Origin of the sequence: Bradyrhizobium cosmicum, from assembly GCF_032290525.1 — a bacterium.
Taxonomy (GTDB): domain Bacteria; phylum Pseudomonadota; class Alphaproteobacteria; order Rhizobiales; family Xanthobacteraceae; genus Bradyrhizobium; species Bradyrhizobium cosmicum_A.
Genome location: NZ_JASXTA010000005.1, coordinates 276,783 through 389,421 on the forward strand (window position 1 = coordinate 276,783; position 112,639 = coordinate 389,421).

Genomic DNA, 112,639 nt, shown 5'->3' on the forward strand with positions numbered 1-112,639 from the left:
TCGTCAGGCAACACCATCCGCGAAACTGCGCAATCCCTGGGACTCTCTCCCAACACCATCAAGACGCATCTGCGCCACGTCTTCGCGAAAACTGCGACCTCTCGCCAGTCCGAACTCGCCGGCCTGATCGCAGCGATCGGCAGCGTGCGGATCGCGGACACGGATTCGGGACATTGATGCGTCACCCGGCCGGATGATGACGGTTGCGGCGCCGTTCGCGTAGTTTCGGCCGACGCCGGAGGAGCCTTGCGGAGTTCGAGCGGCTCGACGCCATGGCTCCGCTCGACGAGGAGGGACTGCCGGCGTGGTCGTTCGCAGGCGAGCCACTGACGGCGCGCGAGCGACGCTGGCTGGAGCTCTATCGCAAGCTGGAGATCGGCAAACCGCCGGCCCAAACGCATGGACGGCGCCGATAAAATCGGCGCCGTACGTGTTGATTGCGTCAAGCCGTGTTACGGGCAGGGATGACGCAGGCCGTCATACCCCAGATAGGTGCCCGAAGCCGGGTCGTAAGACCTGTAGCGCTGGGCGCAGTAGGCCGCGGAATCGCCGCCGGTATCGGGCACGACCGCCACTGTGGGCTCGTCATAATAGCTGTCACCATAGTAGTAGGGATCATCGTAATAGCCGCCGCCGTAATAGGCGTACGAGCCGAGGCCGCCGATCGCTGCGCCCGCCGCGAAGCCGGGCCAGAAGCCGCCGCCGCGACGATGATGCCAGTGACGACCGCTCCAAGTGCCGCTACCGCCCTGCCAGTTGCCCGCGGTCGCGACGCTGCGCGTACCGCTGAAGGAGGGCGAGAACGCCGGTCGGCTCGCCGCGCCGGCTACGAAACTGCCACCGCTCGGACGCACCGCTGCGAAATTGCCGCCGCCCGGACGCACAGCCGCACCAGCTGCGAAATTGCCGCCGCCACCGTGGAAAGCGGCGCCGCCGCCGCCGATCCGTGCTCCGCCAGCGAAGCCGCCGCCGCCCATGCGCGCGCCGCCCCCGCCGAAATGGGCGCCGCCACCACCACCACCACCAATGTGGGCGCCGCCACCGCCGCCGAAGTGGCCACCGCCGCCGCCATGGCCACCACGGCCCTGGGCGAAGCTGGGTGTCGCCAACGGAAGAACCAGCGCCACGGCTGCCGCCGCACCTAAAACTCTCAGACTGTTCATGATTAAACTCCTTTTCCCGGAAGAAAACCTCTTGAAAGGCCTGCGGTTCCTGGGGTCACGCGGCTGTGCGCGTTAGGCGAGGAGATTTTCATGCGGCCAATGTACCCGGCATAAACGGATCGCGCCCAATTTGCGGCGGTGTTCGTGCCGGTGCCCGGGCACTTACGCGGGAGGCGACCGCACCCACCGAACTGGACATTTCGCCGCCCGGATGGCATCAGGACCTCACGAAGCAGGGCCCTTGCCGCATGAAACAATTCTTCCTCAAGTTCTTCACCTGGTGGAACGGCCAGACGTTTGGCACCCAGCTCTGGACCAAGCGGTACGGTGAGCTGGTCGGCCAGGACGAGCAGGGCAACCTCTATTATCGCACCCGCGGCGGGGCGATCGATCCGACGCTCGGCTTCGAGCGGCGCTGGGTGATCTATAACGGCTATGCCGAAGCGAGCCGCATTCCGCCGTCCTGGCACGGCTGGATCCATCATACCGTCGACACCCCGCCGACCGAGGACAACTACCAGCCGCGCGAGTGGGAAAAGCCGCACCAGCCGAACCTCACCGGCACGGCGAACGCCTACCGTCCCTCGGGCTCGACCCTCGCCAGCGGCAAGCGTCCGAAGGCGACCGGCGATTACCAGCCCTGGACGCCCGGCTAGTCGCCCGCACTTCTTCCTCGTTCGATTGGATGCAGTCGCATCCGCCTCACGCGCTGTGGACAACGGGAAGAGCGGGGATTCGGGCTGCGCGCCTGTTGCCGCGAGGCGAGCGATGCGGCTCAATGGTCCCATCTTACGGAGATGGGAGACCATCGCGTTCGGTTCGGGCAACAGTTCGCGACTGTCCCGAGATGCAGCGGCCGCCGACCAGGACTCGATCGGGAGATAGGCCCCCGGTCTGGAAGCTCCGAAATCGCCCGATGAAATGTGCAGCCGCCGTGAGACAGGAAAGGCCGTCCGGGAAACCGGGCGGCCTTTTTCTTTCGTGCGCCTGCACGAATGCTTTGTGCCCCGGACGCTGCGCAGCACGAAGTGGTGCGCTGCAGAGCCGGGGTCCAGGGCGGCAAGCTGGGTCCCGGCTCTGCGGAGCGTCACTGCGTGCCGCACCGCGTCCGGGACACGGCTACATCACGCGTTCGGCCGCGCGCTTGACCGCCTCCAGGCGGCGCGCCTGGTTTTGCGCGCCGCGCTCTCTGAGCAAGGCGAGCACTTCGGCCGGTGCGGTGTCCGGCGAGCCCGAATTGAACGGCGGGGCGGGATTGTATTCGATCCCGAGCTGGATCGCTTCCGCCGTTGTGCGGTCGACCAGGATCGACACCAGCGTCAGCGCGAAATCGATCCCTGCGGTGACGCCGCCGCCGGTGATGCGGTTGCGGTCGACGCAGACGCGCGTCCTGGTCGGCGTCGCGCCGAACTGGCTTAGCATCTCCATCGCGCTCCAATGGGTGGCGGCACGGTAGCCCTTCAGCAGGCCCGCAGCGCCGAGCGCCAGCGCTCCCGTGCAGACCGAGGTGACATATCTGGCGCCTTCGGCCTGCCGGCGCAGGAAATCCAGCACTTCCTCATCATTGAGCAGATCGTTGGTGCCGCTGCCGCCGGGTACGCAGATCACGTCGAGCTGCGGGCAGTCGGCAAATGTCGTGGTCGGCGTCAGCGTCAGCACGGAATCGCTCGGCACCGGCTCGATCCGTTTCCAGATCAGGTGCAGTTTTGCACCGGGAACGGACGAGAACACCTGCAAGGGGCCGGTGAAGTCGAGCTGGGTGACGCGCGGGAACACCAGTAGTCCGATCTGGAGCGGTGTCGACATGAGAGCCTCCAACTATGAGCTTGACGGGAGCAGCCTCTCATGATGCCCTTCTGTCTGAAATGGCGTAATTCCCTCGCTTTCGGACATGACCATGATCGGCATCCTGATCTTTCCGGATTTCCAGTTGCTCGATGCAGCCGGCCCGATCTCGGTGTTCGAGATCGCGGCACGCTGCACGGGCAAGACGACGACCGGGATCCGCGTGCTGGCGGTGAACGCGGGACCGGTGCGCAGCTCGTCCGGCGTGGAGATGATGGCGCGCGACTTCAGATCGGCCAATGCGATCACGACGCTGGTGATCGCGGGTGGCGCCGGCGTGACGGACGCAGCGCGCTGCGAGGTCACCCGCGCCTTCGTGCAGCGGCTGGCGAAGCGCGGCGTGCGCGTCGCCAGCGTCTGCTCGGGCGCCTATGTGCTCGCCGAAGCGGGCCTGCTCGACGGCCGCCGCGCCACCACCCATTGGGGCCGCACGCGGGATTTCGTCGCGCGCTATCCGAAGGTGAAGTTCGAGCCGGACCAGATCTTCACGCGCGACGGCAATGTGTGGACCTCGGCCGGCATCTCCGCGGGCATTGATCTTGCGCTCGCGATGGTCACGGAGGACCATGGCGAGGAGATCGCGCAGCAGGTCGCGCGGCAGCTCGTGCTGTATCATCGCCGCAGCGGCGGCCAGTCGCAATTCTCCTCGCTGCTGGAGTTGAAGACGCCGAACGGCCGCTTCGGCGCGCTGCTGTCCTGGGCCCGCGAGAACCTCGAGGCACGGTTGACGGTCGAAGATCTCGCCGATCGCGCCGGCATGAGCGCCCGGCATTTTGCCCGCGCCTTCGCCGCCGAGACCGGCACAACGCCGTCCAAGGCGATCGAGCGCTTGCGGATCGAGGTCGCGCGCGAGCGCGTGCAGTCCTCGCGCGAGGCGATCGAGCTCGTCGCAGAGGCGACCGGCTTTGGCGATCCCGAGCGCATGCGCCGCGCCTTCATCCGCGCCTTCGGCCAGCCGCCGCAGGCGCTACGCCGCGCGGCGCGGGCGGGTTAGGGCGTACTCGTGAAGTGAGAACGTCCGCTTTAGTGGGTCCGGCAGAGGTGTGACTGGAAGTCCGATAATTCGGGGTTTGACCCACAGCCGACGTGACCGCCAGCCCGCTATTGCGAGAGGCGATCTACAAGGCTTTGGCAATGGGGTTCACCAAATTCCCGCGCCCAAATCTCCTTCTCGTTGACTATAGCGCTTCCAGCGCACCCGGCTGCAGCAGGCCTGCCCTTGGAGTGCGCCTTGGGCAGAGGTTGACCCAGGCCCACCCAGGCGGCTGAATCTCTTATTGACGCAATCGAGCCCCCGGCGTTGAATGCTCTTCTGGAATGAGGCCGGAGAAGTTGCAGTGTCCGTCGCCTCGCGAGCGTTAGGGCGCCGCCTCCGATCTTCGCCTTCGCAAGAACATTGCCTTCGCAGAAAAATTTGGCTTCGCCGACGCACGGAGGTCGAGGGCGATGAGAGTTTGCAGCGCGCCTTTGACGCTTTCGTTCGTATTGCTTGCCGCTGCGGCGTCGTCCGCTCACAGCGAAGACCACCCGCCGGCATGGGCCTATCCTGTAAACCCGCCGAATTTTCAACGAGCACCCGATGACGGCACGATCAGGCAAGTCCCGGACAGCACCATCGGCTTTACGCTCACGCAACTGCGCGATCTGTTCGCCGCGCCAGACTGGCATCCCGAGGATCATCCACCAATGCCGGCGATCGTGGCAACGGGGAGAAAGCCTGACGTGTTCGCCTGCGGCGTCTGTCACCGGGTGGACGGACCGGGCGGCCCTGAGAATGCCAGCCTGTTTGGTCTTTCCGCAGAATACATCATCCAGCAAACCGTGGAGTTCAAGACGGGCCTGCGCACGAACTCGGTGCCGCGCGTCGCCACCGACCTGATGATCAAGGCGTCGAAAGCGGTAACCGATCAGGAACTCAGGGAGGCCGCGGACTATTTTGCGTCAATCAAACCAAGATCGAATATTGCGGTCACAGAAACCGATACCGTCCCGAAGACACATGTCAGGGACTTGTTTCTGGCTCGGATCGATGACGGCGAGAAGGAGCCAATCGGCCAGCGCATCATCGAGATTCCGGAGAACGTCGAATATTTTGCCAGTCGGGACTCGCGCGCTCGCTTCATAGCCTATGTCCCTCTAGGCAGCATTGCGAAGGGGCGGACGTTGTCGGCGAGCAACGATCTGCGCGTCCAGTGCGCCGCTTGTCACGGTGCCGACCTCAAGGGGACGGCCGTGGCGCCCAGGATCGCGGCCCGTTCGCCGACGTATGCGTTCCGACAGCTTTTCGACTTCAAGACCGGCGCGCGCAAGGGCGCGAACAGTGAACTCATGAAACCGGTTGTTGAAAATCTCAGCATCGAGGACATGATCGCACTGGCCGCTTATACGGCGTCGCTCATGCCCTAGCATAACTTGGGTCCTGTCAGCACAGGGGACATCCAGCCCCTTATCCCGCGGGGTGATCTTATTGGCATGTCGACTTCTGGGCCCTTAGCCGATCGTCAAAAGCGAGTGCAAATTGTCGGCTCCCGAAGGCAAACCAACCAAGCCATATCTTGTGTGCCGATCAGCCTGGCCTGGCGGTGGTGCCCGTTGCCGCACCGCCGGAAGTTTGCGACCGTGCCGTCAGCCTCCGAGCGATCGGCATCAGCATGTAAGGCGCGAGGTGAATCGGAAACTGCGTCATCGCGAAATAGAGCCAGGTGGTCGGCGGCAGCGCGCCGGCGGTCGCGGCCAGCATCAGGCCGAGATTGCGCTGTGACACCATCAGTCCGAGCGCCAGCGCGCGCTCATAGCCGATGCGGCGGAACAGCAGCGTGGTGACGGCGAGCAGCGTGAAATAGATCGCGAAGGCGAGAGCTGCGAAGCCGATCGTGAAGATCGGCCGGGCGACGAGATCGCTGGCGACATCGCCCATGATCGCAGCCGCGAAGATCAGCAGGATGACGATGTTGAAGCCGTCGATCGGCTGCTTGTGGCGTTGGATCGCGGCCGCGCCGAACACCCATCGGATCACGGTCGCGGTCAGCAGCGATGCTGTGAGAATGCCGAGCAGCTTCAGGCCGAGCGTGAGCGGCGAGATGCTGAGCATGCCGCCGAGGAAGAGGCTCGCGAACAGCGAGGCGGTGAAGGGGACGAGTGCGGTCGAGCTCACGAGCGTCACCAGCACCAGCGTGGCATCGAGGCCCATCAAGGCGGCCAGCGCCGGCGCGGCCATCATCGGCGAGGCCATGCCCTGGAGCATCAGCGCGAGCGCGAGGCCGGGCGAGCGATCGATGAGGCCGGTCGCGTAGGCGGTCAGGCCCACGATCACGGGCACGCCGATCGTGGTCCAGGCGGTGGCCGTCGCGACCAGCGCAGGCCGGCGCAGATGGCCGGCGAGCGCGGCCAGATCGACCCGCATGAAGGAGATGCAGAGCAGGACGAAGATCGCCTCGGTGACGTAGGGGCGCAGCAGCGCGCCGAGCGGCGGCACCGCGACCGCGATGAACACGACGGCCGCCACCGCGCGGGTGCCCTGGCCGCCGAGCCATGTCAGTGCGCGCAGCGGCAGGGCGAAGATGTTCTGAAGGGCGAGGGGCATGAGGGACAGTGCGTCAGCCCAAGCACTTGAGCCACGCACCGATCTCGTTCACCGCAACGTTGGCCTGCGGCAGCAATTTTCCCATCGTGAGGAAGCCGTGGAATTGGCCGGGATAGTGCCTGGTGGCCACGGGCACGCCGGCCTGCGTCAGACGCGCGGCATATTCATCGCCTTCGTCGCGCAGGGGATCGGCGCCGGCCGTGAGCACATAGGCCGGCGGGAGGCCGGCCAGGCTTTGCGCACGCGCCGGCGAGGCGCGCCAGTCGTGAATGTCGGCGGCGCCGTTCAGATAGTGGTCGCGGAACCAGCGGATCACCGAATGCGTGAGCAGCACGCTGGTCTCGGGCTCGCTGTGCGAGCCGTGCGTCATGGCGAAATCGGTCGCCAGGTAGATCAGCACCTGGCCCGCGATCGCCGGGCCATTTTCGTCGCGCGCAGCAAGTGCGACGACGGCAGCGAGATTGCCGCCGGCACTGTCGCCGCCGATCGACAGGCGCGAGGCATCGATGCCGAGCTCGCGCGCGTTCGCGGCAATCCATCTCGTGGCGGCGATCGCATCATCGGCGGCGGCGGGAAATTTGTGCTCGGGCGCGAGGCGGTAGTCGACCGAGATCACGATCAGCGCGCCTGCGACGGCGAGTTGGCGGCAGACGACGTCGTGGGACTCCAGATCGCCGATCACCCAGCCGCCGCCATGGAAGAACACCAGCGCCGGTGACAAGCCGTCGTGCCGGCGCGGCGCCTTCGGCTCGTAGATGCGGGCCGGGATCGCGCCATGGGACGCCGGGATCGACAGTGGCGCAACGCGTGCCAGTTCCGGCGGCTCCGGATTGGTCGCAAAGCGCGCCTCGGCGTAATAAGCGCGCGCCTCGCCCGCGGTCAGCGTCTCGTAGGCGGGGCGGCCGGCCTCCTGGAAGGCCTTGTAGACGGCGGCGGCGTCGGGATCGAGCACAACGGGCATGGGAGGCGACCTCTGCGGTTTCTGGTGATGGTCGGACGTCGGCACTCGGGGAGGTGCCCGCTTCGGCCTCTGGGAGGAGCCTTCCGACTATCCCACCCGGGGGCCGATCTGGCCAGACCGGGCCGGGAAGGGCGGGGATGCCGCCCTTCCCCCGCCGTATTCGCCGTGTTAACCGGATGGCCTGCGAGCGGCGGTATCCCCTGTAGAATGTGCAACAAGCCCGATTCGCTGTTGAAGCCGCGCGAGATGTTTCGAACCTTTACCCTGACAGGTCTTGCGGCGCTTTTGGCCGCCACCGCGCTGACGGCTGCGACGCCGGCTCAGGCGCAAATCGGCACGATCTTCTCCGATCCCCCGCCGCTGCGGCCGCCGGGGAACATTCCGCGCGGGCAGCCCCTGCCGCAGCAAATCCCCGATGACGACGAAGAGGTGCCGGAGCTGCCGCCGCAGGGCCGCGTGCTGCCGTCGCGCCCGATGCCGCCGCCGCCGGGCCGGCAAGGCAACGTGATGCCGGGGCCGGTCGAGAGCCAGCCTCTGGCGCCACCGCCGGGCTCCACCGCCGCGCCGCAGAACCAGCCGCCCTCGGTGGCGCCGGGAGCCCCGCAGCCGGGCGCGCCCGGTCAACGCCAGCCCCTGCAGAAGGGTGGGCCAGTGCCGCAGACGCCGGCAAGCCTGCAGCCGGGCGACGAGGTCGTGACCGAGCCGCCGGCCCAGAAGATCGTGAACAAGAAGGCGACCTTCTCGGGCCTCGACAAGATCACCGGGCGCATCATCAATTTCGACGAGGAGATCGGCGAGACCGTCCAGTTCGGCGCGCTGCGGGTCAAGACCGATGCCTGCTACACACGGCCGGCGACGGAGGCCACCAACACCGATGCCTTCGTCGAGGTCGACGAGATCACCTTGCAGGGTGAGGTCAAGCGCATCTTCTCGGGCTGGATGTACGCGGCAAGCCCCGGCCTGCACGGCGTCGAGCATCCGATCTACGACATCTGGCTCACCGACTGCAAAGAGCCGCAGCAGACCATCGCGACCGCCGCGCCCGATCCCGGGAGCAAGCCGTCGGCCCCGCCGCCCGCGCAGAAGAAGGCCGCGCCACCCAAGCAGGTGCAGCAGCGTCCGCCGCAGCCCTTGCCGCCGATCCAGCAGCAGCAACCGGCACCGCCGCCGCCCCCGCCGCCCGAGCAGCGGCCGGGTCTGTTCGGTATTCCCGGCTTTGGCCGGTAATGTCCTGGCTATGACTTTGCGGCGATGATCTCGAGCGCGCGCGCGCCCGGGATTGCTTCGCCGGCAGAGAGCCTCAGGAAATCGCCGGGATCGCCGGCGAGCGCCTTGTCGAGCAGCGCGGTGTAGCGCCGCCGCGAAATCTCGACCGCGCCGAAGCTCTTCAGATGCTCGGTGACATATTGCGTGTCGAGCAGCTCGAAGCCGCCATGGATCAGCCGCGCGACCAGATGCACCAGCGCGACCTTGGAGGCATCGCGCGCGGTGTGGAACATGCTCTCGCCGAAGAAGGCGCGTCCCAGGCTCACGCCGTAAAGCCCCCCGACGAGGTCGTCGCCCTGCCAGGCCTCGACGCTGTGGCAATGGCCGAGCTCGTAGAGGCCGCCATAGAGGTCGCGGATGCGTCTGTTGATCCAGGTGTCCTCGCGTCCGGCCTGCGGCGCGGCGCAGCCGGCGATGGTCGCCTTGAACGCGGTATTGACGGTGACGCGAAATAAATCCGAACGCACGGTACGCGCGAGCCGCGAGGAGACGCGAAATCCCTCGAGCGGAATGACGCCGCGCAGTTCAGGCTCGACCCAGAACAGGGTCGGATCCTCGGCGCTCTCGGCCATCGGAAAGATGCCGCAGGCATAGGCGCGCAGCAGCACGGCCGGGGTGATTTCAGACGAGGCGGAGTCGCGCGAATTCATGGTGCGACAATAACAGGATCACGGCGCGGTTGCGATGGGGACGGGGCGTCAGCTCGCGGCGACGCTGCTGGTCTTGCCGGGGGCTTCCGGGACGCGGCGGAACTTGAGCATGACGCGCGTTCCGGAATGGGCGGGGTCGCGCTCGACGGTGGCATCGAGCTTGGTCGCCATCGCCGCGACGATGCGCTGGCCCATGCCGGTGGAGCGCGGATCGGCCTTGACCTTGTCGCCGACGCCGTCGTCGCTGATCGACAGCAGCAGATCCTCGCCTTGCGAACTCAGATCGACATGGATGGGGCCGGCGCCGTCCGGATAGGCGTACTTCACGGCGTTCATCACCAGCTCGTTGACGATGATGCCGACGGCGACGGCGCGGTCCGGATCGATCTCGATGGCTTCCGCCTTCACTGTCAGGCGCGACATCCGGTTGCCTTCGGCCGAGCGGCGGAGATCCTCGAGCAGCGAGTCCAGATACTGGTTCAGCACGACGCTCTTCAGGTCTTGCGAGGTGTAGAGGCGGCGGTGCACTTGCGCGACCGCGGCGACGCGGCCCATCGCATTGGTCAGGGCCGCTTTGACCTCTTCCTGCCCCGCGGAGCTGGCCTGAAGGTGCAGCAGCGAGGCAATGATCTGGAGCGAGTTGCCGACACGATGGTTGACCTCGCGCAGCAGCACCTCACGCTCGGCGGCGAGGGCCGCGTAGCGGTCGCGCGAGGCGTGGATCTCGGCCTCGGCTTCCTCGCGCGCCTTCTGCATTTCGGCCTGGCGCAGCGCGCCGTCGGCGGCGACGTGAAGCAGGGGGATGAAGTCGCCCCTGACGTCCTTGACGAGATAGTCGGCCGCACCGGCCTTGAGAGCCGTCACCGCGATGCTGGAATCCTGCGAGGCCGTGACGAAAACCACCGGCGGCGCGCCTGGTATCGCCATGATCAGCTCGAGCGTCTCCAGTCCGTCGAGGCCGGGCATGTACTGATCGAGCGCTACGACGTCGATGCCGCCGCTCGTCCCCGCACCGCGGATGAAATCGAGGCCTTCCTCGCCGCTTGCGGCATGAATGACCTTGTAGCCGCGCCGCGTCAGGCCGCGATCGACCAGGCGCGCGAGCGCCGCGTCGTCATCGATGTAGAGCAGTGTTGGCGTGCGCTGGCTCATGAGGTGGCGGGTGGGACCTGGATGACCGAGAAGAACAGGCCGAGCTGCCGGATGGCGTTGGCGAAATTCTCGTAGTTGACGGGCTTGGTGATGTAGACGTTGCAGCCGAGCTCGTAGCAGCGCTTGATTTCGTGGGAATCGTCGGTGGTGGTCAGAACCACCACGGGCGAGGCCTTCAGATATTTGTTTTCCTTGATCTGCTTCAGGATGTCGATCCCGGTCATGTCGGGAAGGTTGAGGTCGAGCAAGATCAGGAGGGCGTTGCCTTTCTGCACGAGGCCGGAGCCGTCGGCGCCGAACAGATGCTTCATCGCGTCCGTGCCGTTGGCAAAGGCGACGATCTCGTTGTTGACGCCGGAGCGACGGATGTTGCGCTCGATCAGCCGGGCGTGTCCCTCGTCGTCCTCGATCATGATGATGGTGACTGGCAAAGTCATTTGTCGGCGTTCCGGTTGCTGGCGTTCCAATTGATCGGCAGCGTGATGGTGAAGGTGCTGCCCGCATTCAGTTCCGATGATACGGACATCGTGCCTCCGAGGCGGCGCACAAGTGCCCGCACATGCGCAAGACCGATGCCCTGACCTTGCTTGTCCTGGGTTCCCGCCCGGCGGAACAGGTCGAAAATCCGCTGATGGTCCTTCGGATCGATGCCCCGGCCGTTATCGTTGACCTCGAAGATAGCGTAGCCGAGCTTGGTCCGCCCGCGGATTCTGATCTCGCCGGGAACACCGTTCTTGAGATACTTGATGCCATTATCGATCAGATTGGAGAAAATCTGCTCGAGCGCAAGGCGGTCGCTGACGAGATTTGGCAGCGGTTCGACGCGGATCTCCGCCTGCGCCTCGGACGCCTGATGGGCCAGCGTCGACACGATGGCCTCGATCAGCTCGCGCGTGTCGATCTTCTCCGGCTGGAACTCACGCCGGCCCTCGCGGGTGAGGTTGAGGATGGCCGAGATCAGGCGATCCATCTTGGCAATCGAGGATTTGATAAAGCCGAGCGCTTCGGAAAAATCCGCCGACAATTGCTGGTCAGGCCCTTCGAGCGCGATTTCGCCGGCCGCCGGCGGCGGCGCGTCGCTCGCCGCCTGGGTGAGGCTCCCGATGCGGCGAAAAATGTCACCGCCGAGCTCCTCGAGCTCGCTGGTAAAGCCCATGATGTTGACGAGAGGCGAACGCAGATCGTGGCTGACGATATAGGCAAAGCGCTGGATCTCGTCGTTGGCTTCGCGCAGGTCCGCCGTGCGCTCGTCGACGACGGCCTCCAGATTGACGTTGGTATCGCGCAGGCGCGCTTCGGCCTCGTTACGGGCGCCGGCCGAGCGCCGCACCAGCCAGATCGAGATCAGGGCCAGCAGCACGACGAGGCCGGAGCCGATGCCGGTCATCGAGGCCGCCAGCGTCTGGCTGCGGTCGGAATTGGCGGTGCGAAGCCGGAACAGCCGTTCCTCTTCCTGGATCATCTCCGTCGCGACTTTGCCGATCGCGGCTGTGGTGTCCGTCGAGGCAATCTCGCGGACCAAAGCTGCGGCCTTGTCCGGCTGGCCCTGGCGGATGAAATCCATCTCCTGCGCGAACTGGCCGAGCCGGGTCTCGATCGCCGCGCTCAGCTTCTCGATGCTCTCACGTTGCGCCGGATTATCGCCGGTCAGGCGGGTGAGCTTGTCGAGTATGGGGATGATCGCCGCGACGGCCTTCTCATGGTCGGCCTTGAAATCCGCCCCTTGAGTCAGGAGGTAACCGCGGGCGGCGCTCTCCGCACGCCGGATTTCCAGCAGCAGGGTGTTGATCTGGTTTTCGGCCTCGATGGTGTGAATCACCCATTTGCTGTCGTCTCTCGCCTTGTTGACGAGGTAGACAGAGCCGGCGCTAATCACGGTCAGCACCAGAAGGCCCGCCGAGAACAGCAGGATCTGCCAGAATGCGCGCCGTCGCTGCGCCCCGGCCGTCACGACTGTCTCGCTCGGTTACTTGCAGCGGAAGTCAAATCGCCCCCTTGGAACTGTCCCCGCGTCAGAACGCGATCGAGGCCAAGGGGTTCCAAGGCAAAGAGGATTATCTCGGGGCAGGTTCCGCCTTGCCGGCGAGGTACTGTTCCAGCCAGTGAATGTGGTAGTCGCCGTTGATGATGTCGTCCTGGCGCACCAGATCGCGGAACAGCGGCAGCGTCGTCTCGATGCCTTCGACCACCATCTCGTCGAGCGCCCGGCGCAACCGCATCAGGCATTCGGCGCGGGTCTTGCCGTGCACGATCAGCTTGCCGACCAGGGAGTCGTAATAGGGCGGGATCGTGTAGCCCTGATAGACTGCGGAATCGATGCGCACGCCGAGCCCGCCCGGCGGGTGATATTGCGTGATGCGGCCCGGCGAGGGCCGGAAGGTCTGCGGGTTCTCGGCGTTGATGCGGCACTCGATCGCGTGGCCGATGATCTGAATCTCGCTTTGCTTAGCCGGCAGGTCGCCGCCGGCGGCGATGCGGATTTGCTCCAGCACGAGGTCGATGTCGGTGATGCTCTCGGTGACGGGATGCTCCACCTGGATGCGGGTGTTCATCTCGATGAAGTAGAACTCGCCGTCCTCGAACAGGAATTCGATGGTGCCGACGCCGAGATATTTCATCTCGCGCATCGCTTTGGCGCAGGTCTCGCCGATCCTGGCGCGGGCCGCGGCGGCCAGCACGGGCGAGGGGCCTTCTTCCCAGACCTTCTGGTGGCGGCGTTGCAGCGAGCAGTCGCGCTCGCCGAGATGGATCGCTCCGCCACGGCCGTCGCCGAGGATCTGGATCTCGATGTGGCGCGGCTTCTGAAGGTATTTTTCGAGGTAGACGGACGCGTCACCAAAGGCGGATTTGGCCTCGTTGGCCGCGGTCGACAGCGCCACCTGGAGGTCGGCCTCGCTGTGCGCGACCTTCATGCCGCGGCCGCCGCCGCCGGCCGCCGCCTTCACCAGCACGGGAAAGCCGATCGTCCTGGCGATCGCCAGCGCGTCGTCGTCGGGACCGACCGCGCCGTCGGAGCCGGGCACCACGGGAATGCCGAGCTTCCTGGCGGTCTTCTTGGCCTCGATCTTGTCGCCCATCAGGCGGATGTGCTCGGCCTTGGGGCCGATGAACTGGAGATTGTGCTCGGAAAGGATTTCGGCGAAGCGCGCGTTCTCGGAGAGAAAACCGTAGCCGGGATGCACGGCATCCGCCCCGGTGATCTCGCATGCCGCGAGCAGCGCGGGCACGTTGAGATAGCTGTCCTTTGACGGCGGTGGCCCGATGCAGACGCTCTCGTCCGACAGGCGCACATGCATGGCATCGGCGTCAGCGGTGGAATGCACGGCGACGGTCGCGATGCCGAGCTCCTTGCAGGCGCGCAGGATGCGAAGGGCGATCTCGCCGCGATTGGCTATGAGGATCTTGTCGAACATTGTGTCCTGTCGCGAATGGCGAGTGGCGAGTGGCGAACAGTGAACGGCGATGCCATTTGCTATTCGCTACTCCCCATTCGCGTCACTCAATAATCACCAGCGGTTCGCCGTACTCGACCGGCTGGCCGTCCTCGACCAGGATCTGCGTCACCGTGCCGGCGCGCGGCGAAGGGATCTGGTTCATGGTCTTCATGGCCTCGATGATCAGCAGCGTCTGGCCGACCGAGACCTTGCTGCCGACCTCGATGAACGGCTTGGCGCCGGGCTCCGGCGCCCAATAGGCGGTGCCGACCATCGGCGACGTCACGGCGCCCGGATGCTTCGACAGGTCCGCAGCCGCAGCCACGGGTGCGGCAGCAACGGCGACCGGCGCGTGGGCCGCATGCCCCACGGGGGCGGGCATGGTCGCGGCGACGCTGATATTGCGGGCGACGCGCAGGCGCAGGCCCGCACGTTCGATTTCGATCTCGGTGAGGCTGGTCTCGTCGAGCAGCAAAGCGAGCTCGCGGACGAGCGCGGAATCCTCGCTGGAAAACTTTGCGGCTGCTTTGTCGTCTGGCTGGCGCGCCATGTTGCTTGATCCGAATGTTCTGTGTGAGGAGGGAGCGTCAGGCTTTGGGCTTGATGCCGAGCTTGGCGGCAAGGCCCTGGATGGCGAGGCGGTAACCCTCGATACCGAAACCGCAGAGCGAGGCGAAGGCCGCGCGTGCGGTGTAGGAGTGGTGACGGAAACTCTCGCGGGCGTGGATGTTGGTCACGTGGACCTCGACCGTCGGGATCTGCACCGCGAGCAGGGCGTCGTGCAGCGCGATCGAGGTGTGCGAATAGCCGCCGGCATTGATGATGATGCCTCTCATCTTGCGGGCGTGCGCCTCGTGGATGAAGTCGATCAGTTCGCCTTCGCGGTTGGATTGCCGGCAGTCGGCCTTGAGGCCGAAGCCCGTCGCCGTCTCGCGGCACAGCGCCTCGACGTGGGCCAGCGTCGCATGGCCGTACTTCTCGGGCTCGCGTGTCCCCAACATGTTGAGGTTCGGCCCGTTGAGAACGAGGATCGTGTCGGTTGCTGGTTCGGCCATTCCAATCCCGCAAGAGGTGCTTCGGCGTGGCGGGGGTTATAGGTAACAAAGCGCGTGAGGGGAAGCCTTGAAGGACCTCCCAGGGGGCTTCAGGCACCTCATCCGGGGTGCAAAAACCTGTGCGGAAGCTACGGAAATTGCTTGTTAACCAGTCCGAAGCATGGCTGTCGGCCGGACGGCGAAGGGGCGGGCATTGCTGCCCGCCCCTGAGAGGTTAATGGCCCGAAGCCTTACACGTCGAGAACGGCAACGATCTCGTAGGTGTTCGGGTCGACGATCACGATCTGCTCGCGGACCAGGACGTAGCGATAGCTGCGCCATTCCGGATAGATCGTGGCGACGCGGGGCGGCAGGGTGTGCAACTCGATGCCCTCGCGCGGAATGCGGGTGCCGACGGAAATCGAGAAGTTCACGTTGCTGACCGGGGCGACGCGCTGCTCACGGATCACCGACGTGATCTGAGTCCGCTGCTCGGTCGAGAGCTTGGCGCCGGCGCCAGCCTGGCCGACCGTCGTCGAGGTCGAGCTCTGGCCCTGCGCGTTCTGGGTCGTGCTGGTGCCAGTCTGACCCTGAGCGTTCTGGTTGGTGCTCGTGCCGGTACCCTGGCGGCTGTCGGCATTGTTGGTCGAGGTGCCGCTCTTGCTGCCCTCAGCCTTCTGGTCCTTGGTGCCGGACTTCGTCGCGTCCTTGCTGGTGTCCTGGCTCATGCTCTTGGACTTGTCCTGCTGGGACTTGTCCATCTGGCCCTGCGCGCGTTCGTCGGTGCGCTGGCCCTTGGTGGCGCCGGCCTTGTCCTCGGCCGCGTTCTTGTGCATCGCACCGCCCGAGTGTTCATCCTTCATCGCGCCGGACGATTTCTCGTCGCCGGACTTCATCGTACTGGAGCCACCGGCCTGACCCACGGTGCCCTTCTCGTGGCCCGCGGAGTCCTTGCCCGTTGCGCCGCCGCGTTCAGCGGCACCGCCGGAAGGCTGTGAATGCTGCATCTGCGCGCCGCCGGCGCTGCCGCCGCTGTCGCGGCCCATGTTGCCCTGCGCGTTCGCCAGACCGGTGCCTGCGACGAGTGCTACAGCGGCAACCGAGATCATAAAGCGGTTCAACATCGAAATTCTCCTCACGTGTCATTTGCGTCATTGCCCGCGCCGACAACGAAAGGCGATTTGAGTTGTTCCGGAACTTCGGCAGTTCCGCGGCTTTAGTTTCCTAAACGCCAGATGAATGACTTCGCAGGATTGCGCCAATTTTCTTTCCGCAAGAATTTGCCGCAAGAAAAAAGGCCGGCATTTCAGCCGGCCTTGTTGCATGAGTGAGTTGTGAAGCGCGTGGTCAGCAGGTTGCCTTGCCGCAGCGGGCAATGCCGATCTTTTCCTTCAGGCCCTCGACGCCGACGGCGCCGATCACGATCTGCTTGCCGATCACGTAGCTCGGCGTGCCGTTCATGCCCATCGCCTCCGCAAGCTTGAAGTTCTCCTCGATGGTGGCGCGCACCTCCGCGCTGGCGATGTCCTTCTCGATTCGAGCGGTGTCGAGGCCAGCTTCCTTGGCCGCCTGAAGCGCGCGCGCCTTGTCGGCGGCGCCGCGACCGCCGAGCAGCTTCTGGTGGAAGTCGAGGTATTTCTTGCCGGTGGGATCCTGCATGCGTACAGCGACCGCGACCTGGGCGGCTTCAACCGAGCCCTGGCTCAGCACCGGAAACTCCTTCAGCACCACCTTCAGCTTCGGATCGGCCTTCATGATGGTGAGCATGTCGTCCATCGCGCGCTTGCAGTAGCCGCAATTGTAGTCGAAGAACTCGACGAAGGTGACGTCGCCGTCCTTGTTGCCGAGCACGACCTGGCGCGGCGAGTTGAAGATCGCCTCCGAGTTCTGCGCGATGCTGGCCTCGTGCTTCTGCGTTTCGGCCGCGGCCTGGCGCTTGGTGAGCTCGGTCATCGCTTCCTCGAGCACCTCGGGATGGGTGACGAGATAGTTCTTGATGATCGCCTCGATGTCGGTGCGCTGGGTGTTGGAGAAGCTGTCGGCCGACGCGGGCGCGACTGCGCCGAACATCGCGAGCGCAAACAGCGCGGGAGCAAGCAGGCGCAGCGAAGGCATAGGCAAATCCTCTGATCCAAAGCAGGTTTCGGAAAACGTCCCGGCGGACTCAAAGCTCGGTGTCGTGACGTCGTAGTGCCGGGCGTCGTGGTGTCAGGCGTCGTTGTCGTCGATCTAGTTACGCGGCGGCTTGGCCGCCACGATGTCGTCGGCCTTGACCCATCCGGGCGTGCCGACGGCGAAACGGGTTTTCGCGCGCGTGGCGAGCTCGCGGGCGGTCTTGTTGTCGCCGCGCAGATAAGCGGCCTGCGCCGACGCCAGATCGGCCTCGGCATAGTCGCCCTTCCGGCCATAGGCCATCGCGAGCTGCATGTAGCCAAGAGCGGCCTCCGGTTCCCGCGCCACCGCGGCCCGGAGAATCCGAACGGCATCGTCCGTGTAGGCCTTATTATCGGATCCAACCAGTGCCTGCCCAAGTAACATCTCGATGAGGGGCGCGTTGTTGGAGAGCTGCGCCGCCTTGCGGAGGGCAGGGATCGCCTCGGCCGGCCTGCCGCCCTCCAGCAGGGCCTGGCCGCGCACCTCGTAAAAATACGCATTGTTCGGCTGGATCTGGATCAGCGCATCGATCTGGGCGAGCGCGCTGCGCAGATCGCCGTGCAGATAGGTGCTGATGGCGCGGGCATAGCGCGCCGGCATGCTGTCATTGGTCTGGGGATAGCGGCGGTACACCGTTTCCGGCCGCTCCATGAACGCGGAGATCTTGGCGCGCACCATGTCGTGGCGGAGCTGGAGCGCGGGATCGTCCTTCTTGTCCCAATAGGGGCTGGAGCTGGCGAACTCCTGTAGCGAGGCAACGCGCTCGGCGGGCATCGGGTGCGACTGCAGATACGGGTCGGCGCCGCGCGCGGCGAACAGGCTCTCGCTGGTGAAGCGCTTGAAGGTCTCGTACATGCCCTTCGGCGACTGCTGGGTCGCAGTCAGGAATTTCACGCCGGCACGGTCGGCATTCTCTTCCTGCTGGCGCTGATAGGACAGGAGCGTACGGCGGATCATCTCCTGCGGCCCCGCGATCGCGGCGGCGCCGGCATTTGCGAGCCCGTTGTTGCCTGCGCTGCTGCTGCCGCGCGTGGTGCCCGCGACCATCGCGCCGGCGCCGAGCAGCATCGCGATGATCATCTGGGTCTGGGCGTTGGCAAGCTGCTCGCGCAGCTTGGACAGATGACCGCCGGCCAGATGTCCGGTCTCGTGCGCGAGCACGCCAATAATCTGGTTCGGCGTCTCCGACTGGAGGATCGCGCCGTAATTGACGAAGATGCGGCGGCCGTCCGCGACGAAGGCGTTGAACGAGCCCTCGTTGACGATCACCATCTGGATGTTCTGCTTTTCCAGACCGGCGGCGCGCAGGATCGGGCGGGTATATTCGCGCAGCAACTGCTCGGTCTCGGTGTCGCGCAGGATCGGCGGCCCCTTGGCCTGGGCATGCGCGGCCGAAAACGGCGTCAGCGCGATCGCCGCAGCCGTGACGAGGGCGGCGAGGGCGGAGGCCTTCTTGCGCAATGCGATCTGGAGCAACATCAGGCGGTCTGGGTCAAACGGTCTTGGTCAAGCAGTTTCGTGATTGGTTTTGGCGATTGGCGGCGGACCGGATACGCGATATGCCCTTCTCAGCCGTACCCTTATGAGCCCTACAATGCGGCCAGTCTGGGGCGCAAGAGCCCCGTATCCCGGATCGGACCGACCGGTTCGCCAGCGAAATAGCAGAAATCGATGCACGATGCGACATTGAGGAACCGGTTGGGGCAGTGGCTCGAGCCCTCCCGCCGTAGCGATGTTCCCGCGTTCATGGTGATGGACGTGATGGACGCAGCGGCCCGAATCGAGGCGGCCGGCGGCCATGTCATCCACATGGAGGTCGGCCAGCCCGCAACCGGCGCCCCCAAGACCGCGATTGCGGCCGCCCATGCGGCGCTTGAGGCGGGGCGGATCGATTATACGTCCGCACTGGGCACTCCCGGCCTGCGCGCGTGTATCGCGCGGCATTATCGCGATGCCTATGGTTGCGACGTCAGTCCTGACAGGATCGTGGTGACGACCGGCTCCTCCGGCGGATTCATCCTGGCCTTCCTGTCGATGTTCGAACCCGGCGACCGCGTCGCCGTGACGGTGCCGGGCTATCCGCCCTACCGTCACATCCTCACCGCGCTCGGTTGCGAGCCGGTGCTGATCGAGACCACCAATGACACGCGCCATGCGCTGACCGGCGAGGCACTGCTGGCCGCCCATCGCAAGGCGCCGCTGAAGGGCGTGCTGGTCGGCAGCCCCGCCAATCCGACGGGGACGATGATGTCCCGCGAGGCGCTGTCGGGCCTGATCGCGGCGGCGGAAGACGCCGGCATTCGCTTCATCTCGGACGAGATCTATCACGGGCTCGACTACGCGTTTCCCGCGGTGACGGCAGCGTCGCTCTCAGGGCACGCGGTGGTGATCAACTCGTTCTCGAAGTATTTTTGCATGACGGGCTGGCGCGTCGGCTGGATGGTCGTGCCTGACATCCTGGTGCGGCCGATCGAGCGGCTCCAGCAGAACCTGTCGATCTCGGTGCCGTCGCTGTCGCAAATCGCAGCCGAGGCCGCCTTCGACGGTGCGGCCGAGATGGAGGAGATCAAGCACGGCTATCAGGAAAACCGCCGCATCCTGATCGAGGGATTGCCCAAGGCAGGCCTCAGCAAGTTCCTGCCGGCCGACGGCGCATTCTATCTTTATGCGGATGTCTCGGACTTCACTCCTGACAGTTTCGAGTTCGCCAAGCAGATGCTGGAGCAGGCGCATGTCGCGGCCACGCCCGGGCTCGATTTCGATCCTATCCATGGCCGTTCATTCATCCGGCTTTCCTATGCGCGTTCGCCCGAAGAGATGCGGGAGGCAGTTGACCGGATCGCTCACTGGCTTAAATAGCCGCCAGTTTTCGCCAGCCGTTTCGACCCCAGCCTTGCGGAGTGCATCTTGTCTGACCGTTCCCTCCCGTCCGCCGCCACGCCGCATTCTCCTCTCGCCGCTTTGATGTGGCCGGCCCGTCCCGGTGAAACCGTCGGCGCACTGCGCGCCTTCGTGCTGATCGCGCTCGGCACCGCCTTGATGGCGCTGTCAGCCAAGGTAAACCTGCCGCTGCCTTACGTGCCGATGACGTTGCAGACGCTGGTCGTGCTGATGATCGGTGCCGCCTATGGCTGGCGCCTTGGCAGCGCAACCATGATCGCCTACCTCGCCGAGGGTGCGATGGGGCTGCCGGTGTTCGCCGGTCCCGTCGGTGGAATTGCACCGCTGGTTGGCCCAACCGCCGGCTATCTGTTCGGCTTCGTCGGCGCCGCCTTCGTCACCGGCTGGCTCGCCGAGCGCGGCTGGGATCGCAGCGTGGCGCTACTGTTTGCGGCGATGGCCGCCGGCCACATTCTCATCCTCGCCGCGGGATTCGGCTGGCTGGCGTTTGGCCTTGGTCTGGGCGTCGCGAAGGCCTGGCAGGTCGGTCTGATGCCGTTCATCGCGGCCTCGCTGGTCAAGAACGCGCTGGGGGCGACGCTGATGCCGGCGGCGCGCCGCATCGTCGATGGCCGGTAAAGCGCGCAATACCGAGCAGTTCCAATTGACAGGGCCGGCCAAGTTGATCTTGGCTGGCTCTAAGTTTGAGGGGGAGTGAAACGATGACGACGACAACGATGGCGGAGGCGCCGGTCGCGCCGCCCGCAGCAAAGCCGTGGTACAAGGTTCTCTACGTCCAGGTGCTGATCGCCATCGTGCTCGGCGCCATCGTCGGCTGGCTGTGGCCGACGGTCGCCACCAACGAATGGATCAAGGCGCTCGGCGACGGCTTCATCAAGCTGATCAAGATGGTGATCGCGCCGATCATCTTCTGCACCGTGGTCTCGGGCATCGCCCATATCCAGGACGCCAAGAAAGTCGGCCGCATCGGCGTCAAGGCGCTGGTCTATTTCGAGATCGTCTCGACTTTCGCGCTGGTGATCGGACTCATCGTCGGTAATTTGGCGAAGCCGGGCGCGGGCTTCGGCAATGCGGCGGCGAACGAGGCGGCTGTCGCAAACTACGCCAAGCAGGCCGCCGGCCAGAAGTCGGTCGATTTCGTGCTGCACATCATTCCGGACACCGTCGTCGGCGCCTTCGCGCAAGGCGAGATCCTCCAGGTGCTGCTGTTCTCGGTGCTGTTCGGCTTTGCGGTCATGAGTCTCGGCGAACGCGGCTACACGATCCGCAGCTTCATCGACGACGCCGCGCATGCGGTGTTCGGCGTCATCTCCATCGTCATGCGCGCGGCGCCGATCGGTGCGTTCGGCGCGATGGCCTACACGATCGGCAAGTTCGGCACCGGCGCGATCCTCAATCTGATCGGGCTGATCGCCACGTTCTACCTCACCGCGGCGCTGTTCGTTTTCGTCGTGCTCGGCATCATCGCGCGCATGGCGGGGTTCTCGATCTTCAAGTTCCTGGCCTACATCAAGGACGAACTCCTGATCGTGCTCGGCACCTCGTCCTCGGAAAGCGCGCTGCCGTCCCTGATGGAAAAGCTCGAACGTCTCGGCTGCTCCAAATCCGTGGTCGGCCTCGTGGTGCCCACGGGTTACTCGTTCAACCTCGACGGCACCAACATCTACATGACGCTGGCGACGTTGTTCATAGCGCAGGCACTCGGCTACGATCTCTCCTTCAGCCAGCAGGCCACGATCCTGGTGGTGGCGATGCTGACTTCGAAGGGCGCCTCCGGCATCACGGGGGCGGGGTTCATCACGCTGGCCGCGACGCTCGCCGTGGTCGACCCTCGGCTCGTGCCGGGCATGGCGATCGTGCTCGGCATCGACAAGTTCATGAGCGAGTGCCGGGCGCTGACCAATCTCTGCGGCAACGGCGTGGCCTGCGTGATCGTCGCCTGGTGGGAGGGCGAGCTCGATCGCGACAAGCTCAACGCCAACCTCGCCAAGCAGATCGACCCGACCGACATGGAAACCGCTGTCACGACGGATTGATCTGCCGGGCCCGTAACGGTGCGATGCGCCGTCAGGTCCTAAAGTAACAGGGCTGGTCGAGATCCTCGATCAGCCCTTTCTTTTCGGCGCACGCGCGGTGCTCGCCGCAAGCGCCGAGAGCTAGAACCGCTCCGGCCGATATGGCGCGGGATCGATCGACGGCGTTTCGCCGCTCATCATCTCCGCGAGCAGGCGTCCCGTCGCGGGTCCCAGCGTAAAGCCCTGGTGACCGTGGCCGAAGTTCATCCAGAGACCGGGATGGCGCGGAGCGTGCCCCAGCACCGGCAGCATGTCGGGCGTGCAGGGGCGGGTGCCGAACCACGGGTCGGGCTCGGCGCGCTTGCCGAGGTCGATCAGCTCGCGTGCGGCGGCTTCGGCGCTGGCGAGCTGCACCGGCGTTGCGAGCGCATCCGGACCCGTCAGCTCCGCACCAGTGGTGATGCGAATGCCCTTGGCCATCGGACCCATGGCGTAACCGTTGCCCTTGTCGACCAGCGGCAGGTCGAGCGACGCGCCGCCGCTGTAATGCATGTGGTAGCCGCGCTTGCGCACCAGCGGGATGCGATAGCCGAATTTGGTGAGGAGATCGGGCGACCATGGCCCGAGTGTCACGACGGCGTTGGCGGCGTCGATGCGTCCGTTGTCCGTATCGACCGACCAGCCGGTCGCGGTCTGCTGCACCGTCTGGGCATCGCCAAGTACGATTGCGCCGCCGAGGCGCTCGAACAGTTCGGCATAGGCCGTGACCAGCGCACCGGGATCGGACACGGTCCAGGTGTCGAGCCAGTGGATCGCGCCGGGGAGATCGTCGCGCAGGATCGGCTCGGCCTTGGCAAGCTCGCTGCCGGAGAGCACGCGGAAATTCACGCCGAATTCGCGCTGGTCTTCCTCCGCCGCCTTGACCGAGAGATCCATCGACGCGGCGTCGCGAAACAGCGCCCGATAGCCGGCGCGGCGGATCAGATTGTCGGCATGGGCTTCGCGGATGAGGATGTCGTGCTCGCTTGTTGCGTAAGCGATCAGGCGCGCCCAGCCTGCGATCGCTTCGCGATGCCGCTTCGGTGCCGAATGCCACCAGTAGCGCAGCAGGGGCTCGATGTGGCGATGAAGCGAGGACAGGCTGTAGCGCACGTCGTTGGTGCGGCCGGTCGCGATCTTGAGCAGCGTGGCGAGGTCGCGGGGCATCGGATAGGGGCGGACCGCTTCCGCCTGGATCATCCCGGCGTTGCCGTAGCTGGTCTCGCGGCCCGGCTCCCTGCGGTCGACGAGGGTGACGGACCAGCCGCGCCGCTGCAGATGCAGCGCAGCGCCGACGCCCACCATGCCGCCGCCGAGAACGATTGCGCTTTGCATCGAAAAATTTCTCCTGTCAGGCCGTCTGGCGAGCCGAGGTCGGTCATTCCCAGGCGAGGAAGCCCGGCGTGGCCGATAACGGCGGCGCCGCGGCGAGCCGCGCGAGGTCAGGCACCGGCCGGCACAATTGTGCATCATGCGCGAACGCCGCTTCGAGGCTCGCGGCCACCGACAGCACGGCGGCGTCGCCCCCGCGCGGACCGACGATCTGGAGGCCGAACGGCAGGCCGGCTTCATCGAAGCCGAGCGGAATACTGATCGCGGGATGGCCGGGAAGCGTCACGGCATAGGCGAGCGCGAGCCAGTGGAAATAGGATTTGGTCGGCACGCCGTCGATCTCGGCGGGATAGGGCTCCGACCACGGCCGCGGACTGAGCGTGATCGTCGGGCTGATCAGCACGTCCTGCTTTTCGAAGAAGCTCTGCCAAGCGCGGTAGATCCGCGTCTGGGTCGTGGTGGCGCGAGCGTGGTCCTCGAGCGAATAGCCGAGACCTTCCTCGACATTGGCGCGAACGTTGGGACCGAGCATCTCGGGACGCTCTTTGTAGTTCTTGCCATGGGTCGCCAGGAACATGCCTGCGCGCAGCACGGCGAAGGCATCGTCCGCGCCGGAACAGTCGGGCGTCGCCTCGCGGGAGTCCGCGAACAGCGGCGCGAGCTTGTTCACGCGCGCGCGGAATACGCGGCGGATCGCCTGCTCGGTCGGCGCGAAGCCGAAATCTTCCGTAAAGGCGAGACGCAGCTTGCCGAGTTCTGCGGGACGCGGTGCGGCCCAGCGTTCGGCGCGACCGCGCACGGGCTCGCCGGGCAGCGTATAGGCCAGGGGATCGCGGACATCATCGCTCGCCATCACCGACAGCATCAGGGCGGTGTCGGCGACATTGCGCGCCATCGGCCCGTCGGTCGAAAGGTTCGACCAGCCGAAGGCGCGCTTCTCGCTCGGAACGAGGCCGTAGGACGGGCGCATGCCGACGATGCCGGAGAAGCCGGCCGGATTGCGCAAGGAGCCGCCGGTGTCCGAGCCCGAGGCGAGCGGAGCCATGCCGCAGGCGAGCGCAACCGCCGAGCCGCCGGAGGAGCCGGCCGCCGAGCGCGAGGGATCGAAGGGATTGCCGGTCGCGCCGAACACGGGATTGCGGGTGTTGGCGCCCGCCGCCCATTCCGGCGTGTTGGTCTTGCCGAAGATGATGGCGCCGGCCGCGCGCAATCGTGCGACGGAGCCCTGGTCGGCGGCCGGCACGTTGTCGCGCAGCAGCGGACTGCCATAGGTCGAGCGCATCCCGGCGGTGTCCTGGGTATCCTTGATCAGGACCGGGAGCCCGTGCAACGCGCCGCGATCCTCGCCGCGCAGGATGGCGGCTTCCGTCGCCTTCGCCGCGGCGCGCGCGCCTGATACATCCAACGTCACGACGGCGTTGATGGCGGGATTGATGGTCGCGATCCGCGACAGGCAGGACTCCAGCAGCTCGACGGGCGAGATGGTCCGGGCGGTCAGCAGACGGCGCAGCTCAACCGCGCTGGAGTCGCAAAGCTCTGCCAAATGCCGATCCCTTCCAAACCGAGAAAACGATTTAGCATATATCAATGCACCGAGCTGATCGGCAAACGCATGAGTGGAGAGAGCGTCGAAACAAAAACGCCCGGCTGTGCCGGGCGTTTTGCATGAGGGCGTTCGCTGCTACTCGCCGCCGCCGAAGCGGCGCGACCACCAGCCGGCGCGACGCGGCGCGGCCGGAGTTTCGCTTGCTGATTCCGGCGTCGGCTCAGGTGCCGGGGGCGGGGCCACCGGTTCGGCTGCCTGCGCAGCCGGCTCGCTTGGGCTGCTCGACAGGAAGCTCACCTTTTCCCGGACCGTGGAGCGGCGTCGCGCGGCCTTGTCGTCGGCGGGCTCTTCCTCTGCGACGGCCGGAGCCGGCGCGGGCTGGGCCGGTGCCGCCTGCACCTCGGCGGCGCGAGGCTCAGGCTGAGCGACCTGCGGCTCGACAGCGTTGATCGCTTCGGAATGCGCAATCGAGGGCGCAGCCTCGCCGCCCGATTCGTCGAAATCGGCGACCGCGTCGGTTGCTTCCGATGGCGCATTGGCGGCGAGCTCGTCGCTGATGGAGCCGGCGAGACCGTCCTCGCCGTTACCACGCCGACGGCGTCCGCCACGGCGACCACGCCGGCGGCGGCGGTCGGCGCTGCCCTGCTGCTCGCCACGAGCCGCCTGCTCCTCGCCTTCCTCGCCGTCCTGTTCGGCTTCGGCATCCTCTTCGGCTTCGCCGGCCGCCATGGCCGCCTCGGGAAGAGCGGAAGCGCCATCCTCACGCGCCTCGGCGTCGCGCTGGCCACTGCGGCCGCGCCGACGACGGCGGCGTTTGCGGCCGCGCTGGCCGTCCTGCTCGGAGGCGGCGTCGCCTGCGGTCTGCTCCTCGGCGAGACCTTCGGTCTCCTCGGTCTCGACCTCGGATTCGGTCTCCGGATCGAACTCCTCGTCGTCGTAGGCTTCTTCGACCAAGGGCGGCGGGCTCGCAGCCGCCTGCGCCGCGAGCAGCGCCTTGGCGGCTTCCAGCGTATGCACCTGCTCGCCGCGGTCGATCAGATAGGCCTGCGGTCCGCTGACGCTGGGGTCGGCGATGACCGACAGCGTGACCTTGAAGCCGTTCTCGAGATCGCGCAGATGGCCGCGCTTGTGGTTCAGCACATAGAGCGCGACATCGGTGCGGGTGCGGACCACGAGATTGTGGGTCGCGCCCTTCATCAGGATCTCTTCGAGGCCGCGCAGCAGCTGGAGCGCAACCGAGGAGACCGAGCGGACATGGCCGGTGCCGCCGCAATGCGGGCAGGGATCGGTCGAGGATTCCAGCACGCTGGCGCGGATGCGCTGGCGCGACATTTCGAGCAGGCCGAAATGCGAGATGCGGCCGACCTGGATCCGCGCGCGGTCCTGCCGCAGGCAATCGGACAGCTTGCGCTCGACCGCGCGGTTGTTGCGCTTCTCGTCCATGTCGATGAAGTCGATGACGATCAGGCCGGCGAGGTCGCGCAGGCGAAGCTGGCGGGCGACCTCTTCGGACGCCTCCAGATTGGTCTTGAGCGCGGTGTCCTCGATATGGTGCTCGCGGGTCGATCGTCCCGAGTTGACGTCGATCGAGACCAGCGCCTCGGTCTGGTTGATCACGATGTAGCCGCCGGACCGCAATTGCACGGTCGGCGAGAACATCGCATCCAGCTGGCTCTCGACGCCCATGCGTGAGAACAGCGGCTGGCCGTCGCGATATTGCTTCACCGCGCCGACATTGGCGGGCATCAGCATCTTCATGAAATCGCGCGCTTCGCGGTAGCCGGATTCACCGGCAACCGAGATCTCGTCGATCTCCTTGTTGTAGAGGTCGCGCAGCGAGCGCTTGATTAGAGAGCCTTCCTCATAGACGAGGGTCGGGGCCTGCGACTTCAGCGTCAGGTCGCGCACGGTCTCCCACATCCGGATCAGATATTCGAAGTCGCGCTTGATCTCGGGCTTGGTGCGGGCGGCGCCGGCGGTGCGCAGGATGATGCCCATGCCCTCGGGCACGTCGAGATCCTGCACCACTTCCTTGAGACGGGAGCGGTCCTGGGCGCTGGTGATCTTGCGGCTGATGCCGCCGCCGCGCGCGGTGTTCGGCATCAACACGGCATAGCGGCCGGCGAGCGAGAGATAGGTCGTCAGCGCCGCGCCCTTGTTGCCGCGCTCTTCCTTGACGACCTGGACCAGCATCACCTGGCGGCGCTTGATGACTTCCTGGATCTTGTACTGGCGGCGCGGGCGGAAGGTGCGCTCCGGCACTTCCTCCAGCACGTCGTCGCCGCCGACGGATTCGACGACTTCCTCTTCGGCGTCCTCCTCGTCCTCGTCCTCGTCGTCCTCTTCCTCGGCCGTGAGGCCGGCGGACTCGGCATGCAAGGACTCACCATGGGAGAACTCGGCATGGGAGGACTCGGCACTCTCCCCGGCGGAGTACACGGCATCGGCCGGTTCGGCGGCTGATGTCAGGGCCTCGGCCAGAGCCTCGGCATGCGCTTCGGAGGCGGCAGCCTCCGGCGGCTCGGCAGCAACCACGGGCTCGGCGCCGACGGCTGCGACAGGCGCGGGCGTCTCGTCGGCATGACCGTGATGATCGCGCTCGCCCTCATGACCATGGTCGTCATGGTCATGGATATGATGATGCTCGCCGTGATCGTGGTCGTGATGATCGTGGTCGTGACCCTCGTGCTCGCCGTGATGCCCGGCATCGGCGTGCAGATGCTCGCCGTCGTGCGAAGCGCCCTCGGCATGTGCCGGCAGGGCCTCGCCCTCGATCGGCTGAGCGGCGGGATCGGAGCCGGCGCCCTCGACGATGTCGCTGCGGACGCGCTCGCCATGACCGCGGCGGCGGGAGCTGCGGTGGCGCGAGCGGCGGCGGCCCTGCGAGCGGTTCTCGGTCTCTTCCTCCGCCTCGCGGTGGGCCTGTTCCTCGGCCTCGATCAGTGCCTGCCGGTCGGCGACCGGGATCTGGTAATAGTCGGGATGAATTTCGCTGAAGGCGAGAAAGCCGTGGCGGTTGCCGCCATATTCGACGAAGGCCGCCTGGAGCGAGGGTTCGACCCGCGTGACCTTGGCAAGGTAGATATTTCCGCGCAGTTGCTTGCGTTGCGCGGTCTCGAAATCAAACTCTTCGACGCGATTGCCGCGGACCACGACAACCCGGGTCTCTTCCGGGTGGGTGGCATCGATCAACATCTTGTTGGGCATGTCTTAACTCTTGGCGGCGGCGGGCGCGGTTCACCGTGGGCGCGATCTGCGCTGCCGGGTGACGCGACGGTCCACCTGATTCGGGGGTGAGGGGAAGGCCGAAACGCCGTCTCTCGCGCCTCGCCGAATCGGAAGCTTTAGGACCGAAGCGGCGCGCGGGATTGTCACTCCGCAGCGTCGCGAACGGTCCTTCAGAATTCGTCGGCACAGTCTGGCGCATCAAGCGTCGGCCCGTATGAAACAGTGGGCGGCGGGGCCGCCCCTCAATCAGTTGCTGCTGGCCAGGCATGGCGCGAGCGCGCTCGCCTTGGGATTACGAACCGTTCCCTTGGGATTAAGGGACCGGGTAACGGGTTACGCCGCTGTCAGAACCGTCCCGGAAACACAGCGGTAACCGGGGACCGTCCGCCGCCGGAGCTTGACCCGCTCCACCTCGCTGCCGCGCACCGCGCTGGTCTTAGAGGCGAACGGAAAAACGCTGGAATTCCCAAACCTTGAGAGTTCCGGCGCTGCACCGGGAGGCTGAATGCGACACAACCGGAAATATCGGCCGTCAGCACTCCGTACATACGTGGAATGGGCCAACCGTGCAAGGGAGCGTCGCACGGCGGTCACAGTGAGCGAGTTTCGCGCGGTCGTGATTAAGGATCGTTTAACCCTGTGGTTCTATTGCGTTAAAAGAGCTGCTCGGAGGCACGGAATCGGTGGCGAGCCGCACCAATCAAAGGGTTTTGCTGGGATGCGCGCTGTTGTGCGCTGCAGTATTGCCATGTGCCGATTCTTCGCGCCTGAGCGCGGCGGAAAGACAATCGCAACCCTCTGTTGCGGCAGCCAATTTTCCAGTTGCCTCGGCCGCCCGACTGGCCGGCGACGGCAAGCAGACCCGCTTCATTCTCGACATTGATCAGACCGTTACCTTCCGTGCAGGCACGCTCGCCGACCCCTATCGGGTGGTGGTCGACGTGCCCCAGCTGAATTTTCAGCTACCCGCGGGCACCGGGACCGGGCGCGGACTGGTCAAGGCCTTTCGCTACGGGCTGGTCATGCCAGGCGGCTCGCGAATCGTGTTCGACCTGTCCGGGCCGGCCAAGATCGCCAAATCCTACGTGCTGGAGGCCGCCAACGGCCAGCCGGCCCGGCTGGTGATCGAGCTGGAGGAGGTCGACCGCACCGCCTTCGTTCCGACGCTCGCTCCGGAAAATCGCCCTGAGCTGCGGCCCGCGATCGCCGATGCGCCGCCCGCAACGGCTGCTGCCACCGCAACTCCGGAAGCCGCGCAGCAGAAGGCCGATGGCCGCCCGATCGTCGTGATCGATCCTGGCCATGGTGGTATCGACAATGGCACCCAGTCGAGCGGCGAGAGCGAGAAGAATTTGGTGCTGGCGTTCGGCTTGGCGCTGCGCGACCGGCTGGAGAAAGCCGGCAAGTACCGCGTGGTGATGACGCGGGACGACGACACCTTCATCGCGCTCAACGACCGGGTCAAAGTGGCCCGCGGGCTCAAGGCGGCGCTGTTCGTCTCGATCCATGCCGACGCGCTGCCGCGTGCCGAGGGCGATGCTCAGGGCGCAACCATCTACACGCTGTCCGACAAGGCCTCGGACGCGGAGGCCCAGCGACTGGCGGATGCGGAAAACCGGGCGGACGCGATCGCCGGCTTCAATCTCACGGAGGAGCCGACCGATGTCGCCGACATCCTGATCGACCTCACCCAGCGGGAAACTCGCACTTTTTCAAGCCGTTTTGCCCGCCTCTTGATGGGTGAAATGAAGTCGACCGTGCGGATGCACAAGCATCCGCTGAAGTCGGCCGGCTTCCGGGTGCTGAAGGCGCCTGACGTGCCCTCGGTGCTGGTCGAGATCGGCTATGTCTCCAACAAGGGAGATCTCGAGCATCTGGTGTCCGAGGGCTGGCGGTCCCGTGCCGTAGGCTCGATGGCGCAGGCGATCGACGGGTTCCTGACCAAGCGGATGGCGACCGCCGGGCCGTCGAATTGAGAGGGGATTTTTCGTGCCGCCGCAAAAGCCCTAGTTTGGCCACAGCGGGCGCTTTATAAAAACGCCGCAGGGGGTTCCGGAATCGAGGAGAATCCCGTTCGGCAGGCGTCTTGGGTCCGGCACTGATGGTATTGAGTAGGCCGGTGAATTCGCGACGTGAGGTTGGCGCCTGTTTGGGGTGCTGATACTGAGCTGATCCAGAGTTTGAACGGATAAACACATAATGCGCTTGCTGGTGCGGTTCATGGGCTTCCTGTTCGCCGCGGGAACAGTGCTGTTCCTTGTCGGTGTCGGGGCCGTGGCAGGCCTGATATGGCATTTCTCCAAGGATTTGCCGGATTACTCTCAGCTTCAGGATTACGAGCCGCCGGTGATGACCCGCGTGCACGCGGTCGACGGCTCGCTGCTCGGCGAATACGCCAAGGAACGGCGATTGTATCTGCCGATCCAGGCGGTACCGAAGCTCGTGATCAACGCCTTCCTCGCGGCCGAGGACAAGAACTTCTACGAGCATGGCGGCATCGACTACACCGGTATGGCGCGCGCCGGCGTGGTCTACATCCAGAACTACGGCTCCAACCGCCGTCCGCAGGGCGCCTCGACGATCACCCAGCAGGTCGCCAAGAACTTCCTTCTGACCAACGAGGTCTCCTTCGCCCGCAAGATCAAGGAAGCGCTGCTGGCGATGCGGATCGAGAAGACCTACTCGAAGGACAAGATCCTCGAGCTGTATCTGAACGAAATCTATCTCGGCCTCGGTGCCTACGGCATCGCGGCCGCCTCGCTGGTCTATTTCGACAAGTCGGTGAACGAGCTGACCGTGGCGGAAGCGTCCTATCTGGCCGCGCTGCCGAAGATGCCCGCGACGCTGCATCCGGTCCGCAACCGCGACCGCGCCATCGAGCGCCGCAATTACGTCATCGACCGTCTGGTGGAGAACGGCTGGGTCAAGCAGGCCGACGCCGACAAGGCCCGCAAGGAGCCGCTGGCCGTCACCAGCCGCTCCAACGGCGCCCACACCTTCGCCGGCGAATATTTCGCCGAGGAAGTCCGCCGCGACATCTTCGAGCGCTACGGCGAGAAGAAACTCTACGAAGGCGGTCTGTCCGTCCGCACCACGCTCGATCCGAAGATCCAGGTCATGGCGCGCAAGGCCATGGTCGCCGGCCTCGTGAACTATGACGAGCAGCAGGGCTATCGCGGCGCCATGAGCAAGCTCGATATTTCGGGCGACTGGGGCGTGAAGCTCGCCGAGATCAAGTCGCTCTCCGACATCTCGCCATGGCGGATGGCGGTGGTGCTGGAGACCAGCGACCAGTCCGCACGCATCGGCTTCCAGCCGAGCCGCGAGCTCGGCGGCGCCATCAGCAAGCAGCGTGAGACCGGCATCGTCACCGTCGACGGGGTGCGCTGGGCGCGCGCCGCGCAAGGCGCCACGAAGGGCCGGGCGCCGGCGGCGGTTTCGCAGGTGCTCCAGCCCGGCGACGTCATTTATGCCGATCCGCTCTACAAGGACGGTCAGCCTGTCGACGGTCAGTACCGGCTGCGCCAGATCCCCGAAGTGTCCGGCGCGATGGTGGCGATGGATCCCTGGACCGGCCGCGTGCTCGCGATGGTCGGCGGCTTCTCGTTCGACCAGAGCCAGTTCAACCGTGCCACGCAGGCCTACCGGCAACCAGGCTCGTCGTTCAAGCCGATCGTCTATTCGGCCGCGCTCGACAACGGCTATACGCCGTCGACCGTGGTGCTCGACGCGCCCATCGAAATCGACCAGGGCCAGGGCGCCGGCGTGTGGCGGCCGGAAAACTTCTCGTCCGGCAAATTCCAGGGACCGGTGACGTTGCGCAATGCGCTGCGGCAGTCGCTCAACACCGTGACGGTGCGTCTCGCGCAAGACATCGGCATGCCCCTGATCGGCGAATATGCCCGCCGCTTCGGCGTCTATGACGAGCTGCCGAACTATCTCTCCTACGCGCTCGGTGCCGGCGAGACCACGGCGATGCGCATGGTCACGGCCTATTCGATGCTCGCCAATGGCGGCCGCCGGGTGAAGCCGACCTTGATCGATCGTATCCAGGACCGCTACGGCCGCACCATCTTCAAGCACGACCAGCGCGAATGCCGCGGTTGCGACGCGCCGGGTGGCTGGAAGAATCAGACCGAGCCGCAGCTGATCGATCGCCGCGAGCAGGTGCTGGACTCCATGACCGCCTACCAGATCACCGAGCTGATGGAAGGCGTGGTCCAGGCCGGTACCGCGACCGTGGTCAAGGAGGTCGGCAAGCCGATCGCCGGCAAGACCGGCACCACCAACGAGGCCAAGGACGCCTGGTTCGTCGGCTTCTCGCCCGACGTCGCCGTCGCCATCTATATGGGCTACGACAAGCCGCGCGCGCTCGGTAAGGGTAACGCCGCGACCGGCGGCCATCTGGCTGCTCCGATCGCGCGCGATTTCCTCAAGCTCGCGCTCGCCGACAAGCCCGCGGTTCCGTTCAAGGTGCCGGCCGGCATCAAGCTCGTGCGCGTCGCCTCCAAGACCGGCATGCGCGCCGGTCCCGGCGAGACCGGCGGAACCATTTTGGAGGCCTTCAAGCCGGGCACGGCGCCGCCGGATAACTACTCCGTCATCGGCGTTGCCGATGCCGACGGCCGCATGCCGGCGTCGCAGCAGCAGCAGCCGGATTCCGGCTTCTTCATGCGGCCGGGCACCGGCGGGCTGTACTAGGGCCTAGGACAACAGGGACGTTCTTCGCGGCGGCGGTTGCGCTTTGCAGCCACCGCCGCTACATCCCAGCTCCAATGCACGCGGGACTCCGCGAGACCAGAGAGCAACATGCGCGCCGAAATCGAACGGTTGGTAGAAGAGATCAAGCAGTCTGTCGGGCTGCTGAGGAGGCATCTTTGACGTCGAGAAATCGACGGCGCGCCTCGCTGAGCTGAACAAGCTCGCAGAAGATCCCAATCTCTGGAACGATCCCCAGAAAGCCCAGAAGCTGATGCAGGAGCGCACCTCGCTGGAGGATTCGCTCTCGGGCATCGGCAAGGTCGAGCAGGAGCTCGAAGACGACATCGGCATGATCGAGCTCGGCGAGGCCGAGGGCGATGCGGGGGTCGTGGCTGAAGCCGAAGCCGCGCTGAAGAACCTCAAGAAGGAAGTGGCGCGGCGCGAGCTCGAGGCGCTGCTGTCGGGCGAGGCCGATCGTTTCGATTCCTATCTCGAAGTCCATGCCGGTGCCGGCGGCACCGAGAGCCAGGACTGGGCGCAGATGCTGCTCCGCATGTACACGCGCTGGGCCGAGACCCACGGCTTCAAGGTCGAATACCTCGAAGAATCCGAGGGCGAAGAGGCCGGCATCAAGTCCGCGACGATCCAGGTCTCCGGCCACAACGCCTATGGCTGGCTGAAGACCGAGGCCGGCGTGCACCGGCTGGTGCGCATCTCGCCGTTCGATTCCAACGCGCGGCGGCACACCTCGTTTTCGAGCGTGCAGGTATTCCCGGTCATCGACGACAGCATCAAGATCGACATCAAGGAATCCGACGTCCGCGTCGACACGATGCGTTCGGGCGGCGCCGGCGGCCAGCACGTCAACAAGACCGAATCCGCGGTGCGCCTGACGCACATCCCGACCGGCGTTGCCGTGGTCTGTCAGGCCGGCCGGTCCCAGCACAAGAACAAGGCGCAGGCCTGGGACATGCTGCGTGCGCGTCTTTATGAAATCGAGCTGAAGAAGCGCGAGGAGAAGGCCGCCGCCGACCAGGCCGCCAAGACCGATATCGGCTGGGGCCACCAGATCCGCTCCTACGTGCTGCAGCCCTACCAGATGGTGAAGGATCTGCGCACGGGCGTGCAGACTTCGGACACCTCCGGTGTGCTCGGCGGCGATCTCGACGACTTCATGGCCGCGACATTGGCGCAGCGCGCCTTCGGCACCCCCGGCGCCGACATCGAGGACGTCGACTAGCAAAGACCTGAACAGTGCCGGAACGGCGTGGCTCGGCTGACCAACCTCGGAGAGAACCATGACGAGGGAAGAGACGCTGGCAGAGCTTGCGCGACAGGCTGACGAGCAGGCCGCGGCGCGCGAGCGCGAGCGCAGATTTCACGAGCAGCGGGATAGCCGTCGTCTCAACTACGACATCGGCGATGCCGCGTTGACGATACGATTTGCCACCTTCAAATTGATGACTATTCCATATGCGGAGATCATCGAGGTGGAACTCGGATCGCTCTTCACCAGGCGACTCTCGCAAATTGACCTGTCCAATGGTTTTCGAAAGGGGTGCCGGATCAGCAAATCGCGCGGCTGGTTTCGGTACGTTCTGATCACGCCGCGAGAGCCGAAGGACCTCTTGAACACTCAGTAGGTTTCGTTTGCTCGCGAATCCAATCACTGAATTCGGCGAGACCAATGCTCCAGTGCCGCCATTCCTTCGACCGAACGATCGGCGTATCGGCTCTCAAGAGACAGAGAATTAGATGACCAGGGTTGCGTTCATAGGTCTCGGGCGAATGGGTCACGGCATGGCCGGCCGTTATCTCGATGCCGGCTTCACGGTGACGCTGTGGAATCGCAGCAAGGCCAAGGCCGAAGACCTGATTGCGCGCGGGGCGCATTGGGCGACCTCGCCGGAGGATGCTGCGATCGATGCCGACGCCATCGTGACCATGGTCGCCGACGACGAGGCCTCGCGAGCGGTCTGGCTCGGGCCTCAGGGCGCAGCCAAGACGGCGAAAGCCGGCACCATCGCGATCGAATGCTCCACCGTCTCCTATGACCACGCCCGCGAGATGGGCCGCGAGTTCAATGCGCGCGGGCTGATCTACATCGATTGTCCCGTGACCGGGTTGCCGGATGCGGCCGCGAGCGGAAAGCTGACGCTGCTCGTTGGCGCCGATGCGGCTGATCTCGAGCGCGCGCGGCCTTATCTGACGCCGATCGGCTCGACCATCCGCCATTTCGGTGCGGTGGGCTCCGGCACCGTCTACAAGCTGATCAACAATCTGATGGGGGCGATCCAGATCGCCGGCCTTGCCGAAGGCCTCGCCATCGCCGAGCAGGCCGGGCTCGACATGAACCTGGTGCTGGAGTCGATCCAGGCGGGCGTCGCCGCGAGCCCGCAAGTGCAGCGCCACTCCAGGCGCATGGTCGCCCGCGATTTTTCCGGCGCGACGTTCACGGCGGCGCTGCGGCACAAGGATGCCGCCTACGCGGTCAAGCTCGCGGAGAGCCTGCTGGCCGACAAGCCGCTGGTCTCGCGCGCCGTGGTCGAATCCTATGCGCAAGCGAAGGCCGCGATGCCTGACGACGATGAAGGCAAGATGATCGAGCTGGTGTCGCGGCCGAAGAAGTCTTCCTAGCCGGAGCTGCGACATCGGGCGGCGCCGGTCGCCCGATTGCAAGACCTCAAAAGACTCATCGGAAATCGGGTGGCGTCTCCTGCCGAACTTACCTAGGCGGTAGGTCTGACCGGACTTTGGACGCCATGCCGTACAACGACAACCGGATCGACGCGCGCGACTGGTCGCTGCTCGCGGTGCTCTCGATCCTGTGGGGCGGCTCGTTCTTCTTCAATGGCGCGGCGCTGCGGGAATTGCCGCCGCTGACGCTGGTGTTCCTGCGCGTTGCGCTTGGTGCAGCCATTCTCCTGCCGCTGCTCCGCATCCAGGGCATCGGTTTTCCCAACGGCCTGACCGGCTGGAAGCCATTCTTCGCGATTGGATTGCTCAACAACGTCATTCCGTTCTCGCTGATCGTGATCGGCCAGACTTTCATCCCGAGCGGATTGGCGTCGATCCTGAATGCGACCACGCCGCTGTTCGCCGTGATGGTGATGGCAGTGGCGGGCGAAGAGGCCTTGCAGATGCGGCGGGTGGCCGGCCTGGCATTGGGCCTCGCCGGGGTGGTCATCCTGCGCGGATGGGGGATCGAGACGAGGGCCGGGCAGGGGATCGGCATCCTGCTCTGCCTTGGCGGCGCCCTCAGCTATGGCTTTGCGGCGCTGGCGGCGCGACGACTGTTGAAGGATTCAGCTCCGCTTGGCACGGCGACGTTTCAACTGATGGCCTCGACAGTGATGATGGCGGTTGTCGCCGGCGCAGTGGAGCAGCCGTGGCACCTTCCGATGCCGGGCCTCACAACCTGGCTCGCCGTGCTCGGCCTTGCCGCCCTGTCGACGGCGCTCGCCTACATCGTCTTCTTTCAGGTTTTGCTGCGCTCGGGTGCGACCAATGTGATGCTGGTGACGCTGCTCATTCCCGTCACGGCCATTCTTCTTGGATGGCTGGTGCTGGGTGAGCCGATCTCGATGCGCGAGATCGCGGGCGCCATCGTCATCGGCAGCGCGCTGCTCGTGATCGACGGGCGCATTCTGAATCTGTTGCGGCGCGCCGTGTGAGTTCCGCATCCGCCGTTTCACTTTGCGGAAAATCGCGACGCTTGCCAGCGGCACGCCGCCTTGCGACACTCCCGGCAAAACAAGACTACAAAACACAGGGGAGAGAACGATGCCGGGTCGTCGCCAAAACCTTGCTGCCCTCGCCATGCTCGCTGCCGGCGTGCTCGTCGCGGCACCGGCCCTGGCGCAGAAGAGATACGATCCCGGCGCCTCCGACACCGACATCAAGATCGGCAACATCATGCCCTATAGCGGGCCGGCGTCGTCCTATGGCGTGATTGGCAAGACCGAGGCCGCTTATTTCAAGATGATCAATGACCAGGGCGGCATCAACGGCCGCAAGATCAACTTCATCAGCTATGACGATGCCTATTCGCCGCCGAAGGCGATCGAGCAGGCACGCAAGCTGGTGGAGAGTGACGAGGTGCTGCTGATCTTCCAGCCGCTCGGAACGCCCTCCAATTCCGCGATCATGAAATACATGAACGCCAAGAAGATGCCGCAGCTCTTCGTGGCCTCCGGAGGGACTAAGTTCGGCGACCCGAAGAATTTCCCGTGGACCATGGGCTTCCAGCCGAACTACCAGAGCGAGGGCCGGATCTACGCAAAATACATCCGCGACAACTTCCCGAACGGCAAGATTGCGGTGCTGTGGCAGAACGACGACGCCGGCAAGGACCAGTTCAAGGGGCTGAAGGACGGGCTCGGCGACAGGGCGAGCATGATCATCGCCGACAAATCCTACGAGGTGAGTGACCCCTCGATTGATTCGCAGATCGTCGCGCTACACGATTCCGGCGCCGACATCTTCTTCTCCTGGGCCGCGCCGAAGGGATCGGCGCAGGCGATCCGGAAGGTCGGCGAGCTCGGCTGGAAACCGAAATTCTTCCTGGCGAACACCGCCACCTCGGTCGCCTCGGTGCTCAAGCCCGCAGGGCTCGACTATTCCAAGGATATCATCTCGACCGTCTATCTGAAGGACCCGACCGACCCGACCTGGGACAAGGATCCCGCAGTCGTCAAATGGCGCGCGTTCATGGACAAATATTATCCCGACGGCGACAAGACCAACGCCAACAACATCTACGGCTATGTCCAGGCCGAAGCGATGGCGCAGGTGCTGAAGCAGTGCGGCGACAATCTCACCCGTGAGAACGTCATGAAGCAGGCCACCAGCCTGAAGGATTTCCACACCGACCTGATGCTGCCCGGCATCATGGTCAACACCTCACCCGACGATTATTTCCCCATCGAGCAGATGCAATTGATGCGTTTCAACGGGCAGGCCTGGGAGCTGTTCGGCGACGTCATCACCGGCGAGGTCGGCCACGAGCGCGGCCAATAGTCAAGGCGGCTGCGCGCTGCGCTGAAAGTGAATGGCGCGGACTTAGCCTGCGCTCAGGCGTACGCCGGCGCGCAAAAATTTCTGCGGGTCGACCGCCTCGCCGTCGATGCGGGTCTCGTAGTGCAGATGCGGACCGGTCGAGCGTCCCGTCGAACCGACCAGACCGACCACTTGCCCGATCTTCACGATCTCGCCAACCTTGACGTTGATCTCGGAGAGATGGCCGTAGCGGGTCGCAAGCCCGTTGCCGTGGTCGACCTCGATCATGCGGCCGTAGCCGCCGGACCAGCCGGCCGAGACCACCTTGCCGTTGGCGGTGACGCGAACGGGATCGCCGGTGGCGGCGCGGAAGTCGAGCCCGGTATGCATCGCGGGCCGGCCGAGGAAGGGATCGCTGCGCACACCGAAACCGGAGGTGAACTCGACCTCGCCGATGACGGGCTTGCGATAGGGCACGAGCGCCAGCGTGCGGTTGAGACGATCCATCTCGGCACGTGTGACATTGATGCGATTGAGCTGCTTCTCGAACGGCCCGGCATTGGCGATGAGCTTGACCGGCACAAACGGTCCGCCCATCGCGCTACGCGGCACGGCGGCTTCGAGGCTGGCGAGATTGAGACCGAGATCGCTGACGACGCCGCGCATCCGGCGCATCCGTGAATCCATGCCTTCCTCGACGGCGCTGAGCGCCGCCATCTGGCGACGCTCGACCTGGTCAAGCGAGGCCGTGAGCCGGACCAGGACGTTGTCGAACCCCTGGTTCCTGGCGAATTGGCTGGTCAGCGGTGCCGCAACGGTCGGGGCGCGCGATTCGAGCCGCGCTTCGCGATCGGGCGGCGCCACGAAGGTCACGGTGTCGCTGATCGGTGACGGCTTTGGCGTGCCCTGCGTGGTCGTCTGGCCCGAATCGCCGCGCTGCGGGGCCGAGCGGGAGATCGATCCGGTCACGTCGGGCATGGCGCCCAGCGCCGTGGCCCGGGACTCCAGCGCCGTCTGGCGCTTCATGATCTGGTCGAGCTTCTGGTCGAACTGTTCCTGGTCAAGCAATTGCCGGCTGGTGGTGCGGTCGACCTTGGCGCGGAGCTCGGCGATGCGGTCTTCATAGGCGTATTGCATCTCGGCCTGGCGCGCGATCAGCCGGGTCAAGACGTCGTCGCGGAAGGCGAAATAGGTGGCGGTCGCAGCCGACCACAGCCCAAGCAGCACCACCGTGCCGACCACGATCCAGAACACCACGGGCCCGAGGCGGACCTGCTTGCCGTGATGCGCGATGGTGTAGGCATCATCGGCGTCGGCCAGGGGCATGGCGACCACCGCCGCGGCGGCAGGACGGCGATGGAAGGTGCGTCCGTGGTCGTGCGGGTGATGTTGGGTGTACTGCGAATATTGGGCAGAACTTTTCGACATCGGCACTCCCGCGCCGGTCGGATGAGTCCGGACGGCCTAATTGCCGCAGCAATCTGGGCCGCTCATGGTTAATTTTCCGGAAACGGAACCGCTCGAATTTAAAGGATTGGTTAAAGGCTTCTTGCCGCTTCCAGCACCTGATCGGCATGCCCGTCGACCCGGACATTGCGCCAGATCTTGGCCACCTTGCCATCGGCGCCTACCAGTACCGTGGTGCGAAGAATCCCGAGGAAGCTCTTGCCATACATGGATTTTTCGCCCCAGGCGCCGTACGCTTCCAGCATCTCGTGCGTCTCATCCGACATGAGAGGCATAGCGAGCTTGTGCTTGTCGCGGAACTTCTCCTGCGCCTTTAACGGATCGGCCGAGATACCGAGCACCGCCGTGCCGGCAGAGGTGAAGGCGTCGGCCAGCCGGGTGAAGTCGATCGCCTCCCTTGTGCAGCCGGGCGTGTCGGCACGGGGGTAGAAGAACAGGACGAGCTTCCGGCCGGCGTAGTCCGCCAGTGAGACCACATCGCCGCCGTCGCGGGGCAGGCGGAAGGCCGGCGCCTTCTGGCCCTCGGTCAGGGCGGGTTTCGCCGCTGCGGGCGCGGAGGCCGGTCTGGAGGAATTTAACTGTTTCGATGCGGCCTTATGTGATCCTGCTTTTGCTATGGTCCCGGTTGATTTGCTCGCCGGTGTCCGCTGTGCTTTCGCGGACTTTGCTTGAGTCGTTGCCCGCTTGGCCGGGGCCTTCTTTTCAGCCGTTGCAATGCCGGAGGGCGTTTTGGACGATTTCTTTCGGGATTTCTTGGACATACGCCTTCCTTTCGACGCTTTCGGCGGGTCAACCAAAGCGGTATTGCAGCTCTCCTCCGGTATGCCGGAATCGCGCCCTCGGCTGGGCAAGTCTGACGACGCCGGAGTATGGTTACAAGAAATTCCACGCACCACCCCACTGCTCGTTGAACGCGCTCCCGGGGCGAAATGACGAACAGCAGGAATACTCGAGGCAATATTCGAGGCATGGCGGCAGTGCCGGCGCAGGGAGCTTCGCTTCCCGTGGACGGCTGCGGTCCCGGCGGCGCTCAATCCTACGATGGGCGCCCGTATCGAGAGGCAATGGCAAGGAATACGTCGCCCCAGGATTACAATCGGGATTTTGATCGGCGCGGCGGTCAGCAACAGCCGCAGGAATGGGACGACGCCGACTGGGATCCGGATCAGGAAGCGGCGGCGGGCCATCGGGCGCGCCGATTGTTGTCGCGTTCCAATTCGGGGCTCCATCGCTTCGGTGACGGGTTTGGGGTGTTGCGCCGCTGGCGGGGTGACGGTCGCTGGTTGAAGCGGCTGGCCATCGTGGTCGGGGCGCTCATCGTCATTTTCGTCGGCTGTTTCGGCGCGCTGTGGTGGCGGCTCGGCGCGGGGCCCATCAATCTCGACATTGCGACGCCGTGGCTCGCGGCGGCGATCGAGGACAATATCGGCCACGGCAACACGGTCGAGGTCGGCGGCACCCAGATCGAGCGGGCCGGTCGGGTCCGTATCGCCGTGCGCATCCGCGACATCGTCGTGCGCGACCAGGATCACGTCATCGTCGCCACCGCGCCGAAGGCCGAGGTCAAGCTGTCGGGTGCAGGCCTGCTGATGGGGCATCTGCGCGCGGAAAGCCTCAACCTCGTCGATGCCGAGCTCGCGATCCGGATCGCGCCTGACGGCACCGTCACGGTGTCGGCCGGTGACACCGCAAAGCCGCTCGCAACCGGCGTTGCCTCCAAGAAGGACGCGGGCCTGCCGCCGACATTCCCGCGCAATGGCGTCCCGCCGCCGCCATTCGCCGCGGCGCCTGGGAGCCAAGACCCATCCCAAGCCGCGCCGCAGGCTGCTGCGCAGAGCGGCATTCTTCAGGGCCTGGACTGGCTTGATAGCCTGAGCATGACCGGCCTCGACGGCCAGAACCTCAACGAGATCGGCCTGAAGAACGGCAATCTGATCGTCGATGATCAGCAGCGCGGCAGCAAATGGACGTTTGACAACATCAGCCTCAGCCTGCGCCGGCCGAGCCGTGGCGGCGTCACGCTCAGCGTCGGCGAAGAGGGCGCCCGTCCGTGGTCGCTGCGCGCCACGATCGGGCCGGCCGAGAACGGCGTGCGCTCGGTCGACATCCGTGCCGACAAGGTCTCGACCTCCAACATCCTCCTGGCGCTGCGGGTGAAGGATCTCACCTATACCGCCGATCTGCCGCTGACCGGCGAGCTCAAGGGCGAGCTCGGCCGCGATGGGGTGCCGACCTTCTTCCGCGGCAAGATCGTGGTCGGTGCCGGCAACATCATCGACACCGACACGCCAGATTATCCGATGGCGATCGACTCCGCCGAGGTCAACGTCGAGTGGGACGCCAACCGGCGGGTGCTGGTCGCGCCGTTCAAGATCCTCTCCGGCGCGAACCGTCTGACGCTTCTGGCCCATCTCGAGCCGCCCAACGGCAACATCAACGACTGGCAGCTCGGTTTCAGCGGCGGCTCGATCCTGCTCGGCGGCATCGACAATGAGCCGCCGCTCGTCTTCAACCGCATCGCGATCGGCTTCCGCTTCGACACCGACCACAAGCGCCTGTTGTTGACGCAGGCCGATATCAGCAATGGCGAGATCGGCGTCGCCGGCACCGGCGCCATCGATTATTCCGGCGAGCCGCGGCTGACGCTGGGCTTTGCGGGAACGCCGATGTCGGCCTCCGCGCTGAAGCGGATGTGGCCGACGCTCGTGGTTCCCGAGTTGCGCGAATGGGTGATCGAGCGGATCGAGCGCGGCACGCTCCAGCGCATCGAGATCGGCGTCAATTCGCCGACGAAGAACCTGCCGCGCAAGGGGCCGCCCATTCCCGACGACGGCCTCTCGGTCAACATCGTGGCGAGCGGTGTCGCGGTCCGTCCCGTGGACGGCATGCCGGTGGTGCACGACGCCGATTTGAAGGCGCGCGTGACCGGACGCACCGCGACGGTGAATATCGGGCAGGGCATCGCCGACACGCCGGCAGGCCGCAAGGTCACGATCTCCGATTTCGTCTTCGAGGTCCCTGACATGGCGCCGAAACCGTCGCCGTCGCGGACCAGGTTCCGCGTCGAGGGTCCGGTGCCCGCGGCCGCCGAAATGCTCTCCAATGACCGCCTGAGCGATCTGTCGTCGACCGTCATCGATCCCAACACCAGCAAGGGCACGTTCACGGCGAGCATCCAGCTCGGCTTGCCGGTGAAGGGCGAGCTGACCAAGGCCGACACCGTCTACACGGTCAACGCCGACCTCAACGGATTTGCCGCCGACAAGTTGGTGATGAACCAGAAGCTGGAGGCCACCAACCTCAAGATCGCCGCGAACAACCAGGGCTATCAGGTCAAGGGCGACGTCAAGATCAACGGGCAGGCCGCTTCGCTCGACTATCGCAAGCCGGCCGAGGGCGATGCGGACGTCAGATTGCAGGCGACGCTGGACGATGCGAGCCGAGCGCGGCTCGGCTTCGATCTGGGCCCCGCTGTGAGCGGATCGCTGCCGATCAAGCTATCCGGCAAGATCGCCGGCGGTCCAGACGCGACGACCAAGCTCGGCGTCGAGGCCGACCTGACCTCGGTCAGGCTCGACAACATCCTGCCCGGATGGGTCAAGCTGCCGGGCAGGCCGGGCAAGGCCAGCTTCAAGGCGGTGCCGACCGCGCAATCGACGCGTCTGGAGGACATCGTCATCGAAGGCGGCGGTGCCTCGATCAAGGGCTCGCTCGAGGTCGATCCGAACGGCGACCTCATGAACGCGAACTTCCCGACCTATTCGCCGTCCGACGGGGACAAGGCTTCGCTGAAGGTCGAGCGCGGCCAGGACGGCGTGATCAAGGGCACGATGCGCGGCGACGTCTTTGACGGCCGCGGCTTCCTGAAGTCGGCGATCTCGGGCAATTCCAAGGACGACGCCAAGAACAAGATGAAGAACGTCGATTTCGACATCGACGTGAAGCTCGGTGCGGTCGCCGGCTTCAACGGCGAAGCGATGCGCAGCGTCGACGCCAAGATGTCGAAGCGCAATGGCGCCATCAAGGCCTTCACGCTGAACGGCAAGATCGGCAAGGACACGCCGATCGCCGCCGATTTGCGCGGCGGCCGCGCCCAGGGCAACCGCGAGGTGATCTATCTCCAGACCAACGATGCCGGTGCGCTGCTGCGCTTCACCGACACCTACACCAAGGCGGTCGGTGGCCAGATGGTGGTGGCGATGGAGCCGCCGTCATCCGAGCCGAACGCGACGCGCGAGGGCCTCATCAACGTGCGCGACTTCACGGTGAAGGGCGAGGCGCAGCTCGAGCGCGTCGCGGCAGGCGCGCCCAACGGCACCGGGAACGGGGTTTCGTTCAGCGCCTTGCGTGCGGAGTTTACCCGTCAGAACGGTGCGCTCACCGTTCGCGACGGCGTGGTCAAGGGGCCGATGATCGGCGCCACCATCGAGGGCTCGATCGACTATCCCGGCAACCAGGTGTGCATGAGCGGCACCTTCGTGCCGATGTACGGGTTGAACAACATGTTCGGACAGATTCCGGTCCTTGGGTTGTTCCTTGGTGGTGGCGATAAAGAAGGACTGATCGGCGTGACCTATGAGGTCGTCGGCACGCCGGCCGCGCCCGTGATGCGCGTCAATCCGGTCTCGGCCATGGTGCCGGGTGTGTTCCGCAAGATCTTCGAGTTCAACACCGGCAAGCAGAACTCGCCGTTCGAAGAATTCCCCTCGCAGTCGAACGACGGCTCGACCGGATCGACGCGTCAACTCTCGAGCGGTTGCAGCCTCGCGCGGCGATAGGGCGGGGCGGCTGTCTCCGGCGTCATGGCCGGGCATAGCCGTCCGAAGGACGGCGTCGCTTCCGCTCGCCTATGTCCCGGCCATCCACGCCTCACGACACAGCGCCAAGAACGTGGATGCCCGGGCCTTCGCCTCGCCGAAGCGGCTTCGGCCGCGCAGGCGGGACAAGCCCGGGCACGATGACCTCTTCAGATGATCTGGTGCAGCCTTACGCTGCGCGCACGCCGGCCAGGAACGTCCCGACTTCGCCGGAGAGCTGCTCGGCCTGCTTGGAGAGGTTCGAGGCGGCCGCGAGCACCATGCCGGCGGCGTTGCCGGTCTCGTTCGCCGCCGTGCTGACGCCGCCGATATTGGTGGTGACTTCCCTGGTCGCCTCCGCGGTCTGCGACACGCTGCGGGCGATCTCGGCGGTGGCGGCGCCTTGCTCCTCGATGGCAGCTCCAATCGAGGTGGCGATCCGGCTGACCTCTTCGATGGTGGCGGTGATGCCGCCGATTGCGTCCACGGCTTCCTTGGTCGCGCCCTGGATCTGGGCGATCTTGTCGCCGATCTCGCGGGTGGCTTCCGCGGTCTGGCTCGCGAGCGACTTCACCTCGGAGGCGACGACGGCGAAGCCGCGGCCGGCTTCGCCGGCGCGGGCGGCCTCGATGGTGGCGTTGAGGGCGAGCAGATTGGTCTGCGCTGCGATGCTGGAGATCAGCTCGGCGACGTGCTCGATCTGCTGGGCGCCGTCGGAGAGCGCGCGGACGATGGTGTCGGTGCGGCGGGCACTGTCGACCGCGCGGCCGGTGACCTCAGCCGATTGTGCGACCTGACGGCTGATCTCGGTGATCGAGGAGGACAGTTCTTCCGCAGCGGCCGCGACCGTCTGAACGCGCTGGCTGGCCTCGGTGGCGGCCGAGCCGACCACGGCGGCGCGGCGATTGGTGCCCTCGGCGGTGGACGACATCGACTTGGCGGTGGTCTCGAGTTCGCCTGAGCTGGAAGCCATCAGGCCGACGAGCTGTCCGACGGACGCATCGAAGCGATCGGCGAGCGAGATCAGGGCGTCGCGCTTCTCCTGCTCGTTGCGGGTCTTGGCGGCAACCTGTTCGGCCTCGAGCGTACGCGCCGTCAAGGCGGTCTGCCGGAGGACTTCGAGGGTCTCGGCCATGCGGCCGATCTCGTCGCCGCGGTCGGTCTCCTCGACCGCTCCGTCGATGGCGCCTTCGGAAATCTGCTGCATGCGGGTCTTCTGCCGGTCGAGCGCGCCGAGGACGTCGCGGGCGATCAGCCAGGACAGCGTTGCCATCAGCAGCATCAGGCCGAGGCCGACCGCGGCGAGCTCGAGCGTCAGCGAGCGCACGTCGGCATCGATGTCGTCGACATAGAGGCCGTAGCTGATGGTTGCGTCCCAAGGCGCGAAATTGCGCGCGAACACGGTCTTGCGTACGGGTTCGGTCTGACCGGGGCGGGGATAGAGGTAGGAGGTCACGCCACCGCCATTCTGTTCCCCGGCCTTGATGATCGCGTCGGCGATGAGAATGCCGTTGGAGTCTTTCGCGCCGGTGATCTTGCCTTCCAGTTGCTGATTGGCGCCGTTCACGAGCAGCGAGGCGTCGCGATTGTAGACGACGGGATAGCCTTGGCCCCCGTTGAAGCTCATGCGCCGCCCGCGCATGTGGAACTGGGCCTTGGCTTCGGCTTGCGTCAGCTTGCCGGCGGCGACGTCGTCCTGGACCGATTGGGCGAGGCTGTAGAGCATGTCGACCGCGGTCTTCATCTGCTGGACCCGGTCTTCCATCATCCGGTTCTTGCTGAGGACGGCCGATACCGCGATGATGGCCGTAATCGTAAGTGCCGCGAGACAGACCATGCTGGCGAGCTTGGTACGGATCTTCAGATGACTCAGCAGCTGCATCATGGCCTCGACGGAATGGTTGTTATTCCCGCGTCGGTAGCATGAAGTTCTTACCAATCATGAATGGACGCATGCGGCGTGCTGCCGCGCGCGCACCATGCGCAGCCGCGTGCGCAAGCATGCAGGCCGAAACGCCGTGTGCCGGCCTGCGCCCGCTCGCGCAGCGGAGAAGAATGATCTTGGATCTTTGTGGCTATCCAGCCTGGACGGAGCGGCAATGAACCGATTCGTTCATCGCATCATCATGTCCGTGTTGCTCGTGGCAGTGCTGGCCATCATCTGGAATGTGCTGGGGCCCCACTAAGAAGGCACCGGCAGACTTGCCGGTGCCTTCTCATGAGTTGCGGGCAATTGCCGGCGTGTCAGCGCCGTGCGTAGGCGTCGCCCGGCACATCGCTGTCCTTGCCCATCAGCGCATCGACGCTGACCGAGCCTCCGCCAGCCGCCGAGAGATAGAGGCAGGCGAAGCAGAACACAATCGCCGCGGTGCCGCCATTGAGCAGCGGCAGGAACACCGGCGAGCCGCTCTTGAACATGTGGCCCATGAAATAGGCGAAGGCCATTTCGCCTGACAGGATGAAGGCTGAGAGCCGGGTGAAGAGGCCAAGCATCAGGGTCGCGCCCAGCACCAGCTCAAGCGTACCGGCTGCATAGATCAGCGGAGGGATTTCGGCGAAGTAGGGAACCGCCGGAAACTTGAACAGCTTGGCGACGCCGTACTGGAACAGCAGCAGGCCGGTGACGAAACGGAACAGGCTCAAGAGAACCGGTTGAAAGCGAGCGAGATAGGGAAAGTTCATTGGTTTATGCCCTCCATCCAATGCTGCGACTTGGACCGCATTCGGTTCGTCCCCGCAAGCCGCCCAAGCTGAATTTGAGCTGACATTTTCGTCATGTCAGACAAAACACCGCAGGCAGGGATTTGCGCCCCGCGGACTCGCAATTTTTGCGTGAGTTCCGCATTGCCTCGGTCAGTAATTTTCCGGTAACGCGAATGCTCGCAGGTTACCTCTGCGATACCTACCGCCGCAATGCAGGCACGACCAGGAATGGAATCATGCCGAGGACAACGTTCGCAAGCGCGAACATGAGCAGCGCGTTGTAGCCATGCGTCGCGTCGTGGATCAGGCCACCGCTCCAGGAGCCGAACGCCGAGCCGAGGCCACTGCCGATCGAGATGGTGCCGTAGATGGTGCCGACCCGCTTGCCCTGGAAAATCCTCATCGCGGTGGCGCTGATCAGCGGGCCACGCGAGCCCATCATGCTGCCGAAGCAGACGACGAAGCCGGTGAGCAACAGGATGCTCGGTGAGTACTGCAACAACCACAGCAGGACGATGCCGAGGATCGAAATCGCGTAGCTCAGGAGCACCGACGGACGGCGCCCGATCAGGCCGTCGAGTGCGGACACCCCCAGCATGCCGAACACCAGCACTACGCCCGAAAAACCCCAGGCGGTGGCGGCCTGGAGCGGCGGGAAGCCGGCGTCGATCAGGTAAGCTACGATCTGGGCTGCGATCGCATACATGCCGACGGCGGTGAAGAAGAAGGTCGAGAACAGCGCCCAGAAAGCATGGTGGCGCATCGCGCTCACCAGCGTCCAGCCGTTGTCGACGAAATCCGGATCGGTCTTCTTGGTCACATGCGGCGAGCCTGAGGCGAACAACCGCCACGGCAGCAGCAGCAGCGGCACCAGCAGTCCCAAGGTGCCGAAGCCGAACAGCTGGTAGGTGTCGCGCCAGCCAAGATGATCGATCAGGAGCTGGGAGGCCGGCAGCAGGGCGAGCACGCCGCCGCCCATCGCCGAGTACACCACCGCCATCGCGGTCGGCAGGCGTCGCCCAAACCAGCGGCCGAGCAGGATCGAGTTCGGCACGTTGCCGATGAAGGCGACGCCGATGCCGACGCAGAGACCGATCGAGAGCTGGAGCTGCCAGAGATGCTGCGCGTGGGCCGCGATCAGGAAGGCCGAGCCAACCAGGAACAGTCCGAGCGCGTAGACGATGCGCGGTCCGGAATGGTCGAACAGGCGTCCGACGAAGGGCGCGGTGAGGCCGCTCATGAGCCAGGTCAGTGAATAGATCGAGACGATTTGCGCGCGATCCCAGCCAAAATTTTCGGAGATGGGCTTGAGGAAGACCGTGAAGCTCTCGCTCAGGCCCCGCCCGAGAACCGCGAGTGTGAAGCACAACCCGAGCACCACGAGCGCGGTTCGCACGGCGCCTTGCTGCGCCGCAGCTGTATTTTTTCTGCTCGTTTCCTTGGTCGTTTCCGTTGGCGTGTTCTGGTCCATTGCCGGTCAGGGAGCGCGTTTCGGCGCGCCCTGACAAGCAGCGAAAAGCTCATACGCCTATGCAGGCCTGATGAGGACGTGCTTCTTCTTGCCGAACGACAGCTTGATCACCCCCTCCGGCGTCAGACTGGCCGGCGACAGTGCCATCTTCTCGTCCGTGACGGGCTCGTTGTTGACACGCAGGCCGCCACCCTTGATCTGGCGCCGGGCTTCGCCGTTGGATGCGACGAGGCCGGCCTTGACGAAGGCGTTGAGCACGCCGAGGCCGGCGTCCAGCTCGCCGCGCGGAATTTCCACCGTCGGCAAGCTCTCCGCCAGCGCGCCTTCCTCGAAGGTGCGACGCGCGGTCTCCGCCGCCTCGGTCGCGGCATCGCGGCCGTGCAGCAGCGCGGTCGCCTCGGTGGCGAGCACTTTCTTGGCCTCGTTAATCTCGGAGCCGCCGAGCGCCTCGAGCTTCCTGATCTCGCTCATCGGCAGCGTCGTGAACAGCTTCAGAAACTTGCCGACGTCGGCGTCCTCGGTGTTGCGCCAGTACTGCCAGAAATCATAGGGCGAGAACTGGTCGGCGTTGAGCCAGACCGCGCCCTGCGCCGTCTTGCCCATCTTGGCGCCCGACGCCGTGGTCAGCAGCGGCGTCGTCAGCGCGAATAGCTGGTGCGTGCCCATGCGGCGTCCGAGGTCGACGCCCATGATGATGTTGCCCCACTGGTCCGAGCCGCCCATCTGCAATTTGCAGCCGGTGCGCTTGGCGAGCTCGACGAAGTCGTAGGCCTGGCAGACCATGTAATTGAATTCGATGAAGCTCATCTCCTGCTCGCGCTCGAGGCGCAGCCGCACGGAGTCCATGGTCAACATGCGGTTGACCGAGAAATGCCGGCCGACGTCACGCAGCATCTCGATATAGTTGAGCCTGGTCAGCCAGTCGGCATTGTCGAGCATGATGGCGTCGCTCTTGCCCTCGCCGTAGCGCAGCACCTTTGCGAACACACCGCGGATCGATTCCTTGTTGGCCTCGATCTCGGCGACGGTGCGCATCGCGCGCGTCTCGTCCTTGCCGGAGGGATCGCCGACCATGGTGGTGCCGCCGCCCATCAGCGTGATCGGCTTGTTGCCGGACTGCTGGAGCCAGTGCAGCATCATCATGGTCAGGTAGTTGCCGATATGCAGCGAGCGGGCGGTGCAATCGTAGCCGACATAGGCGGTCGCCTCACCCTTGGCGGCAAGCGCGTCCAGCCCCTCGAGATCGGAGCACTGGTGGATGAATCCACGCTCCTTCAGGATATTGAGAAAATCCGATTTGAATGCGGTCATTTGTCGGCCGGCCTGACAAGTCTTGGTTTACTGTTTTGGGGGCAATTTAGGGGTCTTACATGGGAACCTGATTGCAGCCCGCCACTTGGCGCTGTGGCATTATAAGATGTGCCCCTCTGGCACAAGATCGGCATGTCGGAGCGGGTCTATCGAGGACGCTGACCCAAGATGATGTTGACGGCACTCGGTTTGATGAGCGGCACCTCGCTGGACGGGGTGGACGTCGCGCTGATCGAAACCGACGGAAAGCACGTGAAGGCGTTCGGACCGTCCGGCTATCGGCCCTACAGCCCGGCCGAGCGCAACCTGCTGCGTCAGGCGCTGAGCGAGGCCGTGCACCTGCCGCAGCGCAATGCCCGGCCGGGCATCCTGGCCGAGGCCGAACGGGCGGTGACGCTCGCCCATGCCGAGGCGGTCGCCGCCTTCATCGCCCAGAACCGGATGAAGCCTGAGGACATCGACATCGTCGGCTTCCACGGCCAGACCGTGCTGCACCGTCCCGAGCGGCGGCTGACGGTGCAGATCGGCGACGCATCGGCGCTGGCCAGGGCGATCCATATCCCCGTGATGTATGATTTCCGCGCCGCCGACGTCGAGGCCGGCGGGCAGGGGGCGCCGTTCGTGCCGGTCTACCACCGGGCGCTCGCTAACGCGCTGGAGCGTGAGGGGCCGATCGTCGTGGTCAATATCGGCGGTGTCTCCAACATCACCTATATCGACGGCAACGACACGTTGATCGCCTGCGACACCGGGCCCGGCAACGCGCTGCTCGACGATTTCATGTACCGCACCATGAACCAGGCGTTCGATGCGGAAGGAAAGTTTGCAGCGCTGGGCAAGGCCGACGAAGCCTGGATCGCACGGGCGCTGGAACTGCCGTTCTTCGCAAGCCCGCCGCCGAAATCGCTCGACCGCAACGATTTTGCCGCCTTGAGGCTCGGTGAGGTCGCGCCGGCCGACGGCGCCTCGACGCTGACAGCCTTCACCGCGGCCGCGATCGCCCGCATCATTCCCCTGTTGCCGCGGCGGCCGCGCAGCTGGATCGTTTGCGGCGGCGGCGCCCGCAACCTCACCATGCTGCGGATGCTGCGGGAGCGGGTGGGATCGGCCACCGTCGAGGCCGCCGAGGCGCTCGGCTGGGCCTCCGACGCGATCGAGGCGCAGGCCTTCGGCTTCCTCGCCGCCCGCGGCCTGAAGGGCCTGCCGCTGTCCTATCCGGCGACCACGGGGGTGCCGATGCCGATGACGGGCGGGGTCATGGCGCGGCCCTGACGTCCAGGCCGATGATCAAGGTCGGTTGATGCAGATGCATGGATCTTGACGAGTGAATGCAATTGCATCTATATTTGATGCAGTTGCATCAACCGCCGGGATCGTTGCCATGACTACCCCCCTCAAACTGATCAGCCATAAGCTTTGTCCCTATGTGCAGCGCGCCGTGATCGCGCTGAAGGAAAAGGGCGTCCCGTTCGAGCGGATCGATATCGATCTCGCCAACAAGCCCGACTGGTTTCTCAAGCTGTCGCCGCTCGGCAAGCTGCCGGTATTGGTGGTGACGACCGCCAAGGGCGAGGTCGCGCTGTTCGAGAGCAACGTGATCTGCGAATACATCGAGGAGACGCAAGCAGGCCTCAAGCTGCATCCGGCGGATGCGCTGAAGCGTGCCGAGCATCGCGCCTGGATGGAGTTCGGCTCGGCGATCCTCGGGGATCTCTGGGGGCTGGAGACCACGACTGATCCTGCGACGTTCGAAAGCAAGCGGCAGGCGCTGGCGGCCAAATTCACGCGCGTGGAAGCCGCGCTCGGGGCAGGGCCTTATTTCGCGGGGGAGGCGTTCAGCCTGGTCGATGCGGTGTTCGCGCCGATCTTCCGCTATTTCGATTTGTTCGACGAACTGACCGAGCACGGCATCTTCACGGATGTGCCGAAGGTGCGGGCATGGCGCGCCGAGCTGGCGAAGCGTCCGAGCGTGCGCACCGCGGTCGGCGCGGACTATCCGCAATTGCTGCGCGCCTTTCTCGTTCGCCATGACGCGCATCTGCTCAAACTCGCGGCCTGAGCGCAGGCCGATGTCGCAAACCATGGCATGGCTGATGCTGGTGGTCGCTGGCGCGCTCGATGTCGGCTGGGCGATCTCGATGAAATATGCGGAAGGATATACCCGCGCGGGATGGAGCATCGTCTCGCTGATGCTGCTCGCCGCCTTCGTCTTTCTACTCGGGCGCGCGTTGAAGGTACTTGAGGTCGGTGTCGCCTATTCGGTGTGGACCGGTATTGGCGCAGCCGGCACCTTCGTCATGGGTGTCGTGCTGTTCGGCGAGACCTTGAGCGCGATGAAGCTTGTGGGCATCGCGCTCGTCTTGATGGGGATCGTCGCGCTGAAGCTCGCTTAGCGCACGTTGGCGAGGCGCATGTCGAGATAGGCGGTGATGGTTTCCATCAGCGGCTCGAGCTTGGCGTCGAAGAAGTGGTTGGCGCCGGGGATGACCTGCTGGTCGATCACGATGCCCTTCTGCGTCTTCAGCTTCTCGACCAGCGTGTTGACGTCCTTGGGTGGCACCACCGCGTCCTTCTCGCCGTGCACGATCAGGCCGGAGGACGGGCAGGGCGCAAGGAACGAGAAGTCGTAGAGATTGGCCGGCGGCGCGATCGAAATGAAACCCTCGACCTCGGGGCGGCGCATCAGGAGCTGCATGCCGATCCAGGCGCCGAAGGAGAAGCCGGCGACCCAGCAGGCGCGTGCTTCGGGATTGATCGTCTGCGCCCAGTCGAGGGCTGCGGCCGCATCCGACAATTCGCCGGTGCCGTGGTCGAACGAACCCTGGCTGCGGCCGACGCCGCGGAAATTGAAGCGCAGCACCGAGAAGCCCCGATGCGCGAAGGCGTAGTAGCACTGGTAGATGATCTGATGATTCATCGTGCCGTGGAACTGCGGATGCGGATGCAGGACCATCGCGATTGGCGCGTTCTTCTGCTTGGCCGGGTGATAGCGGCCTTCGAGACGGCCGGCGGGGCCGGTGAAAATGACTTCAGGCATGATGATCTCTTGATTGATCTCTTGAAGACGGTCTTCAGCAATCAACCGATTGTGCGGACTTCATCGGCAGCTAGGCCGATCAAGCCGCGAATGGAAGGGTGGAGCGGCGCCCTCGGATGATGCGCGAGCGGCGCGCGGTGAACTGACGCGCGCGTTCTAACATGAGGCTAGGGTCAAAAAGCAAGCATCTTGAACATCCCGCAATCGGCTCAAGGTGTTAGCGTGTCATGGCGGCGTCATTGCGCTATCGGCACTCGGAAGCGTGGTTGCCAAGCGCGCCACAGGCGCCCATGTCCGGTATCGGCGCGCCTTCACCGTCCCGTCTCGTAAGGTAATATATTACGTTCATGCCGAGCCGCGTTTATCTCGACTGGAATGCGACCACGCCGCTCCGCGCCGAGCCGCGAACCGCGATGCTGGCCGCCTGGGAGCTGGTCGGCAATCCGTCCTCGGTCCATGCCGAGGGGCGCGAGGCGCGACGGCTGGTCGAGGACGCCCGTGCCGCGCTTGCCGCAGCCGTCGGCGCGCTGCCGCGGAACGTCGTCTTCACGTCGGCTGGAACCGAGGCCAATGCGCTGGCGCTGTCGCCCGGTCTGCGGGGGCCACCCGGCGGCCCCGTCGAGCGGCTGCTGGTCTCGGCCGTCGAACACGCCTCGGTGCTGGCAGGCGGCCGGTTCCCGGCCGACAGGGTCGGTCTGATCCCGGTCACGCGCTCCGGCGTGGTTGACCTCGATCGTCTGGAGGCGCTGCTCGGCAATGGTCCGCCGGCGCTGGTCTCCATCATGGCCGCCAACAACGAAACGGGCGCGCTCCAGCCGGTCGCGGAGGCGGCGCGGATCGTCCACGAGGCTGGTGGCCTCCTGCATGTCGACGCGATCCAGGCGCTGGGCAAAATTGCGTTCAATATTAACGCGGTAGGCGCGGACCTTGCGACCTTTTCTGCGCACAAGATCGGCGGCCCTAAAGGCGTCGGCGCGCTGGTCGTGGCCGAGGGGATCGCCGGGCTGGAGCCGGTGCTGCGGGGTGGCGGGCAGGAGCTGAACCGGCGCGCGGGAACCGAGAATGTCACCGGCATCGCCGGCTTCGGCGCAGCCGTCAAAGCCGCGCTTGCGGCTCTGCCGGAAGATGCGGAGCGGATGACAACCCTCAGGGATCGTTTGGAAAACGGCATTCGCGCCATTGCCGGTGCGACCGTCTTCGCGGACGACGTGAAGCGATTGCCAAATACCGTTCTTTTCACCGCGCCGGGCCTGAAGGCCGAGACCGCCGTGATCGGCTTCGACCTCGAAGGCGTCGCCGTGTCCTCCGGCTCGGCCTGCTCCTCGGGCAAGGTGCAGCCTTCCCACGTGCTGGCGGCGATGGGGTACGATGCCACCGTAGCCCAGGGAGCGGTGCGTCTCAGTCTGGGCTGGTCCACGGAACTTGATGACATCAATCGGGTGTTAGAGGCTTGGCGAAAGCTCGGTAATACCCTACTTAAGGGCTAAGCGACGAAACACGGCTTGAACGGTTCTAAGCCCGTGCTTTCGGCCAAAAAACATCGTAATACTCGTCCGACTTTGATCCACCGCGGTCCTTGAAACCGCGAGCGGAGGATAGAATGCCAGCCGTGCAAGAGACGGTCGAGCGCGTGAAGCGCATCGACGTCGACCAGTATCGTTATGGGTTTGAGACCCTGATCGAGTCCGACAAGGCTCCCAAGGGGCTGTCGGAAGAGACCGTCAAGTTCATCTCCGAGAAGAAGAACGAGCCCGCCTGGATGCTCCAGTGGCGGCTCGAAGCCTATCGGCGCTGGCTGACCATGACCGAGCCGACTTGGGCCCGCGTCGACTATCCCAAGATCGACTTCCAGGACCTCTATTACTATTCGGCGCCGAAGCCGAAGAAGACGATCACCTCGCTCGACGAGATCGATCCGGAGATCCTCAAGACCTACGAGAAGCTCGGCATTCCCTTGCGGGAAGTCGCCATGCTCGAAGGCGTCGAGCCGAAGCCCGGCGAGGAAGACCCGGCACGCCGCAAGATCGCGGTCGACGCGGTGTTCGATTCGGTCTCGGTTGCGACCACCTTCAAGGCGGAGCTGAAGAAGGCCGGCGTGATCTTCATGCCGATCTCGGAGGCGATCCGCGAGCATCCCGAGCTGGTGCAGAAATATCTCGGTTCCGTGGTCCCGACCTCGGACAATTTCTACGCGACGCTGAACTCGGCGGTGTTCTCCGACGGCTCGTTCGTCTACGTGCCGCCGGGCGTGCGCTGTCCGATGGAGCTGTCGACCTATTTCCGCATCAACGAGCGCAACACCGGCCAGTTCGAGCGCACGCTGATCATCGCCGACAAGGGCTCCTACGTCTCCTATCTCGAAGGCTGCACCGCGCCGCAGCGTGACGAGAACCAGTTGCACGCCGCCGTGGTCGAGCTCGTCGCGCATGACGACGCCGAGATCAAATATTCGACGGTGCAGAACTGGTATCCCGGCAATTCGGAGGGCAAGGGCGGCATCTACAATTTCGTCACCAAGCGTGGCGATTGCCGCGGCGACCGCTCCAAGATTTCCTGGACCCAGGTTGAGACCGGCTCCGCCATCACCTGGAAATACCCGAGCTGCATTCTGCGCGGCGACAATTCCAGCGGCGAGTTCTACTCGATCGCGATCTCGAACGGCTATCAGCAGGTCGACTCGGGCACCAAGATGATTCACCTCGGCAAGAACACGTCGAGCCGGATCATCTCGAAGGGCATCGCCGCCGGCAAGTCGCAGAACACCTATCGCGGCCTCGTGACGGCGCACCGGAAAGCAACCGGCGCGCGTAACTTCACGGCGTGCGATTCCCTGCTGATCGGCGATAAATGCGGCGCGCACACCGTGCCGTATATCGAAGCCAAGAACTCGTCGGCGACGTTCGAGCACGAAGCGACGACCTCGAAGATCTCCGAGGACGTGCTGTTCTACTGCATCCAGCGCGGGCTCAGCCAGGAAGAAGCCGTCGGCCTCGTCGTCAACGGTTTCGTCAAGGACGTGCTGCAGCAGCTGCCGATGGAGTTCGCGGTGGAAGCGCAGAAGCTGATCTCGATCTCGCTTGAAGGGTCGGTCGGCTAACGCCGACCTCATCCTGAGGAGGCCGCAAAGCGGCCGTCTCGAAGGATGGATATCGGAAAGATTGTTGGCCTCAATCCTTCGAGACGCGCCTGCGGCGCTCCTCAGGATGAGGAGATAGATGGAAACAAGACAATGGCTTTGCTTAAAGTGAAAGACCTGAAGGTTCGTGTCGAGGAACGTGAGATCCTCCACGGGCTGACGCTGACCGTGAACGAGGGCGAGATCCACGCGATCATGGGGCCGAACGGCTCCGGCAAGTCGACGCTCTCTCATGTCATCGCCGGCAAGCCCGGTTATGAGGTGACCGACGGCCAGATCCTGTTCAAGGGCGAAGACCTCCTCGAGATGGCTCCCGAGGAGCGCGCTGCCAAGGGTGTGTTTCTGGCATTCCAGTATCCGGTCGAAATTCCCGGTGTCACCACCATGAATTTCCTCCGGACCGCGCTGAACGCGCAGCGCAAGGCGCGCGGTGAGGCCGAGCTGATGGTGCCGGACTTCCTGAAGAAGGTCCGCGAGGTCTCGAAGTCGCTGAACATTCCGCAGGACATGCTCAAGCGCGGCGTCAATGTCGGCTTCTCCGGCGGCGAGAAGAAGCGCAACGAAGTGCTGCAGATGGCGCTGTTCGAGCCAAGCCTGTGCATCCTCGACGAGATGGATTCCGGCCTCGACATCGATGCGCTGCGCATCGCGGCCGACGGCGTCAACGCGCTGCATTCGCCCAAGCGCGCCATTGTCGTCATCACCCACTATCAGCGGCTGCTCAACTACATCGTGCCCGATTTCGTGCACGTCATGTCGCGCGGTCGGGTCGTGAAGAGCGGTGCCAAGGACCTGGCGCTGGAGCTGGAATCGTCCGGCTACGCCCAGTACGAGGACGCGTAAGGAATTTTGCAATGAACGTTGCTGTGGCAAAGACCGGAAAGGGCCGCGCGGTGAGCGATCTCTTCACCAGCGCCGAAGGCCGCCTGCCGGGTTCGCCCTCTGTGATCGCGGCGCGCCGTGAGGCGTTCGAGACCTATGAGCGTCTCGGCCTGCCGCACCGCCGGATCGAGGAATGGAAATACACCGATCTGCGCGCGCTGGTCGGCGAGGTGCTGCCGCTCGCAGCCGCGCCCGATGCGGCTGCGCTGAAACTTGCCGCGGACGCCGTGAAGGCGCATGCGATCGAGGGCGCCCGCAAGCTGGTGCTGGTCGACGGCGTGTTCGCAGCCGATCTGTCCGACGTGAAAGCGCTCGCCTCCGAGGCCGCCTTCAAGACGTTGCGGGACACGCTGGAGAAGGACGCCGGGCTTCTGAACGCCGCCTCGACCGATGCGGTGATCTCGTTGAACGCGGCAATGGCAACCGATGGCGTCGTGCTGTCGATCGCCGACGGCGCGCAGCTGTCCGCGCCAATCCAGATCCTCCACGTCGCGACCGCTGCCTCCGCTTCGGCCTTTACCCGTTCGCAGGTCGCGATCGGGAACGGCGTTCGCGCCACCATCATCGAGAGCTTCGTCGCGGCCGGTGCCAAAGCCTACCAGGTCAACGACGCCGTCATCGTCTCGGTCGGTGACAACGCCGACGTCGCTCATATCCGCCTGATGGATGACGCGCCGGATGCTGTGAACATCACCTCGCAGTTCGTCACCGTCGGTGCGAACACGAAACTGAACATCTTCAACATGACCACCGGCGGCGCCGTCAGCCGCTTGCAAGGCTTCATCACGCTGGCGGGCGAGGGCAGCGAACTCTCGGTCAACGGCGTGAACCTGTTGCAGAAGACCGAGCATGGCGACACCACGCTGGTGGTCGATCATGCCGTGCCGAACTGCGTCAGCCGCGAAGTCTTCCGCGCGGTGATCGACGATCGCGCCCATTCGGTGTTCCAGGGCCGTATCATCGTTCGTCCCGACGCGCAGAAGACCGACGGCAAGATGATGATCCGGGCGCTGCTGCTCTCGGATGAAGCCGAGGCCGACAACAAGCCCGAGCTCGAGATTTTCGCCGACGACGTCTCCTGCGGCCACGGCGCCACTGCCGGCGCGCTGGACGACAGCCTGTTGTTCTATCTGAAGGCGCGGGGCCTGCCGGAGAAGCAGGCCCAGGCGCTGCTGATCCAGGCCTTCGTCGGCGAAGCGATCGAGCAGATCGCCGATGACGGCCTGCGCGAGTACGTGATCGGCATTGCCGAGCGCTGGCTGGAGCGGCGGTCATGAGCACGCATCCGGCGGTCAAGAACGGCGCCTATGACGTTGCGCGCGTGCGCCAGGACTTTCCGGCGCTCGCCATGCAGATCTACGGCAAGCCGCTGGTCTATCTCGACAACGCGGCCTCCGCGCAGAAGCCGCAGTCCGTGCTCGACCGCATGACGCAGGCCTATACGTCCGAGTACGCCAATGTGCATCGCGGCCTGCATTATCTCGCCAACGCCGCGACCGAGGCCTATGAGGGCGGTCGCACCAAGGTGGCGCAGTTCATCAACGCGCCCCGCACCGAAGAAGTGATCTTCACCCGCAACGCGACGGAGGCCATCAACCTGGTCGCTTCGTCCTGGGGACAGCCGAATATCGGGGAAGGCGACGAGATCGTCATCTCGATCATGGAGCACCACTCCAACATCGTGCCCTGGCATTTCCTCAGGGAACGTCAGGGTGCCGTGATCAAATGGGCGCCGGTCGACGACGAGGGCAATTTCCTCATCGACGAGTTCGAGAAGCTGCTGACGGCCAAGACCAAGCTGGTCGCGATTACGCAGATGTCGAACGCGCTCGGCACCATCGTGCCGATCAAGGACGTCGTGAAGATCGCCCATGCGCGCGGCATTCCCGTCCTGGTCGATGGCAGCCAGGGTGCGGTGCATCTGCCGGTCGACGTCCAGGATCTCGGCTGCGACTTCTATGTCTTCACCGGCCACAAGGTCTACGGGCCGACCGGCATCGGCATTCTCTGGGCCAAGTACGACCACCTCGTTGCGATGCGCCCCTACAATGGCGGCGGCGAGATGATCCGCGAGGTCTCGCGCGACATCGTCACCTATGGCGATCCTCCGCACAAATTCGAGGCCGGCACGCCCGCCATCGTTGAGGCCGTCGGCCTTGGCGCCGCCATCGACTACGTCAATTCGATCGGCAAAGAACGCATCGCCGCGCACGAGGCCGACCTCGTTACCTACGCCCAGGAGAAGCTGCGCGAGATCAACTCGCTGCGGCTGATCGGCACGGCGCGGGGCAAGGGCCCGGTGATCTCGTTCGAGCTCAGGGGCGCACACGCCCATGACGTCGCCACCGTGATCGACCGCCAGGGCATCGCGGTGCGCGCCGGTACCCATTGCGTGATGCCGCTTTTAGAGCGGTTCAACGTCACGGCCACATGCCGGGCCTCGTTCGGCATGTATAATACGCGGGAAGAAGTCGATCATCTGGCACAGGCGCTGTTGAAGGCGCGGGATTTGTTCGCATGAGTGACACGGCCGAAATCAAAGCCAATCCGATGGAGACCCAGTCGGCGCTGCCGCCTGAGGAGACCGAGCGTCTCACCACCGAGATCATCGCGGGCCTCAAGACCGTGTTCGACCCGGAAATTCCGGCCGACATCTACGAGCTCGGCCTGATCTACAAGGTCGAGATCAAGGACGACCGTTCCGTCGACGTCCAGATGACGCTGACGACGCCGAACTGCCCGGCCGCCGGCGAGCTGCCGACCATGGTCGAGAACGCGGTCGCCAGTGTTCCCGGCGTCGGCGTGGTCGACGTCAAGGTCGTCTGGGAGCCGCCGTGGTCGCCCGAGCGCATGAGCGACGAGGCCCGCCTCGTCCTCAACATGTGGTGACGGTCTCAGCTCGCATTGAATTCGCTCCGCAACGGACCACATAAATAACATGACCCAGATATCGTCAGGCTCGACACCAGCATCCACCCCGAAGCCGCGGCGGCCGCGCCCGCAGGTGATGCGGCTGACGGATGCCGCCGCCCAGCGCATCAGCGAGCTGACCCAGCGCGCCGACTCCGAGATCGTGGGGCTGCGCGTCGGCGTGAAGAACGGCGGCTGCGCCGGCCAGTCCTATACGGTCGAATACGCCCACGATATCCGCCCGACCGACGAGGTCGTCGAGGACAAGGGCGTCAAGATCCTGGTCGATCCCAAGGCCGTGCTGTTCCTGCTCGGCACCGAGATGGACTACAGGGCGGACAAGATGCAGGCCCAGTTCGTCTTCAACAACCCCAACCAAGTCTCCGCCTGCGGCTGCGGCGAGTCGGTCGAGCTGCGCCCGGCCAAGATCGACGGGTAGCGCCTTCCCACTATTCCTGTGTCCCGGACGCGCTGCAGTGCCCTTGCGCTGCTGCGCAGAGCCGGGACCCACGCTATAGTCACCGGTAAAGACGACTGGGCCCCGGCTCAGCAGCGCACCGTTACACGCTGCGCTGCTTCCGGGGCACGAGAGACGGTGCCTATGGACCGCGAATTTCTGATCGACCTGTTCGCCGATTTCGGCCCCGTCACCATTCGCAAGATGTTTTCCGGCTACGGCATCTCCGCCGACGGCATCAACTTCGCGCTGTCTCTGCGCGCCGGCCTGTTCTTCCGCGCCGACGAGGTGACCATCCCGGACTTCGAAGCCGAAGGCTCAAAGCCGTTCCAGTATTCGACCCGCGCCAAGACCGTGGTGGTGAACTCCTACTGGGAGCTGCCGGCGCGCCTGTTCGACGATTCCGAGGATTTCGTACGATGGGCGAGGGCAGCACTCGCCGCCGCCCAGCGTGCCAAGGTGAAGAAGCGGCCGAAGGGGAAAAAGGCGGCGGTGAAGAAACCTGTTGCCAAGAAGCGGCCGGCGAAGAGCCCCTCCAAGAAAGCGGTTCGTAGGGTGGGCAAAGCGAAGCGCGCCCACCATTCAGGACGGTGATGTCGGTGAGATGGTGGGCACGGCGCGATGCGCCTTTGCCCACCCTACGAGACTGCGGCACTTCACTCCGCGGCTTTGGTCAAACCAACCCGCATATCCTTCGCTACACAGACGCAGGTGCCGTCCGCAAGCACCCGGCCATCGGCAATTCCGAGCACCAGCTTGCCGCGCCTGATCTCGGTGATGCGGTCCATCATCAGCATCGGCGGTGCCGGCAATTGCGCGTTGCCCGGACCGAAATAGCCGCCGTCGCTCGATCTCAGCAACTCGTCTCTGGTGTAGGACGGCTGTGGCACGTGAAAATCGTGCGGATCGGGCAAGACGACAGGTCCTCGCGGTCAGGTGCCGCAAGGCGGCAAGGAAGATGTCGTTCGCCACAAGAGAATGTCAAGCGCGCGCAGTTCGGAGCGCGGCTTCCGTGTCACGCCACCCGGCTGTGCGATTCGATCGCAAATTCCGGATCGGCTTCGCAGATCACGCGATTGCGGCCGTTGCGCTTGGCGGCGTAGAGGCAGGCATCCGCACGCTCGATCAGCGCGTCGGTGTCGTCGCCCTGCTTCAGCATGGAGACGCCGACGGAAATGGTGACGCGGCCGAGGATCTCGCCGGTGGACTTCTTCTTCAATTCCTTTGCCATCACTGCGCGGCGGATGTGATCGGCCACCGTGAGGGCCTGTCGCAGCGCGGTGTTGGGCAGCAGGACGGCGAACTCCTCGCCGCCATAGCGCGCGGTGATGTCCTGGCCCTTGATGGTCTGCTTCATGGACAGGCCGACCAGGCGCAGCACCTGGTCGCCGGTGAGATGGCCGTAGGAATCGTTGAAGGACTTGAAGTGGTCGATGTCGAATAGCAACAGCGACAGCGGCTCACCTGAGGCGAGCGCGCTCTGCACGGCCATGCCGATCATGCGGTCGAAATATTTGCGGTTGCCGAGGCCCGTGAGCGGATCGGTCAGGCTCTCGGCACGGATCGCCTCCAGGCTCTCCTGGAGATTGCTGATCTCGTTCTTGGACAGCGTCAGGCGATCTTCCAGCGCCTTGTTGGTCTCGCGCATCTCGCCGGTCGAACGCAGCAGCGTCTCGACAATCGACTTGATCTGGTCGCGGCTCTCGGCTGACGACAGTTTCGCGGTCGCGCCCGACAGGCTGGCGTCGTAGGAGCCGGTCATCCCGAGCGCTTCGCTCAAGACCTTCATCACGTCATCGATCTCGCCGATGACGCGTGCGCCGACCTTGTCGATGCGGTCGGTGGTCTTGATGTGGGAGAGGTAGGTCTCGTAGATCTGTTCGAGATCGCCTTCGGTCAGCTTGCCGTGGCGCGCCAGCGTCTCGTTGATGATCTTGTTGAGGGGTGCGTTGTAGCCGGTGGCATAGACGTACCAGATCTCGTAATTGCGGGGAATTGCGGTCTGTCGAAGCGACCGGATCTGACCGAGCGCCACTTCGGCGAACGCCATCGTGCGTTCGTGTTCGTCGAGCACCTTGACCACGGAACATACCCCACAGCGGTCGATGCGCCGGCGACCGCAGCAATGCTTAAATTATGTTCGTAGGCTAACGGGCGATCGTGAACGCCCCGTAAATTTACGTTCACGACGCATCCAAAAAATTGCACTCCAGATCTATTTCAACCGAAATCTGGAGCGCCTCGCGCTTCAGGCGCCGGCGGGAGAGCGAACCGGCCGCAGCAGGAATGCCGGCAGATGCGAGTGATCGCCCGGCTCGCTGTCGGCCTCGCGTTGGCGGCGTGGCTCGGGACGGCCGATCGACGGCACATGCGAGGCATTGGCTTGCGGACGCGCGCCGTGACGCGGCTCGGATGCTGGCCTGGCTTCGCGCGGAGGCCTTGCCTCGCGTGCAGGCCGTGCTTCGCGTTCCGGTCTTGCCTCAGGGCCGGGCCGTGCTTCCGCTGAAGGCCTTGTTTCAGAAGCGTGTCTTGCCTCGCCACGCGCTTCGCGCGGTTCATGGCTACGGTCGCGGCCGCGCTGCGGCTTGCCGCGTCCGCCGCGGGAGCGTTCGCGATCCCGTCCACGCGGCGCGCGCGAACGCTCGGATGCATCGCCGGCCTCGGCATTCACCGAATAGTCGCCCTCGGCGCGCGGAATGCTCTGGCCGATCAGCTTCTCGATGGCCACTATCGACTTCTGGTCGAGCGGTGTCACGAGCGAGATCGCGGTGCCGGTGCGGCCGGCGCGGCCGGTACGTCCGACGCGATGGACGTAATCGTCGGGATGGTGCGGGACGTCGAAATTGAAGACGTGGCTGACCTCGGGAATGTCGAGGCCGCGGGCCGCGACGTCGGAGGCGACGAGGAGCGGCAATTCGCCCTTGCGGAACTGTTCGAGCGCCGCCGTACGGGCCGACTGGTCCATGTCGCCGTGCAGGGCGCCGACGCTGAAGCCGTGCTTCTGCAGCGATTTGTGAACGATCGCGACCTCGCGCTTGCGATTGCAGAAGATGATCGCGTTCTGGAGATCCTTGGCCTCGCGCAGCAGGCGTCGCAGCAATTCGCGCTTCTCATGCGCCTCGCGCCCGGCCGGGACCTGACATTGCGTCACGGTGACGGCAGTGGTGGCGGGCTTGGACACCTCGATCTTCTGCGGATTGTGCAGGAAGGTCTCGGTGATGCGCCGGATTTCCGGCGGCATGGTCGCGGTGAAGAACAGGGTCTGCCGGGTGAACGGGACGAGCTTGCAGACGCGCTCGATGTCGGGAATGAAGCCCATGTCCAGCATGCGGTCGGCTTCGTCGATGACGAGCAGCTCGACGCCGGTGAGCAGCAGGCCGCCGCGCTCGGTGTGGTCGAGCAGGCGGCCGGGCGTGGCGATCAGCACGTCGACGCCGCGGGTCAGCTTGGCATCCTGATCGCCGAACGAGACGCCGCCGATCAGGAGGGCGACGTTGAGCTTCTGGCCGGCGCCGTAGCGGTCGAAGTTCTCCTTCACCTGCGCCGCGAGCTCGCGGGTCGGCTCCAGGATCAGCGTGCGCGGCATGCGCGCCCGGGCTCTGCCCTTTTCGAGAATGGTGAGCATCGGCAGCACGAAGGCCGCGGTCTTGCCGGTGCCGGTCTGGGCGATGCCGAGCACGTCCTTGCGTGCGAGGACGTGGGGGATCGCCTGTTCCTGAATGGGGGTGGGGGTGGTGTAACCGGTGGCCGCGACTGCGGCGAGGACTTTTTCGGATAGTCCGAGATCTGAAAAGGACATTGAGCCTCTGGTCGAAACCGCCGTTCGGAATCGAGAGTGATTAAGGCTGTCGCGTTCCACCCCGAAACGGCGCGCTCTCAAACAAGCTGGGGGTGCTGACTCACGCGAACAAAGCGCAAGGCTCAGGAATCGCTCTTCGATCTGAGCCGCGTCGCCCCGGAACATAGGGCGGAATCGGCCAAAGTCAATGGAGCGGGCGCGGGAAGAGCCTAAAAACTCTAGGTTTTTACCCAAATTACGGCGTCGGCTCAGGTTTTCCGGCTCCGCATTGGCTGCGCGGCGGCGCCAGGGAAGTTGCAATGGCAGCGGCTAGTGTGTCCCTCCGCCCCCTGGGCCCGAAAGTCTCCGGGGGCCATGCCGTAGGCGGCGTTGAAGACCCGGTAATACGTCGCCAGGCTCTCGAAGCCGCAGGACGTCGCGATGTCGGCGATCAGCCGGTCCGGCGCCTCGCGCATCAGGCGGCGGCTCTGTTTCAGGCGTTCGTCCGTCACGGTCTGCGAGAAGCTCTTTGCAGCAGTCTCGAACAGCATGTGCAGGTGACGCACGGACACACCGAGCTGGCCAGCCACCATCGCCGGCGCCAGATTGGGGTCTGGCAGATGGCGCGCGATCAGGCGCCGCGCTTGAGAGAGGCGGGCGGTGCGCAGCGCAGCCTGTCCGAGCCGGCTGCCGGGGCGCACGATGCCACGTTCGATCAGCGCCAACTGCGCCAGAGCCTGGACAAGGGAGGTCGTGTCAGCGGCCGCGTCGTCGCCCGCGGCAGCCTCCCCGAGATCGGCAAAGCAGGCGCCTAATAGAGGCGCCAGGGTGGGATCGTCGAAGGTCCGCGGCGTCAGCTCACGTACCCGCTCGTCCCGCGTGGGCAGGGCGCTGACGGGGATCTTCAGAATCCGCAGGTGGAAGCCGCCTGCGCCGAGCGGCGCAGTACGATAGGGCAGGTCGGTATGGCTGGTGGCGAAGCTGCCATTGGGAATCGCGAAGTCGCTTCCGCGCATGCCGCCGAACCAGCCGCCGCTGCCGAGCTGCTGGTAGACGCAGATGGCGTCGCCGGGCGTGTGGGCGATGTCGGAGTTGCTGCGCTCGACCGTGTAATGCGAGGCCTTCAGCTCGACGAGGCCGCCGCCACCGAGCTGGCGCAACGAGAATTCGCCGCAGAAGTCCCCGCGTCGTTCGCGCTCGAGTTCGACGGTGACGCCGAACAAGCCCTTGGCGCGCACCTCGCGCCAATAGTCGAAGCGGTCGTGCGGCTCGACTTCGTCGGTACACCAGCGATACACGGCAGCCCCCGCTTGCAGCGCAATTGCCCAGGAAATCGTCTAAGAAAAAAGCAGATTCCGGCAGAATCTGCCATAGGCCAGGTGATGGAGCCGACCGCTCAAGCCTGTTCTAGGCCTTGAACCGTCGCTATGGCTGGGCCGACTATCACATCAAAGGCGGGGGTGCCACGAACCGCCATTCGAGAGAACTGGCGCAGGGCCGTTCTGCAACGGGAATTTTTCGATGATGCGTCGGCTTTTCAGAATTCTGGCGGCCCTCGGCCTCGCGGCGGGCCTGAGCGGCTTTGCGCTTCCCGCCTATGCCGAAAAGCGCGTCGCGCTCGTCGTCGGCAACAACGACTACAGGAACGTCCCGAAGCTGCTCAAGGCGGTCAACGACGCCCGCACCATGGGCGATACGCTCAAGCAGCTCGGCTTCTCGGTGATGGTTGCCGAGAACCAGAGCCGGCAGCAATTCTCCGAGACGCTGCTCGCCTTCGACCGGACGATTGAGCCCGGCGACACCGCGTTCTTCTTCTACGCCGGCCACGGTTTCGAGATCGCTGGCCAGAACTATCTGCTGCCGACCGACGTGCCGGCGGCGACGGAAGGACAGGAAGAGCTGGTGCGCGACGCCTCCATTCTGGCCGACCGCATCGTCGAACGCCTCCAGAACAAGAAGGCGCGGACCTCGATCCTGGTGTTCGATGCCTGCCGCAACAACCCGTTCGAGCGCAGGGGGACCCGCGCGGTCGCCGGCGGCGGCGGGCTTGCGCCGATGGTGCAACTGCCCGAAGGCGTGTTCTCGGTGTTCTCCGCGGGGCCGCGCCAGACCGCGCTCGATCGTCTCTCCAACGACGATGCCAATCCCAATTCGGTGTTCACGCGCACCTTCGCCAGGGAGCTGCTCCAGCCCGGCGAGAACCTCGTCCAGGTGGCGCAGCGCACCCGCCGGGCGGTCAGCGAGATGGCCGACACGGTCAAGCACAGGCAGGTGCCGGTCTATTTCGACCAGATGGTCGACGACGTCTTCCTCAGCGGCACCGCAAAGGATGCGGCCGCGCGCCCGGCTGATCCGGCGCCGCAGAAGCTCGCGGCGCTGCCGCCGGTGTCGGTGCCGCGCCTGCCGAAGGAGGAGACCACCAACGCGCCGATCGCCAGCTTCTCCCGGCACAATGGCGGCTGGAGCGTGGTGTTCTCCTTCGCCGATCCGACGCTCGGGATTTCCTGGCGCATGGCGGGCAATGGCGATTTCCGCGAGACCGGTTTCATCGACACGCTCGACCCGCGCACGCGCAAGCGGATGCCGAACCCCTCGATCGAATTGCCCACGGATGCGCAGGCCGGGACCATCGAGGTGCGCTATGTCGATCAGTCCGGCGACATGCAGGGGCCGTTCCCGATCAGGTTCGACCCCGAGGCCGCGCTGGTCCGCGACCAGCGCAAGATCCTCGACATGACCGCGACGAGCTGGCTGTCATTCCGCGAATTCAACGGGCTGCTGGTCTACTACACGCACCTCGTGTCCTACCGTTGCGCCATCCGCGAGGTGCGCATCGGCATCGACACCGCCGTCCCGAACCAGGTGCTGAAGATGCCGGGCTGCGACATGCGCGATCCCAGCGCGATCTCTGCCGGCATGCCGCTCTACATGAAGCTCGCCCCGGCCACGCAGTTCGTCTCGGTGGAGCTGACCTATCGCGACGGCAGCGTGTCGGAGATCAAGAGTTTTCGCAGCGCGAACCGCAGCAACAATTGAGGTATCGAGCAGCGACGTCCGGCTAATCGCGGCGCTTCCTGATCAGGCGCTTGATGGAGTCCATGGCCTCGATCAAGGGCGGAGTCAGCGAGAAGAACGCGCCCATCGCGATCGCGATGATAACGTGGCGGAGCAGGAGCTTCTCCTGCTGCTCGTAAGGATAGCCGTTCTGCTTGATGCGCACCGCCGCAAGCGTGCCGGTCCGTCGCGGATCCGATTTCCGCGGCCTGCGCGGCGGGAACATGATCACGACGAAAAGCACGTTGATGAGGATCCAGATGCCGACCAGTATGAGGATCGTCCGCACTGCAATGTCCTGAAATCAATCGTAGTGTTCTGCGACGCTAACGACCATTCGCAACTGCGGCAAATGAATCTTGCTTGCTGCACTGCACAGAAAACTTAAGTCGTAAATGAGGATCCGGTCGTGAAACCCGATACGTCGCAGTCAGCACAAGGTTCCTCCGTGAAGGTCCGGTGTTGCATCGTGGGCGGCGGACCTGCCGGCATGATGCTCGGCTATCTCCTCGGGCGCGCCGGGATTGGCGTCGTGGTGCTGGAGAAGCATGCGGATTTCTTCCGCGACTTTCGCGGTGACACCGTGCATCCCTCGACACTCCAGGTGATGGACGAACTCGGCCTGATCGACGACTTCCTGAAGCTGCCGCATCAGCGCTTGCAGACGATGGACGGCCTGTTCGGTGGCACGCATATGCGCATCGCCGATCTCCGCCGGCTTCATACCAAATACCCGTTCATCGCCTTCATGCCGCAATGGGACTTTCTGAATTTCCTGCGCGAGGCCGGCAAGCGCTTTGCGTCGCTGCAGGTGATGATGAACACCGAAGCCGTCGACCTGATCCGCCGCGGCGAGACCATCGCCGGTGTTCGCGCAAGGACGCCGGACGGTGCCATCGACATCGAAGCCGACCTCACCATCGCCTGCGACGGCCGGCACTCGATCGTGCGCGAGCGTGCGGGGCTTGCCGTCGAGGAGATCGGCGCGCCGATGGACGTGCTCTGGTTCCGCGTCGGCCGGAGGGCGGACGAAACAGAGAACCTGTTCGCGCGCGTCGAACCCGGCAGGATGATGGTCACCTTCGATCGCGGCGACTACTGGCAATGCGCCTATGTCATCGGCAAGGGACAACATGATGCGGTGAAGGCGAGGGGATTGCAGGCGCTGCTCGACGAGGTCGTGCGGATGGCGCCGATCCTGAAGATCGGCGTCGCCGACGTGAAGAGCTTTGACGACATCAAGCTGCTCACCGTCGCGATCAACCGTCTGTCTCGCTGGACGCGTCCGGGCCTGCTTCTCATTGGCGACGCCGCGCATGCGATGTCGCCGATTGGCGGCGTCGGCGTCAATCTCGCGGTGCAGGATGCGGTCGCGACCGCCAATCTGCTCGCGGACAAGCTTGCGCACGGCTGCCCCTCCGAGGACGAGCTCGACGCCGTGCGCCGCCGGCGCGAATTCCCGGTGAAGATGACGCAAGCCATGCAGGTGGTCGTGCAGAACCACATCATCAGCGCCGCCCTGCAGGGCGGCGATCGGCCGCTGAAGGTGCCGCTGGTCGTGCGCCTCGTCACCGCGCTGCCGTGGCTCCAGGGCATTCCGGCGCGCCTGCTTGCGCTGGGCGTGCGGCCCGAGCACGTGCGGTCGAATCCGCGCGAGCATCGTAGCGCAACGAGTTGATAGGGATAATACCGCGTTAAATGGCGCGCAGTGCGTTGCGTGCGCGCAACAGCGCCAACGCATTCAAGGCGACGAATCCGCCAATCCGGCGTCTTAACTTTGTTGATTCAAATTTGAGTAAGACCTGCGTGTGAGCGTGCACCCATCAAAGGACACGGGGTGTACCATGCGTAACAAATTCATTGCCGCCTTCGCCTGCACGACCGCTCTGGTTGCGACCGGCGCTGCGTCCGCCGCCGATCTCGGTGGGCGCTACACGAAGGCGCCGGCCTATGCCGAGCCGCTGTTCAACTGGACCGGCTTCTATGTCGGCGGCCACATCGGTGGCGCCTGGACCAACGAGCAGTTCATCAACAACGGCGTCGGCGCCCCCTTCGCCGATCTCGCCCCGGGTGAGGGCTATCGCCAACGCAAGTCGGGCATCATGGGCGGCGCCCAGATCGGCTACAACTGGCAAGCCAACAATTACGTGTTCGGCATGGAAGGCACGATCTCCGGCCTCGACAACAAGGGGACCGTCGTGAACACGGTCTTCGGTGCCGCTGACGATATCTTCACCTGGCGCGCCAACGTGCTCGCGACCGTCGTCGGCCGCGCCGGCTTCGCCGTGCAGAACAATTTGTTCTACATCAAGGGCGGCTATGCCGGCGTGAACAACCGTCTGTCGGTCACCGACACGGTCGGAGTGGCGACGGGCTCGGGCGGTCAGACCCACTGGGCCAACGGCTGGACCGTCGGCGCCGGCTGGGAATATGGCATCACCCGCAACTGGATCGTCGGCCTCGAGTACAACTACGCGGCCTTCGGCAGCCAGACCTATCAGCTCGGCGGCACGTCGGGGAACTACACCTTCGACGCCAAGCCGCGCGACATCCAGTGGGCCGTCGTGCGCGCGAGCTACAAGTTCGACGCGCCGGTCATCGCCCGTTACTGAGCACGTCAACGAACGACCAAGTAGCTACAAGAGACGAGACTACCAAACCTGAAAGCCCCGGCACTGTCCGGGGCTTCTTTTTTGCGTGTTGGTTTGCCGGGTGCGAGTCAGCCTCAGGCCATCACCGAGAATCCGCCATCGACGGGGATCGCGGTGCCCGTGACGAAGTTCGAGGCGGGCGAGGCGAGGAACACCGCGATGCCGGCGAAGTCGTCGATGTCGCCCCAGCGCCCCGCAGGCGTGCGCGCCAGCACGCGCTCGTGCAAGCCAGACACCTGCTGCCGCGCGCCGCGGGTGAGGTCGGTATCGATCCAGCCCGGCAAGATGGCGTTGACCTGGATGTTGTCGGGCGCCCAGGCATTGGCGCAGGCGCGCGTGTACTGCACGATGCCGCCCTTGCTTGCCGCATAGGCGGTGGCGAAGCTCGCGCCGAAGATCGACATCATCGAGCCGATGTTGATCACCTTGCCGTTGCCGGATGCCTTCAGCGCCGGATGGGCCAGCTTCGAGCATAGGAAGGCGCTGGTGAGGTTGGTATTGATCACCGTATTCCACTCGTCGAGCTCGAGCTCGTGCGGCGGCTTGCGGATGCTCATCCCGGCGTTGTTGATGAGGATGTCGATGCGGCCGAGATCCCTGACGACGCGGTCGATCATCGCGGCGATGGCGGCCTTGTCGGTGACGTCGGTGGTGACGGCGATCGCCTTCACGCCGCGCGCCTTGAGGTCGACCACGGCGGCAGCCGACTTGGCTTCGTTGCGTCCGACCACCGCGATGTCGGCGCCGGCATCGGCGAGGCCGTGGGCGAGGCCAAGCCCAATGCCGCCGTTGCCGCCTGTGACGATCGCGACCTTGCCGCGGAGATCGAACCGGTTGGATGTCATGCTTTCACGTCCTGGTTTCTTCTATTGGTTGCTCTGCCAGATCAGCACCAGCCCGAAGCCTGCCATGGCTGCGCCATAGCCCGCCCATTGCAGCTGGTTGACCATGAAGCTCGATCGCGGCCAGGGAACCGTGCCCGTGCCCTGTCCGATCCAGAGCAGCCCGACGGTGAGGGCAAACAGGCCTGCTACAAGCAGAAATCTGCGCATGCATTCCTCCCCATCGGTTTGCTTCTGTCGTGGCTCGCGGCATGAACCGCCGCAGTCACGAAAACTTGGAGCCAGACTAGCCGCAGCTTCGGTTCGGATACAATGGCTGGGGATGCAGAGCCCGAGGAGAACGCATGTCCGGGCGCAGGGCGAAGCCCAAAACGAAAAAGCCCCGGCACTGCCGGGGCTTTGACGTCTGAAGTTGAATTCAGATCAGATCAGTACTTCGCGACGACCGGACCGGTCCAGTTGAAGCGGTAGACCAGCGAGGTCGAGATCGTCTGGTTCCAGCTATTGGCGCGGACGCTGTTGATGAGCGGCGTGTTGGTGCCATCCAAGAGTTCGGTTTGGGTCTTGGCGTTGTAGAAGGCCGAGCGGTACTCGGTCTTCATGAACCAGCCGGGCGAAGTGATGCCGAAGATGTTCAGGCTGTTCTCGACGCCGCCGCCGATGAACCAGCCGTGACGGTCGTAGCTGGAGAGATGGATGCCGGACGGATTGCCCGCGAGGTCCGTGAAGTTGGTCTGGCCGAAGTGGGCGCCGGAGTAACCGCCGTTGACGTAGGAGAGAACGTTCGGAGCGACCAGCCAGCCGAGGCGCACGCCCGCGGCCCAAGAGGTTTCCAGCTTCTGGTTGCCGGTGAGGCCGAAGATCGGATCCTGGATGGTGGAGCGGATGCTGCCGAACTGGGCGTCGCCGAACACACCGGCTACCCAGGTGCCGCTGAACTGCCAGTCGTAACCGGCGCCGACGGTGCCGAACCAGCCGGAGCCACCCTGGCGCTGCGTGATCGTCAACGGCGTGCCGGTGACCGTATCCACGATGCTCTGGTCAGCATTGGAGAGGCCGCCGCCGCCGCCGCCGAAGATGTAGAAGCCGGTCCAGTTGGCGACAGGTGCCGCCATCGGGGCCTTCACATAGGGGCGGGCGCCGAGGTCGGCCGCCGAGGCCGAGCCGGTCATCGCGGCAACCGCGGTCAGTGCGAGCAAAGTCTTTTTCATCTTAAAATCCCCAAGCTTTGGTCTGTCTGGCAGGCGCGAGCGCACTGAAGTCCGATTGATCTGATGCCCGGACTATAGACGTTTCCCTCCGAAATGCTGTTGCCGGGCGGGCACAGTCGCCGGAAAACGCGGCTCGGGAAGTGATTTTGGCGAAGATCGCCGAAGTCATAAGTAGTCGAGACATTTCAAATACTTGAGTTGATTTTGGAAGATTCAATTCAGGTAACTTCTCCTTAGTGAATTCGGCGTTGTTCGAAATGGAGGCAATCCTGCCTCGCCGGTGGGACCGGTGAGTCGTTGGCCGAGTCGCCGGGCTTGTGAATGCCACCACCAAACACAAAGGCCCCGACCTGAAGCCAGGGCCTTTGACGGGCGCCTTTCAGCCGCGCGATGGAACGCGGCTTCAGACGTCCAGCAGATCCTCATTGGCAAACTCGGCCTTGTCCGAGATGAAGGCGAAGCGCGCCTCGGCCTTGGTGCCCATCAGCCGCTCGACCGAATCCGCCGTGGTGTCGCGGTCGTCGGCGAGCAGGACCACCTTCAGCATGGTCCGCTTGGCCGGATCCATGGTGGTCTCCTTGAGCTGCGCCGGCATCATCTCGCCGAGGCCTTTGAAGCGGTTCACCTCGACCTTGGCGTTGGCATTGAACACGCTCTTGATCAGCGCCTCCTTGTGCGCGTCGTCACGCGCGTAGACCGATTTCGTGCCGACTGTCAGCTTGTAGAGCGGTGGCACCGCCAGGAAGAGGTGGCCCTCGTCGATCAGCCGCGGCATCTGCCGGTAGAAGAAGGTGATGAGGAGCGAAGCGATGTGGGCGCCGTCGACGTCGGCGTCGGTCATGATGATGATGCGCTGATAGCGCAGATCCTCTTCGCGATAATGCGCGAGTGTGCCGCAGCCGATCGCCTGCACGAGGTCGGAGAGCTGGGCGTTTGCCGTCAGCTTGTCCTTGCCGGCGGAGGCGACGTTGAGGATCTTGCCGCGCAGCGGCAGCACCGCTTGCGTCTTGCGGTCGCGTGCCTGCTTGGCGCTGCCGCCGGCCGAGTCACCCTCGACGATGAAGAGCTCGGAACCGTCGGTGCCGGCGTCGGTGCAGTCGGCGAGCTTGCCGGGCAGGCGCAGCTTCTTGCCTGCGGTTTTCCGCGCGGTCTCTTTCTCTTGTCGCCGGCGCAGCCGCTCCTCGGCGCGGTCGATCACGAAGTCGAGCAGCCTGTTGGCCATGTTCGGATTGCCCGAGAGCCAATGGTCGAACGGGTCCTTCATCGCCTGCTCGACGATGCGCTGCGCTTCGGCGGTCGCCAGGCGATCCTTGGTCTGGCCCTGGAATTCGGGCTCGCGCACGAACACCGAGAGCATCACGGCCGCACCCACCATCACGTCTTCCGACGTAATGGATGACGCGCGCTTGCCCTGGCCGACGCGCTCGGCGTGATCCTTCAGGCCGCGCAGCAGCGCGCTGCGCAGGCCGGACTCATGCGTGCCGCCGTCGGGCGTCGGCACGGTGTTGGTGTAGGAGGACAGGAAGCCGTCGGCATCCGCGGTCCAGGCGACGGCCCATTCGCAGGCGCCGTGCGCGCCGTTGCGGCCCGACTTGCCCGAGAAGATATCCGGATGCACCAGCGTGTCGGCGTGGATCGCCGCCGCCAGATAATCCTTGAGACCGCCCGGGAAGTGGAACGTCGCCTCCGCCGGCACGTCCTCGACGCCCTTGAGCAATTCGGGTGCGCAGTTCCAGCGGATCTCGACGCCGCCGAACAGATAGGCCTTCGAGCGCGTCATCTTGAACAGGCGCTGCGGCTTGAACGCCGCCTTGGCGCCGAAGATCTCGGTGTCTGGCTTGAAGCGCACGCGGGTGCCGCGGCGGTTGTTGATCTTGCCGAGATCTTCAAGCTTACCCTTGGGGTGCCCGCGCTCGAACGTCATGCGATACAGCTTCTGGCTGCGCGCGACCTCGACCTCGAGCAGCGAGGAGAGGGCGTTCACCACGGAGATGCCGACGCCGTGCAAGCCGCCTGAGGTCTCGTAGACCTTGGAGTCGAACTTGCCGCCCGAATGCAGCGTGCACATGATGACTTCGAGCGCCGACTTCTTCGGGAATTTTGGATGCGGATCGATCGGGATGCCCCGGCCGTTGTCGGTGACGGTCAGGAACCCGTCGGCGCTGAGCTCGACCCCGATGAAGGTCGCGTGCCCTGCCAGCGCCTCGTCCATCGAGTTGTCGATGACTTCGGCGAACAGGTGATGCAGCGCCTTTTCGTCGGTGCCGCCGATATACATGCCAGGCCGGCGCCGTACCGGTTCGAGGCCTTCGAGCACCTCGATGTCGGCCGCGGTATAGTCGGCTTCCGCGCCGCCTGCGCGCGGCGCCGTCTTGGCGGCCGCGCGGGGCTTCGGCTCATCGGCGCCGAAAAAGTCGTCTTTTGCTTTTGGCTTCAACTGCTTGGACATATATCTTGATGTGTTTTGAGGGCCACGGAAGCGGCGAATCGGTTAGGCTGACTATGCCACGGCTGGCCCGCAAAGGTCACCGCGTGCCGGCCAGACGGGTGTGGGGTGGGAGCCAATCCCGGCGATTTTACGCCGCAGACCCATCAGTTCCCGGCAATGTGACGCCTGAGCCCGGTTCGGACCGGGCTTTGTGACTTGATGTCACACAAGTCCTTGGCTTACCAGTTCTTTTTATCTGACAGGACCGTGACGGGGCGGGAAGGCGATCTGGAATGGAGCAGTACGCGCACGCGCTGGCCGACTTCGTGCGCGCTCACCAGGCTTGGGCGGGCCCGATCGTATTCCTGCTGGCCTTCGGGGAATCGCTCGCCTTTATCTCGCTCCTGATCCCGGCCTGGGGTGCGCTGATCGCGATCGGCGCGTTGATCGGAGCGAGCGGCATCAGCTTCTACCCGGTTTGGATCGCCGGTGGCATCGGTGCCGCGCTCGGCGACTGGGTCTCCTACTGGTTCGGCTATCGCTACAAGGAGCAGGTCGCCCAGATGTGGCCGCTGTCGCGCTATCCGGAACTGTTGCCCAGGGGAGAGGCCTTCGTGCGGAGCTGGGGCGTGCCCAGCATCTTCATCGGCCGCTTCTTCGGCCCCTTGCGCGCCTCGGTACCGCTCGCGGCCGGCATCTTCGAGATGCCCTATTGGAGCTTTCAGGCCGCCAATTTCGTTTCGGCTCTGGTCTGGTCGGCGGCGCTGCTGCTGTTCGGCGATGTGATCGCCAAGATCATGGAATGGCTCTGGCGCGTCGTCTGACCGGGCAGCAAAGCCACCCGGTCAGCCGCTTCGCTAACCTCAGAGCGAGGCGTTCCAGATCGACGGGATCCAGCGATAGCCCGAGCCGTCCTTCTCGACGCGGACGAGACCGGGGAAGGCGGCGTGGAAGGCCTGGATCGGCATCTTCTCGGCGATCGCCATGTCGTAGAGCTTGCGCCGCGTCTCCTGCGCCAACGGCTTGTCGACGTCGGTGGCGATGTTCCACTCGGGATGCTTCACGAACAGGAACGCCGCGCCCGCCGTGATGTCGACCTGCACCAGCACCTTCTCGGAGCCCGAAGCGACGATGAAGGAGTTGTGACCCGGCGTATGACCGGGGCTCGCCACCGAGGTGATACCGGGCGCGACCTCCTTGCCGGACTCGTATTGCGTGACCTCGCGGCCGAGCGCGCCGAACACCCGGCGGATGTTCTTGAAATTGCTCTCGAGGATGGGATTGCCCATTCCCTTCCTCATCTCGCCGTCGTCCATCCAGAATTTCCACTCCACCGCCGGCACCATGATCTCGGCGTTGGGGAAGGCAGGCTTGTTCTCGGCCGCGAGCAGGCCATTGATGTGGTCGCCGTGGAAGTGCGAGATGATGACGGTGTCCACCGCCGCACGGTCGATGCTGGCGGCCGCCAGGTTGTTGTGGAACTGGCCGACCTTGCCCTTGCTCTGCGTGAACTGGTCGGGCCCGAGACCGGTGTCGATGACGACGAGCTTCGGCCCGGTGTTGACGACCACGGGGTTGAACGTGTGGGTGACTTTGTCAGTCGGCAGATGGTTCTCGGCGAAGATCTTGTTGATGTCGTCCTTGCTGGCGCCTGCCGCGTAATTGTCCGTCAGGTTGACGGTCGCGACGCCGTCGCAGACCACTGTGACCTGGTGGGTGCCGACATTGTAGCGGTAGAAGCTCGCATTCTGTGTTGTGGCCGGAGGCGCTGCGGCGCTCGCGGGGGACGTCTTCATAAAGGGCAGCAGCGTCGAGGCGGCGGCGCCGGCCAGTGTGGCGCGACGAGTGATCTCGGTCATGGCGATGTCCTGGGCTGGGTTGCGAGAGGCACGGACCGGCGGGGTCGTGGCGCGTCGGTCTTTCTCGGAAACCCCTATGCTAAACGGAAATTCCACGGCGCCGATGACATCAGCGCGGTATCCTGCGGTCACCAGCTGCGGCATCCTGCCGTCATGCCGGATCGATTCGGACTTGACCCTGGAACCCGCTGGCCTTATAGCCGCGCGCCATGATCAACGCTGCGACCATCCTGTTCGCCCGTCGCCGCCGCCGCGCTTTAGCGGTTTGGGCGGTCGATCGCGTTTGAGATCATCGTCTTTGCCGCTGGATCCGATCCGCGGCATTCTTCTCTCCTGTCAGCGCGATCTGATCCGGCGGCCCCAAAGAGGCCCAGCAGGAGACCACGATGTACACGCCACCCTTTTTCAAGCAGGACCGCGCCGCGAGCCTGAAATTCGCCGAGGAGCGCGGCTTCGGCATCATGTGTGCCTTTGATGGCAAGAGGCCGGTCGCTTCGCCGCTGCCGTTCTACCTGACCTATGCTGATGACGGCACGCCGCAGGCCGCCTTTCATGTCGCCCGTCACAATCCGCTGCTAAAGCTTGCGGGCGGCGCGACCTCCTGGCTGCTCGCGGTCAGCGGTCCCGATGCCTATGTATCGCCCGACTGGTACGTCTCGCCGGATCAGGTGCCGACCTGGCTCTATCAGTCGGTGCATCTGAGCGGGCCGGTGCGGCTGTTGTCGGACGACGAGCTGTCGGTGCAGATCGACACGCTCAGCGACAAGTTCGAGAACTGGCTGTTGCCGAAGAAGCCGTGGACGTCGGGCAAGATGACGGCGGGCCGGCTCGAGGCAATGAAGAAAGGGATCGTGGGTCTGGTCATGAGCGTTGAGGAGGTCGAAGGCAGCTTCAAGCTCAACCAGCACAAGTCGGACGCCGACTATACGGCGATCGCCAATGCGCTCGGCGCGCAGCCCGCTGCCGACGCCAGAGAGATAGCGCAACTGATGCAGGACGTCAGGCCCGAAGCCTTTGCGGCCGAAACCAACAAGCTCGAAAGGAGCGTACCATGAGCCTCACGGAAACCACCAAAGCCCCGGCCGCCGGCGCGGCGAAGAAGCCCGCAACCGTTTTCGTCGACGGCGCCTCCGGCACCACCGGGCTCGGCATCAACGAGCGGCTGAAGCTCCAGAACGACGTTGTCGTCAAGACCATCGCCGACGACAAGCGCAAGGATCCCGCGGCGAAGAAAGCGCTGATGGAGGAAGTGGATCTCGTGATCCTCTGCCTGCCCGACGATGCAGCGAAGGAAACCGTTGCGCTGGTCGACAGCATGGGCGCGTCGGGACCGAAGGTGCTGGATGCCTCGACCGCATACCGGGTTGCGCCCGACTGGGCCTATGGCTTTGCGGAGATGACGCCGGACCAGGCCGGCAAGATCAAGGCTGCCAGAAGGGTGTCCAATCCCGGCTGCTATCCGACCGGCGGCATCGCTCTGCTGCGGCCGATCGTGGACGCCGGCCTGTTGCCGCCTGACTATCCCGTCACCGTCAATGCGGTGAGCGGCTATTCCGGCGGCGGCAAGTCGATGATCGCGAGCTTCGAAGATGGCAGCGCTCCGTCGTTCGAGCTCTACGGCCTCGGCTTCGAGCACAAGCATCTGCCGGAGCTGCAGCTCTATTCGAACCTGACGCGGCGGCCGATCTTCATCCCGTCGGTCGGAAACTACCGGCAGGGCATGCTGGTCTCGGTCCCGCTCCAGCTCGACACGCTGCCGGGCAAGCCTGGCGGCGCAGATCTGCAGGCCGCGCTGGCCAAGCATTACGCCGGCTCGAAATACGTCTCGGTGATGCCGCTCCAGAACGAGACGACCAAGGGCGGCAAGCTCGAGCCCGAGGCGCTCAACGAGACCAACATGCTGGAGCTCTACGTCTTCGCCAGCGACAAATATCACCAGGCGGTGCTGGTTGCCCGGCTCGACAATCTCGGCAAGGGCGCCTCGGGCGCAGCCGTGCAGAACATGCGGCTGATGCTGGGCTTGCCGGAGGAGTAGGGCACGTTCGTGCCCCGGACGCAGCGCAGCACTTCTTGGCGGTGCGCTGCGGAGCCGGGACCCACGCTTCGATGTTCCCATGCGTGCGGCCTTCTGGGTCCCGCTCTGCGGCGCATTACTGTCGTGCTGCGCCTTGTCCGGGACACGAGACTGCCTCCCGGAGTAGAAGACAGATGGATGAGCCTACGCTCGAGTTCTATCGGAGCAACGCCCAGTCCTATGCCGACTGGGCCAAGGCGCCCTCGACGCGGCTGCGAGGTTTTCTCGCCTTGCTGCCGCAAGGCGGTTCGATCCTCGAACTCGGCTGCGGTGCCGGCAATCATTCGGCGGTGATGCTGGCCGAAGGTTTTTCGGTGCGGGCAACCGACGGCTCGCCTGAAATGGCGGAGATCGCCTCGCAGCGGCTCGGTCATCTCGTCGAGGCGATGCGGTTCGACGAGCTTGATGCGCACGAGGCCTATGACGCCGTCTGGGCAAGCGCCTGCCTGCTGCACGTGCCGCGCGACGAACTCGCCGGCATCCTCATGCGGATTCGTCGCGCGCTCCGGCCGTCAGGTTTGTTCTACGCCAGCTACAAGATGGGCGAGGGCGACGGACGAGACAGCCTCGGGCGCTACTACAATTATGCGTCGCCCGAGTGGCTTGAAGCGACCTACGCCAGCGCGGGTCCATGGATCACGCTGTCGTCGGAGACCTCCGTGATCCAGAGTTTTGACGAGACGCCCGCCAACATGCTGAATCTCGTCGTTCGCAAGGCTGCGGTCTGACGTTTGAAGCGCGTGGTGACCGCCAGCGCCGGCTATGTGACGAGCCATTCCAGCAGCGCGTTTTACGCATGGAGCAGGTAAGCCTTCGCCGCGGTGCTCTGACTTGCGGAGTGTCCCATCGCATCGGCGCTGACTTCCTTGCCTCTGCTCACGGGCGGACAGGGCAGGAAAATGACGTCGGGACGGCATCTGTCGAGGAGGGATGCCGAGATCTGGTATTCAATGAGTTGATCCGCACGTGCGCCGTCAGGCCAGCAATCCGTGATGATCACGTCCACGTCGAACAGGGCGTCCAGACTGGTGCCCGCGCTGAAGTTCGGGCTTGCGATGTCCTTGATCTGCCAGTCTTCCGGATAGAGCTGGGCCACCTGGATCGGGAGCGAAAGCGAAGCTTCGACCCATGACCGCAAGATGTTGGCATCGGGAGCAACACCGACAACCTTCAGGCCGTCGAGCGTTCCTCGCCGGCCACTGACATAGGCGAGATCGCCGAGCGTTTCGCAGGGATGATTTGACCGAGTTCTGGCATTGACGACGGGAGCTCTGGCGATCGATGCGAGTTCGCGCAGGGTCGACAATTCCCGGGTGCGCACGATGAGAATGTCGAACCAGTTGTCGAGATATTCTGCAAGATCGGCCGTCGTTTCGTGAACATTGAACCGGATCGGAGACTGTACGCAGAGGCCCCCCATCGCCCTGACGCCGAGATCGAAGGCCGTCGTATTGCGCCAGCCACCGTCATCAGCAATGAGAGCGAGGCGCTTGCCGGCGAGGCTCTGCGGCATGGCGCGGTCCTCCCACGCCGCCGCGAGCGCGTGCGCGCGGCCGACGATCGAGAGGATCGTGTCGGCGCAGAGGTCGTGGAATTGGACAAAATCCCGCCTGGCGTCGCTCGGCATTGCCGGCCCGAGGCGCGCTCAAACGACCCTGAAGATCGCCAGCGCCAGCACGGCTTGGGCGAGGAATCCGACTGTGAAGGCCAGCGTGCGGAACACCGGGATTCCCATTGCATAGACGATCAGATGCGCGACGCGCGACCAGAAATAGACGGCGCAGGCGAGCACGGTCCATTTGGTGGAATAGTCGATCGCGTTGAGGATCAGCACCAGCGGCGCGAACAGCACGAGGTTCTCGACGGCATTGTCATGCGCGAACATCAACCGGTTCGCCCATTCGGCCTGCGGCTTGTCGCCGCGTGAGGGATTGGCCATGGCTCCGGTGAGGCCTCGAACCTGACAACGGTTGATGGTGTAGGGAATCCAGAGGATGCCGGTCAGGATCACCGTGAGCGTCAGCCAGAACAATTCGCGCGTCATAGTCCGGTCCCCTTATTCGTCACTGTGCTGAAAACGAGCTTATACGCAAGCGCGCAAGTTTGCGCCATGCGCAAAGAAATCCTGCTAGGCGCGAACCCTGACATAGCTGCCGGGGGCGTCCTCGATCGGCGGGAAGGCTTCGCTGCCGACGCCGCGCGCCGGGACTTCCTCGGGATCGAGCGTGCCGAGCCATTCGCGCCAGTCCGGCCACCACGAGCCCTTGTGCTCCACCGCGCCCTTCATCCACTCGGCGACGTTGACGTCCTTGATGTTGTCGTTGGTCCAGTACTGGTACTTGTTCGAGGCGGGCGGGTTGACCACGCCGGCGATGTGGCCCGAGCCGGACAGCACATATTTCACCGGGCCGCCGAAGAATTGCGAGCCGTACAGCACCGATTCCGCGGGGGCGATGTGGTCTTCGCGGGTCGCGAGGTTGTAGACGGGCACCTTGACCTTGGAGAGATCGAGCAGGGTGTTGTCGAGCACCATCGTGCCCGCGGACAGGCGGTTCTCCAGATAGCAGTTGCGCAGATAATAGGAATGGTTCGACGCGGTCATCCGCGTCGCGTCGGAATTCCAGTGCAGCAGGTCGAACGCGCTCGGCTGCTGGCCCTTCAGGTAATTGCTGACGACGTAGGACCAGATCAGATCGTTGGAGCGCAGCATGTTGAAGGCCATCGCCATCTTCGAGCCTTCGAGCACGCCGGCCGCCTTCATGTCCTGCTCGAGGGCTGCGATCTGCTCCTCGTCGACGAACACGAGGAGATCGCCGGCATGGGTGAAGTCGACCTGGGCCGCGAAGAAGGTCGCCGACGACACCCGCTGGCGGCGCTTCTCGGCGAGCCAGGCCAGCGTGGTCGCGAGCATCGTGCCGCCGACGCAATAGCCGGCGGTGTGCACCTTCATCTCGCCGGTCGTGCGCTCGATGACGTCCATCGCCGTCAGAACGCCTTCCTTCATGTAGTCTTCCCAGCTCTTGGTGCCGAGCCGCTTGTCGGGATTGACCCATGAGATCACGAACACGGTGATGCCCTGATCGACGCACCACTTGATGTAGGATTTCTCCGGCTTGAGATCGAGGATGTAGAATTTGTTGATCCAGGGCGGCACGATCAGGAGCGGCGTGCGCAGCACGTTCTCCGTGGTCGGCGCATACTGGATCAGCTGCATCATCTCGTTCTGGTAGATCACCTTGCCCGGCGTCGTCGCCATGTTGACGCCGACGACGAGATTGTCCGGGTTGGACTGGCGGATCTTCAGCATGCCCTTGCCGGCCGCGATGTCCTCGGCCAGCATCTTCAGGCCGCGTGCGAGGTTCTCGCCGCTGCTTGCCACCGTCTCGCGCAGCACTTCCGGATTGGTCAGCACGAAGTTCGAGGGCGACAGCGCGTTGGTGACCTGCTGGATGTAGAACTCCGCCTTGCGGCGGGTCTGCAGATCGAGCCCGTCGGCGTCGCGCACCAGCTCCTGCGCCCATTTGGTCGTGAGCAGGTAAAGCTGCATCACGAAATCGAAGAACTGATTCGACTTCCATTCCGGATCGGCAAAGCGCTTGTCGCGCGGCGAGGGCGCGATCGCGGGCGGGGCATCCTGGCCGGCCATGCGGCGCGCCGCCGAACCCCAGAGGTCGAGGTAGTCCTTGGCGAGCTTGGTCTGGAGATCGGACGAGCGCGAGCCATCCGACAGCCAGTATTCGGCGACCGACGTGAAGGTCTTGACCACCTCCGTCAGCTCGGCCGGCGGGCGATCCTGCACTTCGCCGCTCTCGCGTGGCTTCAAATACGCGGCGAGCGCCTTGCCGCCGCTCTCCATCGCCCGCGCGACATTCATCGCGAAGGCTTCCGCATCGAACTTCGTCTCGGATTTGGGTCTGTCGGTCGTGGCGGTACTCATGAGCAGAACAGTAACGATTCATTCCGTATTCGTCACCGCGAAGCTGGCATGTTTGGCGTTAAACAAGCTGCAACATGTGCTGCACTGCGACAAAGCTTCTTGGTTTTGTCACAATCCGGGTGCACCCCTTCGAGCAGTGGGCCTTGGAAGTATTCTCGCTCGTGCCATTTGTGGGCAGCAATGGTTTGAGCTTGGCAGGTCGTCGGGTTAGTCTCCGGCCGCTTGCATTGGGACGAGGTGGGGATTTCCCCGGGTGTTGGCGTTGAGGGACCTGCAAAGGAAGCTGCCGATTTGCGGCGCGTTGCTGCTGGTAGCGTTCGCTCTGGGCGGCTGCTCGAGCCAGCTCGCGGATATGACGCCGGCCGATGCGCAGGCCCATCCGAGAGAGCCTGGCACTTACCTGCCGGTGCATGACCTGCCGCCGGATCGCGATCAGGCGACCATCCCGCCGGACCAGCGTGCCAAGATCGAGGCCGAACTCGCCGCCGCGCGCGACCGCCAGGCCACTGCCGCCAAAGATGCGAAATGAGGCGCTGCAAGGTAATCGCTGGCGCCCCCGCCTTGCCGTGCTAAAAGACCAATGTTCAGCCGAGAGTCAGGGCGAACGACTTCAGCTCCCGCCGTCGAAGATTGCTCTAAGCGTTTGATTTCGAGTGATTTCTACGACGGAATGAGGGCTGTCCCGATCGGCCGTCGTGGTCGGTCGATTCTGTCCTGACCGGGTGCCCGGAGCCCAGAGAGCCATGGAAGAGTTTTACCGCATCCGCCGCCTTCCGCCTTACGTGTTCGAGCAGGTCAACCGGGCCAAGGCGGCCGCGCGGAACGCGGGTGCCGACATCATCGACCTCGGCATGGGCAATCCGGACCTGCCGGCGCCCGCGCATGTGCTGGAGAAGCTGAAGGAGACGCTGGGCAAGCCGCGCACCGACCGCTACTCGGCCTCGCGCGGCATCCCCGGGCTGCGCCGGGCTCAGGCCGGCTATTACGCCCGCCGCTTCGGCGTGAAGCTCAATCCCGACACCCAGGTGGTGGCGACGCTCGGCTCCAAGGAGGGCTTTGCCAACGTGGCGCAGGCGATCACCGCGCCGGGCGACGTCATCCTCTGCCCGAACCCGAGCTACCCGATTCACGCCTTCGGCTTTCTGATGGCGGGCGGCGTGATCCGTTCGGTGCCGTCGGAGCCGACGCCGCAATTCTTCGAGGCGGTGGAGCGGGCGATCGTGCATTCGATCCCGAAGCCGCTCGCGCTGGTCGTCTGCTACCCGTCGAACCCGACCGCCTATGTCGCGAGCCTCGATTTTTACAAGGACCTCGTCGCGTTCGCGAAGAAGCACGAGATCCTGATCCTGTCCGATCTCGCCTATGCCGAAGTCTATTTCGACGAGAGCAATCCGCCGCCCTCCGTGCTCCAAGTGCCGGGCGCGATCGACGTCGCCGTCGAGTTCACCTCGATGTCGAAGACCTATTCGATGGCCGGCTGGCGCATGGGCTTCGCGGTCGGCAATGAGCGCGTGATCGCGGCGCTCGCCCGTGTCAAATCCTATCTTGATTACGGCGCCTTCACGCCCGTGCAGGTCGCCGCGACCGCCGCGCTGAACGGTCCCGATGACTGCATCAAGGAGATGCGCGACACCTACCGCAAGCGCCGCGACGCGCTGGTGGAATCGTTCGGCCGCGCCGGCTGGGAGATCCCGGCGCCGGAGGCCTCGATGTTCGCCTGGGTGCCGCTGCCGGAGGCCTTCCGCAGCGTCGGCAGCATGCAGTTCGCCACCCTGTTGGTGGAGAAATCCGGCGTCGCGGTCTCGCCCGGCGTCGGCTTTGGCGAGCATGGTGAAGGATATGTCCGCATCGCCATGGTGGAAAACGAGCAACGGATCAGGCAGGCCGCGCGCGGCGTGCGCCGCTTCCTTGAAAGCGGCATCGAAACGTTGCACAACGTCGTTCCGCTCGCCAATCGGCGCTAATTCTCGTCTGCAGGTTTTCCAAAGCATCATGGTTGCACCCCTGAAAGTGGGCATAGCGGGGCTCGGCACCGTGGGCGCCGAAGTTGTCCGTTTGATCGAAACCCAGGCCCGCGTGCTCGCGGGCCGCAGCGGCCGCGGCATTCGCGTCGTTGCCGTCACCGCGCGCTCGAAGGCGAAGAAGCGTGGTGTCGATCTGCGCGGCGTCGAATGGGCCAGGGATCCGATGGCGCTCGCCACGCATCCGGGCATCGACTGCTTCGTCGAGCTGATGGGCGGCGCCGGCGATCCCGCGCTCTCCGCCGTCGAGGCGGCGCTCAATGCCGGCAAGTCGGTCGTCACTGCCAACAAGGCGCTGCTCGCCAAGCACGGCCTGAAGCTTGGCAAGGCCGCTGAAAAGCACGGCGGTGCGCTGAATTTCGAGGCAGCCGTCGGCGCCGCGATCCCTGTCATCAAAACGTTACGCGAGGGTCTTGCCGGAACCGGAATCAACCGCGTCTATGGCGTTCTCAACGGCACCTGCAATTACATCCTGACCCGGATGGAGCAGGAGGGCCTGTCGTTCGCCGAATGCCTCAAGGATGCGCAGCGGCTCGGCTATGCCGAGGCCGATCCGTCCTTCGACGTCGACGGCCACGACACCGCGCAAAAGCTCGCCATTCTCGCCAGCCTCGCTTTCGGCACGAAAGTTGCTCAAAGCGCGGTGTATGTCGAAGGTATCTCCTCCATCGCGCCGGAAGATCTGCGCGCGGCGGCCGATCTTGGCTATCGCGTCAAGCTGCTCGGCGTTGCCGTTCGCACCGCCACGGGCATCGAGCAGCGCGTGCATCCGACCATGGTTCCAAAGTCCTCCTCGATCGCGCAGGTGATGGGTGTCACCAATGCGGTCACGATCGATGGCGAGGGCATTCCACCGATCACGCTGGTCGGCCCCGGTGCGGGCGGTGCTGCGACCGCGTCCGCCGTCGTCGCCGACATCGCCGACGTTGCGCGCGGCATCCGCGCCAATCCGTTCGGCCGGCCGATTTCGCAGCTCCACGAGACTAAGAAAGCACCGATGGAGCGACACGAGGGCGGCTACTACATCCGCCTGCTGGCGCGCGATTTCCCGGGCACGGCGGCCGCGATCGCGACCCGGCTCGCGGAGCAGAAGATTTCGATCGAGTCGATCGTGCAGCGTCATCCCAATGGCGGTGCCGCGTCCACCGATGGCAAGGCGGTTCCCGTGCCCGTCATCCTGATCACCTACGCCACGCATGAGGACGCGGTACGCCGCGCGCTCGCTGCCGTGCAGAAGGACAAAGTGATCAGCGGACGGCCGCAGGTCATCAGGATCGAGAAGAACTGACACGGTTCGAACGAACTGTGGGTGTTACGAGTTGATGCGGGCGGAGATTTCCGTCCAAAACTGTTGAGGAGTTAGCCGATGTCGACCCATATTTCAGTGCCGCCGCAAGCGTTGCTCGAGCGCATTCTCACGCTGGAGATCGTGCGCGTGACGGAGCGGGCGGCGGTGTCGTCGGCGCGGCTGCGCGGGCACGGCAATGAAAAGGCAGCCGACCAGGCCGCGGTCGATGCCATGCGGCGCGAGCTCAACAAGCTGCCGATCGAAGGCACCATCGTGATCGGCGAGGGCGAGCGCGACGAGGCGCCGATGCTCTTCATCGGCGAGAAGGTTGGCATGAATGCCGGCCCGCAGGTCGACATCGCAGTCGACCCGCTCGAGGGCACGACGTTGTGCGCCAAGAACATGCCGGGGTCGATCGCCACCATGGCAATGGCCGATGGCGGCACGCTGCTGCACGCGCCCGACGTCTACATGCAGAAGTTGGCGATCGGGCCGGGCTACGACAAAGGCGTCGTCGATCTCGATGCGACGCCGGCCGACAATGTCCGCCGCCTCGCCAAGGCCAAGGGTGTCCAGCCCGAGGGCATCACCGTTCTCGTGCTCGACCGCCCGCGCCACGCCGGCATCATCGAGAGCGTCCGCTCGACCGGCGCTGCCGTCCGCCTCATCACCGATGGCGACGTCGCCGGCGTGATCCACTGCGCCGATCCCGACAATACCGGCGTTGACATGTATCTCGGCACCGGCGGCGCGCCTGAGGGTGTGCTCGCGGCCGTAGCGCTGCGCTGCATCGGCGGCCAGATGCAGTGTCGCCTCATCCTCGATTCCGACGAGAAGCGCGAGCGCGCCGCCAAGATGGGCGTCAATGATCCCAAGATGATCTACGGCATCGAGGACATGGCGCGCGGCGACTGCCTGTTCGCCGCCACCGGCGTCACCACGGGCTCGCTGCTCTCGGGCGTGAAATTCCGCAAGGATGGCGTGATCGAGACCGAGACGGTCGTGATGCGCTCCGTCACCGGCACCGTGCGCTACATCAAGGCCGAGCACCGCGAGCTGGCGAAGTTCCACTTGGACTAGAGTCAAAAGCAGTAACAACTGCCGTCATTCCGGGGCGCGACGAAGTCGCGAGCCCGGAATCCATAACCACGATCGGGAGTATGGATTCCGGGCCTGCGCCTCACGGCGCATCCCGGAATGACGAGCGTGGAGGAAGCGCCCATGTCCGATCTTTCCGCCGTCAAAGCCCTCGTGTTCGACGTGTTCGGCACCGTCGTCGACTGGCGCACCAGCCTCATCACCGACTTCATGTGGTGGGGAAGGGGCCGCGGCATCAGCGCCGACTGGACCGCCTTGGTCGACGGCTGGCGCGGCATGTACATGGCCTCGATGGACGATGTGCGCCAGCATCCCGAGCGCGGCTACGTCATGTTAGATGATCTGCATCGCCGCTCGCTGGAGAAGCTGGTCGAGCAGTTCGCGATCAAGGGCCTGACCGAGGCCGATCTCGATTACCTCACCAAGGGCTGGCACCGGCTCCATCCCTGGCCCGACAGCGTTGCCGGCCTGACCCGGCTGAAGACCAAATTCGTGATCTCGCCGCTGTCAAACGGCAATGTCGCGCTGCTCACCAACATGGCGAAGTTCGCCGGCCTGCCATGGGACCTCATCATGTCGGCCGAGCTGTTCGAGCACTACAAGCCCGATCCCGAGACCTATCTCGGCGCAGCAAAGCTGCTCGGCCTCAAGCCGGAGCAGGTGATGATGGTCGCCGCCCACAACGGCGATCTCGCGGCCGCACAGAAGAACGGACTGAGGACCGCGTTCGTCGCAAGGCCGACCGAATACGGCCCGCTTCAGAAAGTCGACTTCGAGGCGACCGGCAAGTGGGACATTGTCGCGAAGGATTTTGGCGGGATCGCCGACAAGCTGGGCTGCTGAGCAACCTCTTGGTTTGACATCCCTCAAGAGAGCGCATTTCATATCGATTATGTCGATGTGAGGTGGCCCTTTGGATACCGAGCTCGCGCGTACATTCCTGACGGTGGTCGCGACAGGCAATTTCATTACCGCCGCCGAGCGGCTTCACGTCAGCCAGTCCACCGTCAGCACCCGGATCCACACCCTCGAACAGCTGCTTGGCTGTACGCTGTTCGTGCGCAACAAAGCCGGTGCGACGCTGACCGCAGCCGGACGCCAGTTCCAGCGTCACGCCTCGACCCTGGTGCGCACTGTCGAGCAGGCCCGGCACGACGTCGGCATCCCTCGGGGCTTTAGCGGGGCGTTGGTCGTCGGTGGCCGGATCGGGTTATGGGAGGAGTTTCTGCTGCTCTGGCTCCCGCGCATGCAGGAGGCCAATCCGCAAATCTCCATCCGCGCCGAGAGCGCGCTCGAGCCGGAGTTGATGCAGGGGCTGGTCGAGGGCCGCATCGACGTCGGCGTGATGTACACGCCGCAGAGTCGCCCCGGCCTCAAGGTCGAATTGCTGATCGAGGAGCAGCTTGTGCTGGTCTCGACCAATCCGAAAAGCGACCCGGAGCCGCAGGATGGCTATGTCTATGTCGACTGGGGACCGGAGTTCTATGCCCGCCACAGCGCCGTTTTCCCCAATTTCGCGGGGCCCGCGCTGACTGCCAATATCGGCTGGCTTGGGCTTCAGCATGTTCTGGCAAACGGCGGCTCCGGCTACTTCGCGTACCGGATCGTCGAGCCGCTGCTGAAGGCGCGGCGCCTGCACCTGGTGGCCGGCGCACCAAAGTTCTCCATGCCGGCCTATGTGGTCTATTCTGTCGACCAGTCGGACGATCATGTGCAGAGCGCGATCGCGATCATGCGCGACCTCGCCGCCGAACAAGCGCTGCGCGTGATGGAAACGCCGGCGCGAAACGTGCGCAAACGCCGCTGACAATCCGCTCGCAGCGGCCGGACGGCCCTAGCGCCGCCGGTGCAAGCGGGTTTCGGCGAGGGCCGTTCCCGCGCCGATCGCAAGCATTGCGACGACAGTGTCCGCGGTCGCATCGAAGCCGAATGCAAGAACCGCGGCGACGACCACCGCGACCAGCATGCAGATGGTAAAGCCCTCATCGGCGATCAATTGCCGCCCGCCGCCGACGCGCGTTGCGGGCCTGTCCGTCGAGCGCATGGATTCGCGCCTACTGAAACAGCTTCATCGCGTTGAGCAGGGTCTGGATGACGCCCGCGAGCAAAGGGATGCCTGCAAAGCTCCAGGCCAACGCCAGTTGCAGCCGCGTGGTTTTTACGGTCTGGGCATGATGCATGATGATGTCATGCTCCCGTGGGGTTGTTGCTCACCGCGGCGGCGGCCGCGATTTCGCTGGCGCGATGGGCGGGCTTGGTCGCCGTCATCTGGGACACTCGATAGGCGACCCAGCTCAGCAGCAGCTGGGAGAATGACGCTTCGCTTCGCGATGTCGTTGTCATGGTCGCTCCTTCTGGTCCGCCGCGCCTCAAGCGCGGGCCGGCTCGAGACCTGTGTTGTCGTCTTTCATGTGATGACGCTTGTCGACGGCCCGGACACAGAGGTTGGCGAGGAAGCCGGCCACGAGCAGTCCGGCCATGATGTACATGGTGGTATTGTAGGCCTGCGCCTTCGGCACGCCGTGCGTGACGTTGTATTCCCGGATATAGTTGATCAGCACCGGTCCGGCGATGCCGGCCATCGACCATGCCGTGAGCAGGATGCCGTGGATGGCGCCGACATAGCGGGTGCCGAACATGTCGCGCAGATAGGCCGGCACCGTGGAAAATCCACCGCCATACATGCTGACGATGATCAGGAAGCAAAGCACGAACAGCACGACATTGCCGCTCGCGCCGGCATAGGGCACCGTCACATAAAGCGCGAAGCCGAGCACCATGTAGACGAAATAGGTGTTCTTGCGTCCGATGAAGTCGGACAACGAGGCCCAGCTGAAGCGTCCGCCCATGTTGAACAGGCTCATCAGGCCGACGAGACCCGCGGCCGCGACCGCGGTGATTTGTCCGGGGAACATCTCCTGGCTCATCGCCGAGGCCTGGCCGAGCACGCCGATGCCGGCCGTGGTGTTGCAGAACAACACGATCCAGATCAGCCAGAACTGCGGCGTCTTGATCGCCTGGTAGACGAACACGTCGTTCTTCGTCATCAGCTTGGTCGCGGTAGCGGGCGGCACGTAGCCTTCTGGTTTCCAGCCCGGCGCAGGCACCCGCACGATTGCGGAGCCGACCATCATGAAAACGAAATAGACGCAGCCGAGCGTGATGAAGGCGCCGAGCACACCGACGTCGGTCGTGCTGGCGAACTTGCTCATCAGCCAAACCGAGAAGGGCGAGGCGATCAGCGCGCCGCCGCCAAAGCCCATGATCGCCATGCCCGTCGCCATGCCTGGCCGGTCGGGAAACCACTTCATCAGCGTCGAGACGGGGGAGATGTAGCCGATGCCGAGTGCACAGCCGCCGACGACGCCGTAACCGAGATAGATGATCCAGAGATTGTGGAGGTAGACGCCGAGTGCCGAGATCAGGAAGGCGCTCGCCCAGGCGACACCGGCGGTGAACATCGCGCGCCGCGGGCCGCCTTCCTCGACCCAGCGTCCGAACACCGCGGCCGACAGTCCGAGGAACACCATCGCAATGGAGAAGATCCAGCCGAGCTCGGTCAGCTTCCAGTCGCCGGGCGCCGATTGCGTGACGCCGATCAGCTTGGTCATCGGCAGGTTGAAGACGCTGAAGGCGTACGCCTGTCCGATGCACAGGTGCACGCAGAGTGCCGCGGGCGGCACCATCCATCGGCTGTAGCCCGGCCTTGCGATCGTGTGCTCGCGATCGAGAAAAGGCAGCAGCGAGCGCGAAGGCAGCTCCGATGCATCCAGCGTCGTCGTCATCTTCATCCTCCTCGTGCTTCGCCATTCTTGGTGGCGGCCGTTCGGGCCGCGAGCGATAGCCGCCTGCCTAAGCTACGCAGGAGGATGATTTTGACAAACGAATTATATCGGCCGATTCTATCGGGTTATTAGATATGAAAAACCGGAATGCGGTGTGGGACGGCAAGCAGATGGTCCGGGCAGCGCGTGCTGCCCGGACCTGACGAACTACAACGTCATCTGCATCGGCTCGGCAAAATAGCGGAAGCCGTCGCCGGCCTTGGCGACGTGGCCGTAGCCCGGCCAAGCGAAGTGATAGGACATGACAGGCGTCTTGTTGGCCGCAAGCATGATCAGCAGTTTGACGCGGGACTCCGCTGCCTGCTTCGGGTCCGTGTCGTAGGAGAATTCCATCCGCGGCCTCTCCAGCAGCAGCACCGAATGGTGCGAGAGGTCGCCGAGGAAGGCAAACGACTTGCCGGCCGACGAGACCATGAAGATGGTATGGCCGACGGTGTGACCGGGCGCTGCGATCGCCTGCACGCCGGGCAGGAATTCCTGGCCGTCCTTGAAGAAGACGATGCGGTCGCGGACCGGCAGCAGGTTCTTGCGGGCGTGCACGACGAAGTCCTTGGCCGGGCTGCCAAGCTTGCCTTCATCGGTCCAGAAGTCGAAATCGGTCTGGGAGATGTAGATCTGCGCGTTCGGGAACAGCGGCTTGCCGCCGTCGTCCACGATGCCGCCGATGTGGTCGATATGGGCGTGCGAGCAGACCACCGCATCGATATCGCCCGGCTTGATGCCGGCCTCGGTCATGCTCTTCTGTTGCCGCCCCGTGGTGGCGCCGAACATCTTGGAGCTGCCCATGCCGGTATCGAACAGGATGAGCTTGTCGCCGGTATTCACGATCGGCGAGTTCTGCTCGAGCACGACATTGTCCGGCGACAGGAAATTGTCGGCGAGCATCTTCTTGACCTCTTCCTTGGGAACACCGGTGAAGGTCCCGGAGGGATCACCGAGCGGCAGCGGTCCGTCGGACACGACGGTCACCTCGGCATCGCCGAGCATGAAGCGGTGCCAGTAGGGGGTCTGGGTGCCGAGTTTCGGAGCACGCGCAAGCGCGCTGCTGCCGAGCATGGCGCTGGCACCAAGGCCAGCGCCAAGGGCAAGTAGGGATCGACGAGAGACATCGATTGTCATGCGTTTCCTCTGCTTTTGTCTTTTGTTGTGTGATGTTCGCGCGTTGTGTTCGGCCTGCGCCGACAGTCGGATGCTGCTCCGGTTCAGACGAGCTAGCAAGTGGAATTGGTTTTGGTGACGAGCGCGCTTTGCCGAAGCGAAAGCAACGATTCCAGGCGCGTGCGGACCTTCCCGGCGAAACTTCGGCCGTCGGGGCGCGTTGCATTGTCGTGAACGCCTCCAACTCGGAGCTCGCCGATGGGCGACGTCGCGACGCGAAGCATGGTGAATAGCGCCTGCGCGATCTCCGGCGGTGGTCAGATTGGCGTCATTCTCTATTTCCTCCTCTTCGTGCTGGCTGCTCCGCCTGCGTTCGCGGCCGAGATGAACCCGGCTGCGATCGAGTCCGCCGAGCCATCGAAGAGGACCTTGTCGAACGAGAAGCCGACCCCGGCAGGGGTGCGGCTGCAAGTCCTGCTGGACAGGGCGCATTTCTCGCCCGGCGAGATCGACGGCAGATTCGGCGAGAACGCGAAGAAGGCGCTGCGGGCCTATGCGGAAGCGCAGCACTTGCCGGGTTCGGACGCTCCGACGGAGGACATCTGGAAGGCTTTGCGGGCGGACGACCGGCCGGTGACGGCGACCTACGTCATTACCAGGCAGGACGTGGCGGGTCCTTTCCTGCGCAGGCTACCCTCAAGAATGGAGGACATGAAAGGCATCCCGTCGCTGGGGTTCACCACTCCGCGGGAGGGACTGGCCGAGAAATTTCACATGAGCGAGCAATTGCTGACGGCGCTCAATCCCGGCCGCCATTTCGATCGCGTCGGCGAGACCATCGTCGTGGTGGACACCGGCGGTGGAGGCGGCACCGCGCCCGCCAAGACTGACAGGATCGAGGTCGACAAGGTCAGGCAGACGGTGAAGGTGTTTGACAAATCCAATGCGCTGATCGGATTTTATCCGGCGACCGTCGGCAGCGAAGAGAAGCCGTCGCCTTCAGGCACGCTCAAGATCACAGAGGTCAGCCGAAATCCCTACTACCGCTACAATCCGGATTATCATTTCAAGGGCGTCCATTCCCGCAAGCCCTTCATCATCAAGCCCGGCCCCAACAATCCGGTCGGCACGGTGTGGATCAGCCTGTCCGCCGAAGGCTACGGCATTCACGGCACGCCTTCACCGGACAAGATCTCCAAGGCGGAATCTCACGGCTGCGTACGTCTCACCAATTGGGACGCCGAACGCGTCGCAGCGACTGTTTCGAAAGGAGCGCCGGTCGCGTTTGCGGACGGCGCCAACTGAGGGCGCTCACAGATCTTGCGGACCGGCAGGCTACGGCCTCACGCCCCGCAGACGATCACACCGTACCAGCCAAGCCCGCGATAGGTCTCGTAGCCCGGGGTCGCATGGAACGCGATCATCGTGCCCGAGCGATCCTGATAGAAGCCGGAGCGCTGGCCGTTGAGCGTCAGCGGGATGCGCTCGCTCAGGATGCCCTGGCCGTCGGAGGCGGCGATTACGCGAAAATTCGAGTCGACCAGCAGCACGCGGGCCTTGTCGCCGTCGCCGACGCGCACACCTTGCACGATCGCGCGGGCCTGCGCCTCCCAATCGAAATGGATCGCGAGCACGCCGATCGGCGCGCCATTGGCATGACCGCCGGCGCGAACGCTGGCGCAATAGGTCGCGACCTGCGCGTTGCCGAGCAGCGGCTGGTTCTCGACGTCGCCGGCGACATAATCGTCGCCGGAGCGCAAGTTCGTCGCTTCGCGAAACCATTTGGTGTGGGCGACGTTCTGGCCGACGGCGCGAAAGCGGTCGGCGCGCCCGTTGGCGATGACATTGCCGTCGAGGTCGCAGAGCCAGAGGTCGAGATAGACGGTGTAGGCACCGAGGATCACGCCGAGGCGCTGCGAGGCATGGGAGACGGCTGCGGCGCCGGGCGAGGCGGCGCAATCGACCACGGCGGAATCGGTCGCCCACCAGCGCACGTCGCAGGTGCGTTCATAGAGATTGCGGTCGATCAGCTCGATGGCGTTGAGCGACAGATCGACCATGCGCTCGCCGCGCGAGCGCTGGCTCATGCGGTCGATCGAGGCGACCAGATCGCCGGTGCGCTTCGTCAGCTGAGACTCCAGTTCGCGTGCGATGGTCTCGACCTGCTGGCCGACCCCGCGCACCTCCTGCGCCACCACCGCGAAGCCCGCGCCTTGCGCGCCGGCGCGCGAGCTTTCGATCAGCGCATTCAGCGCCAGCATCTTCATCTGGTTGGTGATCTGCTGGATCGATTTGGTCTTGTCGACCGCGATCTGGTTGACCTCCGCGGTCAGACGATTGATCAGAGCCGAGATGTCGGAATCATCATCGGCGAAGTCGGCGGTTCCGTTCGCGATCGGCTTGGCTTTCAGACCCAGCGCAGCAGACATCGGGTAACTTCCCTTGGCAATGAGGCCTGATCTGCAATGAACGGGGAACAACGACTTACAGATCGAATACGATTCTTTTTCGAAGATTCCGCCTAACGCCTGCTTAATTTGCTGTTCGGCGGAATGCCTAAATGGTAGTCACTCCGGCCTTTCGGCCGGCCATCCACCGCTTTGTGCCCCCGAGCCGTTGCAAATCGCCGGGGTTTCCCGGCCAATCCTCGTAAGCCAGTGACCGGGCGCCTAGCGTGATCGCCCGAACCCCGAGTTCCCAACAGATAGCTGCTCGTCATGACGCCGCCCGCCACCGCCTTGCCCGTCGAAGCGCCCCAGGCGTTCCTGGGCGCGGCGCGCTCGCTCACCGACAAGCTCTGGCGCGACCGGCTGGACGCGCGCGGGGCGGCCAAGGCGCTTGCCATCGTGCAGCGGCACCAGTTGCCGGAGCTGCTGGCCCGGGTGCTGGCCGGCCGCGGCGTGGACATCGACGCAGTCGCCGACTTCCTGGATCCGACCATCCGAAAGCTCCTGCCGGACCCCTATACTGTGACGGAGATGGAGGCGGCCGCGAAGCGGATCGCGGATGCGGCTGCGAAAGGCGAAAAGGTTGCGATCTTCGGCGATTACGACGTCGACGGCGCGACCTCGGCGGCACTACTGGCCTGGCATTTGCGTCATTGCGGGCTCGATCCGCTGATCCACATTCCCGACCGCATCTTTGAGGGCTACGGCCCTAATGTCGAAGCGGTCCGCGGCCTGGCGGCCAAGGGCGCCACGCTGCTCGTGACCGTCGATTGCGGCACCACCAGCATCGAGCCGCTCGCCGAGGCCAAGCGGCTCGGCATGTCCGTCGTCGTCATCGATCATCATCAGGCCGGCACGGAGCTGCCCGAGGTCGACGCACTGGTCAATCCGAACCGGCTCGACGATCTCTCGGGCCTCGGCCACCTCGCCGCCGTCGGCCTCGTGCTGGTGACGCTGGTCGCGGTCAATCGCGAGCTGCGCCAGCGCGGTTTCTGGAACGCGGAGATGCCCGAGCCCGACTTGCTCGGCATGCTGCATCATGTTGCGCTCGGCACCGTCGCCGATGTGGCGCCGCTGATCGGTCTCAATCGCGCCTTCGTCGTCAAGGGCCTGATCGCGATGCGGCGGCGCGACCATGTCGGCCACACCGCGCTGATGGATGTCGCGCGCCTCAACGGGCCGCCGGAAGCCTGGCATCTCGGATTCATGCTGGGTCCGCGCATCAATGCCGGCGGACGCATCGGCCGTGCCGATCTCGGCGTGCGGCTGCTGCTGGAGGGCGACAGCGTCGAGGCCGCGCGGATCGCCGCCGAACTCGACCGTCTCAACAGCGAGCGCCGCGTCATCGAACAGGCCGCGGAAGCGCAGGCCGAAGCCGAAGCACTGGCCTCGATCGGGCTGGAGGACAAGCTCGGCGTGATCGTCACGGCGTCCGAGGGCTGGCATCCCGGCGTGGTCGGCCTCGTCGCCTCCCGCCTGAAGGAGAAGTTTTCGCGGCCTGCTTTTGCCGTTGCGCTGGAGCCCGGCGGCGTCGGCACCGGCTCGGGCCGCTCGATCGCCGGCGTCGATCTCGGCAAGGCAGTGCGGCAGGCGGTCGCCGACGGGGTTTTGCTGAAGGGCGGCGGCCACGCGATGGCCGCGGGCGTGACGCTGCGCAAAGAGAAGCTCGCCGAATTCCGCGCCTATCTCGAGAGCGCGCTGGCGCAGGACGTCGCCGAAGCGCGCCACGTCAATGAGCTCTACATCGACGGTGCGGTCTCCGCGCGCGCGGTCACCCCGGAGCTGGCGGCCACGCTCAACCGCGCCGGCCCCTTCGGCAGCGGCAATCCCGAGGCCGTGCTGGCGCTGCCGGCGCATCAGCTCGTCTTTGCCGACGAGGTCGGCCAGGCGCATCTTCGCCTGCGCTTCAAGTCGGGTGACGGCGCCATCGTCAACGGCATCGCGTTCCGTTCGGTCGGCCAGAAGCTCGGCAACGCGCTGCTCGCCAATCGCGGCCAGCAATTGCATGTCGCGGGCTCATTGTCGGTCGATCGCTACCAAGGCGCCGAGCGGGTGCAGTTTCGCGTTATCGATGTTGCGCTACCGGACCAGGGGCCATCCGTGATTAGATAACAACGGCCCTAAACAACAAAAAAAGAAAGGGAGTGAATATGGCAGGGCAGGTTGAGGGCAAGGTTGCGCTGGTGACGGGCGGTGCTTCCGGCATTGGCGAAGCAATCGTCGAGCTGTTCGCGCGCGAGAGAGCTACTGTCGTCATCTCGGACATCGACGAGCTGCGCGGGCCCGAGCTCGCCAAGCGAGTGACGAAAGCCGGCGGCACGGCGATTTTTCTGGAGCAGGACGTTACCTCCGAGGAGCGCTGGATCGAGATCGTTGCCGAGATCGCAAAGCGCTACGGCCGGCTCGACATCATGGTCTCCAATGCCGGCATCGGCATTGCGGTGCCCTCGATCGTCGACATGACGCTAGGTGACTGGCGCAAGCAGAACGCGATCAATCTCGATGGCGTGTTTCTCTCGGTCAAGCACTGCCTGCCCTTGATGCGCAAGACCGGCGGCGGCTCGATCGTGATGATGTCCTCGCTCGCCGGCCTGCGCGGCTCGCCGGGACTGTCGGCCTATTCGGCGACCAAGGGCGGGGTGCGGCTGTTCGCCAAATCGATCGCGATGGAGTGTGCGGCAGTGGGCGACGGTATCCGTGTCAACTCGGTGCATCCCGGCATCATCGACACGCCGATCTGGGGCAAGATCCCGACCGGTGCCACGGGTGCCGGCCAGAACGCGCCGATCGATCCCGAAGAGCGCGCCCGGCTCGTGACGCCGCTCGCTCGCGCCGGGCAGGCGGTAGAGATTGCCTTTGGCGTGCTGTATCTGGCCTCCGATGCCTCGCGCTACGTCACCGGCACCGAGCTTGTCATCGACGGCGGCATGAACGCCGGTGGCGTGCTGCGGCGGCAATAAGCGCCGCGCAAGACGCGAAGGGCAGGGTGGCGCGTGCAGGGGCTGACGCGCACGCGCCATCCCTGTACAAGGCGGGCAGCTCCCGACCGACAAAGGTGTCCTTCGCCATGGCGCACAGCCTTCATTCGACCTCTTCCGCGCCTGAGCCCGTCCGCTCGAACCGACCCGATCTCGCCACCGACGCCATCCGCACCGCGCGCGAGGAGCTCGCCGCTTGCTTCCGCATGGCCGCGCGCAATGGTTTTGAAGAAGGTATCTGCAACCATTTCTCGGCCGTCGTGCCCGGCCATGACGATCTCTTCCTGGTCAATCCCTATGGCTACGCCTTCCGCGAGCTGACGGCGTCAAAGCTGCTGATCTGCGATTTCCACGGCAATGTGCTTGACGGCGAGGGTGTCCCCGAGGCGACCGCCTTCTACATCCACGCCGAGATGCACAAGCGCCTGCCGCGTGCCAAGGTCGCTTTCCACACCCACATGCCCTATGCCACGGCGCTATCGATGACCGAGGGCGATCCCCTGATCTGGGCCGGCCAGACCGCGTTGAAATTCTACGGCCGCACCGTGGTCGACCGCGACTACAATGGTCTTGCGCTCGATAACCGCGAGGGCGCGCGCATCGCTTCAAACGTTGGCGATGCCGACATCGTCTTCATGAAACATCACGGCGTGATGGTCTTGGCTCCGACCATCGCGGAAGCCTGGGACGATCTCTATTACCTCGAACGTGCCGCCGAAGTGCAGGTGCTGGCGATGTCGACGGGCCGCAAGGTGCTGCCGGTCGATCCCGCGATTGCGGCCGAAACCTACAGGCAGATGCGCGAAGGCGATTCCGAATCCGCGCGGCTGCATCTGGCAGCGATCCGGCGCCAGCTCGACGCCGAGGAGCCGCAGTACCGGCACTGAGGCGAATTACGATCCCTGCCGCAGCTTCGCCAGCACCTTCAGCCCGCCATAGCCGTCCGCTGGCGTGATCCCCGCGCGCTGCTGAAAATCCTTCACCGCTTTCATCGTGTCATTGCCGACGCGGCCGTCGGTGCCGCCGGTGTCGAAACCGGCTTTGGTCAGCCGCGTCTGCATCTCCTGTACTTCGGCGAGCGTCAGGGCCCGCTCGGAACCGGGGAAGGGCTGGATGAAGGGCGGCGCGCCCAGGCAGCGGTCGCCGAGATGGCAGATCGCCAGCGCATAGTTCATCGAGGGATTGTAGCTCTTCACCGAATAGAAATTCGGTCCGAGCAGGAATGTCGGTCCGCCCGCAACAGGCGTCCACATCTGCGCGGATGCGTTCGGTTGCGGGAATGGCTGGCCGTCTGCGCGGGCAACACCCGCCGAAGCCCACGCTGCGTAGGTCCGGCTGCCGCTCATATTGGCGGACGCGCGCACCTCGTAGCCCCAATGCTCGCCGCGGTGCCACTTGCCGCGGTTGACGAGATATTTCGCGGTCGATCCCAGCGCGTCGTCGGGCTTGCCGAATGGCGAGACCTTGCCGTCGCCGTCATAGTCGATGCCGACATTGAGCCAGACCTCAGGCATCCATTGCGAATGCCCCATCGCGCCGGCCCAGGATCCCTGCATCTGCTCCGGCGTGCTCCAGCCCTTGTCGACGATGCGTAGCGCGTTGATCAGCTCGGTCTCCCAATAGGCCTTGCGGCGCGGCTCGTTCCAGGCGAGTGCGGCGAGCGAGGGAAACACCGGCGTCATGTGGTTCTGCTGCACCAGCGGATCGCCATAGGCCGACTCGACACCCCACAGCGCCAGCAGCGTGCCGCGCTCGACGCCGAAATCGCGCTCGATCCGCGCCAGCAGCGCTTCGTTGTTCTTCAGCGCGATCTTGCCGTTGATGATGCGCCAGTCCGAGACGCGGCGGTTGATGTATTGCCAGAGCTGCTCGTGGAATTCGGGCTGGCTGCGCATCTGCTTGAACACGCTCATGTCGGGCTCGACCCGCGCCATCGCGCGCTGCCAGGTCGCGGCCGAAATGCCCTTCGCCATCGCCCGAGCGCGAAATGCTTCGCGCCATTCATCGAAGCCCGGAGGAGCGGCGAGGACGTTCGTCGGAACGGCGAGCAAGGCGGCTGCGCCAAGCGTCGATCGGAGCAGGGCGCGACGGGTGTGACGGGCCGAGGAATCAGCTTGTTTCATGGGAGCATTCTAGCCGGAAACTTGGCGCGTGTGAGTCGGTTCCTGGAACGCGGGAACAGGCTGTCTGCCGGAACAAACCGTCGCACTGCTGCATTCCCTTGAGGACAACGAGGAGGAGAAGATGAGGAAATATCTGTTTGCCGCCGCCATGATCACCGCCGTCGCGGCGCCTGCAGTTGCGGGCGAAGTCGGCGTTCACGTCGGCCCGGGCGGTGCCGGTGTGACGGTCGGTCAGTCCCACGAGTATCGTGAGCGGGACCGCGATCGTGATCGCACGACGGTCATCAAGGAGCGCGAGCCCGCCGACCGCACCACCGTCATCAAGAAGGAAGATGAATTCGGCAATCGCAGCAAGACTGTGATTCACGACCACGACTGACGAAGTCGGGCCCCGGCCGGTCCGGGGCCCCGACTCCGCAGCCTGTTCATCAAGCATTCGGGGTGGAATGAAGATACGTGCCCATGCGGAAAGCCACGTCGTCGAGCTCGACGACGGATCGCAATGGCAGATTTTTCCCGGCGATCTCGCCACGACCTTGAGCTGGAAGCCCGAAACCGATCTGCACCTGGAGCGGAGCCCCGACCGGGTGAGTTCGCATGTTCTGGTGAATGGTGCCGACCAAAGCCGCGTACGTGTGATCGCGGCGGGCGAAACCTGGCCCGACGGTGAGGTTAAGAAAACATTGAAGGACGGGTAGGACGTCCTTGCAGTTGGCCGGGTGCCCCTCAAGTTTGAGCGTGCAGCTTTACGGTCGGTTCGCTTCCCTCTGCGCAGAATGCGCGCATGACGGAACTGTTCGACATCATCCGTGCCAATCCGTGGCCGTTCGGCGCAGGCCTCTTCGTCTTAATCCTGATGATCATCGCCGAGAACTTTGGCCGGGGCATCCAGGGCGACGGTGCTGCAAGCAACTTCTCGGACGCTGATGGCGGCGACGGCGGGTGCGGCGGGGACTAGAGGCCGGTCAGTCGTCCTGCAGGTCAGCCGCGATGCCGGCGAGCCAACGCCGGACCGAGCTTTCCGCCTTGGCATCCAGATCCCGGGCAAGGCGCTTCTCCAGCGCGATCACGCGCTCCCTGCATGCCTTCAACAACGTCGTTCCCCGCGGCGTCAGCGTCCATTGCTGAATGCGGCCATGGACCGGATGAGGCGTCATCACGATCGCACCGTCGCGCTGGAGGTTGCGAATGATCACGCCGACCGTCTGCGGGGTCAGGAAGGTGAGCCGGGCGACGTCGGCGCCCGAGAGACCCGGATAGGCGTTCAGCATGGTCAGCACGGCAAATTGCGGCGACGTCACGCCGAGGTCGGCGAGCGTCCGTTCCATCGTCAGACGGACCGCGGCATGGGCCTGTCGCAGCAGATAACCGAGGTAACCTTGCTCGCCGCGCTTGCCTTCTCCGGGAGCGGGCACCCGAACGGCAGCGATGTCAGCAGGCGCCTTACGCGCGGTCTTCGATCTTGTGACGTCAGCGGTCTTGCGCATAATATAAGAGCTCTTATAAGATACAAGTCCTCTTATAACAGCACAAGGTGGACTGCAATGTCACACGCCCGCAGCGAATACGAGGATTTCAAGACGATCGCGCCGGATGCGTTTGAGCTGGTGCTGGCGCTCGGCCAGGTGGCGGCCAAGGCGGGACTCGACAAGCAGCTCCTCGAACTCGTCAAGCTGCGCGCTTCGCAGATCAACGGCTGCGCTTTCTGCGTGCAGCACCACATCCTGCTCTCGGAGCGCATTGGCGTGCCCGTCGACAAGCTCAATCTGGTCGCGGTCTGGCGCGAGGCGCCGATCTTTTCCGCGCGTGAGCGCGCCGCGCTGGCTTGGGCCGAGGCGCTGACCTTCCTGCCCGACGGCGTCAGTGAGGAGGTCTATGCGGAGGCTTCCCGCGAGTTCTCCGAGAGCGAGCTGATGTACCTGACCTCGGCGGTCGCCTCGATCAACGTCTGGAACCGATTTGGCGCCGCATATCGCTGGACGCCGGCGAAGCGGCCGGTCGCAGCGAATGCCGCTGCATCCTGACAGCAACCAAGGGAGGTTGTCATGACGGCAATGAGTTTGCACGCTACGCAGCGCCCAGTGCCATCCCGCTCGATGGCGCTGGCCGTCGTCGGCGGCCTCGCTTGCGCGCTTGCGATCGGCAAGGCGCTGCCGGTGACCATGGACGCCGTGTCCGGCGCGTTGGCGCCGCTCTGCGCGACTGCCGCGGAGAGCTCGCCGCTCGACAAGGTCGAGCCGATCGGCTCTTACGCGCTGCCCAACGTCCCGGGCAAGCGTGTCACCATTGTGCGTGTGTTCTACGGTCCCGGCGGGTTCTCGCGGCCGCACCGTCACGCCGGCTCGGTCACCGCCTACATCACCAAAGGCGAGATTCGCTCCCAGCTCGGCGGCGGCCCGGTCGAGACGTTCGGGGTCGGCCAGTCCTTCTTCGAGCCGCCGGGCTCCACACATCTGGTCTCGGCCAATGCCAGCACGACGGAGCCCGCGGAACTGATCGCGGTGTTCGTGGCGGACGAGGGCGCGCAGCTCACGACGCTGTTGGAATAGACGCAGCGAACGGGAGGGCTAGGATCGCCTCAACCGCTTCCATGCGGGCGACAGACCGTATTCGACTGCCGGAATCGCAAGCACACCGACAAGCAGCCCAATGATGCCGGAGATGGCCGCCTCGACCGACCATTCGATGATACCGGCAACGGATGGAAGGAGGTGCGCCGCAGCCTCTGTTGCGGCGTGGACCGTGCGGCCGACTATGGCCGGGCCATACTGTTCGATGCCGTGCAGGATGATGCCGCCGCCGACCCAGATCATCGCGGCCGTGCCGATGGTGCTCAGCACCGTCAGGAAGGTGGGCATGCCGCGAACGAGCGCGCGTCCAAGCAAGCGGATCGCCCCGCCGATGATTGAGGCACTGTCATAGCGCGCAAGAGCCACCCCGACATCATCCGCCTTCACGATGAGGGCCACCACGCCGTAGACGCCGGCAGTGATGCAGAGCCCGACCAGCGCCAGCACCAGCGCCTGTGTCCAGATGCTGCCCGCCGGGAGAGCTGCCAACGTGATCGCCATGATCTCCGCCGACAGTATGAAATCTGTCTTGATGGCGCTCGCGACCTTCTCGTCCTCGACCGACAGGGCATTCAGCGCAATCGGCTGGAGCTGAGCTTCGTGGTGGTGCGCATGATGCGGCATCACGGCTTCGAGCACCTTCTCGGCCCCTTCGTAGCAGAGAAAGACTCCGCCCAGCATGAGCAGCGGCGTGACCGCGGCGGGAAGGAAATAGCCGAGCAGCAGGGCGATCGGTAGCAGGATCAGCAATTTATTGCGCAGCGATCCGACCGCAATCTTGCCGACGATCGGCAGTTCGCGTTTTGAGGCAAAGCCGATCACGTAGTTCGGCGTGACGGCCGCATCATCGATGACCACGCCAGCCGCCTTTGTGGCCGCTTTGGCGGTCTGGCTCGCCACATCGTCGAGCGAGGCTGCCGCCAGCTTTGCGATCGCCGCGATATCGTCGAGAAGACCGAGCAGCCCGACACTCATCAAGTCTATCCCTTCATGGTCCGAGCCGGCGGTGTCTGCTGCGACACTTCCTCACACCGCACAGAGTCGGATCGTCAATTTTCCTCGCCGGCCGATCCCTCGCGCAGGTCTGGCCTGATCACGTCCTGCGGCAACGCATGCGCGACCGGCTGCGTCGTAACCGCGATCTCCGGGCCGAGCTCGCGGCCGCGGGCGCGGATCAGCCGCTCATAGGCCGAGACCAGCGTGAGGTAGGGGCTGACCCAGATCCAGCCGTCGCGCGTGAACACCTGGACGTCGAAATGCAGGTGCATCGAGGTGCCGGCGGGATGGTCGAGATAGTTCGAGACCACGCCGATCTTCTCGCCCTCGCCGACGAGGCGGCCGTTGAGCAGACCATCGGCGTTCATCACGTGCGGGTTCATGTGCATGTAGCGGAAACGGATGTGCTCGGTCCGGCCGTTGACTTGAAGCGTCACGGCCTGGTCCTTGGCGGCACGGATCACGATGGCGTCGCGCACCGCGACGACGCCGCGCTGCTTGGGATCGCAGGGGGCGCGGCCTTCGCCGGATGGTGGACAGTCGGCGGCGCGGATGTCCTCGCCCTGGTGGCCATAGCCACCGCCGCATTGCCAGACCTCGAAACTGCGGGATTCGCAGAAATTGTCGCGCCAGGGATACGACGTCGATCCCTCAGTCTTGTCGCGCTTGGCGTAGGACTGCGAGCGCACGAATGCCGGTGCTTTTTCGAGCGGAAAGCGGATCTGGGCATAGGCCATCACATCGGGATGGCCGGCCTTGTTGCGATAGCCGGTGTTCGGGATGAGGTCACCGCTCGGTCGGTAGGCGAAGTCCGGCGAACGCGCTGCAGGACGATCGATGATGCTGGAGGCCATGTCCGTGAGCGGCCGCATGCGCTGGCCGCCGGCGATGCGGAGCGCTTTCAGGAAACGCTCCGCTACGGGATAGGCTTCCTTGCAGGCCAGCCGCCGCGGCTTTGCGGCGCTGTCCAGGCACTGGATGGAGACGACATAGGCGATCCCGAAGCGGCTGAAGGCGTAGCGGACATAGCCTTCCCGGATGAACTTGCGCAGGTCGGGATAGGTTGTCGCAAGCGGCTTGACCGGTTCGCCCTTGCCGCCGGCGGGATCGGCGATGTCGTAAACGAGCGCCGAGCCCGTGATCTGCACGTCTACCGGCCTTGTATAGACGCGGCTCGGCATGCCGTCACCCGCGCCGGGATCGAGCGAGAAGGTCGCGCTGTAACCGGCAGGGCCGGCATCGAACACGTCGGCGGGGTTGAAATCCGCCTGATAGCGCGACAGCGACTGACCCTGTGGCGCGCCGTTGTGCTGCGCTTCGAGGTAGGCGGCGGCGTCGAACGGCAGCAGCACGGGCACGGAGCTGCGGGCAATACCGGTGAAGAATTGCGAGGACACCGCGTTGAGCTGCACCAGCGCAGGCATCGCGCGCGGATCGTAGCGTGGCATCGAACGGCGGGGTGCGAAGATGAAGTCGCCCGCGATCCGGGGGCGGCTGTTGATCTCGGTGCGGAGCTGGTCGAGCGCTGCGCGCCAGTCGACGCGCAGGGCCGTCAGCGAGGGGCTGCGGATATCATCCGCAGCGAGCGGAGTAGCGGTGAGGAGCGAAAGCGTTGCCAGAAGCAGCGAGACGAAGCGGAAACTGTTCCCAACCACTGTCTCGCCCCCCGGCGGCACCTGCCCTGATCCCTCGCTTAGTCCTTGGCGCGCTCGGAGTAGGAGCCGTCTTCGGTCATCACCACGATTCGGGTGCCGACGGCGATGTGCGGCGGCACCGTGGTACGCACGCCGTTCGAGAGCACGGCGGGCTTGTAGGACGAGGAGGCGGTCTGGCCCTTCGTCACGGGCTCGGTCTCGACCACTTCCAGTGTCACGCGCTGCGGCAGGGCGATCGATACCGGATTGGCGCCGTGCAGCGACAGCTTGACCGTCATGCTTTCCTGAAGATAGGCCGCCGCGTCGCCGATAACGTCCTTGGACACCTGGACCTGGTCATAGGTCTCCGGGTTCATGAAGTGGTAGCCGTCACCATCTTCATACAGGAAGGTGTAGTTGCGTTCTTCGATCGTGGCCTTCTCGACCTGATCGGTGGTCTTGTAGCGCTCGGAGATCTTTACCCCGTCCGAGATTCGGCGCATTTCGATCTGGCTGACCGGAGTGCCCTTGCCGGGATGGATGTTCTCGGCGGTCACGACGACATAAAGCTTGCCGTCTTGCTCGATGACGTTGCCCTTGCGAATAGAACTGGCGATGACTCTCAAAGCTGTATTTCCTGCTTGCTTGGCCCGGCACCGGCCAGGACGTGGTCAAATTGATGGGGGACTTGGGGCCTCAAATCAGACCTCGGCGCCCGTTTCGGGCCGCAACATACGCATTTTGTCGTTGAATGCCAGCATTTTGCTGGCCTGCGGGGTGGTCGGCTGATGGTTGGGGACAAGCCGATTTCGCCATTCTGGTCGCCCGATCGGCACCTTGACCGGCGGCCGTTCCTTCAGGCCAGAGGGGCCATTACCGGGGCACTACGGGGCTTTTTCGCCGAGCAGGGGTTTGTCGAGGTCGAAACCTCCGTCCTTCAGGTCTCTCCGGGCAATGAAACCCATCTGCACGCCCCACGGACCGAGATCATGCGCCCCGATGGCAGCCGGGCCGGCCGCTACTTGCGGACTTCACCGGAATTCGCCTGCAAGAAGCTGCTGGCGGCGGGTGAAGAGCGGATTTTCGAGTTTGCCCGGGTGTTCCGCGACCGCGAGCGCGGCGATCTGCATCTACCGGAATTCACCATGTTGGAATGGTACCGGGCAGGCGCCCCCTATGATGCCATTATGGCCGACACCGTGGTCGTCATCGCCCGGGCCGCACAGGCGACCGGGATCGGGACGTTCTCGTTCCGCGGCCGGACCGCCGATCCCTTCGCCGAGCCGGAGCTTTTGACGGTCGCGGGGGCGTTCGAGCGGTTCGCGGGCATTGACCTGCTGTCGACAATCTCGGCCTACGAGGGTAACCGTGCGGCGCTCGGCCGGGCGGCCGCCGCCAAGGTCCGCCTGGCCGAGGACGACACCTGGTCGGACATCTTCAGCAAGGTCCTGGTCGAGCATGTCGAGCCGCATTTGGGGCAGGGACGTTTGACCATTTTGTTCGAATACCCATCTCCAGAGGCGGCGCTGGCACGGGCGAAGGCTGACGATCCCAGGGTCGCGGAACGTTTCGAGGTCTATGCCTGCGGCGTCGAGCTCGCCAACGGCTTTGGCGAGCTCACCGACGCCGAGGAGCAGCGCAAGCGCTTCACGGAATCGATGGCGGAGAAGCGCCGCCGCTATGGCGAAGCCTATCCGCTGGACGAGGATTTTCTGGCCGCTGTGGCCATGATGCCGGAGGCGAGCGGCGTCGCGCTCGGTTTCGACCGGCTGGTGATGCTGGCGAGCGGCGCAGCGCGAATTGATCAGGTGGTGTGGACGCCGCCTGCGGGTGAAACATGACGAAGACCAATCTTGCACGCACCTTGCGCGAGCCGGCCGAGCTTGTGGCCGCGGACCTCGCACCTGCGACGGCGCTTCCCGCTCTGGAACGCGTCGCTGCGCGCTATGCGATTGCAATTACGCCGGCGCTGGTCGAGCTCATCGACAGTTCCGATCGCGAAGATCCGATCGCGCGGCAGTTCGTTCCGACCGCCGCGGAGCTGGAGATGCAGCCGGGCGAGAACGCCGATCCGATCGGCGATCATCCGCACTCGCCGGTATCAGGCATCGTGCATCGCTATCCCGACCGCGTGCTGTTCAAGCTCGTCCACGTCTGCGCGGTCTATTGCCGGTTCTGCTTCCGCCGCGAGATGGTTGGCCCGGGCAAGGAGAACGCGCTCTCGGAGGCCGCCTATCGTACGGCGATCGACTACATCCGCTCGCATAACGAAATCTGGGAAGTGATCCTCACAGGCGGCGATCCCCTGATGCTGTCGCCGCGGCGGATGGGCGAGATCATGGCCGACCTCGCCGGTATCGATCATGTCAAGATCATCCGCCTTCACACCCGCGTGCCCGTGGCCGATCCTGCGCGCATCAGCGACGAGATGGTTGCGGCGCTCAAGGTCGAGGGCGCGACCACCTGGGTGGCGCTGCACGCCAATCACGCGCGCGAGCTGACGGGATCGGCGCGCGCTGCCTGCGCGCGGCTCGTCGATTCCGGGATTCCCCTGGTGAGCCAGTCGGTGCTTTTGCGCGGCGTCAATGACACCGTCGCCGCTTTGGAGGATTTGATGCGAGCTTTCGTCGAATGCCGGATCAAGCCGTACTATTTGCATCACGGCGATCTCGCGCCGGGCACGGCGCATCTGCGAACGACGCTGGCCGAGGGCCAGGACTTGATGCGGCAGTTGCGCGGACGGGTGTCAGGATTGTGTCAGCCCGACTATGTCATCGACATCCCCGGCGGCGCCGGCAAATCGCCGGTCGGACCGAATTATGTGTTGGCGGTGCAAAATACCGCAGTCGACCCGCGTGAAGCGGAAGCGGAAACGCGCTATCGTATCGTGGACTATTGCGGCGACGTTCATTTCTACCCGCCTGAGACGTGACAGGTAGAGAGAAGGCCGGTTTGAGAATGGAGGATCGGACATGAAGAAGATCATGCTGGCAGCAGCGCTCGTGGTCTTGCTCGGCGGCGGCGTGGCCATTGCGCAGACCGGCTCCAAGGGATCGACATCGGGCGGCGCCGCGTCGGGATCGCTGCCGCAGGCACCCGTCGGTCATCGCCAGCCGCGCGCCAGCGACGTGCCGAGCGAGAAGAATCTGAGCGACCCCAATAATCCCGTGAACAAGGAAGACGCGGCGCTCGACAAGAAGATCAAGAGCATCTGCCGCGGCTGCTAATCCGCGACTGAGCCGGCGGGCAGGGCGCGACAGCTCGCCCCGCCCGCGTTCGTTCTGGCCTTACGCCGTCCGCTCGTGCAGCCCCGCGCGCTGCGTGTTGCGGCGGGTCTCGACCGCGTCAGCGAGCTGCTCGAGCACGGCCGCCGTGGTCGCCCAGTCGATGCAGCCGTCGGTGACGCTCTGGCCGTAGGTGAGCGGCTTGTCCGGCACGACGTCCTGGCGGCCGGCGACCAGATTGCTCTCGATCATCACGCCCATGATGCGGTTCTCGCCGCCGGAGATCTGGCCCGCAATGTCGGCCATGACCAGCGGCTGGTTTTCCGGTTTCTTGCTCGAATTGGCGTGGCTCGCATCCACCATGACCAGCGGCGCGACGCCGGATTTCGCCAGATCGTTGCAGGCCGCCGCGACGCTTGCCGCATCGTAGTTCGGCGTGCTGCCGCCCCGCAGGATGATGTGGCAGTCCTCGTTGCCCGCGGTCGAGGCGATCGCGGAGCGGCCGAGCTTCGTCACCGCCATGAAGTGGTGCGGATGCGAAGCCGACTTCACCGCGTCCGCCGCGATACGCACGTTGCCGTCGGTGCCGTTCTTGAAACCGACCGGGCAGGACAGCCCCGAGGCCAGCTCGCGATGGATCTGGCTCTCCGTCGTGCGCGCGCCGATCGCGGCCCAGGACACGAGATCGGCGATATATTGCGGCGTCGTCATGTCGAGGAACTCGGTGCCGGCGGGCAGGCCGAGATTGTTGACCGCCGACAGAACGTTGCGCGCCAGCCGCAGGCCCTTGTTGATGTCGAAGCTGCCGTCCAGATCAGGGTCGTTGATCAGGCCCTTCCAGCCGACGGTGGTGCGCGGCTTCTCGAAATAGACCCGCATCACGATCTCGAGCTGGTCGGCGAGATCTTCGCGCAGGCTCGCGAGGCGCTCGGCGTAATCGAGTGCGGCTTTGGGATCATGGACCGAGCAGGGGCCGACCACGACCAGCAGGCGGTCGTCCTGGCCCTTGAGAATGGCATGGATGGCATTGCGCGACGCCATCACCACACGCGTTGCTGTGAGCGTGCGCGGGACTTCCCGCATCACCTCTTCCGGCGTGCTCAGCTCTTTCAGTTCGCGGATACGAAGATCGTCGGTCGTGCTCAGCACGGCGGGCTCCTGTTTGTTGAGAACCTGCCGGCCAATAAAAAAGCCGCCAGGTCTGGCGGCTTGTTCGGACGTTTGCTTCAATATTCAGATTGAGCGCGATCCTCCTGCCGCCAGCGAGCTGTCGTAGCTAAAGTACCAAAAATAGCTGGTGACGAGGGTGATCATGGAACGCCATATAGCGCGCCGTCGGCGGGTTGTCACCCCCCAAACGGCGCCGGGCGCGACGAGGCGCCTCAGGTGTTGCTGTTGCGCGCGGCTAGCGCCATGCCGATCAGGGTGGCACCGCCGAACAGGAGGTTGATGCCCACTAGGATGCCAATGGCCCATTCCGCCGAGCTCGGCAGCCCGGTGATCACCAAGAACGAGATCGCGATGTCGACGAGGCCCGAGATCAGCAGCCACGACCAGCGGCTGCTCAGTTCGCGGCGATGTTCCAGCGCATACATGATGGTGGCAATGCCTTCGGCGAGAAAATAGGCGCCGAGCACGATGGTCAGCGTCAGCACCGCCTGCATCGGGCGGGCCAGCAGCAGCATGCCGGCGAGCACGGCGAGCGCAGCGGAGATCAGCGACCACCAGAAGCCCGGCGTGCTGCGCGCCCAATAGGTCACGATCAGCCCGCCGATACCACTGATCAGGAACATCCAGCCGAGGAAGATCGTAATCGCGAGGCTTGCGAGTGGCGGCAGGATCAGTGCGGCGACGCCGAGCACGGCAAGCAAAATGCCTTCGAACAGGAAGGCCTTCCAGTGCTTTTTCACGGTCTGGCTCATCGCCGATTGCAGCCGTGAAAAATCCTCGGGCGATGTCATCGGCAGGCTCCATGTCGAGAGTTGCGTGCCTAATCTAGTATGAGCGCACCGCGCTTGCCATCCCGCAGCTCAGCCGCCGCCGTGCGCCGACGAAAAACCTTCGCCGCTGGTGCGAACGCGGTTGCGGCCGAGAATGTAGATCGCGATCGTGACGATCAGAAGCGCAAGGCCGAGCAGGATCGAGACCAAACCGATCGGGATCAGGGCCAGCGTCAGATTGCGCTCTGGGTTGATCAGCCAGTGATGGATCGAGGTCAACACGAAGGCGAGGCCGAGAAAGCCGACCCCGCCGCCGGCGAGCAGCAATGCCCACATCCGGCGCAGCTGGCTGAGCCGTTCACGCGCGATATCGGTCCGCGGCGCGTGATGGCGCGCCACCCGCCGCACCAGGCGAATGGCGAAACCGATCGAGCTGAAGCCGATCAGCAGGCTCGCTGCGCCCAGCCACATCCGCAAGCCGGGATCGAGATCCGGCATGCGCTGGAGGGTGAGCAGCGGGAAGTCGAAGGCCGAATGCAGCGCGAGGGGCCCTGCGAAGATCAGCAAGCGGCTGGACAGGCGGGCCCAGTCGCGATGGTGTCGGTTCGCGCCCAGCGCCGTGCCGGCCCGTGCGATCGTCAGATAAGCACCGGCGATGATGCCGAGCGCGCCGTGGAACGGCACGGTCAGCACGCTGCGCAAGGCGGCCAGCGAGCGCCACATCTCGGCGTGTTGCACGAGGTAGGCGAGGTTCTCGTAAGCGGCGAAGCCGAGGCCGACGGCTGCGCCATAGACCACGGTGTCCATGGGATTGGCAAAAGTCCGGCGCTTGGTCGAGGAGACCAGCACGATCGCGATCACCTTCACGGCTTCCTCGGGCAGGGCAACTCCAAAGACCGAATGCATGACCAGCTCCGCCCAGGGGTCGTCGGGGGCAGCGATCATCTTGGCGAACGGCGCACGGGCGAGGCCCAGCAGTGAAATGCTGGCCGCGCCCAGCAGGAAGGCGGTCCAGACCTGGGCCGGCGGTCCCGGGCGCTCCTCGGCGGCAATGACGAGCCACAGCATCAGCAGCGCCGGGGCAATGGCGGCGGTTCCGATGACGGTGGGCAAGGCTTCAATCAGGTACATCGGCGCCGAAAATAGGTTCCCTTGATCCGCTTATCTACGTCTACCGATGCGACCATGTGTCATGCGCTTGCTGTCGCCTCGCTTAACGGGTGCGACAGCCAGCGTTCATCCGCGCCGCCATCACGTGTAGAATCCGAGCGCAATCAATTGCATGACAGAGAACCCGCATCGTCGTCCCTGCCAGCCGTCGCGCGGCCGCAATCGGATCGCGATTGGTAAGTCAGATCAAGGTAATGCGCGGGTTTCTTCGATTCACGGTGCACGTGCGCGAGCCGCGAGTCCAGAGCCGGGATCGCCTGCGTCGGGGCAGCGCGGAGCCGGCCGGATCGGGCTAGTCACGCTTCGTTGTGCGTCCACGCGGCGGTGAGACGACCCGACGGGCCCGCATTTGCTCCAGCTCCCAGAAGGCGCGCACGAGGCACGTGCCGAGGCAGGAGACAAGGAGCAGCAGCAGGAAGGCCTGGTCGACGGCTGGGATCTGTACCATGGCATTGATAAGGCAATGCACATGCCATGCGTTCCCGAGGCGGCCTGCGTGCCGCGCAGCCGGGCCTCACGCGAAACGCAGCTCGCGCAGGCTTGAACCGCCGGCTCCGGCAAGGCCGCCGAGTCCCACTTCAATGCTTGGTAAATGACGGCGGGGCGTCGGGGGCGATGTCGAAGGCGCCGAGATGGAATTCCTCGCCGACCGCCTCGTCCGGCTCGGCATGGTGCGCCAGCAGCGTGAAGGCGGCCTGCGGATACTGCTTCCAGATATCGAGATCGCCGGCAGTGATCGTCAGCCAGCCGAACGTGTACATGTAGCGTCCGGGCTGGGTGACCCGGCCGACCCTGTCCCAAGTGATTTTCTCAACCGTGATTTTCTCAACGGTGATCTTGGCGACTGTGACCTTGTCGACTGCCATTCGGTCCCCCGATTGCAAGCCTGCAAATGACATCCGGCGCGAGGCGCGGACCGTCAGAAGCTGATCCCGCAATGGGGCCGCGATAGGGCAGCGGTGCGAAGGCAAGGCGGCCGGAGGAGGGCCGCCGCCTGCCGCCTCAGCGCGCTGTCGTAGCCGCCTGCGCCTCCGCTTCGGACGCCAGCTCAAGCTGACGGTGCGAGGCGTGGAAGACGTCGTGGACGAGGCCGATCTTCTCCATGCCCAGAATGATCAGGCCGTTGAGATCGATCTCCCACCAGGCGTGCGAGATATAGGCGTCCCGCGGGAAGCGGTGATGGTTGTTGTGCAGACCCTCGCCGAAGGTGAGGATCGTGGTCACGAATTCGTTGGTCGAGGCATCGTCGACCTCGAAGCGGCGATAGCCGTAGGCGTGGCAGATCGAGCCGGTGAACTGGCTGACGAAGATCAGCAGATACGCACGCAACAGGCCGGAGAACAGCACGCAGCCGATCATGGTGTGCACGCCACCGAAGGTGTAACCGATCAAGCCGGGGATGAAGACGGCCGACATCCCGTACCAGACCCAGCGCGTGCGCACGAAGAACATCGCGATCGGATCGGCCAGGATGTCCTTGGCGTAGTATTCGTTGTCGGTCGTCGCCTGGTCGAACACCCAGCTGCCCTGGGCGTGCAGGAAGCCCTTGAGCGCGCTGACATAGCGATTGCCGAAGCCGTCGAATTGCGGGCTGTGGGGATCGCCGACGTCATCGGCATAGAGATGGTGGCGGCGGTGATTGGCGACCCATTTGGCGATCGAGCCCTGCACCGCCATCTGCGCGATGGCGCAGAAGAACACGCGCATGATCGGGCCGGTGCGGAAGCTGCGATGAACGAACAGGCGATGCATGCCGGCGCCGATGCCGAACGTCGTCAGCGCGAACATCCAGGCGAACGTAAACAGCTCGACCTTACCGACGCCTTGCGTGACCGCCCAGATGATACCCGCGACAGCGCCGACATAGAGAATGCCGAGGAGGAGATAGCTCTCGCGTAGCTTGGCCTGAACGAGCGGGCCTTCGGTGACGACACCGGGCGGAAGCTGCGGCTTGGTGGTGGTGTGTTGGGCGATCTCGGCCGAGGCGAACTCAGTGATGGACATTCCGGGACTTCCAATACTCAGGGCCAGCAATGATTGCGGACGTGCTGAGCCACACCCTATCGCGCAGGGGCCGCCACCTCCAGTATTTAGTTAAGAAAGAGTTAAAATCGGCAGGCTCTGGGCTCAGGCCGATTGCAGCAGGGGCGAGCGCACGATTAGGCGGACGAGGTCATCCCGCTGCTGCTTCTCGGCGAACT

The 112,639-nt window shown here is 64.8% G+C and carries 107 protein-coding genes (2 of these 107 only partly in view); 53 read left to right on the forward strand and 54 right to left on the reverse strand.

The window, feature by feature from the left end:
- Positions 1 to 177: the final stretch of a helix-turn-helix transcriptional regulator gene (locus tag QSV46_RS11985; RefSeq protein WP_314950584.1), read on the forward strand. The gene continues 966 nt to the left of window position 1, outside the view; 177 of the gene's 1,143 nt are visible here — the last part of the coding sequence; its start codon lies beyond the left edge, outside the window; it ends in the stop codon at positions 175 to 177.
- Between the two features lie 26 nt (positions 178 to 203).
- A complete protein-coding gene (locus QSV46_RS11990; RefSeq protein WP_314950586.1) occupies positions 204 to 416 on the forward strand; it encodes a hypothetical protein in 213 nt (70 codons plus the stop codon).
- Between the two features lie 36 nt (positions 417 to 452).
- Here the strand turns inward: QSV46_RS11990 and QSV46_RS11995 are convergent, their stop codons facing one another.
- A complete protein-coding gene (locus tag QSV46_RS11995; protein ID WP_314950587.1) occupies positions 453 to 1,163 on the reverse strand; it encodes a BA14K family protein in 711 nt (236 codons plus the stop codon).
- Between the two features lie 248 nt (positions 1,164 to 1,411).
- Here QSV46_RS11995 and QSV46_RS12000 point away from each other — a divergent pair, with 248 nt between their 5' ends.
- Positions 1,412 to 1,819, forward strand: coding sequence for an NADH:ubiquinone oxidoreductase subunit NDUFA12 (locus QSV46_RS12000; RefSeq protein WP_314950590.1), 408 nt, complete (start codon positions 1,412 to 1,414; stop codon positions 1,817 to 1,819).
- 463 nt (positions 1,820 to 2,282) lie between these two features.
- On the opposite strand, the gene QSV46_RS12005 is transcribed toward QSV46_RS12000, so the two are convergent.
- Entirely contained in the window at positions 2,283 to 2,969 is a 687-nt protein-coding gene (locus tag QSV46_RS12005) for a DJ-1/PfpI family protein (protein ID WP_314950593.1), read from the reverse strand.
- 91 nt (positions 2,970 to 3,060) lie between these two features.
- Here QSV46_RS12005 and QSV46_RS12010 point away from each other — a divergent pair, with 91 nt between their 5' ends.
- On the forward strand, positions 3,061 to 4,002 hold the full coding sequence (locus QSV46_RS12010) for a GlxA family transcriptional regulator (protein WP_314950596.1): 942 nt from the start codon (positions 3,061 to 3,063) through the stop codon (positions 4,000 to 4,002).
- Between the two features lie 473 nt (positions 4,003 to 4,475).
- The gene (locus QSV46_RS12015; protein WP_314950600.1) at positions 4,476 to 5,414 is read left to right on the forward strand and encodes a c-type cytochrome; all 939 of its coding nucleotides are present in this window, start codon (positions 4,476 to 4,478) and stop codon (positions 5,412 to 5,414) included.
- A gap of 160 nt (positions 5,415 to 5,574) precedes the next feature.
- Here the strand turns inward: QSV46_RS12015 and QSV46_RS12020 are convergent, their stop codons facing one another.
- Complete coding sequence (locus QSV46_RS12020) at positions 5,575 to 6,591, reverse strand: Na+-dependent transporter (RefSeq protein ID WP_314950603.1); 1,017 nt, start codon at positions 6,589 to 6,591, stop codon at positions 5,575 to 5,577.
- A 13-nt stretch (positions 6,592 to 6,604) separates the two neighbouring features.
- The gene (locus tag QSV46_RS12025; protein WP_314950606.1) at positions 6,605 to 7,552 is read right to left on the reverse strand and encodes an alpha/beta hydrolase; all 948 of its coding nucleotides are present in this window, start codon (positions 7,550 to 7,552) and stop codon (positions 6,605 to 6,607) included.
- A 207-nt stretch (positions 7,553 to 7,759) separates the two neighbouring features.
- On the opposite strand from QSV46_RS12025, the gene QSV46_RS12030 reads away from it, so the two are divergent.
- Positions 7,760 to 8,779 (forward strand): DUF2155 domain-containing protein, encoded by a 1,020-nt coding sequence (locus QSV46_RS12030; RefSeq protein WP_314950609.1) that lies wholly within the window; start codon positions 7,760 to 7,762, stop codon positions 8,777 to 8,779.
- 8 nt (positions 8,780 to 8,787) lie between these two features.
- Here the strand turns inward: QSV46_RS12030 and aat are convergent, their stop codons facing one another.
- From aat to QSV46_RS12080, 10 genes are all read right to left on the reverse strand, one after another.
- On the reverse strand, positions 8,788 to 9,468 hold the full coding sequence (gene aat, locus QSV46_RS12035) for a leucyl/phenylalanyl-tRNA--protein transferase (protein ID WP_314950611.1): 681 nt from the start codon (positions 9,466 to 9,468) through the stop codon (positions 8,788 to 8,790).
- A 48-nt stretch (positions 9,469 to 9,516) separates the two neighbouring features.
- Positions 9,517 to 10,620 carry a sensor histidine kinase gene (locus tag QSV46_RS12040; RefSeq protein ID WP_314950614.1) on the reverse strand — a complete coding sequence of 368 codons (1,104 nt, stop codon included), beginning with the start codon at positions 10,618 to 10,620 and terminating at the stop codon, positions 9,517 to 9,519.
- Positions 10,617 to 11,057, reverse strand: a complete 441-nt coding sequence (locus tag QSV46_RS12045) for a response regulator (protein WP_314950617.1) — start codon at positions 11,055 to 11,057, stop codon at positions 10,617 to 10,619. Before QSV46_RS12045 ends, QSV46_RS12040 begins: the two co-directional genes overlap by 4 nt.
- Positions 11,054 to 12,571 (reverse strand): sensor histidine kinase, encoded by a 1,518-nt coding sequence (locus QSV46_RS12050; RefSeq protein ID WP_314950620.1) that lies wholly within the window; start codon positions 12,569 to 12,571, stop codon positions 11,054 to 11,056. The genes QSV46_RS12045 and QSV46_RS12050 overlap by 4 nt, the downstream gene beginning before the upstream one ends.
- Before the next feature lie 103 nt (positions 12,572 to 12,674).
- Entirely contained in the window at positions 12,675 to 14,033 is a 1,359-nt protein-coding gene (accC, locus tag QSV46_RS12055) for an acetyl-CoA carboxylase biotin carboxylase subunit (RefSeq protein WP_314950623.1), read from the reverse strand.
- An 82-nt stretch (positions 14,034 to 14,115) separates the two neighbouring features.
- Entirely contained in the window at positions 14,116 to 14,604 is a 489-nt protein-coding gene (gene accB / locus QSV46_RS12060) for an acetyl-CoA carboxylase biotin carboxyl carrier protein (protein ID WP_314950626.1), read from the reverse strand.
- A gap of 37 nt (positions 14,605 to 14,641) precedes the next feature.
- Positions 14,642 to 15,109, reverse strand: a complete 468-nt coding sequence (gene aroQ, locus QSV46_RS12065; protein ID WP_314950628.1) for a type II 3-dehydroquinate dehydratase — start codon at positions 15,107 to 15,109, stop codon at positions 14,642 to 14,644.
- Positions 15,110 to 15,339: 230 nt separating this feature from the next.
- Positions 15,340 to 16,212 carry a DUF1236 domain-containing protein gene (locus QSV46_RS12070; RefSeq protein ID WP_314950630.1) on the reverse strand — a complete coding sequence of 291 codons (873 nt, stop codon included), beginning with the start codon at positions 16,210 to 16,212 and terminating at the stop codon, positions 15,340 to 15,342.
- A 223-nt stretch (positions 16,213 to 16,435) separates the two neighbouring features.
- Complete coding sequence (locus QSV46_RS12075; protein WP_314950631.1) at positions 16,436 to 17,203, reverse strand: DsbA family protein; 768 nt, start codon at positions 17,201 to 17,203, stop codon at positions 16,436 to 16,438.
- A 114-nt stretch (positions 17,204 to 17,317) separates the two neighbouring features.
- Complete coding sequence (locus QSV46_RS12080; RefSeq protein WP_314950633.1) at positions 17,318 to 18,721, reverse strand: M48 family metalloprotease; 1,404 nt, start codon at positions 18,719 to 18,721, stop codon at positions 17,318 to 17,320.
- Positions 18,722 to 18,913: 192 nt separating this feature from the next.
- On the opposite strand from QSV46_RS12080, the gene QSV46_RS12085 reads away from it, so the two are divergent.
- The 3 genes from QSV46_RS12085 (at position 18,914) to QSV46_RS12095 (ending at position 22,179) form a co-directional block, all read left to right on the forward strand.
- Entirely contained in the window at positions 18,914 to 20,101 is a 1,188-nt protein-coding gene (locus QSV46_RS12085) for a pyridoxal phosphate-dependent aminotransferase (RefSeq protein ID WP_314950635.1), read from the forward strand.
- Positions 20,102 to 20,206: 105 nt separating this feature from the next.
- Positions 20,207 to 20,761 carry a biotin transporter BioY gene (locus QSV46_RS12090; protein WP_314950958.1) on the forward strand — a complete coding sequence of 185 codons (555 nt, stop codon included), beginning with the start codon at positions 20,207 to 20,209 and terminating at the stop codon, positions 20,759 to 20,761.
- A gap of 83 nt (positions 20,762 to 20,844) precedes the next feature.
- On the forward strand, positions 20,845 to 22,179 hold the full coding sequence (locus tag QSV46_RS12095; protein ID WP_314950637.1) for a dicarboxylate/amino acid:cation symporter: 1,335 nt from the start codon (positions 20,845 to 20,847) through the stop codon (positions 22,177 to 22,179).
- 120 nt (positions 22,180 to 22,299) lie between these two features.
- On the opposite strand, the gene QSV46_RS12100 is transcribed toward QSV46_RS12095, so the two are convergent.
- The 3 genes from QSV46_RS12100 to QSV46_RS12110 all read right to left on the reverse strand — a co-directional run bounded on the left by QSV46_RS12100 (position 22,300) and on the right by QSV46_RS12110 (position 28,282).
- Positions 22,300 to 23,532 (reverse strand): FAD-binding oxidoreductase, encoded by a 1,233-nt coding sequence (locus tag QSV46_RS12100; RefSeq protein WP_314950638.1) that lies wholly within the window; start codon positions 23,530 to 23,532, stop codon positions 22,300 to 22,302.
- A gap of 43 nt (positions 23,533 to 23,575) precedes the next feature.
- Entirely contained in the window at positions 23,576 to 25,072 is a 1,497-nt protein-coding gene (locus tag QSV46_RS12105; protein ID WP_314950640.1) for an amidase, read from the reverse strand.
- Positions 25,073 to 25,210: 138 nt separating this feature from the next.
- Positions 25,211 to 28,282, reverse strand: a complete 3,072-nt coding sequence (locus QSV46_RS12110) for an Rne/Rng family ribonuclease (protein ID WP_314950642.1) — start codon at positions 28,280 to 28,282, stop codon at positions 25,211 to 25,213.
- Positions 28,283 to 28,986: 704 nt separating this feature from the next.
- Between QSV46_RS12110 and QSV46_RS12115 the strand changes: the two genes are divergently transcribed.
- From QSV46_RS12115 to QSV46_RS12145, 7 genes are all read left to right on the forward strand, one after another.
- Positions 28,987 to 30,279, forward strand: coding sequence for an N-acetylmuramoyl-L-alanine amidase (locus QSV46_RS12115; RefSeq protein WP_314950644.1), 1,293 nt, complete (start codon positions 28,987 to 28,989; stop codon positions 30,277 to 30,279).
- Positions 30,280 to 30,502: 223 nt separating this feature from the next.
- A complete protein-coding gene (locus QSV46_RS12120; RefSeq protein ID WP_314950646.1) occupies positions 30,503 to 33,004 on the forward strand; it encodes a penicillin-binding protein 1A in 2,502 nt (833 codons plus the stop codon).
- A 108-nt stretch (positions 33,005 to 33,112) separates the two neighbouring features.
- Positions 33,113 to 34,244 (forward strand): peptide chain release factor 2 gene (gene prfB / locus QSV46_RS12125; RefSeq protein ID WP_314950648.1). Its coding sequence is split into 2 segments (ribosomal slippage): positions 33,113 to 33,181 and positions 33,183 to 34,244, totalling 1,131 coding nucleotides; the frame shifts between segments, so codons are not numbered across the junction.
- Positions 34,245 to 34,302: 58 nt separating this feature from the next.
- The gene (locus QSV46_RS12130) at positions 34,303 to 34,647 is read left to right on the forward strand and encodes a hypothetical protein (RefSeq protein WP_314950650.1); all 345 of its coding nucleotides are present in this window, start codon (positions 34,303 to 34,305) and stop codon (positions 34,645 to 34,647) included.
- 112 nt (positions 34,648 to 34,759) lie between these two features.
- Positions 34,760 to 35,641 (forward strand): NAD(P)-dependent oxidoreductase, encoded by an 882-nt coding sequence (locus QSV46_RS12135; protein ID WP_314950652.1) that lies wholly within the window; start codon positions 34,760 to 34,762, stop codon positions 35,639 to 35,641.
- Between the two features lie 125 nt (positions 35,642 to 35,766).
- Complete coding sequence (locus QSV46_RS12140) at positions 35,767 to 36,678, forward strand: DMT family transporter (RefSeq protein ID WP_314950654.1); 912 nt, start codon at positions 35,767 to 35,769, stop codon at positions 36,676 to 36,678.
- A gap of 109 nt (positions 36,679 to 36,787) precedes the next feature.
- The gene (locus tag QSV46_RS12145) at positions 36,788 to 38,023 is read left to right on the forward strand and encodes an ABC transporter substrate-binding protein (protein ID WP_314950656.1); all 1,236 of its coding nucleotides are present in this window, start codon (positions 36,788 to 36,790) and stop codon (positions 38,021 to 38,023) included.
- Between the two features lie 42 nt (positions 38,024 to 38,065).
- On the opposite strand, the gene QSV46_RS12150 is transcribed toward QSV46_RS12145, so the two are convergent.
- Both QSV46_RS12150 and QSV46_RS12155 read right to left on the reverse strand, forming a co-directional pair.
- Entirely contained in the window at positions 38,066 to 39,430 is a 1,365-nt protein-coding gene (locus QSV46_RS12150) for a peptidoglycan DD-metalloendopeptidase family protein (protein WP_314950658.1), read from the reverse strand.
- 110 nt (positions 39,431 to 39,540) lie between these two features.
- Positions 39,541 to 40,230 (reverse strand): peroxiredoxin, encoded by a 690-nt coding sequence (locus tag QSV46_RS12155; protein WP_314950660.1) that lies wholly within the window; start codon positions 40,228 to 40,230, stop codon positions 39,541 to 39,543.
- Positions 40,231 to 40,437: 207 nt separating this feature from the next.
- Between QSV46_RS12155 and QSV46_RS12160 the strand changes: the two genes are divergently transcribed.
- Positions 40,438 to 44,247 carry a DUF3971 domain-containing protein gene (locus QSV46_RS12160; RefSeq protein WP_314950662.1) on the forward strand — a complete coding sequence of 1,270 codons (3,810 nt, stop codon included), beginning with the start codon at positions 40,438 to 40,440 and terminating at the stop codon, positions 44,245 to 44,247.
- Positions 44,248 to 44,455: 208 nt separating this feature from the next.
- Here the strand turns inward: QSV46_RS12160 and QSV46_RS12165 are convergent, their stop codons facing one another.
- The 4 genes from QSV46_RS12165 to tyrS all read right to left on the reverse strand — a co-directional run bounded on the left by QSV46_RS12165 (position 44,456) and on the right by tyrS (position 49,750).
- Entirely contained in the window at positions 44,456 to 46,147 is a 1,692-nt protein-coding gene (locus QSV46_RS12165) for a methyl-accepting chemotaxis protein (protein ID WP_314950664.1), read from the reverse strand.
- 362 nt (positions 46,148 to 46,509) lie between these two features.
- Positions 46,510 to 46,947, reverse strand: coding sequence for a DoxX family protein (locus tag QSV46_RS12170; RefSeq protein ID WP_314950665.1), 438 nt, complete (start codon positions 46,945 to 46,947; stop codon positions 46,510 to 46,512).
- A gap of 220 nt (positions 46,948 to 47,167) precedes the next feature.
- The gene (locus QSV46_RS12175; protein ID WP_314950667.1) at positions 47,168 to 48,439 is read right to left on the reverse strand and encodes an MFS transporter; all 1,272 of its coding nucleotides are present in this window, start codon (positions 48,437 to 48,439) and stop codon (positions 47,168 to 47,170) included.
- A gap of 57 nt (positions 48,440 to 48,496) precedes the next feature.
- Positions 48,497 to 49,750, reverse strand: a complete 1,254-nt coding sequence (gene tyrS, locus QSV46_RS12180; RefSeq protein ID WP_314950669.1) for a tyrosine--tRNA ligase — start codon at positions 49,748 to 49,750, stop codon at positions 48,497 to 48,499.
- A gap of 168 nt (positions 49,751 to 49,918) precedes the next feature.
- On the opposite strand from tyrS, the gene QSV46_RS12185 reads away from it, so the two are divergent.
- The 3 genes from QSV46_RS12185 to QSV46_RS12195 all read left to right on the forward strand — a co-directional run bounded on the left by QSV46_RS12185 (position 49,919) and on the right by QSV46_RS12195 (position 52,143).
- Positions 49,919 to 51,022, forward strand: a complete 1,104-nt coding sequence (locus QSV46_RS12185) for an anhydro-N-acetylmuramic acid kinase (protein WP_314950671.1) — start codon at positions 49,919 to 49,921, stop codon at positions 51,020 to 51,022.
- A 109-nt stretch (positions 51,023 to 51,131) separates the two neighbouring features.
- Entirely contained in the window at positions 51,132 to 51,809 is a 678-nt protein-coding gene (locus QSV46_RS12190; protein ID WP_314950673.1) for a glutathione S-transferase family protein, read from the forward strand.
- Positions 51,810 to 51,819: 10 nt separating this feature from the next.
- Positions 51,820 to 52,143 (forward strand): multidrug efflux SMR transporter, encoded by a 324-nt coding sequence (locus QSV46_RS12195; protein ID WP_314950675.1) that lies wholly within the window; start codon positions 51,820 to 51,822, stop codon positions 52,141 to 52,143.
- Here QSV46_RS12195 and QSV46_RS12200 read toward each other — a convergent pair.
- The gene (locus QSV46_RS12200) at positions 52,140 to 52,787 is read right to left on the reverse strand and encodes an alpha/beta hydrolase (protein WP_007591562.1); all 648 of its coding nucleotides are present in this window, start codon (positions 52,785 to 52,787) and stop codon (positions 52,140 to 52,142) included. The genes QSV46_RS12195 and QSV46_RS12200 overlap by 4 nt on opposite strands.
- A 347-nt stretch (positions 52,788 to 53,134) precedes the next feature.
- Between QSV46_RS12200 and QSV46_RS12205 the strand changes: the two genes are divergently transcribed.
- The 8 genes from QSV46_RS12205 (at position 53,135) to QSV46_RS12240 (ending at position 60,766) form a co-directional block, all read left to right on the forward strand.
- Positions 53,135 to 54,274 carry a cysteine desulfurase family protein gene (locus QSV46_RS12205; protein ID WP_314950691.1) on the forward strand — a complete coding sequence of 380 codons (1,140 nt, stop codon included), beginning with the start codon at positions 53,135 to 53,137 and terminating at the stop codon, positions 54,272 to 54,274.
- A gap of 113 nt (positions 54,275 to 54,387) precedes the next feature.
- Positions 54,388 to 55,884, forward strand: a complete 1,497-nt coding sequence (sufB, locus tag QSV46_RS12210) for a Fe-S cluster assembly protein SufB (protein WP_314950693.1) — start codon at positions 54,388 to 54,390, stop codon at positions 55,882 to 55,884.
- 132 nt (positions 55,885 to 56,016) lie between these two features.
- Positions 56,017 to 56,766, forward strand: a complete 750-nt coding sequence (gene sufC / locus QSV46_RS12215; RefSeq protein ID WP_314950696.1) for a Fe-S cluster assembly ATPase SufC — start codon at positions 56,017 to 56,019, stop codon at positions 56,764 to 56,766.
- Between the two features lie 11 nt (positions 56,767 to 56,777).
- Positions 56,778 to 58,082, forward strand: coding sequence for a Fe-S cluster assembly protein SufD (gene sufD / locus QSV46_RS12220; RefSeq protein ID WP_314950699.1), 1,305 nt, complete (start codon positions 56,778 to 56,780; stop codon positions 58,080 to 58,082).
- Positions 58,079 to 59,326: a cysteine desulfurase gene (locus QSV46_RS12225; RefSeq protein WP_314950702.1), complete on the forward strand. Its 1,248-nt coding sequence runs from the start codon at positions 58,079 to 58,081 to the stop codon at positions 59,324 to 59,326. Before sufD ends, QSV46_RS12225 begins: the two co-directional genes overlap by 4 nt.
- A complete protein-coding gene (locus QSV46_RS12230; RefSeq protein WP_008558582.1) occupies positions 59,323 to 59,694 on the forward strand; it encodes an SUF system Fe-S cluster assembly protein in 372 nt (123 codons plus the stop codon). Before QSV46_RS12225 ends, QSV46_RS12230 begins: the two co-directional genes overlap by 4 nt.
- Positions 59,695 to 59,743: 49 nt before the next feature.
- Positions 59,744 to 60,154: an iron-sulfur cluster assembly accessory protein gene (locus QSV46_RS12235; protein ID WP_314950709.1), complete on the forward strand. Its 411-nt coding sequence runs from the start codon at positions 59,744 to 59,746 to the stop codon at positions 60,152 to 60,154.
- A gap of 162 nt (positions 60,155 to 60,316) precedes the next feature.
- Positions 60,317 to 60,766 (forward strand): TfoX/Sxy family protein, encoded by a 450-nt coding sequence (locus QSV46_RS12240; protein WP_314950710.1) that lies wholly within the window; start codon positions 60,317 to 60,319, stop codon positions 60,764 to 60,766.
- Positions 60,767 to 60,828: 62 nt separating this feature from the next.
- On the opposite strand, the gene QSV46_RS12245 is transcribed toward QSV46_RS12240, so the two are convergent.
- From QSV46_RS12245 to QSV46_RS12260, 4 genes are all read right to left on the reverse strand, one after another.
- Positions 60,829 to 61,086, reverse strand: coding sequence for a hypothetical protein (locus tag QSV46_RS12245; RefSeq protein ID WP_314950713.1), 258 nt, complete (start codon positions 61,084 to 61,086; stop codon positions 60,829 to 60,831).
- Positions 61,087 to 61,187: 101 nt separating this feature from the next.
- Positions 61,188 to 62,255, reverse strand: a complete 1,068-nt coding sequence (locus QSV46_RS12250; protein WP_314950716.1) for a GGDEF domain-containing protein — start codon at positions 62,253 to 62,255, stop codon at positions 61,188 to 61,190.
- A gap of 165 nt (positions 62,256 to 62,420) precedes the next feature.
- On the reverse strand, positions 62,421 to 63,971 hold the full coding sequence (locus QSV46_RS12255) for a DEAD/DEAH box helicase (RefSeq protein WP_314950718.1): 1,551 nt from the start codon (positions 63,969 to 63,971) through the stop codon (positions 62,421 to 62,423).
- A 248-nt stretch (positions 63,972 to 64,219) separates the two neighbouring features.
- Positions 64,220 to 65,248 carry a helix-turn-helix transcriptional regulator gene (locus QSV46_RS12260; RefSeq protein WP_314950721.1) on the reverse strand — a complete coding sequence of 343 codons (1,029 nt, stop codon included), beginning with the start codon at positions 65,246 to 65,248 and terminating at the stop codon, positions 64,220 to 64,222.
- Positions 65,249 to 65,471: 223 nt separating this feature from the next.
- On the opposite strand from QSV46_RS12260, the gene QSV46_RS12265 reads away from it, so the two are divergent.
- On the forward strand, positions 65,472 to 66,986 hold the full coding sequence (locus tag QSV46_RS12265; protein ID WP_314950724.1) for a caspase family protein: 1,515 nt from the start codon (positions 65,472 to 65,474) through the stop codon (positions 66,984 to 66,986).
- A 22-nt stretch (positions 66,987 to 67,008) separates the two neighbouring features.
- Here QSV46_RS12265 and QSV46_RS12270 read toward each other — a convergent pair whose 3' ends face one another.
- Positions 67,009 to 67,293 carry a hypothetical protein gene (locus QSV46_RS12270; RefSeq protein ID WP_314950726.1) on the reverse strand — a complete coding sequence of 95 codons (285 nt, stop codon included), beginning with the start codon at positions 67,291 to 67,293 and terminating at the stop codon, positions 67,009 to 67,011.
- Positions 67,294 to 67,413: 120 nt separating this feature from the next.
- Here QSV46_RS12270 and QSV46_RS12275 point away from each other — a divergent pair, with 120 nt between their 5' ends.
- Complete coding sequence (locus tag QSV46_RS12275) at positions 67,414 to 68,682, forward strand: FAD-dependent oxidoreductase (protein WP_314950727.1); 1,269 nt, start codon at positions 67,414 to 67,416, stop codon at positions 68,680 to 68,682.
- Positions 68,683 to 68,848: 166 nt separating this feature from the next.
- Positions 68,849 to 69,616 carry an outer membrane protein gene (locus QSV46_RS12280; RefSeq protein ID WP_314950729.1) on the forward strand — a complete coding sequence of 256 codons (768 nt, stop codon included), beginning with the start codon at positions 68,849 to 68,851 and terminating at the stop codon, positions 69,614 to 69,616.
- A gap of 113 nt (positions 69,617 to 69,729) precedes the next feature.
- Here QSV46_RS12280 and QSV46_RS12285 read toward each other — a convergent pair whose 3' ends face one another.
- The 4 genes from QSV46_RS12285 to parE form a co-directional block, all read right to left on the reverse strand.
- Positions 69,730 to 70,500 (reverse strand): glucose 1-dehydrogenase, encoded by a 771-nt coding sequence (locus QSV46_RS12285; protein WP_314950731.1) that lies wholly within the window; start codon positions 70,498 to 70,500, stop codon positions 69,730 to 69,732.
- A 21-nt stretch (positions 70,501 to 70,521) separates the two neighbouring features.
- A complete protein-coding gene (locus QSV46_RS12290) occupies positions 70,522 to 70,707 on the reverse strand; it encodes a hypothetical protein (RefSeq protein ID WP_314950733.1) in 186 nt (61 codons plus the stop codon).
- A gap of 218 nt (positions 70,708 to 70,925) precedes the next feature.
- On the reverse strand, positions 70,926 to 71,708 hold the full coding sequence (locus QSV46_RS12295; RefSeq protein WP_314950735.1) for a porin family protein: 783 nt from the start codon (positions 71,706 to 71,708) through the stop codon (positions 70,926 to 70,928).
- A gap of 403 nt (positions 71,709 to 72,111) precedes the next feature.
- Positions 72,112 to 74,157 (reverse strand): DNA topoisomerase IV subunit B, encoded by a 2,046-nt coding sequence (parE, locus tag QSV46_RS12300; protein ID WP_314950737.1) that lies wholly within the window; start codon positions 74,155 to 74,157, stop codon positions 72,112 to 72,114.
- A gap of 272 nt (positions 74,158 to 74,429) precedes the next feature.
- On the opposite strand from parE, the gene QSV46_RS12305 reads away from it, so the two are divergent.
- Positions 74,430 to 74,960, forward strand: a complete 531-nt coding sequence (locus QSV46_RS12305; protein WP_314950740.1) for a DedA family protein — start codon at positions 74,430 to 74,432, stop codon at positions 74,958 to 74,960.
- 39 nt (positions 74,961 to 74,999) lie between these two features.
- On the opposite strand, the gene QSV46_RS12310 is transcribed toward QSV46_RS12305, so the two are convergent.
- Positions 75,000 to 75,995 carry an MBL fold metallo-hydrolase gene (locus tag QSV46_RS12310; protein ID WP_314950743.1) on the reverse strand — a complete coding sequence of 332 codons (996 nt, stop codon included), beginning with the start codon at positions 75,993 to 75,995 and terminating at the stop codon, positions 75,000 to 75,002.
- A 386-nt stretch (positions 75,996 to 76,381) separates the two neighbouring features.
- Here QSV46_RS12310 and QSV46_RS12315 point away from each other — a divergent pair, with 386 nt between their 5' ends.
- From QSV46_RS12315 to QSV46_RS12325, 3 genes are all read left to right on the forward strand, one after another.
- Positions 76,382 to 77,050: an FMN-binding negative transcriptional regulator gene (locus QSV46_RS12315; protein WP_314950745.1), complete on the forward strand. Its 669-nt coding sequence runs from the start codon at positions 76,382 to 76,384 to the stop codon at positions 77,048 to 77,050.
- Complete coding sequence (gene argC, locus QSV46_RS12320) at positions 77,047 to 78,030, forward strand: N-acetyl-gamma-glutamyl-phosphate reductase (RefSeq protein ID WP_314950748.1); 984 nt, start codon at positions 77,047 to 77,049, stop codon at positions 78,028 to 78,030. Before QSV46_RS12315 ends, argC begins: the two co-directional genes overlap by 4 nt.
- A gap of 173 nt (positions 78,031 to 78,203) precedes the next feature.
- Positions 78,204 to 78,797, forward strand: coding sequence for a class I SAM-dependent methyltransferase (locus QSV46_RS12325; RefSeq protein ID WP_314950749.1), 594 nt, complete (start codon positions 78,204 to 78,206; stop codon positions 78,795 to 78,797).
- A 62-nt stretch (positions 78,798 to 78,859) separates the two neighbouring features.
- Here QSV46_RS12325 and QSV46_RS12330 read toward each other — a convergent pair whose 3' ends face one another.
- The 3 genes from QSV46_RS12330 to QSV46_RS12340 form a co-directional block, all read right to left on the reverse strand.
- Entirely contained in the window at positions 78,860 to 79,696 is an 837-nt protein-coding gene (locus QSV46_RS12330; RefSeq protein ID WP_314950751.1) for an ornithine carbamoyltransferase, read from the reverse strand.
- An 18-nt stretch (positions 79,697 to 79,714) separates the two neighbouring features.
- Positions 79,715 to 80,113 carry an MAPEG family protein gene (locus tag QSV46_RS12335; RefSeq protein WP_314950753.1) on the reverse strand — a complete coding sequence of 133 codons (399 nt, stop codon included), beginning with the start codon at positions 80,111 to 80,113 and terminating at the stop codon, positions 79,715 to 79,717.
- A gap of 84 nt (positions 80,114 to 80,197) precedes the next feature.
- Entirely contained in the window at positions 80,198 to 82,006 is a 1,809-nt protein-coding gene (locus tag QSV46_RS12340; RefSeq protein WP_314950755.1) for a class I poly(R)-hydroxyalkanoic acid synthase, read from the reverse strand.
- Positions 82,007 to 82,259: 253 nt separating this feature from the next.
- On the opposite strand from QSV46_RS12340, the gene QSV46_RS12345 reads away from it, so the two are divergent.
- From QSV46_RS12345 to QSV46_RS12370, 6 genes are all read left to right on the forward strand, one after another.
- Positions 82,260 to 82,535, forward strand: a complete 276-nt coding sequence (locus QSV46_RS12345; RefSeq protein WP_314950757.1) for a hypothetical protein — start codon at positions 82,260 to 82,262, stop codon at positions 82,533 to 82,535.
- A gap of 214 nt (positions 82,536 to 82,749) precedes the next feature.
- A complete protein-coding gene (locus tag QSV46_RS12350; protein WP_314950760.1) occupies positions 82,750 to 83,970 on the forward strand; it encodes an LL-diaminopimelate aminotransferase in 1,221 nt (406 codons plus the stop codon).
- A gap of 28 nt (positions 83,971 to 83,998) precedes the next feature.
- Positions 83,999 to 85,315, forward strand: a complete 1,317-nt coding sequence (locus QSV46_RS12355) for a homoserine dehydrogenase (RefSeq protein ID WP_314950762.1) — start codon at positions 83,999 to 84,001, stop codon at positions 85,313 to 85,315.
- A gap of 78 nt (positions 85,316 to 85,393) precedes the next feature.
- Positions 85,394 to 86,395, forward strand: coding sequence for a class II fructose-bisphosphatase (glpX, locus tag QSV46_RS12360; protein WP_314950766.1), 1,002 nt, complete (start codon positions 85,394 to 85,396; stop codon positions 86,393 to 86,395).
- 141 nt (positions 86,396 to 86,536) lie between these two features.
- Complete coding sequence (locus QSV46_RS12365; protein WP_314950768.1) at positions 86,537 to 87,256, forward strand: haloacid dehalogenase type II; 720 nt, start codon at positions 86,537 to 86,539, stop codon at positions 87,254 to 87,256.
- Positions 87,257 to 87,326: 70 nt separating this feature from the next.
- Positions 87,327 to 88,220 (forward strand): LysR family transcriptional regulator, encoded by an 894-nt coding sequence (locus QSV46_RS12370; RefSeq protein WP_314950771.1) that lies wholly within the window; start codon positions 87,327 to 87,329, stop codon positions 88,218 to 88,220.
- Positions 88,221 to 88,247: 27 nt separating this feature from the next.
- Here QSV46_RS12370 and QSV46_RS12375 read toward each other — a convergent pair whose 3' ends face one another.
- From QSV46_RS12375 to QSV46_RS12395, 5 genes are all read right to left on the reverse strand, one after another.
- Positions 88,248 to 88,457 (reverse strand): hypothetical protein, encoded by a 210-nt coding sequence (locus QSV46_RS12375; RefSeq protein WP_314950773.1) that lies wholly within the window; start codon positions 88,455 to 88,457, stop codon positions 88,248 to 88,250.
- Positions 88,458 to 88,467: 10 nt separating this feature from the next.
- On the reverse strand, positions 88,468 to 88,593 hold the full coding sequence (locus QSV46_RS12380; protein ID WP_314950775.1) for a hypothetical protein: 126 nt from the start codon (positions 88,591 to 88,593) through the stop codon (positions 88,468 to 88,470).
- A gap of 7 nt (positions 88,594 to 88,600) precedes the next feature.
- Entirely contained in the window at positions 88,601 to 88,756 is a 156-nt protein-coding gene (locus QSV46_RS12385; RefSeq protein ID WP_314950777.1) for a hypothetical protein, read from the reverse strand.
- A 26-nt stretch (positions 88,757 to 88,782) separates the two neighbouring features.
- Positions 88,783 to 90,198: an OFA family MFS transporter gene (locus QSV46_RS12390; RefSeq protein ID WP_314950779.1), complete on the reverse strand. Its 1,416-nt coding sequence runs from the start codon at positions 90,196 to 90,198 to the stop codon at positions 88,783 to 88,785.
- 207 nt (positions 90,199 to 90,405) lie between these two features.
- Entirely contained in the window at positions 90,406 to 91,377 is a 972-nt protein-coding gene (locus QSV46_RS12395) for an MBL fold metallo-hydrolase (RefSeq protein WP_314950781.1), read from the reverse strand.
- A gap of 261 nt (positions 91,378 to 91,638) precedes the next feature.
- Here QSV46_RS12395 and QSV46_RS12400 point away from each other — a divergent pair, with 261 nt between their 5' ends.
- Entirely contained in the window at positions 91,639 to 92,661 is a 1,023-nt protein-coding gene (locus QSV46_RS12400; protein WP_409997168.1) for a L,D-transpeptidase family protein, read from the forward strand.
- Between the two features lie 38 nt (positions 92,662 to 92,699).
- Here QSV46_RS12400 and QSV46_RS12405 read toward each other — a convergent pair whose 3' ends face one another.
- Positions 92,700 to 93,785 (reverse strand): methyl-accepting chemotaxis protein, encoded by a 1,086-nt coding sequence (locus QSV46_RS12405; RefSeq protein WP_314950784.1) that lies wholly within the window; start codon positions 93,783 to 93,785, stop codon positions 92,700 to 92,702.
- Positions 93,786 to 94,073: 288 nt separating this feature from the next.
- Here QSV46_RS12405 and recJ point away from each other — a divergent pair, with 288 nt between their 5' ends.
- The 3 genes from recJ (at position 94,074) to QSV46_RS12420 (ending at position 97,668) form a co-directional block, all read left to right on the forward strand.
- Complete coding sequence (recJ, locus tag QSV46_RS12410) at positions 94,074 to 95,915, forward strand: single-stranded-DNA-specific exonuclease RecJ (protein ID WP_314950787.1); 1,842 nt, start codon at positions 94,074 to 94,076, stop codon at positions 95,913 to 95,915.
- Between the two features lie 38 nt (positions 95,916 to 95,953).
- Entirely contained in the window at positions 95,954 to 96,763 is an 810-nt protein-coding gene (locus QSV46_RS12415; RefSeq protein ID WP_314950790.1) for a glucose 1-dehydrogenase, read from the forward strand.
- A 107-nt stretch (positions 96,764 to 96,870) separates the two neighbouring features.
- Positions 96,871 to 97,668, forward strand: a complete 798-nt coding sequence (locus QSV46_RS12420) for an aldolase (protein WP_314950792.1) — start codon at positions 96,871 to 96,873, stop codon at positions 97,666 to 97,668.
- Between the two features lie 6 nt (positions 97,669 to 97,674).
- Here QSV46_RS12420 and QSV46_RS12425 read toward each other — a convergent pair whose 3' ends face one another.
- Entirely contained in the window at positions 97,675 to 98,904 is a 1,230-nt protein-coding gene (locus tag QSV46_RS12425) for a lytic murein transglycosylase (protein WP_314950796.1), read from the reverse strand.
- A gap of 121 nt (positions 98,905 to 99,025) precedes the next feature.
- Here QSV46_RS12425 and QSV46_RS12430 point away from each other — a divergent pair, with 121 nt between their 5' ends.
- The 3 genes from QSV46_RS12430 (at position 99,026) to QSV46_RS12440 (ending at position 99,862) form a co-directional block, all read left to right on the forward strand.
- A complete protein-coding gene (locus QSV46_RS12430; RefSeq protein WP_314950799.1) occupies positions 99,026 to 99,283 on the forward strand; it encodes a hypothetical protein in 258 nt (85 codons plus the stop codon).
- Positions 99,284 to 99,350: 67 nt separating this feature from the next.
- On the forward strand, positions 99,351 to 99,602 hold the full coding sequence (locus tag QSV46_RS12435) for a hypothetical protein (protein WP_314950802.1): 252 nt from the start codon (positions 99,351 to 99,353) through the stop codon (positions 99,600 to 99,602).
- Between the two features lie 86 nt (positions 99,603 to 99,688).
- Positions 99,689 to 99,862 carry a hypothetical protein gene (locus QSV46_RS12440; protein WP_314950803.1) on the forward strand — a complete coding sequence of 58 codons (174 nt, stop codon included), beginning with the start codon at positions 99,689 to 99,691 and terminating at the stop codon, positions 99,860 to 99,862.
- Positions 99,863 to 99,869: 7 nt separating this feature from the next.
- Here QSV46_RS12440 and QSV46_RS12445 read toward each other — a convergent pair whose 3' ends face one another.
- Positions 99,870 to 100,391, reverse strand: a complete 522-nt coding sequence (locus QSV46_RS12445) for a MarR family winged helix-turn-helix transcriptional regulator (protein ID WP_409997166.1) — start codon at positions 100,389 to 100,391, stop codon at positions 99,870 to 99,872.
- Positions 100,392 to 100,448: 57 nt separating this feature from the next.
- Between QSV46_RS12445 and QSV46_RS12450 the strand changes: the two genes are divergently transcribed.
- Positions 100,449 to 100,928 (forward strand): carboxymuconolactone decarboxylase family protein, encoded by a 480-nt coding sequence (locus tag QSV46_RS12450; protein ID WP_314950806.1) that lies wholly within the window; start codon positions 100,449 to 100,451, stop codon positions 100,926 to 100,928.
- Between the two features lie 21 nt (positions 100,929 to 100,949).
- Positions 100,950 to 101,453, forward strand: a complete 504-nt coding sequence (locus QSV46_RS12455; RefSeq protein ID WP_314950808.1) for a cupin domain-containing protein — start codon at positions 100,950 to 100,952, stop codon at positions 101,451 to 101,453.
- 18 nt (positions 101,454 to 101,471) lie between these two features.
- Here the strand turns inward: QSV46_RS12455 and QSV46_RS12460 are convergent, their stop codons facing one another.
- The 3 genes from QSV46_RS12460 to efp form a co-directional block, all read right to left on the reverse strand.
- Entirely contained in the window at positions 101,472 to 102,449 is a 978-nt protein-coding gene (locus QSV46_RS12460) for a DUF808 domain-containing protein (protein WP_314950812.1), read from the reverse strand.
- 74 nt (positions 102,450 to 102,523) lie between these two features.
- On the reverse strand, positions 102,524 to 104,146 hold the full coding sequence (locus QSV46_RS12465) for a M23 family peptidase (protein WP_314950814.1): 1,623 nt from the start codon (positions 104,144 to 104,146) through the stop codon (positions 102,524 to 102,526).
- A 17-nt stretch (positions 104,147 to 104,163) separates the two neighbouring features.
- Positions 104,164 to 104,730: an elongation factor P gene (gene efp, locus QSV46_RS12470; protein WP_314950817.1), complete on the reverse strand. Its 567-nt coding sequence runs from the start codon at positions 104,728 to 104,730 to the stop codon at positions 104,164 to 104,166.
- A 162-nt stretch (positions 104,731 to 104,892) separates the two neighbouring features.
- Between efp and epmA the strand changes: the two genes are divergently transcribed.
- From epmA to QSV46_RS12485, 3 genes are read left to right on the forward strand one after another with little or no spacing between them, the layout of a single operon-like run.
- Positions 104,893 to 105,945, forward strand: coding sequence for an EF-P lysine aminoacylase EpmA (gene epmA, locus QSV46_RS12475; protein WP_314950820.1), 1,053 nt, complete (start codon positions 104,893 to 104,895; stop codon positions 105,943 to 105,945).
- Positions 105,942 to 107,036, forward strand: coding sequence for a lysine-2,3-aminomutase-like protein (locus QSV46_RS12480; RefSeq protein ID WP_314950821.1), 1,095 nt, complete (start codon positions 105,942 to 105,944; stop codon positions 107,034 to 107,036). Before epmA ends, QSV46_RS12480 begins: the two co-directional genes overlap by 4 nt.
- 40 nt (positions 107,037 to 107,076) lie before the next feature.
- Entirely contained in the window at positions 107,077 to 107,331 is a 255-nt protein-coding gene (locus tag QSV46_RS12485; RefSeq protein ID WP_314950823.1) for a hypothetical protein, read from the forward strand.
- A 60-nt stretch (positions 107,332 to 107,391) separates the two neighbouring features.
- On the opposite strand, the gene QSV46_RS12490 is transcribed toward QSV46_RS12485, so the two are convergent.
- The 6 genes from QSV46_RS12490 to QSV46_RS12515 form a co-directional block, all read right to left on the reverse strand.
- The gene (locus QSV46_RS12490) at positions 107,392 to 108,477 is read right to left on the reverse strand and encodes a 3-deoxy-7-phosphoheptulonate synthase (RefSeq protein WP_314950824.1); all 1,086 of its coding nucleotides are present in this window, start codon (positions 108,475 to 108,477) and stop codon (positions 107,392 to 107,394) included.
- Positions 108,478 to 108,710: 233 nt separating this feature from the next.
- Positions 108,711 to 109,289 carry an HdeD family acid-resistance protein gene (locus QSV46_RS12495; RefSeq protein WP_314950826.1) on the reverse strand — a complete coding sequence of 193 codons (579 nt, stop codon included), beginning with the start codon at positions 109,287 to 109,289 and terminating at the stop codon, positions 108,711 to 108,713.
- Between the two features lie 69 nt (positions 109,290 to 109,358).
- Entirely contained in the window at positions 109,359 to 110,399 is a 1,041-nt protein-coding gene (locus QSV46_RS12500; protein WP_314950829.1) for a PrsW family glutamic-type intramembrane protease, read from the reverse strand.
- Positions 110,400 to 111,016: 617 nt separating this feature from the next.
- Entirely contained in the window at positions 111,017 to 111,274 is a 258-nt protein-coding gene (locus tag QSV46_RS12505) for a hypothetical protein (protein ID WP_314950963.1), read from the reverse strand.
- Between the two features lie 166 nt (positions 111,275 to 111,440).
- Positions 111,441 to 112,442 carry an acyl-CoA desaturase gene (locus QSV46_RS12510; protein WP_314950832.1) on the reverse strand — a complete coding sequence of 334 codons (1,002 nt, stop codon included), beginning with the start codon at positions 112,440 to 112,442 and terminating at the stop codon, positions 111,441 to 111,443.
- Between the two features lie 123 nt (positions 112,443 to 112,565).
- Positions 112,566 to 112,639 carry the end of a PilZ domain-containing protein gene (locus tag QSV46_RS12515; protein WP_314950834.1) on the reverse strand. It continues 553 nt past the right edge of the window, so only the last 74 of its 627 coding nucleotides appear in the window; the start codon falls outside the window, past its right edge; it ends in the stop codon at positions 112,566 to 112,568.

Bases quoted from the DNA above. Each gene is read 5' to 3' on its own strand.
- QSV46_RS11995 (WP_314950587.1), bottom strand. From the start codon at position 1,163: ATGAACAGTCTGAGAGTTTTAGGTGCGGCGGCAGCCGTGGCGCTGGTT.
- QSV46_RS12000 (WP_314950590.1), top strand. From the start codon at position 1,412: ATGAAACAATTCTTCCTCAAGTTCTTCACCTGGTGGAACGGCCAGACG.
- QSV46_RS12005 (WP_314950593.1), bottom strand. From the start codon at position 2,969: ATGTCGACACCGCTCCAGATCGGACTACTGGTGTTCCCGCGCGTCACC.
- QSV46_RS12010 (WP_314950596.1), top strand. From the start codon at position 3,061: ATGATCGGCATCCTGATCTTTCCGGATTTCCAGTTGCTCGATGCAGCC.
- QSV46_RS12020 (WP_314950603.1), bottom strand. From the start codon at position 6,591: ATGCCCCTCGCCCTTCAGAACATCTTCGCCCTGCCGCTGCGCGCACTG.
- QSV46_RS12025 (WP_314950606.1), bottom strand. From the start codon at position 7,552: ATGCCCGTTGTGCTCGATCCCGACGCCGCCGCCGTCTACAAGGCCTTC.
- QSV46_RS12030 (WP_314950609.1), top strand. From the start codon at position 7,760: ATGTGCAACAAGCCCGATTCGCTGTTGAAGCCGCGCGAGATGTTTCGA.
- aat (WP_314950611.1), bottom strand. From the start codon at position 9,468: ATGAATTCGCGCGACTCCGCCTCGTCTGAAATCACCCCGGCCGTGCTG.
- QSV46_RS12040 (WP_314950614.1), bottom strand. From the start codon at position 10,620: ATGAGCCAGCGCACGCCAACACTGCTCTACATCGATGACGACGCGGCG.
- QSV46_RS12045 (WP_314950617.1), bottom strand. From the start codon at position 11,057: ATGACTTTGCCAGTCACCATCATCATGATCGAGGACGACGAGGGACAC.
- accC (WP_314950623.1), bottom strand. From the start codon at position 14,033: ATGTTCGACAAGATCCTCATAGCCAATCGCGGCGAGATCGCCCTTCGC.
- accB (WP_314950626.1), bottom strand. From the start codon at position 14,604: ATGGCGCGCCAGCCAGACGACAAAGCAGCCGCAAAGTTTTCCAGCGAG.
- aroQ (WP_314950628.1), bottom strand. From the start codon at position 15,109: ATGGCCGAACCAGCAACCGACACGATCCTCGTTCTCAACGGGCCGAAC.
- QSV46_RS12070 (WP_314950630.1), bottom strand. From the start codon at position 16,212: ATGTTGAACCGCTTTATGATCTCGGTTGCCGCTGTAGCACTCGTCGCA.
- QSV46_RS12075 (WP_314950631.1), bottom strand. From the start codon at position 17,203: ATGCCTTCGCTGCGCCTGCTTGCTCCCGCGCTGTTTGCGCTCGCGATG.
- QSV46_RS12080 (WP_314950633.1), bottom strand. From the start codon at position 18,721: ATGTTGCTCCAGATCGCATTGCGCAAGAAGGCCTCCGCCCTCGCCGCC.
- QSV46_RS12085 (WP_314950635.1), top strand. From the start codon at position 18,914: ATGCACGATGCGACATTGAGGAACCGGTTGGGGCAGTGGCTCGAGCCC.
- QSV46_RS12090 (WP_314950958.1), top strand. From the start codon at position 20,207: ATGTGGCCGGCCCGTCCCGGTGAAACCGTCGGCGCACTGCGCGCCTTC.
- QSV46_RS12095 (WP_314950637.1), top strand. From the start codon at position 20,845: ATGACGACGACAACGATGGCGGAGGCGCCGGTCGCGCCGCCCGCAGCA.
- QSV46_RS12100 (WP_314950638.1), bottom strand. From the start codon at position 23,532: ATGCAAAGCGCAATCGTTCTCGGCGGCGGCATGGTGGGCGTCGGCGCT.
- QSV46_RS12110 (WP_314950642.1), bottom strand. From the start codon at position 28,282: ATGCCCAACAAGATGTTGATCGATGCCACCCACCCGGAAGAGACCCGG.
- QSV46_RS12120 (WP_314950646.1), top strand. From the start codon at position 30,503: ATGCGCTTGCTGGTGCGGTTCATGGGCTTCCTGTTCGCCGCGGGAACA.
- QSV46_RS12130 (WP_314950650.1), top strand. From the start codon at position 34,303: ATGACGAGGGAAGAGACGCTGGCAGAGCTTGCGCGACAGGCTGACGAG.
- QSV46_RS12135 (WP_314950652.1), top strand. From the start codon at position 34,760: ATGACCAGGGTTGCGTTCATAGGTCTCGGGCGAATGGGTCACGGCATG.
- QSV46_RS12140 (WP_314950654.1), top strand. From the start codon at position 35,767: ATGCCGTACAACGACAACCGGATCGACGCGCGCGACTGGTCGCTGCTC.
- QSV46_RS12145 (WP_314950656.1), top strand. From the start codon at position 36,788: ATGCCGGGTCGTCGCCAAAACCTTGCTGCCCTCGCCATGCTCGCTGCC.
- QSV46_RS12150 (WP_314950658.1), bottom strand. From the start codon at position 39,430: ATGTCGAAAAGTTCTGCCCAATATTCGCAGTACACCCAACATCACCCG.
- QSV46_RS12155 (WP_314950660.1), bottom strand. From the start codon at position 40,230: ATGTCCAAGAAATCCCGAAAGAAATCGTCCAAAACGCCCTCCGGCATT.
- QSV46_RS12160 (WP_314950662.1), top strand. From the start codon at position 40,438: ATGGCGGCAGTGCCGGCGCAGGGAGCTTCGCTTCCCGTGGACGGCTGC.
- QSV46_RS12165 (WP_314950664.1), bottom strand. From the start codon at position 46,147: ATGCAGCTGCTGAGTCATCTGAAGATCCGTACCAAGCTCGCCAGCATG.
- QSV46_RS12170 (WP_314950665.1), bottom strand. From the start codon at position 46,947: ATGAACTTTCCCTATCTCGCTCGCTTTCAACCGGTTCTCTTGAGCCTG.
- QSV46_RS12175 (WP_314950667.1), bottom strand. From the start codon at position 48,439: ATGGACCAGAACACGCCAACGGAAACGACCAAGGAAACGAGCAGAAAA.
- tyrS (WP_314950669.1), bottom strand. From the start codon at position 49,750: ATGACCGCATTCAAATCGGATTTTCTCAATATCCTGAAGGAGCGTGGA.
- QSV46_RS12185 (WP_314950671.1), top strand. From the start codon at position 49,919: ATGATGTTGACGGCACTCGGTTTGATGAGCGGCACCTCGCTGGACGGG.
- QSV46_RS12190 (WP_314950673.1), top strand. From the start codon at position 51,132: ATGACTACCCCCCTCAAACTGATCAGCCATAAGCTTTGTCCCTATGTG.
- QSV46_RS12195 (WP_314950675.1), top strand. From the start codon at position 51,820: ATGTCGCAAACCATGGCATGGCTGATGCTGGTGGTCGCTGGCGCGCTC.
- QSV46_RS12200 (WP_007591562.1), bottom strand. From the start codon at position 52,787: ATGCCTGAAGTCATTTTCACCGGCCCCGCCGGCCGTCTCGAAGGCCGC.
- QSV46_RS12205 (WP_314950691.1), top strand. From the start codon at position 53,135: ATGCCGAGCCGCGTTTATCTCGACTGGAATGCGACCACGCCGCTCCGC.
- sufB (WP_314950693.1), top strand. From the start codon at position 54,388: ATGCCAGCCGTGCAAGAGACGGTCGAGCGCGTGAAGCGCATCGACGTC.
- sufC (WP_314950696.1), top strand. From the start codon at position 56,017: ATGGCTTTGCTTAAAGTGAAAGACCTGAAGGTTCGTGTCGAGGAACGT.
- sufD (WP_314950699.1), top strand. From the start codon at position 56,778: ATGAACGTTGCTGTGGCAAAGACCGGAAAGGGCCGCGCGGTGAGCGAT.
- QSV46_RS12225 (WP_314950702.1), top strand. From the start codon at position 58,079: ATGAGCACGCATCCGGCGGTCAAGAACGGCGCCTATGACGTTGCGCGC.
- QSV46_RS12230 (WP_008558582.1), top strand. From the start codon at position 59,323: ATGAGTGACACGGCCGAAATCAAAGCCAATCCGATGGAGACCCAGTCG.
- QSV46_RS12235 (WP_314950709.1), top strand. From the start codon at position 59,744: ATGACCCAGATATCGTCAGGCTCGACACCAGCATCCACCCCGAAGCCG.
- QSV46_RS12240 (WP_314950710.1), top strand. From the start codon at position 60,317: ATGGACCGCGAATTTCTGATCGACCTGTTCGCCGATTTCGGCCCCGTC.
- QSV46_RS12255 (WP_314950718.1), bottom strand. From the start codon at position 63,971: ATGTCCTTTTCAGATCTCGGACTATCCGAAAAAGTCCTCGCCGCAGTC.
- QSV46_RS12265 (WP_314950724.1), top strand. From the start codon at position 65,472: ATGATGCGTCGGCTTTTCAGAATTCTGGCGGCCCTCGGCCTCGCGGCG.
- QSV46_RS12280 (WP_314950729.1), top strand. From the start codon at position 68,849: ATGCGTAACAAATTCATTGCCGCCTTCGCCTGCACGACCGCTCTGGTT.
- QSV46_RS12285 (WP_314950731.1), bottom strand. From the start codon at position 70,500: ATGACATCCAACCGGTTCGATCTCCGCGGCAAGGTCGCGATCGTCACA.
- QSV46_RS12290 (WP_314950733.1), bottom strand. From the start codon at position 70,707: ATGCGCAGATTTCTGCTTGTAGCAGGCCTGTTTGCCCTCACCGTCGGG.
- QSV46_RS12295 (WP_314950735.1), bottom strand. From the start codon at position 71,708: ATGAAAAAGACTTTGCTCGCACTGACCGCGGTTGCCGCGATGACCGGC.
- parE (WP_314950737.1), bottom strand. From the start codon at position 74,157: ATGTCCAAGCAGTTGAAGCCAAAAGCAAAAGACGACTTTTTCGGCGCC.
- QSV46_RS12305 (WP_314950740.1), top strand. From the start codon at position 74,430: ATGGAGCAGTACGCGCACGCGCTGGCCGACTTCGTGCGCGCTCACCAG.
- QSV46_RS12310 (WP_314950743.1), bottom strand. From the start codon at position 75,995: ATGACCGAGATCACTCGTCGCGCCACACTGGCCGGCGCCGCCGCCTCG.
- QSV46_RS12315 (WP_314950745.1), top strand. From the start codon at position 76,382: ATGTACACGCCACCCTTTTTCAAGCAGGACCGCGCCGCGAGCCTGAAA.
- argC (WP_314950748.1), top strand. From the start codon at position 77,047: ATGAGCCTCACGGAAACCACCAAAGCCCCGGCCGCCGGCGCGGCGAAG.
- QSV46_RS12325 (WP_314950749.1), top strand. From the start codon at position 78,204: ATGGATGAGCCTACGCTCGAGTTCTATCGGAGCAACGCCCAGTCCTAT.
- QSV46_RS12330 (WP_314950751.1), bottom strand. From the start codon at position 79,696: ATGCCGAGCGACGCCAGGCGGGATTTTGTCCAATTCCACGACCTCTGC.
- QSV46_RS12335 (WP_314950753.1), bottom strand. From the start codon at position 80,113: ATGACGCGCGAATTGTTCTGGCTGACGCTCACGGTGATCCTGACCGGC.
- QSV46_RS12340 (WP_314950755.1), bottom strand. From the start codon at position 82,006: ATGAGTACCGCCACGACCGACAGACCCAAATCCGAGACGAAGTTCGAT.
- QSV46_RS12350 (WP_314950760.1), top strand. From the start codon at position 82,750: ATGGAAGAGTTTTACCGCATCCGCCGCCTTCCGCCTTACGTGTTCGAG.
- QSV46_RS12355 (WP_314950762.1), top strand. From the start codon at position 83,999: ATGGTTGCACCCCTGAAAGTGGGCATAGCGGGGCTCGGCACCGTGGGC.
- glpX (WP_314950766.1), top strand. From the start codon at position 85,394: ATGTCGACCCATATTTCAGTGCCGCCGCAAGCGTTGCTCGAGCGCATT.
- QSV46_RS12365 (WP_314950768.1), top strand. From the start codon at position 86,537: ATGTCCGATCTTTCCGCCGTCAAAGCCCTCGTGTTCGACGTGTTCGGC.
- QSV46_RS12375 (WP_314950773.1), bottom strand. From the start codon at position 88,457: ATGCGCTCGACGGACAGGCCCGCAACGCGCGTCGGCGGCGGGCGGCAA.
- QSV46_RS12380 (WP_314950775.1), bottom strand. From the start codon at position 88,593: ATGCATCATGCCCAGACCGTAAAAACCACGCGGCTGCAACTGGCGTTG.
- QSV46_RS12385 (WP_314950777.1), bottom strand. From the start codon at position 88,756: ATGACAACGACATCGCGAAGCGAAGCGTCATTCTCCCAGCTGCTGCTG.
- QSV46_RS12390 (WP_314950779.1), bottom strand. From the start codon at position 90,198: ATGACGACGACGCTGGATGCATCGGAGCTGCCTTCGCGCTCGCTGCTG.
- QSV46_RS12395 (WP_314950781.1), bottom strand. From the start codon at position 91,377: ATGACAATCGATGTCTCTCGTCGATCCCTACTTGCCCTTGGCGCTGGC.
- QSV46_RS12400 (WP_409997168.1), top strand. From the start codon at position 91,639: ATGGTGAATAGCGCCTGCGCGATCTCCGGCGGTGGTCAGATTGGCGTC.
- QSV46_RS12405 (WP_314950784.1), bottom strand. From the start codon at position 93,785: ATGTCTGCTGCGCTGGGTCTGAAAGCCAAGCCGATCGCGAACGGAACC.
- recJ (WP_314950787.1), top strand. From the start codon at position 94,074: ATGACGCCGCCCGCCACCGCCTTGCCCGTCGAAGCGCCCCAGGCGTTC.
- QSV46_RS12415 (WP_314950790.1), top strand. From the start codon at position 95,954: ATGGCAGGGCAGGTTGAGGGCAAGGTTGCGCTGGTGACGGGCGGTGCT.
- QSV46_RS12420 (WP_314950792.1), top strand. From the start codon at position 96,871: ATGGCGCACAGCCTTCATTCGACCTCTTCCGCGCCTGAGCCCGTCCGC.
- QSV46_RS12425 (WP_314950796.1), bottom strand. From the start codon at position 98,904: ATGAAACAAGCTGATTCCTCGGCCCGTCACACCCGTCGCGCCCTGCTC.
- QSV46_RS12430 (WP_314950799.1), top strand. From the start codon at position 99,026: ATGAGGAAATATCTGTTTGCCGCCGCCATGATCACCGCCGTCGCGGCG.
- QSV46_RS12435 (WP_314950802.1), top strand. From the start codon at position 99,351: ATGAAGATACGTGCCCATGCGGAAAGCCACGTCGTCGAGCTCGACGAC.
- QSV46_RS12440 (WP_314950803.1), top strand. From the start codon at position 99,689: ATGACGGAACTGTTCGACATCATCCGTGCCAATCCGTGGCCGTTCGGC.
- QSV46_RS12445 (WP_409997166.1), bottom strand. From the start codon at position 100,391: ATGCGCAAGACCGCTGACGTCACAAGATCGAAGACCGCGCGTAAGGCG.
- QSV46_RS12450 (WP_314950806.1), top strand. From the start codon at position 100,449: ATGTCACACGCCCGCAGCGAATACGAGGATTTCAAGACGATCGCGCCG.
- QSV46_RS12455 (WP_314950808.1), top strand. From the start codon at position 100,950: ATGACGGCAATGAGTTTGCACGCTACGCAGCGCCCAGTGCCATCCCGC.
- QSV46_RS12460 (WP_314950812.1), bottom strand. From the start codon at position 102,449: ATGAGTGTCGGGCTGCTCGGTCTTCTCGACGATATCGCGGCGATCGCA.
- epmA (WP_314950820.1), top strand. From the start codon at position 104,893: ATGGTTGGGGACAAGCCGATTTCGCCATTCTGGTCGCCCGATCGGCAC.
- QSV46_RS12480 (WP_314950821.1), top strand. From the start codon at position 105,942: ATGACGAAGACCAATCTTGCACGCACCTTGCGCGAGCCGGCCGAGCTT.
- QSV46_RS12485 (WP_314950823.1), top strand. From the start codon at position 107,077: ATGAAGAAGATCATGCTGGCAGCAGCGCTCGTGGTCTTGCTCGGCGGC.
- QSV46_RS12495 (WP_314950826.1), bottom strand. From the start codon at position 109,289: ATGACATCGCCCGAGGATTTTTCACGGCTGCAATCGGCGATGAGCCAG.
- QSV46_RS12500 (WP_314950829.1), bottom strand. From the start codon at position 110,399: ATGTACCTGATTGAAGCCTTGCCCACCGTCATCGGAACCGCCGCCATT.
- QSV46_RS12510 (WP_314950832.1), bottom strand. From the start codon at position 112,442: ATGTCCATCACTGAGTTCGCCTCGGCCGAGATCGCCCAACACACCACC.